The 115,343-nt window shown below is 66.9% G+C and carries 94 protein-coding genes, 1 pseudogene and 1 riboswitch (1 of these 96 only partly in view); of the genes and pseudogenes, 51 read left to right on the top strand and 44 right to left on the bottom strand.

Translation table 11 applies throughout. The annotated features are described in order from the left end of the window. Positions 1-563, bottom strand: partial view of an NAD(P)/FAD-dependent oxidoreductase gene (locus AC3WRN_RS03855; RefSeq protein WP_492621963.1) — the 5' portion only. 550 nt of this gene lie to the left of the window's left edge; 563 of the gene's 1,113 nt are visible here — the first part of the coding sequence; it begins with the start codon at positions 561-563; the stop codon falls past the left edge of the window. Then, positions 560-1,501, bottom strand: coding sequence for a proline racemase family protein (locus AC3WRN_RS03850; protein WP_068096548.1), 942 nt, complete (start codon positions 1,499-1,501; stop codon positions 560-562). The genes AC3WRN_RS03855 and AC3WRN_RS03850 overlap by 4 nt, the downstream gene beginning before the upstream one ends. Positions 1,502-1,661: 160 nt before the next feature. Here AC3WRN_RS03850 and AC3WRN_RS03845 point away from each other — a divergent pair, with 160 nt between their 5' ends. Further along, complete coding sequence (locus tag AC3WRN_RS03845; protein WP_492621962.1) at positions 1,662-2,372, top strand: PAS domain-containing protein; 711 nt, start codon at positions 1,662-1,664, stop codon at positions 2,370-2,372. An 84-nt stretch (positions 2,373-2,456) separates the two neighbouring features. Here AC3WRN_RS03845 and ssb read toward each other — a convergent pair whose 3' ends face one another. The 11 genes from ssb to AC3WRN_RS03790 form a co-directional block, all read right to left on the bottom strand. Further along, positions 2,457-2,957, bottom strand: coding sequence for a single-stranded DNA-binding protein (gene ssb / locus AC3WRN_RS03840; protein ID WP_068096561.1), 501 nt, complete (start codon positions 2,955-2,957; stop codon positions 2,457-2,459). Positions 2,958-3,125: 168 nt separating this feature from the next. After that, complete coding sequence (locus AC3WRN_RS03835) at positions 3,126-3,815, bottom strand: response regulator (protein ID WP_492621961.1); 690 nt, start codon at positions 3,813-3,815, stop codon at positions 3,126-3,128. After that, complete coding sequence (locus AC3WRN_RS03830; RefSeq protein ID WP_492621960.1) at positions 3,812-6,475, bottom strand: ATP-binding protein; 2,664 nt, start codon at positions 6,473-6,475, stop codon at positions 3,812-3,814. Before AC3WRN_RS03830 ends, AC3WRN_RS03835 begins: the two co-directional genes overlap by 4 nt. A gap of 39 nt (positions 6,476-6,514) precedes the next feature. Further along, positions 6,515-7,099 carry a potassium-transporting ATPase subunit KdpC gene (kdpC, locus tag AC3WRN_RS03825; protein ID WP_492621959.1) on the bottom strand — a complete coding sequence of 195 codons (585 nt, stop codon included), beginning with the start codon at positions 7,097-7,099 and terminating at the stop codon, positions 6,515-6,517. A 10-nt stretch (positions 7,100-7,109) separates the two neighbouring features. Beyond that, positions 7,110-8,627, bottom strand: a complete 1,518-nt coding sequence (locus tag AC3WRN_RS03820; protein ID WP_492621958.1) for an outer membrane beta-barrel protein — start codon at positions 8,625-8,627, stop codon at positions 7,110-7,112. A 13-nt stretch (positions 8,628-8,640) separates the two neighbouring features. Further along, entirely contained in the window at positions 8,641-8,877 is a 237-nt protein-coding gene (locus AC3WRN_RS03815) for a hypothetical protein (protein WP_492621957.1), read from the bottom strand. Positions 8,878-8,903: 26 nt separating this feature from the next. Further along, positions 8,904-10,976 carry a potassium-transporting ATPase subunit KdpB gene (gene kdpB / locus AC3WRN_RS03810; RefSeq protein WP_492621956.1) on the bottom strand — a complete coding sequence of 691 codons (2,073 nt, stop codon included), beginning with the start codon at positions 10,974-10,976 and terminating at the stop codon, positions 8,904-8,906. Positions 10,977-10,997: 21 nt separating this feature from the next. Further along, entirely contained in the window at positions 10,998-12,800 is a 1,803-nt protein-coding gene (gene kdpA, locus AC3WRN_RS03805) for a potassium-transporting ATPase subunit KdpA (protein ID WP_492621955.1), read from the bottom strand. Next, positions 12,797-12,889, bottom strand: a complete 93-nt coding sequence (gene kdpF / locus AC3WRN_RS03800) for a K(+)-transporting ATPase subunit F (RefSeq protein WP_492621954.1) — start codon at positions 12,887-12,889, stop codon at positions 12,797-12,799. Before kdpF ends, kdpA begins: the two co-directional genes overlap by 4 nt. Positions 12,890-13,136: 247 nt before the next feature. After that, the gene (locus AC3WRN_RS03795; protein ID WP_492621953.1) at positions 13,137-14,120 is read right to left on the bottom strand and encodes a DedA family protein/thiosulfate sulfurtransferase GlpE; all 984 of its coding nucleotides are present in this window, start codon (positions 14,118-14,120) and stop codon (positions 13,137-13,139) included. Positions 14,121-14,215: 95 nt separating this feature from the next. Further along, a complete protein-coding gene (locus AC3WRN_RS03790) occupies positions 14,216-15,418 on the bottom strand; it encodes an MFS transporter (protein WP_492621952.1) in 1,203 nt (400 codons plus the stop codon). A 132-nt stretch (positions 15,419-15,550) separates the two neighbouring features. On the opposite strand from AC3WRN_RS03790, the gene AC3WRN_RS03785 reads away from it, so the two are divergent. The 6 genes from AC3WRN_RS03785 to AC3WRN_RS03760 all read left to right on the top strand — a co-directional run bounded on the left by AC3WRN_RS03785 (position 15,551) and on the right by AC3WRN_RS03760 (position 21,275). Continuing rightward, positions 15,551-16,555 (top strand): polyprenyl synthetase family protein, encoded by a 1,005-nt coding sequence (locus AC3WRN_RS03785; protein ID WP_068096556.1) that lies wholly within the window; start codon positions 15,551-15,553, stop codon positions 16,553-16,555. Between the two features lie 934 nt (positions 16,556-17,489). Then, entirely contained in the window at positions 17,490-18,110 is a 621-nt protein-coding gene (locus AC3WRN_RS03780; RefSeq protein ID WP_492621951.1) for a YceI family protein, read from the top strand. Continuing rightward, positions 18,107-18,685: a cytochrome b gene (locus tag AC3WRN_RS03775; RefSeq protein WP_068090966.1), complete on the top strand. Its 579-nt coding sequence runs from the start codon at positions 18,107-18,109 to the stop codon at positions 18,683-18,685. Before AC3WRN_RS03780 ends, AC3WRN_RS03775 begins: the two co-directional genes overlap by 4 nt. Beyond that, complete coding sequence (locus AC3WRN_RS03770) at positions 18,685-19,233, top strand: YceI family protein (protein WP_492621950.1); 549 nt, start codon at positions 18,685-18,687, stop codon at positions 19,231-19,233. Before AC3WRN_RS03775 ends, AC3WRN_RS03770 begins: the two co-directional genes overlap by 1 nt. 9 nt (positions 19,234-19,242) lie before the next feature. Further along, positions 19,243-20,607, top strand: a complete 1,365-nt coding sequence (locus AC3WRN_RS03765) for a DUF697 domain-containing protein (protein WP_492621949.1) — start codon at positions 19,243-19,245, stop codon at positions 20,605-20,607. A 95-nt stretch (positions 20,608-20,702) separates the two neighbouring features. Next, complete coding sequence (locus tag AC3WRN_RS03760) at positions 20,703-21,275, top strand: DUF4337 domain-containing protein (RefSeq protein WP_492621948.1); 573 nt, start codon at positions 20,703-20,705, stop codon at positions 21,273-21,275. A gap of 252 nt (positions 21,276-21,527) precedes the next feature. Here AC3WRN_RS03760 and AC3WRN_RS03755 read toward each other — a convergent pair whose 3' ends face one another. Next, complete coding sequence (locus AC3WRN_RS03755; protein ID WP_492621947.1) at positions 21,528-21,758, bottom strand: glutaredoxin family protein; 231 nt, start codon at positions 21,756-21,758, stop codon at positions 21,528-21,530. Between the two features lie 77 nt (positions 21,759-21,835). Between AC3WRN_RS03755 and AC3WRN_RS03750 the strand changes: the two genes are divergently transcribed. Beyond that, positions 21,836-23,218: an L-serine ammonia-lyase gene (locus AC3WRN_RS03750; RefSeq protein ID WP_492621946.1), complete on the top strand. Its 1,383-nt coding sequence runs from the start codon at positions 21,836-21,838 to the stop codon at positions 23,216-23,218. A 111-nt stretch (positions 23,219-23,329) separates the two neighbouring features. Here AC3WRN_RS03750 and AC3WRN_RS03745 read toward each other — a convergent pair whose 3' ends face one another. Then, positions 23,330-23,776 carry a hypothetical protein gene (locus tag AC3WRN_RS03745; protein ID WP_492621945.1) on the bottom strand — a complete coding sequence of 149 codons (447 nt, stop codon included), beginning with the start codon at positions 23,774-23,776 and terminating at the stop codon, positions 23,330-23,332. 92 nt (positions 23,777-23,868) lie between these two features. Here AC3WRN_RS03745 and AC3WRN_RS03740 point away from each other — a divergent pair, with 92 nt between their 5' ends. Then, positions 23,869-25,863: a site-specific DNA-methyltransferase gene (locus tag AC3WRN_RS03740; protein ID WP_492621944.1), complete on the top strand. Its 1,995-nt coding sequence runs from the start codon at positions 23,869-23,871 to the stop codon at positions 25,861-25,863. A gap of 11 nt (positions 25,864-25,874) precedes the next feature. Here the strand turns inward: AC3WRN_RS03740 and AC3WRN_RS03735 are convergent, their stop codons facing one another. Both AC3WRN_RS03735 and AC3WRN_RS03730 read right to left on the bottom strand, forming a co-directional pair. After that, positions 25,875-26,180, bottom strand: coding sequence for a HigA family addiction module antitoxin (locus tag AC3WRN_RS03735; protein WP_492621943.1), 306 nt, complete (start codon positions 26,178-26,180; stop codon positions 25,875-25,877). 12 nt (positions 26,181-26,192) lie between these two features. Continuing rightward, the gene (locus AC3WRN_RS03730) at positions 26,193-26,474 is read right to left on the bottom strand and encodes a type II toxin-antitoxin system RelE/ParE family toxin (protein WP_492621942.1); all 282 of its coding nucleotides are present in this window, start codon (positions 26,472-26,474) and stop codon (positions 26,193-26,195) included. Positions 26,475-26,559: 85 nt separating this feature from the next. Here AC3WRN_RS03730 and AC3WRN_RS03725 point away from each other — a divergent pair, with 85 nt between their 5' ends. Both AC3WRN_RS03725 and AC3WRN_RS03720 read left to right on the top strand, forming a co-directional pair. After that, entirely contained in the window at positions 26,560-29,505 is a 2,946-nt protein-coding gene (locus AC3WRN_RS03725; protein WP_492621941.1) for a DEAD/DEAH box helicase, read from the top strand. Positions 29,506-29,780: 275 nt separating this feature from the next. After that, positions 29,781-31,445, top strand: a complete 1,665-nt coding sequence (locus AC3WRN_RS03720; RefSeq protein ID WP_492621940.1) for an APC family permease — start codon at positions 29,781-29,783, stop codon at positions 31,443-31,445. A gap of 54 nt (positions 31,446-31,499) precedes the next feature. Here the strand turns inward: AC3WRN_RS03720 and AC3WRN_RS03715 are convergent, their stop codons facing one another. Further along, positions 31,500-33,086, bottom strand: coding sequence for a SulP family inorganic anion transporter (locus tag AC3WRN_RS03715; RefSeq protein ID WP_492621939.1), 1,587 nt, complete (start codon positions 33,084-33,086; stop codon positions 31,500-31,502). Positions 33,087-33,319: 233 nt separating this feature from the next. Between AC3WRN_RS03715 and AC3WRN_RS03710 the strand changes: the two genes are divergently transcribed. Further along, positions 33,320-33,940: a YceI family protein gene (locus tag AC3WRN_RS03710; RefSeq protein WP_492621938.1), complete on the top strand. Its 621-nt coding sequence runs from the start codon at positions 33,320-33,322 to the stop codon at positions 33,938-33,940. A gap of 9 nt (positions 33,941-33,949) precedes the next feature. Here AC3WRN_RS03710 and AC3WRN_RS03705 read toward each other — a convergent pair whose 3' ends face one another. The 3 genes from AC3WRN_RS03705 to metX all read right to left on the bottom strand — a co-directional run bounded on the left by AC3WRN_RS03705 (position 33,950) and on the right by metX (position 37,358). Then, positions 33,950-35,032, bottom strand: a complete 1,083-nt coding sequence (locus tag AC3WRN_RS03705; RefSeq protein ID WP_492621937.1) for a homoserine dehydrogenase family protein — start codon at positions 35,030-35,032, stop codon at positions 33,950-33,952. Continuing rightward, a complete protein-coding gene (gene metB, locus AC3WRN_RS03700) occupies positions 35,029-36,219 on the bottom strand; it encodes a cystathionine gamma-synthase (RefSeq protein ID WP_153021642.1) in 1,191 nt (396 codons plus the stop codon). The genes AC3WRN_RS03705 and metB overlap by 4 nt, the downstream gene beginning before the upstream one ends. Before the next feature lie 104 nt (positions 36,220-36,323). Further along, the gene (gene metX / locus AC3WRN_RS03695; RefSeq protein ID WP_492621936.1) at positions 36,324-37,358 is read right to left on the bottom strand and encodes a homoserine O-succinyltransferase MetX; all 1,035 of its coding nucleotides are present in this window, start codon (positions 37,356-37,358) and stop codon (positions 36,324-36,326) included. An 86-nt stretch (positions 37,359-37,444) separates the two neighbouring features. Next, positions 37,445-37,560, bottom strand: a riboswitch (SAM riboswitch). 146 nt (positions 37,561-37,706) lie between these two features. Here metX and AC3WRN_RS03690 point away from each other — a divergent pair. The 16 genes from AC3WRN_RS03690 (at position 37,707) to AC3WRN_RS03615 (ending at position 61,496) form a co-directional block, all read left to right on the top strand. Next, positions 37,707-38,342 carry a peroxiredoxin gene (locus AC3WRN_RS03690; protein ID WP_492621935.1) on the top strand — a complete coding sequence of 212 codons (636 nt, stop codon included), beginning with the start codon at positions 37,707-37,709 and terminating at the stop codon, positions 38,340-38,342. Positions 38,343-38,488: 146 nt separating this feature from the next. Beyond that, complete coding sequence (locus tag AC3WRN_RS03685) at positions 38,489-39,502, top strand: cysteine synthase A (RefSeq protein ID WP_492621934.1); 1,014 nt, start codon at positions 38,489-38,491, stop codon at positions 39,500-39,502. Between the two features lie 110 nt (positions 39,503-39,612). Further along, entirely contained in the window at positions 39,613-40,332 is a 720-nt protein-coding gene (locus AC3WRN_RS03680; RefSeq protein ID WP_492621933.1) for a 2OG-Fe dioxygenase family protein, read from the top strand. A gap of 94 nt (positions 40,333-40,426) precedes the next feature. Continuing rightward, positions 40,427-40,786: a DUF1304 domain-containing protein gene (locus tag AC3WRN_RS03675; RefSeq protein ID WP_492621932.1), complete on the top strand. Its 360-nt coding sequence runs from the start codon at positions 40,427-40,429 to the stop codon at positions 40,784-40,786. 9 nt (positions 40,787-40,795) lie between these two features. Further along, positions 40,796-41,458, top strand: a complete 663-nt coding sequence (locus AC3WRN_RS03670) for a M24 family metallopeptidase (protein WP_492621931.1) — start codon at positions 40,796-40,798, stop codon at positions 41,456-41,458. A gap of 104 nt (positions 41,459-41,562) precedes the next feature. Next, the gene (locus AC3WRN_RS03665) at positions 41,563-45,126 is read left to right on the top strand and encodes a chemotaxis protein CheB (RefSeq protein ID WP_492621930.1); all 3,564 of its coding nucleotides are present in this window, start codon (positions 41,563-41,565) and stop codon (positions 45,124-45,126) included. Beyond that, entirely contained in the window at positions 45,123-45,485 is a 363-nt protein-coding gene (locus AC3WRN_RS03660) for a response regulator (protein WP_492621929.1), read from the top strand. Before AC3WRN_RS03665 ends, AC3WRN_RS03660 begins: the two co-directional genes overlap by 4 nt. 292 nt (positions 45,486-45,777) lie before the next feature. Beyond that, positions 45,778-47,907: an elongation factor G gene (fusA, locus tag AC3WRN_RS03655; protein WP_492621928.1), complete on the top strand. Its 2,130-nt coding sequence runs from the start codon at positions 45,778-45,780 to the stop codon at positions 47,905-47,907. Between the two features lie 197 nt (positions 47,908-48,104). After that, positions 48,105-51,038, top strand: a complete 2,934-nt coding sequence (locus AC3WRN_RS03650) for a TonB-dependent receptor (protein WP_492621927.1) — start codon at positions 48,105-48,107, stop codon at positions 51,036-51,038. Between the two features lie 227 nt (positions 51,039-51,265). Then, positions 51,266-52,687 carry a M20/M25/M40 family metallo-hydrolase gene (locus AC3WRN_RS03645; protein WP_492621926.1) on the top strand — a complete coding sequence of 474 codons (1,422 nt, stop codon included), beginning with the start codon at positions 51,266-51,268 and terminating at the stop codon, positions 52,685-52,687. A gap of 152 nt (positions 52,688-52,839) precedes the next feature. After that, positions 52,840-53,205, top strand: coding sequence for a toxin-antitoxin system TumE family protein (locus AC3WRN_RS03640; RefSeq protein ID WP_492621925.1), 366 nt, complete (start codon positions 52,840-52,842; stop codon positions 53,203-53,205). After that, a complete protein-coding gene (locus AC3WRN_RS03635; protein ID WP_492621924.1) occupies positions 53,202-53,552 on the top strand; it encodes an HVO_A0114 family putative DNA-binding protein in 351 nt (116 codons plus the stop codon). The genes AC3WRN_RS03640 and AC3WRN_RS03635 overlap by 4 nt, the downstream gene beginning before the upstream one ends. Before the next feature lie 476 nt (positions 53,553-54,028). Then, positions 54,029-55,630, top strand: coding sequence for a peptide chain release factor 3 (locus AC3WRN_RS03630; protein ID WP_492621923.1), 1,602 nt, complete (start codon positions 54,029-54,031; stop codon positions 55,628-55,630). A 51-nt stretch (positions 55,631-55,681) separates the two neighbouring features. Beyond that, positions 55,682-56,581, top strand: coding sequence for a CPBP family intramembrane glutamic endopeptidase (locus AC3WRN_RS03625; RefSeq protein ID WP_492621922.1), 900 nt, complete (start codon positions 55,682-55,684; stop codon positions 56,579-56,581). Between the two features lie 73 nt (positions 56,582-56,654). Then, on the top strand, positions 56,655-60,293 hold the full coding sequence (locus AC3WRN_RS03620) for a response regulator (protein WP_492621921.1): 3,639 nt from the start codon (positions 56,655-56,657) through the stop codon (positions 60,291-60,293). Positions 60,294-60,494: 201 nt separating this feature from the next. Further along, complete coding sequence (locus AC3WRN_RS03615; protein WP_492621920.1) at positions 60,495-61,496, top strand: diguanylate cyclase domain-containing protein; 1,002 nt, start codon at positions 60,495-60,497, stop codon at positions 61,494-61,496. Between the two features lie 19 nt (positions 61,497-61,515). On the opposite strand, the gene AC3WRN_RS03610 is transcribed toward AC3WRN_RS03615, so the two are convergent. The 3 genes from AC3WRN_RS03610 to AC3WRN_RS03600 are packed head-to-tail and all read right to left on the bottom strand — an operon-like array spanning position 61,516 to position 65,411. After that, positions 61,516-61,989 carry a hotdog fold domain-containing protein gene (locus AC3WRN_RS03610; RefSeq protein WP_492621919.1) on the bottom strand — a complete coding sequence of 158 codons (474 nt, stop codon included), beginning with the start codon at positions 61,987-61,989 and terminating at the stop codon, positions 61,516-61,518. A gap of 56 nt (positions 61,990-62,045) precedes the next feature. After that, the gene (locus tag AC3WRN_RS03605; RefSeq protein WP_492621918.1) at positions 62,046-64,496 is read right to left on the bottom strand and encodes an acyl-CoA dehydrogenase; all 2,451 of its coding nucleotides are present in this window, start codon (positions 64,494-64,496) and stop codon (positions 62,046-62,048) included. A 9-nt stretch (positions 64,497-64,505) separates the two neighbouring features. After that, entirely contained in the window at positions 64,506-65,411 is a 906-nt protein-coding gene (locus AC3WRN_RS03600; protein WP_492621917.1) for an alpha/beta fold hydrolase, read from the bottom strand. A gap of 139 nt (positions 65,412-65,550) precedes the next feature. On the opposite strand from AC3WRN_RS03600, the gene AC3WRN_RS03595 reads away from it, so the two are divergent. The 5 genes from AC3WRN_RS03595 to AC3WRN_RS03575 all read left to right on the top strand — a co-directional run bounded on the left by AC3WRN_RS03595 (position 65,551) and on the right by AC3WRN_RS03575 (position 70,092). Beyond that, positions 65,551-66,129: a TetR/AcrR family transcriptional regulator gene (locus tag AC3WRN_RS03595; protein ID WP_068090895.1), complete on the top strand. Its 579-nt coding sequence runs from the start codon at positions 65,551-65,553 to the stop codon at positions 66,127-66,129. A 126-nt stretch (positions 66,130-66,255) separates the two neighbouring features. Continuing rightward, complete coding sequence (locus AC3WRN_RS03590; RefSeq protein WP_068090893.1) at positions 66,256-68,040, top strand: phosphoenolpyruvate carboxykinase (GTP); 1,785 nt, start codon at positions 66,256-66,258, stop codon at positions 68,038-68,040. A 143-nt stretch (positions 68,041-68,183) separates the two neighbouring features. Then, entirely contained in the window at positions 68,184-68,729 is a 546-nt protein-coding gene (locus tag AC3WRN_RS03585; RefSeq protein WP_068090891.1) for an RNA polymerase sigma factor, read from the top strand. Beyond that, positions 68,726-69,172: a hypothetical protein gene (locus tag AC3WRN_RS03580; protein ID WP_068090889.1), complete on the top strand. Its 447-nt coding sequence runs from the start codon at positions 68,726-68,728 to the stop codon at positions 69,170-69,172. The genes AC3WRN_RS03585 and AC3WRN_RS03580 overlap by 4 nt, the downstream gene beginning before the upstream one ends. A gap of 17 nt (positions 69,173-69,189) precedes the next feature. Beyond that, entirely contained in the window at positions 69,190-70,092 is a 903-nt protein-coding gene (locus AC3WRN_RS03575) for a DUF4097 family beta strand repeat-containing protein (RefSeq protein ID WP_068090887.1), read from the top strand. A gap of 86 nt (positions 70,093-70,178) precedes the next feature. On the opposite strand, the gene AC3WRN_RS03570 is transcribed toward AC3WRN_RS03575, so the two are convergent. Continuing rightward, on the bottom strand, positions 70,179-71,084 hold the full coding sequence (locus AC3WRN_RS03570; RefSeq protein WP_068090885.1) for a hypothetical protein: 906 nt from the start codon (positions 71,082-71,084) through the stop codon (positions 70,179-70,181). 248 nt (positions 71,085-71,332) lie between these two features. Between AC3WRN_RS03570 and AC3WRN_RS03565 the strand changes: the two genes are divergently transcribed. After that, positions 71,333-74,230 (top strand): bifunctional diguanylate cyclase/phosphodiesterase, encoded by a 2,898-nt coding sequence (locus AC3WRN_RS03565; protein WP_492621916.1) that lies wholly within the window; start codon positions 71,333-71,335, stop codon positions 74,228-74,230. Between the two features lie 58 nt (positions 74,231-74,288). Here AC3WRN_RS03565 and hslO read toward each other — a convergent pair whose 3' ends face one another. Next, positions 74,289-75,188: an Hsp33 family molecular chaperone HslO gene (gene hslO / locus AC3WRN_RS03560; protein ID WP_492621915.1), complete on the bottom strand. Its 900-nt coding sequence runs from the start codon at positions 75,186-75,188 to the stop codon at positions 74,289-74,291. Positions 75,189-75,286: 98 nt separating this feature from the next. On the opposite strand from hslO, the gene mtgA reads away from it, so the two are divergent. The 3 genes from mtgA (at position 75,287) to AC3WRN_RS03545 (ending at position 77,552) form a co-directional block, all read left to right on the top strand. After that, positions 75,287-76,027 (top strand): monofunctional biosynthetic peptidoglycan transglycosylase, encoded by a 741-nt coding sequence (gene mtgA, locus AC3WRN_RS03555; RefSeq protein ID WP_492622039.1) that lies wholly within the window; start codon positions 75,287-75,289, stop codon positions 76,025-76,027. Between the two features lie 62 nt (positions 76,028-76,089). Then, complete coding sequence (locus AC3WRN_RS03550) at positions 76,090-77,028, top strand: glycosyltransferase family 2 protein (protein ID WP_492621914.1); 939 nt, start codon at positions 76,090-76,092, stop codon at positions 77,026-77,028. A gap of 95 nt (positions 77,029-77,123) precedes the next feature. Continuing rightward, entirely contained in the window at positions 77,124-77,552 is a 429-nt protein-coding gene (locus AC3WRN_RS03545) for a CBS domain-containing protein (RefSeq protein WP_068090874.1), read from the top strand. A 115-nt stretch (positions 77,553-77,667) separates the two neighbouring features. On the opposite strand, the gene AC3WRN_RS03540 is transcribed toward AC3WRN_RS03545, so the two are convergent. Further along, on the bottom strand, positions 77,668-78,930 hold the full coding sequence (locus AC3WRN_RS03540; protein WP_492622038.1) for an NTP/NDP exchange transporter: 1,263 nt from the start codon (positions 78,928-78,930) through the stop codon (positions 77,668-77,670). A 117-nt stretch (positions 78,931-79,047) separates the two neighbouring features. On the opposite strand from AC3WRN_RS03540, the gene AC3WRN_RS03535 reads away from it, so the two are divergent. Both AC3WRN_RS03535 and AC3WRN_RS03530 read left to right on the top strand, forming a co-directional pair. Next, on the top strand, positions 79,048-80,637 hold the full coding sequence (locus AC3WRN_RS03535) for a GMC family oxidoreductase (protein ID WP_492621913.1): 1,590 nt from the start codon (positions 79,048-79,050) through the stop codon (positions 80,635-80,637). Positions 80,638-80,762: 125 nt separating this feature from the next. Continuing rightward, positions 80,763-82,058: a serine hydrolase domain-containing protein gene (locus AC3WRN_RS03530; protein ID WP_492621912.1), complete on the top strand. Its 1,296-nt coding sequence runs from the start codon at positions 80,763-80,765 to the stop codon at positions 82,056-82,058. Positions 82,059-82,140: 82 nt separating this feature from the next. On the opposite strand, the gene AC3WRN_RS03525 is transcribed toward AC3WRN_RS03530, so the two are convergent. From AC3WRN_RS03525 to AC3WRN_RS03490, 8 genes are all read right to left on the bottom strand, one after another. Then, positions 82,141-83,175 carry an energy transducer TonB gene (locus AC3WRN_RS03525; RefSeq protein ID WP_492621911.1) on the bottom strand — a complete coding sequence of 345 codons (1,035 nt, stop codon included), beginning with the start codon at positions 83,173-83,175 and terminating at the stop codon, positions 82,141-82,143. Between the two features lie 394 nt (positions 83,176-83,569). After that, a complete protein-coding gene (gene metJ, locus AC3WRN_RS03520) occupies positions 83,570-84,094 on the bottom strand; it encodes a met regulon transcriptional regulator MetJ (RefSeq protein WP_082823529.1) in 525 nt (174 codons plus the stop codon). Positions 84,095-84,148: 54 nt separating this feature from the next. After that, the gene (locus AC3WRN_RS03515; protein WP_492621910.1) at positions 84,149-84,340 is read right to left on the bottom strand and encodes a hypothetical protein; all 192 of its coding nucleotides are present in this window, start codon (positions 84,338-84,340) and stop codon (positions 84,149-84,151) included. Positions 84,341-84,757: 417 nt separating this feature from the next. Next, positions 84,758-85,153 carry a glycine cleavage system protein GcvH gene (gene gcvH / locus AC3WRN_RS03510; protein WP_068090861.1) on the bottom strand — a complete coding sequence of 132 codons (396 nt, stop codon included), beginning with the start codon at positions 85,151-85,153 and terminating at the stop codon, positions 84,758-84,760. 91 nt (positions 85,154-85,244) lie between these two features. Beyond that, positions 85,245-86,345 (bottom strand): glycine cleavage system aminomethyltransferase GcvT, encoded by a 1,101-nt coding sequence (gcvT, locus tag AC3WRN_RS03505; protein ID WP_492621909.1) that lies wholly within the window; start codon positions 86,343-86,345, stop codon positions 85,245-85,247. 88 nt (positions 86,346-86,433) lie between these two features. Continuing rightward, a complete protein-coding gene (cysC, locus tag AC3WRN_RS03500) occupies positions 86,434-88,308 on the bottom strand; it encodes an adenylyl-sulfate kinase (RefSeq protein WP_492621908.1) in 1,875 nt (624 codons plus the stop codon). Then, positions 88,308-89,225: a sulfate adenylyltransferase subunit CysD gene (cysD, locus tag AC3WRN_RS03495; RefSeq protein WP_068090854.1), complete on the bottom strand. Its 918-nt coding sequence runs from the start codon at positions 89,223-89,225 to the stop codon at positions 88,308-88,310. Before cysD ends, cysC begins: the two co-directional genes overlap by 1 nt. Before the next feature lie 214 nt (positions 89,226-89,439). After that, on the bottom strand, positions 89,440-90,837 hold the full coding sequence (locus AC3WRN_RS03490; protein WP_492621907.1) for an amidase: 1,398 nt from the start codon (positions 90,835-90,837) through the stop codon (positions 89,440-89,442). A 39-nt stretch (positions 90,838-90,876) separates the two neighbouring features. Here AC3WRN_RS03490 and AC3WRN_RS03485 point away from each other — a divergent pair, with 39 nt between their 5' ends. The 12 genes from AC3WRN_RS03485 (at position 90,877) to AC3WRN_RS03430 (ending at position 104,544) form a co-directional block, all read left to right on the top strand. Continuing rightward, the gene (locus tag AC3WRN_RS03485) at positions 90,877-92,613 is read left to right on the top strand and encodes an electron transfer flavoprotein-ubiquinone oxidoreductase (RefSeq protein WP_492621906.1); all 1,737 of its coding nucleotides are present in this window, start codon (positions 90,877-90,879) and stop codon (positions 92,611-92,613) included. After that, positions 92,610-94,712, top strand: coding sequence for a glycosyltransferase (locus tag AC3WRN_RS03480; protein ID WP_492621905.1), 2,103 nt, complete (start codon positions 92,610-92,612; stop codon positions 94,710-94,712). The genes AC3WRN_RS03485 and AC3WRN_RS03480 overlap by 4 nt, the downstream gene beginning before the upstream one ends. 407 nt (positions 94,713-95,119) lie before the next feature. Then, positions 95,120-95,407, top strand: a complete 288-nt coding sequence (locus AC3WRN_RS03475) for a toxin-antitoxin system TumE family protein (RefSeq protein ID WP_492621904.1) — start codon at positions 95,120-95,122, stop codon at positions 95,405-95,407. Then, positions 95,404-95,745, top strand: coding sequence for an HVO_A0114 family putative DNA-binding protein (locus AC3WRN_RS03470; protein ID WP_492621903.1), 342 nt, complete (start codon positions 95,404-95,406; stop codon positions 95,743-95,745). Before AC3WRN_RS03475 ends, AC3WRN_RS03470 begins: the two co-directional genes overlap by 4 nt. 338 nt (positions 95,746-96,083) lie before the next feature. After that, complete coding sequence (locus AC3WRN_RS03465; protein WP_492621902.1) at positions 96,084-98,144, top strand: glycoside hydrolase family 99-like domain-containing protein; 2,061 nt, start codon at positions 96,084-96,086, stop codon at positions 98,142-98,144. Between the two features lie 119 nt (positions 98,145-98,263). Continuing rightward, positions 98,264-99,025 (top strand): electron transfer flavoprotein subunit beta/FixA family protein, encoded by a 762-nt coding sequence (locus tag AC3WRN_RS03460; protein ID WP_492621901.1) that lies wholly within the window; start codon positions 98,264-98,266, stop codon positions 99,023-99,025. Between the two features lie 112 nt (positions 99,026-99,137). Further along, entirely contained in the window at positions 99,138-100,079 is a 942-nt protein-coding gene (locus tag AC3WRN_RS03455) for an electron transfer flavoprotein subunit alpha/FixB family protein (protein WP_492621900.1), read from the top strand. A gap of 20 nt (positions 100,080-100,099) precedes the next feature. Next, on the top strand, positions 100,100-101,443 hold the full coding sequence (locus AC3WRN_RS03450; protein ID WP_492621899.1) for a phosphohexomutase domain-containing protein: 1,344 nt from the start codon (positions 100,100-100,102) through the stop codon (positions 101,441-101,443). A 159-nt stretch (positions 101,444-101,602) separates the two neighbouring features. Beyond that, positions 101,603-102,355: an NAD-dependent epimerase/dehydratase family protein gene (locus tag AC3WRN_RS03445; RefSeq protein WP_492621898.1), complete on the top strand. Its 753-nt coding sequence runs from the start codon at positions 101,603-101,605 to the stop codon at positions 102,353-102,355. After that, on the top strand, positions 102,337-103,368 hold the full coding sequence (locus AC3WRN_RS03440; RefSeq protein ID WP_492621897.1) for a glycosyltransferase family 2 protein: 1,032 nt from the start codon (positions 102,337-102,339) through the stop codon (positions 103,366-103,368). The genes AC3WRN_RS03445 and AC3WRN_RS03440 overlap by 19 nt, the downstream gene beginning before the upstream one ends. Then, complete coding sequence (locus AC3WRN_RS03435; protein WP_492621896.1) at positions 103,355-103,795, top strand: GtrA family protein; 441 nt, start codon at positions 103,355-103,357, stop codon at positions 103,793-103,795. The genes AC3WRN_RS03440 and AC3WRN_RS03435 overlap by 14 nt, the downstream gene beginning before the upstream one ends. Positions 103,796-103,824: 29 nt before the next feature. Continuing rightward, positions 103,825-104,544 (top strand): class I SAM-dependent methyltransferase, encoded by a 720-nt coding sequence (locus AC3WRN_RS03430; protein WP_492621895.1) that lies wholly within the window; start codon positions 103,825-103,827, stop codon positions 104,542-104,544. Positions 104,545-104,655: 111 nt separating this feature from the next. On the opposite strand, the gene AC3WRN_RS03425 is transcribed toward AC3WRN_RS03430, so the two are convergent. The 9 genes and pseudogenes from AC3WRN_RS03425 to AC3WRN_RS03385 all read right to left on the bottom strand — a co-directional run. Next, complete coding sequence (locus AC3WRN_RS03425) at positions 104,656-105,288, bottom strand: class I SAM-dependent methyltransferase (protein ID WP_492621894.1); 633 nt, start codon at positions 105,286-105,288, stop codon at positions 104,656-104,658. A gap of 50 nt (positions 105,289-105,338) precedes the next feature. Beyond that, positions 105,339-105,545: pseudogene (locus tag AC3WRN_RS03420) on the bottom strand (integrase core domain-containing protein); the annotation flags it as partial. A gap of 99 nt (positions 105,546-105,644) precedes the next feature. Continuing rightward, positions 105,645-107,633: a hypothetical protein gene (locus tag AC3WRN_RS03415; RefSeq protein WP_492621893.1), complete on the bottom strand. Its 1,989-nt coding sequence runs from the start codon at positions 107,631-107,633 to the stop codon at positions 105,645-105,647. Between the two features lie 206 nt (positions 107,634-107,839). Next, positions 107,840-108,412 (bottom strand): hypothetical protein, encoded by a 573-nt coding sequence (locus tag AC3WRN_RS03410; RefSeq protein ID WP_492621892.1) that lies wholly within the window; start codon positions 108,410-108,412, stop codon positions 107,840-107,842. A gap of 249 nt (positions 108,413-108,661) precedes the next feature. Then, positions 108,662-110,932 carry a glycosyltransferase gene (locus tag AC3WRN_RS03405; RefSeq protein WP_492621891.1) on the bottom strand — a complete coding sequence of 757 codons (2,271 nt, stop codon included), beginning with the start codon at positions 110,930-110,932 and terminating at the stop codon, positions 108,662-108,664. Between the two features lie 141 nt (positions 110,933-111,073). Further along, the gene (locus tag AC3WRN_RS03400) at positions 111,074-112,084 is read right to left on the bottom strand and encodes a glycosyltransferase family 4 protein (RefSeq protein WP_492621890.1); all 1,011 of its coding nucleotides are present in this window, start codon (positions 112,082-112,084) and stop codon (positions 111,074-111,076) included. Continuing rightward, complete coding sequence (locus AC3WRN_RS03395; RefSeq protein WP_492621889.1) at positions 112,081-113,055, bottom strand: GDP-mannose 4,6-dehydratase; 975 nt, start codon at positions 113,053-113,055, stop codon at positions 112,081-112,083. Before AC3WRN_RS03395 ends, AC3WRN_RS03400 begins: the two co-directional genes overlap by 4 nt. After that, positions 113,052-113,966 carry a GDP-mannose 4,6-dehydratase gene (locus AC3WRN_RS03390; protein ID WP_492621888.1) on the bottom strand — a complete coding sequence of 305 codons (915 nt, stop codon included), beginning with the start codon at positions 113,964-113,966 and terminating at the stop codon, positions 113,052-113,054. The genes AC3WRN_RS03395 and AC3WRN_RS03390 overlap by 4 nt, the downstream gene beginning before the upstream one ends. Positions 113,967-114,004: 38 nt before the next feature. Continuing rightward, positions 114,005-115,343, bottom strand: a 1,339-nt coding sequence (locus tag AC3WRN_RS03385) for a class I SAM-dependent methyltransferase (RefSeq protein ID WP_492621887.1), incomplete at its 5' end; no start/stop codon positions are given.

The following is a 115,343-nucleotide window of genomic DNA, read 5'->3' as shown; positions in this document are numbered from 1 at the left end:
GGGCCTGCCAGCCGCGTGCCGTCGTCCAGGCGCACGCCGTGCTCCAGCAGCTCGACCACGCGCCGGCCCAGCCAGGCCTGCGCGCCGGCGGCGCCCGCCTGGTCGAGCAGGTGGCGCGCCATCCGCGGCGGATACACCACCGCCTCGTCCGGCACCCGCATGCCGCCGGCCAGGCCGGGCGCCAGTTGCGGTTCCAGTTCGTACAGCTGCCGCGCGGCGACCCGCTCGGCACGCAGCCCGGCGCCGGTCAGTCGCGCGATCTTGGCCGGCACCGCGGCCAGCTCGCGCTCGTCGCGCGCCACCCACAGCGTGCCGCAGCGGCTGAATTCGATCTCCGGCAGCATCGCGTAGCGTTCCCAGAGCCGCAGCGAGTACGCCGACAGCGCCAGCTCGGCCGGGTCGTCGTCCATCGCCACCAGGTGTCCCATCGCCGCCGCGGTGCTGCCGCCACCCACCGGACCCGGCTCCACCACGGCCACCGTCAGGCCCTCGTGCGCCACCGCCGCGGCGCAGGCCGCGCCGACGATGCCGGCGCCGACGACGATGAGGTCGAAAGCTTTCATTCGGCGCGGATGCCCCAGGCAAACGGATCGGCCGGATCGATCAGCAGCTGCGCGCGCGCGATGACGTGGGCCGTGCCGGCGATGCGCGGCGCCACACCGCGCGCGCCGCGCCGGTAGCTGCCTTCGAAAACGCTGCCGAGGATGCCCTGCTGCAGCCAGCTCTCGCCTTCGGCCAGTTTGCCGTCGGCGGCCAGGCAGGCCAGCTTGGCGCTGGTGCCGGTGCCGCACGGCGAGCGGTCGTAGGCCAGGCCCGGGCACAGCACGAAGTTGCGCGCCTGGCCACTGCCGTCGGGCGCCGAACCGTTCACCTCGACGTGGTCGATCTCGCCGCCTTCCGCGCCGGTGATGCCGGCCGCTTCCAGCGCCTGCCGGATCGCCTCGGTATAGGCGGTCAGCTCGCGCTGGTGGGCCAGGTCGAGCGGGCACGGCGCTTGCCCGGTGATGAAGAACCAGTTGCCGCCCCAGGCGACGTCGCCGCGCACTTCGCCATGCCCGGGCACCTGCACCGCCACGTCCTTCGCATGGCGGTAGCTCTCGACGTTGTCGATGTGGACCCGGCCGTCATCGTCGAGATCCACGCCCACCGTGCCGACCGGCGTCTCGATGTAGTGCCGTCCCGGCCCGATCCGGCCGAGATGCTGCAGCGTGCGCACCACACCGATCGTGCCGTGGCCGCACATGCCCAGGTAGCCGACGTTGTTGAAGAAGACGACCCCGCTGCAGGCGCGCGGGTCGCGCGCTGGCAGCAGCACCGCACCGACCATGGCGTCCGAGCCGCGCGGCTCGCACGCGATGGCGCTGCGCCAGTGGTCGAACTCGGCCGCGAAGCGCTCCCGGCAGCGGGCCAGGCTGTCGCCGCCGAGATCGGGGAAGCCCGCGACGACCACGCGGGTCGGTTCGCCGGCGGTGTGCGAGTCGATCACATCGAGGGTATGCATGCGTCCATGCTCACACCCGGGTCGCCGCGGCGACTAGCGGAGAATGCCGAGTGCGCATGCGGAATTCGGCACAATCCGCGATTGCTTGCGCCGCCTGCGATTGCGCTAGCATCGGGCCATCGGCAGTCACCGCCCCTACGCAACCCACGCCGCCGCGACGATGCAACCCAGCCTGCCCGCCCTCGAGATGCAGAAGCTGTTCGATGCGCTGCCGGACGTGGTGTTCTTCATCAAGGACCGCGAGGGCCGCTACACCCACTGCAACCTCACGCTGGTGCGTCGGCTGGGCCGCCAGCGGCGCGCCGAGGTGATCGGCCGCTCGCCGGCGGACGTATTCCCGCTGCCGCTGGGCGGCAATTACATGGCCCAGGACAGCCGCGTACTCGGCGGCGAGCTGATCGACAACCAGCTCGAAGTGCATCTCTACCCGAACCGGCTGCCCGGCTGGTGCCTCACCTTCAAGCGCCCGCTGGTCGAGGCGGGCGAGGTCGTCGGCGTGGTCGGCGTGTCGCGCGACCTCGGCCAGCCGGACGGCAAGCATTCGGCGATCAAGCGGCTGAACAAGGTCGTCGAATACATGCAGTCCCACTACGACGAGAACATCCGCGTGCAGGACATGGCCGCCTTCGCCGGGCTGTCGCTGGCCCAGCTCGAGCGGCACTTCCGCCGCGTGTTCCAGTTCACCCCGCAGCAGCAGCTCACCAAGATCCGCATCGACGCCGCCATGCGCCTGCTGCACGATGACGACGACAGCATCGCCAGCATCGGCGTGCAATGCGGCTTCTCCGACCAGAGCGCCTTCGCCCGGCAGTTCAAGGCCACCGTCGGGATCACCCCGCGCGAGTACCGCGCGCTCAGGGGAAAGCTCTAGCTGGCCGGAGGAGCACCACCACCGGATGCCGGAAACGACGAGGGCCTGCGGAAGCAGGCCCTCGGGGGCGACAACCTGTGTCCGCTAGAACGGAATGTCGTCGTCTGCGAAGCCGTTGTCGGCCGGCGGCGGGGCGCGGCGCGGCTCGTCGCCGCCGCGCGGCTGGCCGGCGGAGCCGCCACCCTGGCGCTGGCCGCCGCCCTGCGGACGCTCGCGCTGGAAGCCGCCGCCGCCCGCGCCGCCCTCACCGCCGCCGCCGAGCATCTGCATGTCGCTGGCGATGATGTCGGTGGAGTACTTCTCGACGCCGCTCTTGTCGGTGTACTTGTCGGTGCGCAGCGAGCCTTCGATGTACACCTGCCGGCCCTTCTTCAGGTACTCGCCGGCGATCTCCGCCAGCTTGCCGAACATCTTCACGCGGTGCCACTCGGTGCGTTCCTGCTTCTCGCCGCTCTGCTTGTCGGTCCAGCTCTCCGAGGTGGCCAGGCTCAGCGTGGCGATCGCGGTGCCGCTGGTGGTGTAACGCACTTCGGGGTCGTTGCCGAGGTTGCCGACCAGGATGACTTTGTTGACGCCACGTGCCATGGGAATGTCCTCGTTGAGCCGGCCGTGCATTCGGGAGTGGTCACGGCCGGAGTGGTGAATCAGGCTGGCTATCATAACCGCGGGGCGGGCCGAGTCCAGACGCGAAAAACCTGAACGGCGGGTCGGCGCCGTCCGCTGCCGGCGGTCGGCGCCGAACGCCGGGGACGCTCAGTTCACGAGGAAGCGGTGGCCCACGCCCGGCTCGGTCTTCAGCCAACGCGGGCTGGCCGGGTCGTCGCCCAGCTTCTGCCGCAGCTTGCCGATGACGATGCGCAGGTACTGGCTGTCGCCGACATGGGTCGGCCCCCACACCTCGCGCAACAGCTGCTGCTGGGTGACCACCCTGCCGGCATGGTGCAGCAGCAGCGCCAGCACCGCGTATTCCTTGCGGGTGAGCGCCAGCGGCGCACCGTCCAGGCTCACCTCGCGCCGGGCCAGGTCGACCACCAGCCGGCCGTCGTCGTAACGCGGCGGCCGTTCCGGCTCGCCCGGCCGGTTGCGCAGCAGCGCGCGCAGCCGCGCCATCAGCTCCTGGATGCCGAACGGCTTGGTCATGTAATCGTTGGCGCCCCGGTCCAGCGCATGCACCTTCTCGCTCTCGGCGTCGCGCACCGACAGCATCAGCACCGGCAGCTGGCTCCACTGGCGCAGCTCCGCCAGCACCGCGTGGCCCTCCATGTCGGGCAGGCCGAGGTCGAGGATGACCAGGTCCGGCGATTGCGTGGCTGCCAGCGCCAGGCCCTCGGCGCCGGTGGCAGCCAGCAGCACCTCGTAACCCTCGGCGCGCAGGCCGATATCGAGGAAGCGGCGGATCTGCGGCTCGTCGTCGATCACCAGTACGCGGGGAGCGGAGTTCATGGCACGCGACCGGGGGGTGAGGGCAGCGGCAGGGTAATACGGACCGTGGTGCCGCCGCCGTCGCGCGGCAACGCCTCCACGTTGCCGCCGTGGGCGCCGATCATGCCGCGGCAGATCGCCAGGCCGAGGCCGGTGCCCTGGCTGGCGCGGTCGCCGCGCGAGACCGAATAGAACATGTCGAAGATCAGCGCCCGCTCCGCCTCCGGGATGCCGGGACCGCGGTCGCTGATGTCGATCAGCAGCCGGTCGCCCTCGCCGCGCACCATCACCTGCACCGCCTCATCAGGCGGCGAGAAGCGTGCGGCGTTCTCCAGGATGTTGAACAACGCCTGCTCGATCAGCGCCGGGTGAACGAACAGCAGCACCGTGTCGGTCGGCAGCAGCGCGTCCACCCGCAACGACGGGAACAGCTTGCGCAGGCGACAGACTGCCGCGACCACGATTTCGGCGACATCGGTCCAATCGCGGTTGAGCTTGAGCGTGCCGTGGCCAAGCCGGGTCATGTCGAGCAGGTTCTGGATATAACGGTCCAGCCGCTGGCCCTCGCTGAGGATCGCCTCCAGCAGCTCACGGCGCTCACCGGTCGGCAGCTTTTCGCCGTAGCTGGCCAGCGTACCTGCCGCGCCGATCATCGAGGCCAGCGGCGAGCGCAGGTCGTGCGACACGGAGGACAGCAGCGCATTGCGCAGGCGCTCGGTCTCGCCCTGGACGCGGGCCCCCTCCAGTTCGTCAGCCAGGCGCGCGCGTTCCAACGCCTGGCCGATGTCCTGCACCATCGCCAGCGCCAGGCTACGCTGGTCCTGGTCGGGCGCACCGTTGTCCGCGGCAAGCCGCAGTGCGGCCACGCCGAGCCGGTTCTCTTCGCTGCCGAACGGGAGCATCCAGTACGGCGCGGCATTGAGCGTGTCGGTATGGCGGCCGGCCTGTGCCGCGTGCCGCTCGCACCAGTCGGCGGCGGCCAGATCCTGTGCCGACAGGGCCACTTCGCGCGGGGCGAAGGCGGCCACCTGCAACTGGCCGCCGGCGTCGCGGGCAAGGATCGCTGCTTCGCCGCGCAAGGCCTGCGCCAAGGCTGTAGCGCCCGCCTTGCGGATACCCTCGGCATCGGTGCTGGCGGCCAGCCGCTGGCCCAGCGCCAGCAGGGCGCGCGACTGCACCTGGGTGGCGCGCAACGATTCCACCTGGCTGGCCAGCCGCGTCGCCAGGTGGCTGCACACCAGCGCCACGATCAGGAACAGGCTGACTGCCAGCACGTCGTCGAAATTCGCGATCGCCAGCGTGTAGCGTGGCGGCGCGAAGAAGAAGTTGTCGCCGAGGAAACACAGAATGGCGGTATAGACGGCTACCGTCATGCGCGTGCGCACCGCCACCGCCAGTACCGCGGTGAGGAAGATCAGCGACAGGTTGGCTACCGACAGATAGCGGTCGGCGACAAACGACAGGCTTAACGCGGCCAGCGTGGCGAGCGTGGCGTAGACGTATTCGCCGCGCGAACCCCGCCCGCCGGGAAAGCGCAGCCGTCGCCGTGATGCCGCCCGCTCGCTCGGCGTGGCGATGATGGTCAACTCCAGGTGTGCGCCTCGGCGCAACAGCTGCTGGGTCAGCGAGCGGCCGACCATGCGCGCCAGCAGGCGTTCGCGGGTACGCCCCAGCAGGACCTGGCCCACGCCCTCGCGGTCGGCATGCGCCAGCAGTTCGTCGGCGATGGTCGCGCCGCGCAGCACCACGGTGTCGCCGCCGAGCCGGCGTGCCAGTCGCAGCGCCGCCTCCAGCCGCTCGCGCCGGGCCGGCTCCAGCCGCGCGCCGGTGTCGACGAAGGCCACGCTCCACGGCGCGCCACGGCGTTCGGCAATGCGCCGCGCCACCCGCACCAGGTATTCGCTCTGCGCATGGCCGTCGATCGCCGCCAGCACGCGGCGGCGCACCGGCATCGTGCCGCCGCGCGCCAGCATCGACTCGCGCAGATCGCTGTCGACGTGGCCGGCCATGGTGTCCATCGCCAGCTCGCGCAACGCACCCAGGTTGGTCGGCGAGAAGAACGCATCCAGCGCCGCCGCTGCGGCCTCCGGCACGTAGACCTTGCCTTGCTTCAGCCGCGTGATCAGTTCGCGCGGCGGCAGGTCGACCAGCACGATGTCGCGGGCGCGGTCGAGGAACGCATCCGGCACCCGCTCGCGCACGTTGATCCCGGTGATCCGCCGCACCTGGTCGGCGAGGCTTTCCAGGTGCTGCACGTTGAGCGCGGTGTACACCTCGATGCCGGCGTCGAGCAGCTCGGCGATGTCCTGCCAGCGCCGCTCGTGCCGCCCGCCGGGCAGGTTGCTGTGGGCCAGTTCGTCCACCAGCAGCACGGCCGGACGCCGTTCCAGCGCGGCATCCAGGTCGAATTCCGTGAAGTCGCGGCCCTGGTAGTTCACCTTCCGGCGCGGCAGCACCTCGAGCCCCTCCAGCAGCGCCGCCGTCTCGGCGCGGCCGTGCGTCTCGACCAGGCCGACCACCACGTCCACGCCCTGCCGCTTCAGCTCGCGCGCGGCCGACAGCATCGCGTAGGTCTTGCCGACCCCCGCCGCGGCACCGAGGAACACCTTCAGCCGCCGGCTGTCGTCGTGCACCGTGCCGAGCAGGGCATCGGCGCGTGCTTCGCGGGAGGGTTCGCTCATGCCAGGGTCGGTCCGGGGAATGGCGCTACGGTAGCGCGATCAGCCGCCGTGCGCCTGCGCCGCATCCAGCGCCAGGTTGAGCTGCAGCACGTTCACCCTCGGCTCGCCCAGCACGCCGAACTGGCGGCCGCAGGTATGTTCGCGCACCAGCGCCTGCACCTGTGCGATGCCGAGTCCACGCGCCTTCGCCACCCGCGCCAGCTGGTACCGTGCCGCCGCCGGGCTGATCTCCGGATCGAGGCCGCTGGCCGAGGCGGTGACCAGGTCCACCGGCACCGGCGCGGTATTGCCCGGGTCGGCTGCGTGCAGCGCGGCGACGCGCTGCTTCACCGCATCGGTCAGCGCCGGGTTGGTCGGGCCCAGGTTGGAGCCGCCGGAATTGATGCCGTTGTCCGCCTGCGGCGTGGTCGCCGACGGCCGGCCCCAGAAGTACTTCGGGTCGGTGAACGACTGGCCGATCAGCACGGAGCCGACCGGCTTGCCGTCCTTCACGATCAGGCTGCCGTCGGCCTGCTGCGGAAAGATCAACTGGGCCAGCCCGGTGGCGGCCAGTGGATAGAGCACGCCGGTGATCACCGTCATCAGCAACAGCAGCATCACCGCATTGCGCAAGAGCTTGGTCATGACCATCGCCTCAGTAGTGCAGGATCGCGTCGAGCAGCGCGGTCACCTGGTAGTTCTTCTTGCCGCCGTCGTAGGCCGGGAAGTCGTAGGCATGCTCATAACGGAGTTCCGGCCGGATCTCCAGGTCCGGCGACACCCAGTGCGTCAGGCCGATCGTGTGGCTGGAGTAGCGCGTGGCAAAGCCGGTGCGCTCGCCCTTCATGTCCTTATAGAACTCGTTGCGGAACGTCATGTAAGTCTTCGAGCTCAGCTCGAAGTTGAGGTAGTTGACGACACCGAACTCGCCAGCGGTACCCGGCAACGGCGACGACCCAGCGACGCCCGGCGTGCCGCCCGGGCCGAAGCCGGGGGCGTTGCGGGAATACATGCGGTAAGCCTCGGTCTGCATGTGCACGCGCTGGCTGAAGCGGTGGCCCCATGTCATGACGTACATCTGGACGTTGTTGTAATTCTTGCCGGACTTGTTCCAGTTGTTGATGCAGGGGTAAAGCATGTCGTTGTTGTCGGCCGACACCCAGCGCACGCAGGCCTGCAGCGAAGGCCGCGCCGACGAATTCCAAGGGGCGACGTCATTGCCGGCGTTGACGCCGATCTGGAGCGTCCACTGCTTGCTGAGCCGGGTCGTGGTCATGATGCCCGTCTGCGTGTACGGATCGACCGTGTACAGAATCGAGTGGGTCACCAGATAGTTCTGCGGTGAGAACTGTGCCTCGATGTCCGGCAACGACAGCCAGCGTCCCACGCGCACCACCATGCCCTCGGCGATCGAGGGAATATAGAGGTCGAAGTAGAACAGCATCGGGTCGTCGCCGTAGATTCTGCCGTTCAGCGCGCTGTGCGCCTTGGGGTAGTTGAGCAGCTGATTGCTGAAGATGCCCTTGGTCACGGTGTAGTGGTAGTCGTAGCCATACAGATTGGAGATGTTGAAGCCCCAATCCACATGGTCGGTCTGCACCGTGTCTTCGACGCGCGAGATATTGGTGACCAGCTGGTCGAACTCCACGCGGTTGGGGCGCGTGGCGTAGGACAGCGGATAATTGGTGAAGCTGGAAGAACTCGCATTCATCGACGGGTTGATCCAGCCGTTGATCTCGATGCGGTTGCGCTCCATCCATTGACCAAGCTTGGTACAGGAAAGCGCTTTCTGGAGCGGATACTGACCGTAGGAATACGGCACGCCAATCGGAGCGGGAACGCCACCGAGTTGCCATTCCGAATTGGGAAACGGCAGCGAATCGAGCGGCGCGTCCAAGCCGCGGCGGGCCGGCGCAGGCACATTCGGATCGGCCGGCTGCGCATCTTCGCGGTAAGCCGCCGCCAGACGCGAGAAGAGGCCGCTGGAACAATCGCCGCTGGCCAACGCCGCCGACGGTGCCGCCTGGCTCACATCCTCGCTCGATGCCATCGCCTTGCCAGTCGGAGCCAGCGCAAGCAGGACCGCGAACGAAAGAACTTTCCTCACTGACATGACTATTCCTGAAATCCGGCCCGGGGCAGACCACCTTTTGCTTATCGAATGGGTGGTCATGGATGGATCAACTTCAGATGCCGGCATAACCGCCAAGCACGTAGTCGTCGCTGTCGCTGCGCGGTGCCTCGGTATCGCATGGCGCCGAGGTCACCTGAGCAGTCCGGCTCGACTGCATGGGCAGGGCAATGATCGAATCGCAGTCCGAATCGTTGGCCGACACGCGCAGCTCGATATCAGGATGGGTTGACCAGCCACTCGGCTGTTGAGAGCCGTCGGAAAGGGATACGGATACTTTCAATGTCTGCATGACAGAACTCCTCGAGCCAGCTTGAATCAGGCCAGTCCGCACAGGACCAGCAACATGTCGATGAGCTTGATGCCGAGGAACGGCACCACGATGCCGCCCAACCCGTAAACCAGCAGGTTGCGACGCAGCAGCGCAGCGGCGCCGAGCGCGCGGTATTTCACGCCCTTCAGCGCCAGCGGGATCAGGCAGATGATGATCAGCGCGTTGAAGATCACCGCCGATAGGATCGCGCTCTGCGGCGTCGCCAGATGCATCACGTTGAGCGCGTCGAGCGCCGGATAGGTGGTGGCGAACGCGGCCGGGATGATCGCGAAGTACTTGGCGATGTCGTTGGCGATCGAGAACGTGGTCAGCGAGCCGCGGGTGATCAGCATCTGCTTGCCGATCTCCACCACCTCGATCAGCTTGGTCGGGTTGGAATCGAGGTCGACCATGTTGCCGGCCTCCTTCGCCGCCTGCGTGCCGGTGTTCATCGCCACCGCCACGTCGGCCTGGGCCAGCGCGGGCGCGTCGTTGGTGCCGTCGCCGCACATCGCCACCAGCCGGTTCTCGGCCTGGATGCTGCGGATGAGTTTCAGCTTGGCCTCCGGCGTGGCCTCAGCGAGGAAGTCGTCGACGCCCGCCTCGGCCGCGATCGCCGCCGCGGTGAGCGGGTTGTCGCCGGTGATCATCACGGTCTTGATGCCCATCCGGCGCATCTCGGCGAAGCGCTCCTTGATGCCGCCCTTGACGATGTCCTTCAGCTCGATCACGCCCAGCGCGCGGGCCGCTTCCGTGACGATCAGCGGCGTGGCGCCGCGCCGTGCGATGTCCTCGGCCATGCGCTTGACCAGCGGCGGCAGGCGGCTGTTCTGCGCCTCCAGATGTTTCTCCACCGCATCCAGCGCGCCCTTGCGGATCTGCCGCGTGCCGAGATCCACGCCGCTCATGCGGGTCTGTGCGGTGAACGGCACGAACTGTGCGTGCAAGGCCTCCAGCGGCTGCTCGCGCAGGCCGAACTGCTGCTTCGCCAGCACCACGATGCTGCGCCCTTCCGGCGTCTCGTCGGCCAGCGAAGCAAGCTGCGCCGCTTCGGCGAGAATGTTCTCTGCCACGCTCGGAGCGGGATGGAACGCCACCGCCTGGCGGTTGCCCAGGGTGATCGTGCCGGTCTTGTCCAGCAGCAGCACGTCGACGTCGCCGGCGGCCTCGACCGCGCGGCCCGAGGTGGCGATCACGTTGGCGCGGATCATCCGGTCCATGCCAGCGATGCCGATCGCCGACAGCAGCGCGCCGATCGTGGTGGGAATCAGGCACACCAGCAGCGCGATCAGCACGGTAAGCGTGATCGGATGACCGACACCAGCGACCTGCACGCTGTAGATCGAATACGGCAGCAAGGTGGCGCAGGCGAGCAGGAAGATCAGGGTGAACTTCGCCAGCAGGATGGTCAGCGCGATCTCGTTTGGCGTCTTGCGCCGCTTGGAGCCTTCCACCATCGCGATCATGCGGTCGAGGAAGCTCTCGCCCGGATTGCTGGTGATGCGCACCACCAGCCAGTCCGACAGCACGCGGGTGCCGCCGGTGACTGCGCTGCGGTCGCCGCCGGATTCGCGGATCACCGGCGCGGATTCGCCGGTGATCGCACTCTCGTCCACGCTGGCCGCGCCAATCACCACCTCGCCGTCACCGGGAACCTGCTCGCCGGCCTCGACCAGCACGTGGTGACCGGTGCGCAATTCGGCCGACGGGGTGAAGGTGATCGCGGTATAGCGATCGGCCGACGCCAGCTTCTTCGCAATCACGTCCTTGCGTGAACCGCGCAGCGCGTCGGCCTGCGCCTTGCCGCGGCCTTCCGCCAGCGCCTCGGCGAAGTTCGCGAACAGCAGGGTGAACCACAGCCACAGGCTGACCCAGAAGATGAAGGCGGTCGGCGCTTCACCGTGGCCCGCGAGTGCCTGCGCCCACAACAGTGTGGTCAGCACGCTGCAGACCAGCACCACGAACATCACCGGGTTGCGGAACTGCAACCGCGGCGACAGCTTGCGGAACGAATCGGCCATCGCCGCGAGAACCAGCTCGCGGTTGAAACCGCTCACTGCATGCGTTTGCGAAGTCATGTAATCCATGTCCTGGATGAATCAGCGGGCCGACATCAGGTATTCGGCGATCGGCCCCAGGGCCAGCGCCGGCAGGAAGGTAAGCGCGCCGATCACGATCACCACGCAGGCCAGCAGGGTGACGAACAGCGGCGTGTGCGTGGGCAGCGTGCCGGCCGACTCGGGCACGTGGCGCTTGGCCGCGAGCGAACCGGCCAGCGCCAGCATCGCGATCGCCAGCGGATAGCGGGCGAGGAACATGCAGATGCCGAGCAGCACGTTCCAGAACGGCGTGTTTGCCGAGAGTCCGCCGAACGCGCTGCCGTTGTTGTTGGAGGCCGAGCTGACCGCGTAGAGGATCTCGCTGAAACCATGCGCGCCGGGATTGGCGATGCCCGCCACCCCCGCCGGCAGCATCACCGCGACGGCCGTGCCGATCACCACCAGGGCGCACGGCAGCAAGACCGCGAGGCTGGCCATCTTCATCTCGTAGGCCTCGATCTTCTTGCCCAGGTACTCCGGCGTGCGCCCCACCATCAGCCCGGCGATGAATACCGCCACCACCGCGAACGCGAGCATGCCGTACAGCCCCGAGCCGACGCCGCCGAAGACCACCTCGCCGAGTTGGATCAGCCACATCGGCACCAGGCCGCCGAGCGGGGTCAGCGAGTCGTGCATCGCGTTCACCGCACCGCACGAGGCGGCCGTGGTGATCGCCGCGAACAGGCCAGACGCGGCGATGCCGAAGCGGGTCTCCTTGCCTTCCATGTTGCCGCCGGCCTGCAACGCCGAGGCTTGCGTATCCACCGCCAGTCCGTGCAAGGCCGGGTTGCCGGCCTGCTCGGCCGCGACCAGGCCGATCGTCAGCGGAATGAAGATCAGCAGCATGGTGGCGAGGATCGCCCAGCCTTGGCGCCGATCGCCGACCATGCGGCCGAACATCACGCACAGGCCGCCGGGGATCAGGAAGATCGCCAGCATCTCGATGAAGTTGGAAAACGGCGTGGGATTCTCGTACGGGTGCGCCGAGTTCGCGTTGAAGAAGCCGCCGCCATTGGTGCCCAGCATCTTGATCGCGACCTGCGACGCGGCCGGGCCCATCGGCAGGGTCTGCGTGGTGACCGGCGTTTCCCGGGGCACGTCGTGACCGGAGGCATCCTTCAGTGCATGGCCGGCCGCATCCTTCACCGTCTCGGTGTAACTGCTGGCCTGCACCACCGGCACCTCGACATACGGCCTGAAGTTCTGCACCACGCCCTGCGATACCAGCAACAGCGCGATCAGCAGCGACAGCGGCAGCAGCACGTACAGCGTGCTGCGGGTGAGGTCGACCCAGAAATTGCCGATCGCCTGCGCGCCGTGGCGCGAGAAACCCCGCACCACCGCCACCAGCACCGCGATGCCGGTCGCCGCGGAGAGGAAGTTCTGCACCGCCAGGCCCGACATCTGGGTCAGGTAGCTCATCGTCGACTCGCCGACGTAGCCCTGCCAGTTGGTGTTGGTGGCGAAGCTGATCGCGGTGTTCATCGCCGAATCCGGCGACACCGCGGCGAAATGCTGCGGATTCAGCGGCAGCCATGGCTGCACGCGCTGCAGCGCGTATACCGCCAGCACGCCGAGCACGTTGAACAGCAGCATGGCCAGCGCGTAGCGCTTCCAGCCCATGTCCTCGTCGGTGCGGATGCCGCACAGGCGATAGATGCCGCGCTCCACGCGACCGCCGAAGCGGGTGACCCGGTTCGGCGCCTCGGCGAATACCAGCGCCAGATAGCTGCCGACCGGCCTCACCAGCAGCAGCAACACGGCAAGGTACAGGCCGACCTGCAAAAAACCATTCGTGGTCATTCGAACCACTCCGGCTTGAGCAGGGCCACACACAGGTAGCCGGCCAGCGCCACGGCGATCAGGCCGGCGAGGACATAGAGGGCATTCATGGCGGAGAACTCGTGCAGTGGGGAAGGCAGGCGCGACAAGCGGTCTACTTGCGCGGGCTCAGCCGGTCGCAGAGCAGCGCAAAACCCAGCACGGCCGCACACAGCACGAACAGGAACAGCAGGTAGACGAAATCCATCGGGGTCGCCTCACGGGATGAGGCGGCCACTTTAGGAAGCGCCGTATAAGAAAGGGGTAGCGATCCGGCCGATCCGCGTATGCAACGCGTAAATTTTCGACGCGTGGCGATCAGTCGACCGCGCGTGCGACCCCGTCATCCGCGGCACCGGTCGGCGGGGGCAGCCGCTCGACCGGATAACCAGCCGTATCCCACGCCTCCAGTCCCCCCAGCAGCGGGCGCACCCGGCGGTAACCCTGCGCCATCAGGGTCTTGGCCACCCTCGCGGCGGACACCTCGTTCGGGCAATTGCAGTAGACCACCAGCTCGCGGTCGAGCGGGATGCCGCGCAGCGCATGGTCGATACCGCGATCGTCGACCAGCAGCGCGCCGGGGACGACCCGCGTGTCGAGCTGGCGCGACCCCGCCGGACGCACGTCGACCACCACCGGCGCGCGCCCGTCCTCGATCGCGCGGTACAGCTCGTCCACCGTGATGCGTGCCATCCGCAACGTGCGCAGCAGGCGCCGCCGCTGCCACCAGCGCGCCAGCACGTACAGCGCCAACAGGCCGCCGAGCAGTTCCAGCGCGATCGTGCCGGCGTCGGCAATCGCCGCCAGCAGGTCGTCGATCTGCGCGGCGAAGGCGTAACCGAGGGCGACCGCCAGCCCGGCCCACAGCAACGAGCCGATCCCGTCGAACAGCAAGAACACCGGCAGCCGCAGCCCCATCGCGCCGACCAGCGGCGGCGCCACCGTGGCCAGCCCCGGCACGAACTTCGCCACCAGCAGCACGCCGGCGCGCCAGCGCTGGAACTGCAGTTCGGAACGCTGCACGCACGAGTCGGGCGACAGCGAGACGCGGCAGAGCAGGCGCATCACGCCCCCGCCGTAGCGCCGCCCGGCGGCGTACCACGCCAGGTCGCCGAACAGGCAGGCGGCCAGCGCCACCGCCAGCACGCCCGCCGCCGCCAGTTGTCCGTCCGCCGCCAGCGCCCCGGCCACCACCAGGGTCGGCACCGCCGGCAGCGGCGCGCCGAGCTGGGTCAGCAGCACGTTGAGGAAGACCAGCAGCACGCCGTATTCGGCGATCAGCGCGATGATCTGTTGGGCCATCGAAGCGGTACCCGGTGCGCGGCGCGGCCGCAGGCTCCCATCATGGGGCGTCGCACGGCCGTTGCAAACCCCGCGGGATCCGCGCCGGTACGTTCCTACACGGGCTGCGCCTGCGCGCCGGAGGCGCGGGCGATCCGGCGCGAGCCGGACACTACCAGCGGCAGCCACAGCAGGGTCAACGCCGCGGCGCAGGTGAACACGCCGTGGATGCCCAGCCGCCCCAGCGCGATGCCGCCCATGGCGCCACCGACGAACGCGCCGATGAACTGGCTGGTGGAATACGCGCCCATCGCCGCGCCGCGCAGGTGCTCCGGAGCCAGCCGCGAGACCAGGCTGGGCAGCGCCGCCTCCAGCAGGTTGAAGGCGGAGAAGAACACCGCCGCCGCCGCGCCGAACGCTACCAGGTGGCGGCCGGACAGCGCGAAGCCGAGCAAGGCCAGCCCGATCGCCACCACGCACACCGCCACGATGCGCAGGCTCTGCGCCACCTCGCGCATGTGGTGCAGGCTCGCGCCCATCACGAACGCGGCAACCGTCATCACCGGCAGGTACAGCTCCCAGTGCCGGTTCACCGGCAGGTGCAGCGTGTTCGCCAGCAGCAGCGGCAGCCCGACGAAACTGGCGGTGAGCAGCGCGTGCAGGAAGAACACCGAGCCGTTCAGCACCAGCATCCGCCCGTCGCGCAGCATCGCCAGCACCTGGCCGACGCCCGCCGCGGCCGGCGCACGGGCGCGCGCCGGCGTGGGCACGATCAGCCACAGCAGCGCCAGCGAGGCCAGGGCCAGGATCGAGGTGGCGGCGAACAGCCCGGGCAGGCCGGCGACCGCCTCCAGCGGCGGCCCCAGGATCAGCGCCAGCAGGAACGCCAGGCCGATCGACACGCCGATGATGCCCATCGCCTTGCCGCGGTTTTCCTCGGCGGTGAGGTCCGCCGCCAGCGCGATGCCGGCGCCGGCCACCGCGCCCATGCCCTGTACCGCGCGCCCCACGGCGATGCCGGCGAGCGTGTGCGACATCGCCGCGATCAGCCCGCCGAGGGCGAACAGCAGCAGGCCGAAGGTGATCGCCGGCTTGCGCCCGATCCGGTCCGACAGCAGCCCCAGCGGGATCTGCAGCAGCACCTGGCCGATGCCGTAGACGCCCAGCGCCAGTCCGATCATGAAACCGCTGGCGTCGGGCATCGCCTTCGCGTACAGCGAAAACACCGGCATGATCAGGAACAGGCCGAACAGGCGCAGGCTGATCACGCAGGCCAGGGTCAGCGCGCTGCGCAGTTCGAGGCTGGAGAGTTTGCTCACCGGGGGACAGCTGTCGGAAAAGGCATGGCCGGCATTATAGAGGGCGCCCCGCGTCGGGGTTTGTGGCGACATGTCGCGGCGCAAGTTGTTGCAGGCCCTATAATCGGAACGATTCACGCCCCCGAAGCCCCCATGACCACGACGATGCCCGCCGACGCCAGCCGCCCCGCCGACTTCGCCCAGGTGCGCGACCTCGCCGCCGCCGACATGCAGCGCGTCGACGGGCTGATCCGCCGGCGGCTGTCCTCCGACGTGGTGCTGATCAACCAGATCGCCGACCACATCATCGCCGGCGGCGGCAAGCGCTTGCGCCCGATGCTGCACGTGCTGGCCGCCGGCGCGGCCGGCTACCGCGGCGAGCAGCACACCAAGCTCGCCGCGATCATCGAGTTCATCCACACCTCCACCCTGCTGCACGACGACGTGGTCGACGAATCCGACCTGCGCCGCGGCCGCAAGACCGCCAACGCGCTGTGGGGCAACGCCGCCAGCGTGCTGGTCGGCGACTTCCTGTACTCGCGCTCGTTCCAGCTGATGGTGGAACTGGACGACATGCGCATCATGCGCATCCTCGCCGACACCACCAACACCATCGCCGAAGGCGAGGTGCTGCAGTTGCTCAACATCGGCAACGCCGACGTGAGCGAGGCAGCCTACCTGGCGGTGATCGAACGCAAGACCGCGGTGCTGTTCGCCGCCGCCACCGAACTGGGTGGCCTGCTCGGCGGGTTGCCGGAAGCGCAAGTGACCGCGTTGCGCCGCTACGGCATGGAACTGGGCTACGCGTTCCAGATCGCCGACGACCTGCTGGACTACACCAGCGACGCCGGCACCCTGGGCAAGAACATCGGCGACGACCTCGCCGAGGGCAAGCCGACCCTGCCGCTGATCTACGCGCTGGAGAAGGCCAACCCGGAACAGGTGCAGTCGCTGCGCCACGCGATCGAGCACGGCGGGCTCGACTCGCTGGACCGCATCATCGCCTCGATCCGCGACTCCGGCGCGCTGGAGCGCACCCGCGACCGCGCCCTGCTGCACGCCCGCGCCGCCCGTGAGGCACTGGCCGCGCTGGCTCCTTCGGCGCATCGCGACGCGCTGGGGACGCTGGCGGACTATTCGGTGCAGCGCACGTTCTGAGCTGGTTGACGCTTCGCTTGTAAAGGTTGTTTTCAGAGCTTTCGTGCGCCTGCGGCGCCCGAGTCACTTTCTCTTTGCGTGGCCAAAGAGAAAGTAACCCAAGAGAAAGGCCACCCCGCTTGCGCGCCTTGCGGGCCTCGGGCAACCGCTCCTTGCGTTGCCTCAACTCGGGCATCCATGCCCTCGCCTGCCCTCCGGGTGCGCGGGTGGGCTACGGGGGTTCGCCGACAGGGCTCCTGCCCTGACGTCGAACTGGCTCGCATCCCTGCGAACCACCCCTGCGGGGCCTTTCCTTCGCCCACCCGCCGCGCCATAGGGGCCCCGGAAAGAGCGGCGCGCTCCCGGCGCGCAGAAGCAAGGACAAAAGCACAAAGCCACAAGCTCGCGCTGTTTTGGCTTCGGCTTCTGGCGCGCACGATGCGCGCCTGCCTTTCCGGGGCCCCTGTGCGGCGGTGAGGCGGGGACGATCAGGCCGCATGGCGGGCGTTGCCAGGGAGGGCAACGCCTTTTCGCACGGGCAGGCGACGGCATGGATGCCGGAGTTGAGGCAACGCAGGAGCGGTTGCCCGATGCCCGTTCGAAAAGCCCGACCCCGACTCACGGACTTGCCGGGCAGGAAGCCCGGCAAGCGCCAAGCGGGGTGGCCTTCTCTTTTGGTTACTTTTCTCTTGGCCACGCAAGAGAAAAGTGACTCGGGCGCCGCAGGCGCACGAAAGCTCTTTGCCCTGAACCCGCATCAACGCGACAGAAGCATCGCCCGCAAGCGGGCTCCTACAACGAGCCCGCGAGGTACCCTGCCGCAGGCAGACGAAAGCTCCGGCCTTGCAAGACAACAAGCACCAGAAACCCCTGCCCCGATTGACCCCCAATCGGAAACCCATCGTTCAGCCCCCGGCGCTGGCGGCGCCGCCGGCGATCGGCCAGACTTCGCCGCATGTCTCGTCTGCGTCCAACCTGCTGGTCGTGGTGTCTCGCGGCGATGCTGCTGCCGCTGGCAACGGCGCATGCCGCGCCAGCCGGCTGGCGCTACGACACGGTGCACAGCCAAGTCCTCTTCAGCATCAGCCACAACGGCTATTCGCGCCCGTTCGGGCGGCTGCACATCGCGCGTGGCTGGCTGCGTTTCGACCCGGGCGACTGGAGCGACGCGGCGACCGAGCTGGATCTCGACCTGGCCAGCGTGGACATGGGCGATGCGGCCTGGAACGCGGCGGTGTGCAAGCCGGCGCTGCTCGACTGCGAGCGGCAGCGCTATGCGCACTTCCGCAGCACCGGCGTGGAGCGCCGGGACGACCAGCACGGCGTGCTGCACGGGGAGCTGACCCTGCACGGCGTAACCCGCCCGCTGGACCTGGCGTTCACCTTCAACCGCGCCGCCCGCACCCTCTACGAAACGCACGAGGTGGCGGGCTTCTCGGCCACCGCCAGCCTGGATCGCAACGACTTCGGCATCACCGCCAACCCCAATTCGATCGGCGCGCACGTCAGTCTCTGGCTGGAGCTGGAAGCGCTCCGCGACGACCACGCCACCCCGCCCACCAAGGAGCATCCATGAGTCTGCGCAGCAACGACCGCCAATGGGGTTCGGTCGCCAAGTTCTTCCACTGGACCATCGCGCTGGGCATCCTCGGCAACGGCCTGTTCGGCCTGCTGATGGACCTGGCCAGCTCGCCGATGCAGAAGATCAACTGGCTGGCCCTGCACAAGTCGATCGGCCTCACCGTGCTGGCGCTGGTGCTGCTGCGCATCGCGTGGCGCTGGACCGACCACCGCCCGGCCGAGGAGCCGGCGCCGCGCTGGCAGCAACTCGCCGCGCAGGCAGCGCACGGCCTGCTGTACGTACTGATCGTGCTGCTGCCGCTCAGCGGCTGGTGGTTCAACTCGGTCACCGGCAAGCCGCTGCAGTGGTTCAAGCTGTTCAACCTGCCGGCGCTGGTGCAGAAGAACGACGCGCTGCGCCACTTCGCGCACGGCGTGCACGAGTACCTGTTCTGGTTCCTGCTGCTGGTGCTGGTGGCGCATGTCGGCGGCGCGCTGAAACACCACCTGCTCGATCACGACAACGTGCTGCGCCGGATGCTGCCGTTCGGCCGCCTGCGCGCACGCCCCGCTTCCGAAGGAGATCACTGATGAAACGTCTTGCCATCCTGCTGCTGGCGCTCGCCCTGCCCTGCGTCGCCGCGGCCACCGACTACACCGTGCAGCCGGCGTCCAGCACGCTGGGCTTCAGCAATACCTTCCAGGGCGAATCGTTCGACGGCCGCTTCGGCCAGTGGACCGCCGCGATCAGCTACGACCCCGCCCACCTCGCCGCATCGAAGTTCGACGTGGAGGTGAACCTGGCCAGCGTGAAGACCGGCGACAAGGACCGCGACGGCGCGCTGCCCGGCGCGGACTTCTTCGACACGGCGAAATTCCCGAAGGCGCACTTCGTCACCACTGGCTTCCGCCAGAGCGGCGGCAAGGTGGTCGCCGACGGCACGCTCACCCTGCGCGGGGTGACCAAACCCATGAGCCTCGAGGTGACGTTCAAGCCGCAGGCCGGCGGCGCCACGCTGGACGTGGCCGGCACGGTGAAGCGGCTGGACTTCGGCGTGGGCACCGGCGACTACGCCGACACCTCGGTGATCGGCGGCGACGTGAAGGTCACCGCGCACCTGCAGTTGGCGCCGAAGTAAGCCGCCGCGATGGCGAGCGACACGCTGTGGCGGCGCCTGCGCGGCTGGGTCGCGCGGGGGCCCGCCGTCGCCACGCCTGCGCCGCGCGCGGCCACCGACCCGACGCCGGTGGCCGACAGCCTGCGCGCGCTGCTGGACGACCCGACCATCCCGGCCGCGGTGCGCAGCGAACTGGCCGGCGACTTCGGCCGCATCGAGGCCATGCTGGACAAGCTCGAGCGCGGCGAGCTGCACGTGGCCGTGTTCGGCCGCGTCTCCACCGGCAAGTCGGCGCTGGGCAACGCGCTGCTCGGCCGCGAGGCGTTCGCCGTGGGCGTCCTGCACGGCACCACCACCGACGCCGAGCACGCCATGCTGGACGAGGCACAGCACGACGGCCTGGTGCTGATCGACACGCCCGGCATCAACGAGCTGGACGGCGAGGCACGCGAACGCCTCGCGTTCGAGGTGGCCGAGGTCAGCGACCTGGTGGTGTTCGTCGGCGACGGCGACCTCACCCGCGAGGAACTCGACGCGCTGAAGACGCTTGCCGCCACCCAGCGTCCGCTGCTGTTGGCATTGAACAAGGCCGACCGGTACAGACCGGACGAACTGCACAGCCTGCTGCAGCACCTGCGCCGGCGCGTGGCCGGCCTGGTGCGCGCGGAAGACGTGCTCGCGGTGGCCGCGCGGCCGGCGCCGCAGCGGCTGGTCGAGATCGACGCGCGCGGCCACGAACACGTCCGCGAGCAGGCAGGCACGCCCGACGTGGCCGCCCTGCGCGAGCGGCTGCTGGCGATCGCCGCGCGCGAGGGCAAGACGCTGTCGGCGATCAACGCCGGGCTGTACGCCGGCCGGCTCACCGACCAGGTCAGCGCGCGCATCGCGCGCACCCGGCAGGCGGTGGCGGCGAAACTTATCCGCCAGTACTGCCTGGCCAAGGGCGTGGCGGTGGCGCTGAACCCGATCCCGGTGGCCGACCTGCTCGCCGCCGCCGGGCTGGACGCGGCGATGGTGGTACAGCTGTCGCGCGTGTACGGCCTGCCGCTGACCCGCGCCGAATCCGGCCGGCTGGTGGCGGTGATCTCCGCCCAGCTGGCCGCGCTGATGGGTGCGATCTGGGGCATGCAGCTGGTCGCCTCGGCGCTGAAGGGCGTCAGCGCCGGGCTATCGGTGCTGATCACCGCCGCCGCGCAGGGTGCGCTGGGCTGGTACGCCACGGTGCTGATCGGCCGCGCCGCCGAACGCTACCTGGTCGCCGGCAAGTCCTGGGGCGAAGCCGGCGCCAAGCGCGCCGTCGCCGACATCGTCGCCGGCCTCGACCGCGACTCGATCCTGCGCGAGGCGCGCGAGGAGATCCTGCGCCGGCTCAGGAACCCTGGCGCCGCCCGCTGAACCGATAGAGTCCGATAGTTCTTGCGGGATACGCCGCATGCACGGCGATCGCGCCTAGAATCCGCATCCCACCCAGCCGGCTGATCGGAGAGCGCATGTCAGAAGAATTCGAAGTCCGTGGAGTGCACGAGGACCACATGGACGAAGCCGCCGAACGCGAGCCCCGCGGCATGGCCGGCCGGCTGGCGGTGATCACCGCCATCCTGGCCACCATGGGCGCCATGTTCTCGTACATGGCGGGCAGCACCCAGGCCGAGGCGGCCCTGCTCAAGAACGACGCCGCCATCAGGAAAACCGAAGCGGCCAACCAGTGGAACTACTACCAGGCGAAGGGCAACAAGCTGAACCTGAGCGAGCTCGGCATGGAGCTGTCCAGCGATGCGCGCAAGCCGTTCTTCGCGGCCGAGATGAAGCGCTACGAGGCGCAGAAGGCCGAGATCAAGCTCGCCGCCGACAAGCTCGAACAGGCTTCGGCCGCGCTCGACGAAAAGAGCGAGGCGCAGATGCACCGCCATCACCGCTGGGCGCAGGCCACGATGCTGCTGCAGATCGGCATCGCCATGGCCGCGATCGCGCTGCTCACCCGCAAGCAGTGGCTGGGCAGGCTGGTACTCGTGATGGGCGGCCTCGGCCTCGTCGTCGGCACGCTGGCGTATTTCGGCATCTGAATCCCGGGGCGGGTCGTGCCGGCGAGCACCCCGACGTGCAGCCGTTGCTGCGGTGCGCGGGGAAATCTTCGAGCGGCTGAAAACCAGCCGCCCCTGGCCTGATGCTCCTCCCCCTGCTCGCAGGGGGAGGTAGGGAGGGGGTTGTCCGGGCTCGCGGGAAAGATCAAGAGCGAACCCCACCCCAACCCTCCCCTGCAAGGCAGGGGAGGGAACTCGCTTCGACCCCGGCCCTCCCTGCCTTGCAGGGGGAGTTCACTTCGACAGGAATGCGCGCACGGCCGCCGCATCGAACGGCCAGTCCAGCTCGCGCCCGTCGCGCGCATCGCGCAGCACCGGCACGCGGGTACCGTAGCGCTGCTCCAGCTCGTTCGCATCGTCCACCCACACGCTGTCGAAATCCGGCGCGCGCGCCTCGGCCATGACGGCGAGCGCGCGATCGCACAGGTGGCAGTAGTCGCGCTGGTACAGGATCAGGTCGGACATGCGCTTGCGAATGGACTGCCAAAGCCAAGGGTGCCGCGTAGAATAGCCGGTTCATCCACTTCGCCAGCAGCGCATCCATGGCCGTCAGCGTATTCGACCTGTTCAAGATCGGCATCGGGCCGTCCTCCTCGCACACGGTGGGACCGATGCGCGCCGCCGCGCGCTTCGCCGAACACTGGCTGGAGGAGAAGGGCGTGCTCGACCGCGTCGCCCGCGTGCGCGCCGAACTGTACGGCTCGCTGGCGATGACCGGCCGCGGCCACGGCACCGACAAGGCGGTGCTGCTGGGACTCGAAGGCCAGCACCCGGACACCGTCGATCCCGACCGGATCCCGGCCACGCTCGAACGCATCCGCGCGACGCAACGCCTGCGCGTGCTCGGCAAGCACGAGATCGGATTCGAGGAAAAGCGCGACCTGGTCTTCAACAAGCGCCAAAAGCTGCCGTTCCACACCAACGGCATGCGCTTTTCCGCCTACGACGCCGACGGCAACGAGCTGGCCAGCCGCGACTACTACTCGGTCGGCGGCGGTTTCGTGGTCAACACCGACGAGGCGGCGGAAGACCGCATCGTCGCCGACACCACCGAGCAGCCTTACGCCTTCACCACCGGCGACCAGATGCTCGCGCTGTGCAAGCAGCACCACCTGACGATCGCCCAGCTGATGATGGCGAACGAGAGCGTGTGGCGGCCCGAGGCGGAAACCCGCGCCGGCCTGCTGACGATCTGGCAGGCGATGCAGGACTGCGTGACGCGCGGCCTGCGCTCGCCCGGCACCCTGCCCGGCGGCCTGCACGTGGCGCGCCGCGCCCCGGCCATGGCCGACGAACTGCGCAACCAGCCGGAGGCCGCGCTGAAGGATCCGCTGACCATCCTCGACTGGGTGAACCTGTATGCGCTGGCGGTGAACGAGGAAAACGCCGCCGGCGGCCGCGTGGTCACCGCACCGACCAACGGCGCCGCCGGCATCGTGCCCGCGGTCGGCCACTACTACCTGCGCTTCTGCCCGAAGGCGGACGAGAACGGCATCATCGACTACCTGCTCACCGCCGCCGCCATCGGCATCCTGTACAAGGAAAACGCCTCGATCTCCGGCGCCGAGGTCGGTTGCCAGGGCGAAGTCGGCGTGGCCTGCTCGATGGCCGCCGGCGGCCTCACCGCCGCGCTCGGCGGCAACGTGATGCAGGTCGAGAACGCCGCCGAGATCGGCATGGAGCACAACCTCGGCCTCACCTGCGACCCGATCGGCGGCCTGGTGCAGATCCCCTGCATCGAGCGCAACGCGATGGGCTCGGTCAAGGCGATCAACGCCAGCCGCATGGCGCTGAAGAGCGACGGCAAGCACCGCGTTTCGCTCGACAAGGTGATCAAGACCATGCGCGACACCGGCCGCGACATGAAGGACAAGTACAAGGAAACCAGCCGCGGCGGCCTGGCCGTCAACGTCATCGAGTGCTGAAGTCCTGCCGGTGAGCGACGCTTCGTAGGGCGGGCACGGCCCGCCGGCTCTTGCTTTGTTGAATCCAGAGCGGCGGACAGTGTCCGCCCTACACGACTTGGGGCCACTCGGCTATCGGCGGCTATCCACTTTCGCGCCAGCGCGGCGCTTGATTGAGGTCGACCGTCTCGAAGGCGGTGCCGCCAAGGCAAGGATCACGTCGCACACGACCTTCTGCTGCGCAGCCGGCAGTGCCCGGTAGATATCGAAGACCTTCTGGTCGTCGTAGGTCGGCGCCTCTTCCTTGACCTGTCTGGCGCCACGCTTTCCGTGCACGGCCCGATCGCCGAACCGCAGGAAATCCGGGCTTTCCTTCAGCCAGTCGGCCAGCACGACCAGCTTGTCCTGCTCGGGAATCCCCTTGCCGTTCAACCAGCGCGAAGCCGTCTGGAACACCACCGAGGTACCCGGAAAGCGCAGGTTGAATTGCGTGACCAGCACCCCGGGGCGCGGCTCGTGGCCCTGCGCGAGCATCGCGGCAGCCAGGCGTTTCGAGAATTCGGCGCGTTCATTGCTCATCCCATGGCAACTTAGCGGCCGTCCGATCTATCGGTTCACGTATAGAGTTCACTATGATTAACGTTTGTAGTTAATCCATGGGGAACGGCCGCGTGACCAATTCACTGCTGGAACAGCTGCCGGAGATCATCAGGGAAGGCCGCAAGCAGGCCGAAAAGATCCTGGAGAGCCTGGAAGGGCGCCACCGGGTCAGCCTGCAGACGCGCGAGTGGGTGCTGCCGTCGAAGGACACGCGCGACAGCGACTGGGTCACGGCGGCAAACCGGCAGGCGCACCTGGGCGACGAAGGCACGGCCGACTGGACCAACCGGCTGATCTACGGCGACAACCTGCTGGCGATGGCCGCCCTGCTCGCCGGCGACGAACACACGCCCAGCCTGCGCGGCAAGGTCGACCTGATCTACATCGACCCGCCGTTCGACTCCAAGGCCGACTACCGCACCAAGGTGTCGCTGCCTGGCGTAGAGCTGGAGCAGAAGCCGACGGTGATCGAGCAGTTCGCATATTCCGATACATGGTCGGACGGAACGGCGTCATATCTCGAAATGATTACCCCGCGACTGGTGCTCATGCGGGAGCTACTCGCGGACACCGGCTCGATCCACGTTCACTTGGGCATTCAGGTCAGCCACTACGTGAAGATCGTGATGGACGAAATCTTCGGCAAGGACAATTTCGTCCAGGAAGTCATTTGGGCCTATGGCTCACCTTCCGGAGGCCGAGCAGCCGGCCCCAAGATGGTCAAGATCCACGAATACATCGCGCATTACGCGAAAAGTTATGACAACCGCTACACCAAGAAGGTGTATTTGCCATACGAGCAGAAATACATCGACGACTGGTTCAAATACACGGACGAGGATGGGCGTCGATATCGCATCCGACTGCGTGGCAAAGACGACGAAGGCGAGAACATTGTTGATCGCCAGTACCTGGACGAAAGCAAGGGGCTGCCAGCTTCGACGGTGTGGACTGATATCAAACAGATCTATGCTGATCCGCGCGCCTACAAAGAAAACCAGGCTAAGCACTCGGAAATCACTGGCTACGACACACAGAAGCCGGAACGTTTGCTGGAACGCATTATCGAGCACTCCTGCCCAAACACGGGCCTCGTCGCCGATTTCAACGGCGGCTCCGGCACCACCGCCGCCGTCGCCGAGAAGCTCGGCCGCCGCTGGATCACCACCGATCTCGGCAAGCCGGCCTGCATGATCATGCGCAAGCGGCTGATCGACCAGGGCGCCAAGCCCTTCCTGTACCAGGCGATCGGTGATTACCAGGTCGAGGCGGCGAAGAGTTCGCTGGGGCGCAAGTTCCGTGTCGGCGACCTGTCGGGGATCGTGCTTTCGCTGTACGGCGCGCTTCCGCTGCAGCCGGAAGACAACCCGCTGCGCAATCTCGGCGCGGTGGTGTACGGCGGCACGAAGACTTTGGTGTTGGTGGATTCACCAAACAAGCTCACTGGTGGTGCCACCTTGCGCAAGGCAATCGCCCAGCGCGAGCACTTGCTTGGTGGTTGGGACAACGTCGTGGTGCTTGGCTGGAACTTCGAACCGTCGATCGGCGAGAGCATCACCGCGCTCAACGATGACCACCTCAAAGTGCTGGTGATCCCGCCCGACCTGCTCGACCGCCTGCGCAAGAAGGGCGGTATCGAGAAGCTGCGCGGCCAGGTGCGTTTCTCCAGCCTGCAGTACCTCACGATCAAGCCGGTGCAACGCCAGCGCAACGGCGACGAGGAGCAGTTGCAGGTCACGCTGGACAACTACGTGCTGCTCTCGCCCGAGGCGATCAACCTGGACGACGAGAACCGGAAGAAGCTGCTCAAGGTGGCCAACGCCGAGCCGCTGGCGCTGATCGAGTACTGGGCGGTGGATCCGGACTACGACGGTGCGGTGTTCCGCTCCGTGTGGCAGGACTACCGCGGCAACACCGCCAACGACGATGACGCATTGCGCGTGATCACCGCCGCGAACTTCAGCGTGCCGCACAAGGCCGGCGAGCGGCGCGTGTGCGTGCGGGTAGTCGACGTGTTCGGATTCGAAGCCGAAGTGGTGCAACTGGTGCGGGAGCCAGGCAAATGACTCCGGTGCCGTCAGGCCGCCAACGGTTTGATCTTGTCCAACCCCTTTCGGATCTCGCGTTCGGCGATCTTCAGATCGTAGGCACTTTGCAGATTGATCCAGAACTGGGCCGACTGCCCAAACGCACGACCGAAGCGCAAGGCCAGGTCGGCGGTCACGGGGCGCACGCCGCGCACGACATGCGAGATACGCATCGGCGAAACGCCGATCGCCCTCGCAAGCGCGGCCTGACTCATGTCAAGGTCTTCAAGGATTTCCTCGACGAACTCTCCGGGATGGATCGGCGGCATGCCGTTCTTGGTCGCGGGGATACTCATGGTTGCAGCGCCTCAGTGGTAATCGACGATTTCGACATCGAAGGCGTGACCACCCTCGAACCGGAAGCAGAGCCGCCATTGGGCATTAATGCGGATACTCCATTGGCCAACCCGGTCACGTGCCAACGCTTCCAAACGATTGGACGGCGGATATCGGAGTTCTTCGAGCGATGCGGCGGCATCCAACTGATACATGCGCCGCATGGCGCGTCGCTGGATGTCAGACGGAAATCGCCGCCCCGTTCCGGTCGCAAACAACCGCTCCGTTTCCCTGTCGGCGAAGTTCCTTATCACCCGGTCACTCCTGTTTACCCGGCAAATCCTTCCACCCAAACCATAAACAAAAAGTTTACTGCTTGCAAGCACCCGGAGCCAGCCCATGTCTGACGGCAGCAACCCGCTGGCACTCGCGACCGCACTCACCCGCCGCACCGAACAGCTGTGCGTCGGGCTGGAACAGGGCATCGCCGACCTCTACGAGCTGGTGACGCCGGTGACCGCCGAGCTGCTGCGCTGGTGGTTCGGCGAGGATGCCTGTCAGTCGCGCGCGTTCAATTTTCACCCCGGCCAGAGGCAGGCGATCCTCAACGTGATCGTGGCGCACGAAGTGCTGGACAGCCCAAACCTGAAGGACCTGTACCAGCAGGTGTGCGCCGACGCCTTGTTGGTAGGCACACGTCTCGCCGACGTGGCGCAGGGCAAGCACGGCCACCCGAAGTACTGCCTGAAGATGGCCACCGGCACCGGCAAGACCTGGGTGCTGCAGGCGCTGCTGGTGTGGCAGTTGTTGAACAAGACGGCGGCGCTGGACGAGGGCCGCGACGACCCGCGCTTCACCCGCCGCTTCCTGATCGTGGCGCCGGGGCTGATCGTGTACGAGCGCCTGCTCGATGCCTTCCTCGGCAAGGAGAACGAAGACAAGAGCCGCAACTTCGCCAGCTCCGATATCGCCAGCTACGCCGAGCTGTTCACCCCGCCGGCGCGGCGCGAACGCATCGCGCAGTTCGTGCGCGGCAACGTCTGCACCAAGACCGAGATCGGCCTGAAGGCCACCGGCAACGGCATGATCGCGATCACCAACTGGCATCTGCTCAGCGAGGCCGAGGAGGAAGCGGAGCAGGAAGAAGCCGAATGGGTCGACACGCCCGGCATGGTCGCTGACGCGGCCCGTGTGGCTTATGCCGTGCTGCCGCTGACCCCGGGTCGCGCCACCGGCAACAGCCTCGATGTACTCGATCGGCGCTGGGCGCGCGGCAATGTGCTGAGCTATCTCGCCGACCTGCCCGACCTGATGGTGTTCAACGACGAGGCGCACCACATCCACGAGTTGAAGAAGGAAGGCGAGACCACCGAGGTCGAATGGCAGAAGAGCCTGTCGATCATCGCCGTGGGCAAGGGCCGCCGCTTCGTGCAGATGGATTTCTCCGCCACGCCGTACAACGACGTGGGCGGCGGCAGGAACAAGCGCAAGGTCTACTTCCCGCACATCGTGGTCGATTTCGACCTGAAGGCGGCGATGCGCCTGGGGCTGGTGAAGTCGCTGGTGCTGGACAAGCGCAAGGAGCTGGGCGCGCTGCCGCTGGATTCACTGGAGTTCAAGGCCGAGCGCGACGCCGACGGCAACGTGGCGCTTTCCGAAGGCCAGCGCGTGATGCTGCGCGCCGGCTTGCAGAAGCTGCGCAAGCTGGAGGCGGACTTCGCCCGGCTCGACCCCGACCGCCACCCGAAGATGCTGGTGGTGTGCGAGGACACCAAGGTATCGCCGCTGGTGGCGCAGTTCCTGTGCGACGAGGGCCTGCACGACGAGGACGTGCTCACCGTCGATTCCGGCAAGAAGGCGGAGCTCGGAGAAAAGGACTGGGCGCCGCTGCGCCAGCGCCTGTTCAACGTGGACCGGCACGCGCAGCCGCGGGCGATCGTCAGCGTGCTGATGCTGCGCGAGGGTTTCGACGTCAACAACATCTGCGTGATCGTGCCGCTGCGTTCCAGCCAGGCGCAGATCCTGCTGGAGCAGACCATCGGCCGCGGCCTGCGCCTGATGTGGCGCGACCCGGAATACGCCGACATCAAGCGCAAGAACCGCGAGCGGATCAATCGGGGCGAGGAGCCCGGTTCGCTGATCGACATCCTGTCGATCGTCGAGCACCCGGCGTTCCAGGGCTTCTACGACGAGCTGATGCGCGAAGGCCTGGTCGGCGCCACCGGCGACGACGACGGCAGCAGCACCGGCGACCTGATCGCCGCCGAGCTGCGCGCGGATTTCGAGCAGTACGACTTCGCCATCCCGTTCATCCTGCGCGAGGCCGAGGAGAACGTCGAGCACCTGCCGATCGATATCGCCACGCTGTCGCCGTTCAGCGCGATGAGCCGCGGCAGGCTGGCCGAACTGCTGGGCAAGGGCGACACCTTCACCTCGCAGGACCTGCAGAGCAGCACGCTGTTCGGCGACTACCGCGTCGACGGCGTGGCAATGAACGTCAGCGGTTACAACGAGCTGTTGTCGCGGCTGACCCGGCGGGTGAGCCAGGCGCTGAACCACCCGCTGCCGAAGGGCAACAAGATCGCCCAGAACCTGGACCGCCCCTACCTGCAGATGAATACCGCGGCGCTGGCCACGGCGTTGGACGATTACATCCGCGAGCGGCTGTTCGACGAAAGCTTCGAACCGTTTGCAGACGAGGGCTGGCGACTGCTGTTACTGCAGCCGGTGATCGACCACATCGTGAAGATCTTCGGTCTGGCGCTAGTGCGCGCCGAGGAACACACCACCACCGGCACGACCGAAGTGCGCCATCGCCACCTGTCCGAAGTGGCCAAGCTGATGGTGCGCGAAAGCGCCTCGCTGGAAGTGACCAAGTGCATCTACACGCGCCTGCCCTACCCGACCCGCAGCGGCGGGCTGGAGCGCGCGTTCATCGAGTGGGCGCAGCTGGATGCCGGCGTGGAGGCGTTCTGCAAGATCAGCGAGAACCGCCACGACTTCGCGCGGCTGCGCTACGTCAAGGACGACGGCCTGCCCGCGTTCTACATCCCGGATTTCCTGGTGCGCACGGCCGAGGCGATCTACCTGGTCGAGACCAAGGCGCAGCAGCAGGTCAGCCATCCGAACGTGCAGCGCAAGCTGAAGGCGGCCACCACCTGGTGCGAGCGGATCAACGCGCTGGACGCGGAGCAGCGCGGTGGCCGCGTATGGCATTACGCGCTGGTCGGCGAGTCGCGGTTTTACGACTGGCGGGAAAAAGGCGCCCGGCTGGGCGAACTGCTGGCGTTCTCGCGCGCACGCGCCGCGCCGACAGCACAGTCGCAAGGTGGCCTGGCCCTCTGACGCCGTACTCCCGGGGAGGTTGCTCCCTCCCTTGCTTGCAGGGGAGGGCTGGGGAGGGGTCGCTCTTGATCTTGAAGCAGCAGAGCGAAAAGCCCACCCCCTCCCAGCCTCCCCCTGCAAGCAGGGGGAGGAGCAAAGGCTTCCTGCTTCGCCTGCAGCAGAGGGAAAAACCGGAGCCCCAATAGCCCGCATGACTTCCGCGAGATGACACGGGGCGGTCAGTTCTGCAACCATCGGCCTCTTTTCCCGCCTCCGACGCCTCCGCAGGAGCTTCCATGTCCCAAGCCAGCCAGATCCGCCGCGACGTCGGCCCGTTCGCCCTGATGCTCACGGGCCTGGGCTCCATCATCGGTTCCGGCTGGCTGTTCGGCGCGTGGAACGCGGCCAAGCTGGCCGGCCCCGGCGCGATCTGGGCGTGGGTGCTTGGCGCGGCGATCATCATGGCGATCGCGCTGACCTACGCCGAGCTGGGCGCGATGTTCCCCGAGTCCGGCGGCATGGTGCGCTACGGCCACTACTCGCACGGTTCGCTGGTCGGCTTCATCGCGGCGTGGGCGAACTGGATCGCGATCGTCTCGGTGATCCCGGTCGAGGCCGAGGCCTCGGTGCAGTACATGGCCGGCTGGAAGTGGCAGTGGGCGCAGGACCTGTACCGCCACGTTCCCGGCGGCCACGGCGAGTTGTCCCACGCCGGGCTGGCGATCGCGGCGGTGCTGGTGATCGTGTACTTCCTGCTGAACTTCTGGAGCGTGAAGCTGTTCGCCCGCTCCAACACCGCGATCACCCTGTTCAAGCTGGTGGTGCCCGCCGCCACCGGCATCGCGCTGATCGCCAGCGGCTTCCACCCGGAAAACTTCTCGGTGGGCGCGCACGGCGGCGCGCACGAGACGGATTTCTCGGCGATCCTCACCGCGGTGGCCACCGCCGGCATCGTGTTCAGCTTCAACGGCTTCCAGAGCCCGGTGAACCTGGCCGGCGAGGCACGCAACCCGGGCCGCAGCATTCCGTTCGCGATCGTCGGCTCGATCCTGCTGGCCACCGTGGTCTACGTGATCCTGCAGGTCGCCTATATCGGCGCGGTGCCGCGCGAGATGCTGGCCACGGCCGGCTGGCACGGCATCGACTTCAGCTCGCCGTTCGCGCAGCTGGCGGTGCTGGTCAACCTGAACTGGCTGGCGATCCTGCTCTACGCCGATGCCTTCGTCAGCCCCAGCGGCACCGGCATGACCTATACCGCCACCACCGCGCGGATGATCTACGGCATGGAGCGCAACGGCACCATGCCGAAGATCTTCGGCAGCGTGCACCCGAAGTGGGGCGTGCCGCGCCCGGCGATGTGGCTGAACCTGGTGGTGTCGTTCCTGTTCCTGTTCTTCTTCCGCGGCTGGGGCACGCTGGCGGCGGTGATCTCGGTGGCCACGATCATCTCCTACCTGACCGGCCCGGTCAGCGTGATGACCCTGCGCCGCACCGCGCCCGGGCTGCACCGCCCGTTCCGCCTGCTCGGCCTGCCGGTGCTGGCCGGCATCGCCTTCGTGATGTCGACCGAGCTGCTGTACTGGGCGAAGTGGCCGCTGACCGGCGAGATCATCCTGCTGATGGCGGTGGCGCTGCCGGTGTACCTGTACTACCAGGCGAAGAGCGGCTGGCACGACTTCGGCCGGCAGATGAAGGGCGCCTGGTGGCTGGTGTGCTACCTGCCCGCGCTGGCCTTCGTCTCGTGGATCGGCAGCACGATGTTCGGCGGCAAGGGCTACCTGCCCTACGGCTGGGACCTGCTGCTGGTCGGCGTGGTCGGCCTGGTGTTCTACCTGTGGGGCGTGCGGTGCGGCTGGCGCACGCCGTCGGTGGAGGCGGCGGAACTGGAGGCAAGGGTCGATCCGCACGCGCCGCTGGTGCCGCCTGACGAAGAAACCGCCGAGCGCGTCACCGGGCGCTGAGCCGCCTTACCCGGCTCCATGGAACGCGCGGCGACCAGCCGCGCGTTTTTGTTTTCAGCGAACGGCAGCCTGCCCGCGACCGCCCAGCGACAACAGCACCAGCACGATCGCCAACACCCCGTAGGCGCCGGCGAACTGCCACACGATGCCGCGCGAGGCGGCATCGAGCAGCCACGGCAGGTAGATGCCGCCGGACGGTTCGACCGAGTGGATCACGCCGAACAGGCTGAGCGCGCCGCCCAGCAGCAGGATCAGCGCGGCGCGCCGCGGGCGATGGTCGATCAGCGCCACCACGAAACTGGCCCAGACCATCGCGGTGATGATGAAGCCGTTGCCCAGCACGGTGATCACCGCCAGCTCGGAGATGCCGTGCGTGCCGCCGTTGAACAGCCGGGCGAAATGTTCGGGCGAGACATAGGTCGGGTCGCTCAGCTTGATCGTGAGCATCCGCGCGATCGCCGGAAAGAAACTGAACACCACCGCCGCCGCGTAGCGCACCGGCGTCGCCTCGAAGGCCTGCACGGTGATGCCGATCGCCACGAACACCAGGATAGGCGCCAGCACCGGCAGCGGCACCAGCTCGACCAGGTTCGACAGATAGCCGAACACGCCGCCCAGCCCGATCACGATGCCGGTGAGCAGGGTGTAGCCGCTGCGCGCGCCCATCGCCTTGTACGACGGCTGGCCGATGTACGGCGTGGTCTGCGCCACGCCGCCGCAGAAGCCGGCCGCCAGCGTCGCCAGCGCCTCGACCAGCAGGATGTCGCGGGTGGAGTAATCGTCCCCGGCGGCACGCGCGCTCTCGGTGACGTTGATGCCGCCCACCACCATCAGCAGGCCGAACGGCAGGATCAGCGGCAGGTACGGCACGATGTACGCAAGCCCTTCCACCCACTGCAGGGTCGGCCACGGCAACGCGAAACGCCACTGCCACACCGCCGGCGCGTGGTAGCCCGCACCCAGCCAGCCCAGCGGGCCGAGCCCGTAGTACAACAGCGCGCCGAGCACGAACGCCACCAGCACCCCAGGCAGTCCGAACGGCATCCGCGCGTGCGCCACCAGCGCGTACAGCACCACGCCGAGGCCGGCGAAACCCACCACCGGCAGCTTGAGGATCTCCACCAGCGGCAGGAAGCCCATCAGCACCAGCGCGATGCCGGCGATCGAACCGAGCAGGCCGGCGCGCGGCACGTGCCGCTGCACCATCGCGCCGAAGAACGACAGCACGAACTTCAGCACGCCCATCACCACCAGCGAGGCCATGCCCAGCTGCCAGGTGGCGATCGCCGCGGCGTGTTCGTCCATGCCGCCCTGCCTGAAGCCGAGGAAGGCCGGGCCGAGCACCAGCAAGGCCATGCCGATGCTAGTCGGCGCATCCAGCCCCAGCGGCATCGCGGTGACGTTGTCACTGCCGCGGCGCCGGGCCAGCCGGCGCGCCATCACGGTATAGGCGAGGTTGCCCAGCAGCACGCCGAGCGCGGTGCCGGGAAACATGCGCAGGAACACGATGTCCGCGGGAAAGCCGAACAGGCCGATCAGCGCCGCCGCGAGGAAGCCCATGATGGACAGGTTGTCCACCACCAGGCCGAGGAAGCCGTTGATGTCGCCGGGAGCGAGCCAGCGGTTGGCCGAGGTGTTCATGCGCGGTACCTGCCCGGGCAGCTGTGGTGCGGAGATGCCGGCGTGGCCGGCGAGCGGGAATTCATCGGGTCGTCTTCATTCTGCATTCGGCCGTCCGGACGCATGGAAGTATTGGCGGCAACCGCGCCACGGCGCAACACGGGATCATGGCGATCACTCGGCACATGGCGTTGTCGAAATCGCGGCGCCCGGTTCGTCGCACCTGCAAACGCCCCACGCAAAGGAAACCGCCCATGCCGTCCACGACCCGCACCACTATCCACACCCTCGGCCTGTTCGCCCTGCTGTCGCTGGCCGCCGCCGGCACCGCCCATGCCGCCGAGGTGAAGTATCAACTGGATCCCGACCACACCTACCCCAGCTTCGAGGCCGACCACCTCGGCGGGCTATCGGTGTGGCGCGGCAAGTTCAACCACAGCCGCGGCACGGTGACCTTGGACAAGGCCGCCGGCACGGGAACGGTCGAGGTCGTGGTGGACATGAAGAGCGCCGACTTCGGCCAGGACCAGCTCAACCAGAAGGCGCAGGGCAAGGAGCTGTTCGACACGGCGAAATACCCGCGGGCCATCTACAAGGGCCGGCTCGCCGGCTTCGTCGACGGCAAGCCGACCCGGGTGGACGGCACGCTCACCCTGCACGGCGTGACCCGCCCGCTGGAGCTGAAGATCGACAGCTTCAAGTGCATGCCGCACCCGCTGCTGAAACGCGAGCTGTGCGGCGCCGACGCGCTGGCCACGTTCCGGCGCGACGCGTTCGGCATGGACGCCGGCAAGGCCTACGGTTTCGACATGACGGTGACGCTGCGCATCCAGGTCGAGGGGATCGCGGTCGAGGGCAGCGCTCCCGCCGCCTGAGCCGGCTCATCAGGCCAGCGCCAGCACGTCCCCCAGCAGCGCCTGCGCGGTCACCTCCGGTCCCGCGCCCGGCCCCTGGATCACCAGCGGCTGGGCGTGGTAACGGGTGGTGGTGAGCGCGAACTGGTTGTCGGTGCCGTACAGCCGCGCGGCGGGATGGGTGAGCGGCACTTCGGCCAGGCCGACGCGCGCATGCCCGCGCTGGTTGAGCCGGGCCAGGAAGCGCAGCACGCAGCCGCGCGATTTCGCCTCGGCCTGGCGCGCGGCCAGCGGCGCGTCGAGTTCGGCCAGCCGCGCCAGGAACGCCTCGGTATCCAGTTCGCGCAGGGATTCGGGCACCAGGCCTTCCACCTGCACCTCGTCGGTGCCCAGCGCGAAGCCGGCGTTGCGGGCGATGATCAGCAGCTTGCGCGCCACGTCCTCGCCGGACAGGTCCGAGCGCGGGTCGGGTTCGGTATAGCCGAGCTGGCGCGCCTCGCGCAGCAGCTCGGAAAACGGGCGACTGCCGTCGTACTGGTTGAACAGCCACGACAGCGAACCGGAGAACACGCCTTCCAGGGTGAGCAGGCCGTCGCCGCAGGTGCGCAGCCGGCGCAGGGTGGACAGCACCGGCAGGCCGGCGCCCACCGTGGCCGAGTCGCCGTAGCGGCCGCCGTTCGCCAGCGCGGCCTGCAGCGCGCGCCAGCCGGACAGTTCGCCGCCGGCCAGTGCCTTGTTCGCGGTGACCACGTGGTAGCCGTGCGCCAGCCACTCCGCATGACGCGCCGCCAGCGCCGCACTGGCGGTGGCGTCGACGATCACCTTCACCGCCGCGTCGCTGGCATCCAGCGCGGCGAGCAGGCTGGCGTTGTCGCGCGGCGTGCCGTGCTGGCCCAGCTGTTCGCGCAGGTTGCGCCGGGCCAGGCTGGCCGGATCGGTCTGCTGGCGGCGCGAGTTCGCCGCGCCGACCAGCCGCAGCGAGCCCGCGGCCGAGGTGTTGAGCAGCTTGAGCAGCGCACCGCCGACCACGCCGGTGCCCAGCAGCACGATCGCGATGGCGGGGGATGCGGCGGCCCCGGCATTTGCCGCGCGTTCGGCCAGCACCGCGCTCACGCGAGCACCCGGCGTTTGGACGTCTCCACCGCTTCGGCGCGGACCAACGCCGCGTCGAGATCGCGCAGCAGGTCGCCGCCGTCCTCGATGCCGATCGACAGGCGCAACAGGCTGTCGGCGATACCCGCGGTGCGGCGCGCCTCCGGCGCCATCGCTGCATGGGTCATGGTGGCGGGATGGGCGATCAGGCTTTCCACACCACCCAGTGATTCGGCCAGCGAGAAGTACTGCAGGCCGTCGACGAACGCCTCGATCTGCGCCGCGTCGCCGTCCAGCTCGAAGCTCAGCATGGCGCCGAAACCCTGCTGCTGGCGCGCCGCCAGCGCATGTCCTGGGTGGCCGGCCAGGCCGGGGTAGTAGACCTTGCGCACGGCGGCGTGCGCATCGAGCCGTTCGGCGATGCGCACGGCGTTTTCCTGGTGCTGGCGCAGCCGCACGCCGAGGGTGCGCAGGCCGCGCAGGGTGAGGTAGCTGTCGAACGGCGCGCCGGTAAGGCCGTTGCAGTTGGCCCACCACTTCAGCTGTTCGGCCACCGCCGCGTCGCGCGCCACCGCCGCGCCGCCCACCACGTCGCTGTGGCCGTTGATGTACTTGGTGGTGGAGTGCACCACCACGTCCGCGCCCAGCAGCAGCGGCTGCTGCAGCGCCGGCGACAGGAAGGTGTTGTCGACCACCAGCAAGGCGCCGGCCGCGTGCGCGGCCTGCGCCACGTGGCGGATGTCGGTGATCCGCAGCAGCGGGTTCGACGGCGTCTCCACCCATACCAGCGCCGGCTTGCGCGCCAGCCCGGCGGCCAGCGCCACGCTGTCGGTGAGGTCGGCGAACTCGACCTGGAAGCGGCCCTTCTTCGCCCAGGCGTCGAGCAGCCGCCAGGTGCCGCCGTAGCAGTCGTGCGCCGCCAGCACGGTGGCGCCGGCCGGCACCAGCTCCAGCGCCAGCGCCACCGCCGACATGCCGCTGGAAGTCACCACCGCGCCGGCGCCCTGCTCCAGTTCCGCCAGTGCCTCGCCGAGCAGGTCGCGGGTGGGATTGCCGCTGCGCGAGTAGTCGTACGCGCGCTTGCGGCCGAAGCCCGCGAAGCTGTAGTTGGTCGACAGGTGCAGCGCGGGCACCACGGCGCCGTGCTGGGTGTCGCTCTCGATCCCGGCGCGCACGGCGCGGGTACAGGGGGCGGGGGTGTCGCTCATGTGCATCTCCAGGTTGTTCGTCGCGGCGTTCTTCGTAGGAGCGCACCTTGTGCGCGATCGCTCTTCGTTGCGTGGCGAAAAGCATTCGCGCACAGGGTGCGCTCCTACGGGAGGAGGGCTTCGCGCAACAGGGGCGCGAGCTGTTCGGGTTCCTTCAGGAAGGCGTCGTGGCCGTACGGCGACTCGACCACCTCCAGCGTGGCCGGGCCATGCAGGCGGCGCTGCAGTTCGCACAGGTCGGCCAGCGGCACCAGCCGGTCGGAGGGAAAGCCGATCAGCGTGGCCGGGGTGGGGATGCGCTCGGGCTGCACGTCGTGCAGGTCGATCGACTCGGACAGCGCGAGGAAGCGGTCCGCATCGAAGCGCTCGACGAAGCGGCGGCCCTGGTGCGCCAGGTAGTCCTCGACCGGGAAGTGGAAGCGCTCCTCGCGCCACTCCGGCCCGCCGGCGAAGCGGCGGCCGAACTCGGCGCTGCCGCGGTAGGTGGTGATCGCCAGTTGGCGCGCCAGTGCCAGCGCCTCGTCGGCCTGGCCGCTGGCCTGGCCCAGCCGCACGATGCCGCGCTGCACGCTGCGCTGCGCGGTGCTGAGCGGATGCGGCCGGTGCGCGCCGGCCAGCAGCAGCAGGCGGTCCACGCTGCGCGGGTGCCGCGCGGCGAACGCCAGCGCCACCATCGCGCCGTAGGAGGAACCGACGAAGGCATGCGCCTGCGCGATGCCCAGTTCGCCCAGCAGCGCGGCCAGCGCGTCGGCCTGGTCCTCACTGGAGACCGAGCCGGCGCCAAGCCGGTCCGGGCTGAGCCAGTCGATCGACAGCACGCGCCAGCGCTCCAGGTCGATCGCCGCGCCGCGGCCGACCAGCGCCTGCCACCAGCCCGGCGCGGCGCCGCCATCCAGCGCGGTGACGTCGCGGTCGGCCGAGATGCCGCCCTGCACGATCACGGTGGGCGCGCCCGGCGCGCCGCACCACAGGTAGTCCACGTCCACCTCGCACGGGCCGCTGCCGTACTTAGGGCTGAGCCGCAGCCGGCGGGTGCTGCGCTGGGCGGTGAGCGGCGGATGCGCGTACCGCGGCTCGGCGACGGCGGCGACGGCGGCCTGGCTAGGCTCGGTACAGCGGGTTTCGGGCAGGAACGTCATGGAACTCTCTCCGGTCGGCATCGCCCTGCGCAGGACCGGAAAGGTCGTCGGTACCGGTTTGGCGAAAGCTGCCGCGAGCCGGACGACGCCCATCTTCCGGTGGATGCCGCAGCATCCCCGCAGGAGTTGGCACCGTGGCGGAAGCGCTCCGCAGGTTGCCCCGGCTTCAATGGGCCTGTCCCTCAGCCGGTCTCGATGAGTGGGCGGATAGTGAGGCCTGCACATATACCTTGTCAATAGACGTCTAAACGTCTAGACGCATATATGTTTATTCGATCACATCATTTGCCGATGGCGTGGCGGCGGGACAAAGCTCGGCACACCGCAACATTCCCCACGGAGACCGCCATGAGCCTGCAACTGGGCGACACCGCCCCCGACTTCACCCTCGACTCCACCGAGGGGCCGATCCGCTTCCACGACTACGCCGGCGACCGCTGGGTGGTGTTCTTCTCGCACCCGAAGGACTTCACCCCGGTGTGCACCACCGAACTGGGCGCGTTCGCCGGCCGCAAGGCCGAGTTCGACGCGCGCAACACGCGGCTGCTCGGCCTGTCGGTGGATTCGGTGGCCGACCACCGCGGCTGGGCGAAGGACATCGAGGACGTGAGCGGCGCCGCGCTGAACTACCCGCTGCTGGCCGACCCGGAACTGGAGGTGGCGAAGCTGTATGGCATGTTCCACCCCAAGGCCGACCCCAAGGTCACCGTGCGCTCGGTGTTCGTGATCGACCCGCAGAAGAAGGTGCGCCTGGTGCTCACCTACCCGCCCAGCGCCGGCCGCAACGTGGACGAGGTGCTGCGCGTGCTCGACTCGCTGCAGCTCACCGACGGACGCAAGCTGACCACGCCGGTGGACTGGCAGCCCGGCGACGACGTGATCATCGCGCCATCGGTCTCCGACGACGACGCGAAGAAGCTCTACCCCGGCGGCTGGAAGACGCTGAAGTCGTACCTGCGACTGGTGCCGGCGCCACAGGCCTGACTGCTCCCTCCCCTGCAAAGCAAGGGAGGGTCGGGGAGGGGTTCGCTCTTGATCTTCAGTCCAAGTCAAAAGCCAACCCCCTCCCAACCTCCCCCTGCACACAGGGGGAGGAGCAGAATCAACGCTTTCTCCCGAACTTCCTCTCCATGAGCATCCAGCCCGACCTCTCCGCCGCCATCGGCCGCACCCCGCTGCTGCGCCTGCGCCACGCCTCCGCGCTGACCGGCTGCGAGATCCTGGGCAAGGCCGAGTTCCTCAATCCCGGCGGCTCGATCAAGGACCGCACCGCGCTGGGCCTGCTGCTGGACGCCGAGCGGCGCGGGCTGATCCGCCCCGGTGGCAGCATCGTCGAGGGCACCGCCGGCAACACCGGGATCGGGCTGGCCCTGCTCGGCGCCAGCCGCGGCTACCGCACCACGATCTTCATGCCCGAGACGCAGAGCCGCGAGAAGATCGACGCGCTGCGCATCGCCGGCGCCGAGGTGCGGCTGGTGCCCGCGGTGGCGTACAAGGACCCGAGCCACTACGCGCACCAGGCCCGCGCCCATGCCGAGGCGGCGAACGCCGCCGATCCTGGCAGCGCGTGGTTCGCCAACCAGTTCGACAACACCGCCAACCGCGACTGGCACGAAGCCACCACCGGGGTGGAGATCTGGCAGGACGCCGGCGGCCGCGTCGACGGCTTCGTCTGCGCCGCCGGCACCGGCGGCACCCTGGCCGGCGTGGGCCGCGCGCTGAAGGCGCGCCACCCCGGCGTGCGCATCGCGCTGGCCGACCCGGCCGGTTCGGCGCTGGCCAGCTACGTCAACACCGGCGAACTGGTCGCCGCGGGCAATTCGATCAGCGAGGGCATCGGCTCCAGCCGCGTCACCGCGAACTTCGACGGCGCGCCGATCGACCTGGCCTGGTCGATCCCCGACGACGAATCGGTGCCGCTGCTGCACCGCCTGCTGGCCGAGGAAGGCTGGTGCACCGGCGGCTCCAGCGGCGTCAACCTGGCCGGCGCGATCCGCCTCGCCCGCGAACTCGGCCCCGGCCACACCATCGTCACCGTGCTGGCCGACGCCGGCACGCGCTACCAGGCCAAGCTGTTCAACCCGGCGTTCCTGCGCGAAAAAGGCATCCCGGTGCCGGACTGGCTGGCAACGGCATTCCCGTAGGAGCCCGCTCGCGGGCGATGCTCCTGGCCCGGAATTCGGAAGAGCATCGCCCGCGAGCGGGCTCCTACGAAACAAGCGCCGCTTTGCCTGCGTCCTGCTAACGTATCCGGATGACCCCCTCCCCCGACACGTCCGCGCTGCACGACCGGCTGCAGCGCGACGGCTTTGCCTTCGCCACCGCCGACACCATGCGCAACCTGCTGGACGCGCCGACGCTGGGCGACTGGCCCGCGTTCGTGGCCAGCTGGAACGACCTGGCGCAGGATACCTACCTCGCCGCCAGCGGCCGCCACCGGCGGCGGCGCCACGCCACCTTCAGCGCCGACGCCGACGGCATCCGCCGCGAGGCGCACCAGCCGCACTACCAGAGCCTCGCGTACAACCCGCTGCAGGGCGACATCCAGCGCTGGTTCGAACCGGTGCTGCCGGCGATCGGCGGCGGCGCCAGCCTGCGCCGCATCCTAGGTTTCTGCCGCGACTGCTTCGGCGCATTGGCTCCTGCAACCCGCCACTGGCACGTCGAGGTGCACCAGTTCCGCATCGAGGCACGCGCGGACGAGGCCGGCGAGCCCACCCCCGAAGGCGTGCACCGCGACGGCGTCGACTACGTGCTGGTGCTGCTGATCGACCGCGAGAACATCGAGCGCGGCACTACCACCATCCACGCGCCGGACGGCCGTGAGCTGGGCAGCTTCACCCTGGCCCACGCCTTCGACGCGGCGCTGGTGGACGACCACCGCGTGTTCCACGGGGTCACCCCGGTCACGCCGCTCGATCCACAGAGGCCGGCCCACCGCGACGTGCTGGTGGTGACGTTCAAGGCGGCCTGAACGCAAACGGCTCCCGGCGCGAGCCATGCGGAGATATGGAACAGGCTCCGAGCTGCGCTACGCTGGAACGCGCCCCGACCGCACCGGAGATCGCATGTCCGCCGCCGCCAACCTCGTGATCGGCCTGATCGTGCTGCTGCACGCCTGGTTCCTGATCCTGGAGATGTTCCTGTGGACGCGGCCCTCGGGCCGCCGCGCGTTCGGCACCTCGGCGGAATTCGCCGAACAGTCGAAGGCGCTGGCCGCCAACCAGGGCCTGTACAACGGCTTCCTCGCCGCCGGCCTGGCCTGGGGCCTGCTGCTTTCCGGCGCGGAGGCGCTGCACGTGAAGTGCTTCTTCCTCGGCTGCGTGCTGCTGGCCGGCATCTACGGCGGCATCACCGCGGCGCGCAAGATCCTGTGGTTCCAGGCACTGCCGGCGGCGGTGGGCCTGGCGCTGGTGCTGCTGGCCTGAGGCGCCGCCATGCACACGCCAGACCGCGAAGCCGTCGGCACGCGCTTCGATCCCGCCCTGATGCAGCGCGCCCGCGAGAAGACCTGGGCCGCGCTGCACGGCATCCGCGCGCGCATGCACCCGGGCATCGGCGAGGACGAGGCGAAAGCCGCGGCGCACGAGGTGTTCCGCGAGCTGGGCTGCGAGCGGCTGTGGCACCCGACGATCATCCGCATCGGCGCGAACACCACCAGGACCTACCGGCAGGCCTCCGACCCCGGCGTGCGGCTGGGCGAGAACGACAGCTACTTCATCGACCTCGGCCTGGTGTTCGACGGCCACGAGGGCGATGTGGGCGACACCTTCGTGGTCGGCCACGCGCCCGAGCGGCAGGCCTGCGCGGAGGCGGCACGCGCGCTGTTCGGCGAAGTGGCCGCGGCATGGCGCTCGCGGGGGCTGAGCGGGCAGGCGCTGTACGCGTTTGCCGGCGAGCGCGCCGAGGCGATGGGCTGGCGGCTCAACCATGCGATCAAGGGGCACCGGGTCGGCGATTTCCCGCATTCGATACACAAAGGCGGCGATCTGGGCGACCTGGAAGCGTCGCCATCAGGTGGACTGTGGATACTGGAGATCCAGATTGCGCATCCGACGGAACCGTTCGGCGCGTTCCACGAGGACCTGCTGACGCGCTGATCCGTGCGCAAGAGCGCCTCGCCCGCGGCAATCACCTGGGGTGAACGGCATCCGCGCTATGCTGCCGCCTCGTCCAGGCGTTGCCCGGATTCAGGCTGTCCCGCATGCCGTCGCATCTGAAGCCAGTGCCCACCCGCACCGCCAACTCAGGCAAGGGCGGCTTATCGACGAAAACCCGCAAGCCGCCACCGACCCACACCATGATCGTCGGTATCGGCGCTTCCGCCGGTGGGCTGGAAGCGTTCAAGGCGTTCTTCGCGCACATGCCGGTGGACGGCGAGCTGGCCTTCGTGCTGGTGCAGCACCTGGCGCCCGATCACAACAGCCTGCTGGCCGAGCTGGTCGGCCGCAGTACCAGCATGCCGGTGCTCGAGGCGACCCATGGCATGCGCGTCGAAGCGCGGCATGTCTATGTGATTCCGCCGAATGCCACCCTGACCATCGCCGACGGCGTGCTGCAGGTATGCAAGCCGGCGCCGCCGCGCGAGCATCGCCGGCCGATCAATACGTTCTTCACGTCGCTGGCCGAGGACCAGGGCGACTGCGCGGTGTGCGCGGTGCTGGCCGGCACCGGCAACGATGGTGCGCAGGGCCTGCGCGCAGTGAAGGATCACGGTGGGCTGGCGCTGGCGCAATCCGGTTTCGACCACGAAGCGATGACGGGCATGCCGGCCAACGCGGTGGCCACCGGGCTGGTCGACGCCGTCATGCCGGTGGCCGACATGCCGGCACGGCTGCTCGCCTACCAGAAGCAGATGCACGCCGCGCAGCAGAAGAAGGGTTCCGATGGCGTGCGCGGCGACGTGGCGGCGCACCTGAAAACCATCTGCGAACTGCTGCATGCCGAAGTCGGCCACGACTTCAGCCAGTACAAGGAAAAGACCCTGATGCGGCGGATCCAGCGGCGCATGCTGGTGGTGCAGGCCGAGACCGTCGCGGATTACATCGACCACCTGCGTCAGTATCCGAACGAGCACGAACTGCTGTTCCGCGAGTTCCTGATCGGGGTCACCGAGTTCTTCCGCGATCCGGTCGCGTTCGAGGCACTGCGCACCATCGCGATCCCGTCGCTGCTGGCCGGCCGGAGCAGCGACGATGTGCTGCGGGTCTGGGTGCCCGGCTGCGCCACCGGCGAGGAGGCCTATTCCATCGCGATTCTGCTGCGCGAGGCGATGGGTTCGCAACGCGGCCTGAAGGTGAAGATCTTCGCCACCGACATCGACGACCAGGCGATCGGCCGCGCCCGCGCCGGGCGTTACCGCGCGCCGTTGAACGGCATTTCACCCGAGCGCCTGGAGCGCTGGTTCAGCAAGGACCGCGACGACTGGTGCGTGGTCAAGCAGATCCGCGAGATGTGCGTCTTCTCGCCGCACAGCGTGATCAAGGACCCGCCGTTTTCGCGGATGGATCTGGTCTCCTGCCGCAATCTGCTGATCTACCTCGACAACGACCTGCAGGAACGGCTGGTGCAGTCGTTCCACTACGCGTTGCGACCCGGTGGCTTCCTGCTGCTGGGCCCGTCGGAACGACTGGCCCGCAACGCACGTCTGTTCACCGAGCTGGACAAGAAACAGCGGCTGTACGTGCGCCGCGACGATGCACACACGCGTCCACGGGATTTCGTCAGCATGCAGCTTCGCCCTTTCAACAGCGCCGAATACGCCACGCCGCGGCATGCCGAAGACCTGATCGACCAGCGCGCGCGCCAGGCGTTGGAGCCATGGTCGCCGGCCTACGTGGTGATCAACGCCAGCCACGACGTGCTGCGCTTCGGCGGCGACACCGGGCGTTACCTGGCGCCATCGACCGGCGCGGCCAGCCTCAACCTGTTCCAGCTGCTCGACAAGCCCCTGCGCGGTGCCGTGCGCGCCGCTGCACTGCAGGCCCTTGCCAGCGGCAAGCAGGTCACCCGCGATGGGCTGACCTTCCTGCTCAACGGGCAGGAGCGATCGCTGCGACTGATCGTGGAGCCGCTGGCCGAAGACAGTGGCAAGGTCGAGATGTGCGTGATCGCCTTCAGCGAGCTCGAACCCTCACCACGTTTGGCCGAGACAGCGACCGATGGCAAATCCGGCGGCGAGCTCACGCGCGTCTACACGCTGGAGGACGAACTGCGGGAAACCCGCGCGCAGCTGCATACCGCGGTCGAACTGCACGAAACGGCCAGCGAGGAACTGAAATCGGCGAACGAGGAATACCAGTCGGTCAACGAGGAATTGCAATCCGCCAACGAGGAGCTGGAAACCTCCACCGAGGAAATGCAGTCGATCAACGAGGAGCTGCAGATCGTCAACACCGAGCTCAACAGCAAGAACGAAACGCTGAACCGGCTCAACAACGACATCCGCAACCTGCTCGACAGCACGCACATCGCGACCATCTTTCTCGATCGCGAGCTGTACATCCGCAGCTACACGCCGATGATGACCGAGCTGTTCCACCTGCGTGACGGCGACAAGGGCCGCCCGATCACCGAGATCTCGCCGCGCATCGACTACCCGGAACTGGAAAGCGACGTGGCGCAGGTGCTGCACGACATGACGGTCACCGAGCGCATGTTGCGCGGGACCGGCGACGCACCGACCTTCCTGCTGCGCATGCGCCCCTACCTGACGTTCGACCATGTCGTCGATGGCGTGGTGCTGACCTTCGTCGACATCACCGAGAGCCAGCAGTTGAACAACGAGCACGCCCGCCTGGCGGCGATCGTGAACTCTTCGCGCGACGCCATCTTCGGCTTTTCGCTGGATGAGCGGATCAGCAGCTGGAACGCCAGTGCCGAACGCATCTTCGGCCTGCCCGCCGAGCAGGTGGTCGGCCAGCCGTTGAGCATCTTGCTGCCGCCCGAGCCATCCGAGGAGACCAAGAAGTTCTTCGTCAGCCACGAGCGGCCCACCCGGCTGGCCGAATTCGACATGACATGGGTACGCCCGGACGGCGAGTCGGTGCCGCTGGCGATCAGCTACTCGCCGGTGTGCGACCACGACGGCGCGATGTTCGCCGGCAAGCTGATCGCGCGCGACGTGACCGAGCGCGTGCGCGCGGCGCGGCATACCGAAATGATGATGGCCGAACTCAACCATCGGGTGAAGAACACCCTGGCCACGGTGCAGGCGATCGCCCACCAGACCATCGCCAACGCAGCGGATCTGCCGGCCTTCAGGGAAAGCTTCCTGTCGCGGTTGCTGGCGCTGTCGCATACGCACAACCTGCTGGCGCAGGATGCGTGGCTCGGCGCGCCGCTGGCCGGCATCATCAACAACGAACTGGCGCCGTACCGGCAGGACAGCGACGCGCGCGTGAATGACGCGCGGGTGCGCCTACAGGGCAATGAACTCAACCTGCCGCCGAAACAGGCGCTGGCGCTGAGCATGGCGTTCCACGAACTGGCCACCAATGCCGGAAAGTACGGTTCTTTGTCGGTACCCGAGGGCCAGGTCGCCGTCACCTGGGCCACACGCGTGAGGGATCACCGTCCGTGGCTGCTGCTGCAATGGGCGGAAACCGATGGCCCCGCGGTTGAGCCGCCCTCCCGCCGAGGCTTCGGCTCACGCCTGATCGATGAAGGCATTCCGTATGAACTGGATGGTGAGGTATCGCTCGTCTTTCCGCCCGGCGGCGTCACCTGCACCATCGATATACCGCTGGGCGAGGCAGTTTCCCGATGACCATTGATATCAAGCTGCCCTGCATCCTGCTCGCCGAAGACGAGATGATGCTGGCGATGATGCTCGAGGACCGCCTCAGAGCTTCGGGCTATCGCGTGCTCAAGGCCGCGCGACTGGCCAAGTGCCTGGAGCTGGCCGACTCCCGGCTGATCGACCTGGCGATCCTCGACATCAACCTGGCCGGCGAACAGAGTTTCCCCGTGGCCATGGTGTTGCGCCGCCGCGGCATACCCTTCGTGTTTTCCTCCGGCTACGGCGGCGAAGACATCCCGGAGATGTGGCGCAACGAAACCGTCCTGCAGAAACCCTATGACACGCGGCAGCTGACCGCGGCACTGACCGCCCTGCGCGCTGCCTGACCGTCTTCGCCGATGGCGGAACATGCCGTCCGCGCGCTGCGGGGCACTGTTGCGTTGCCCCGACTGACATGCCGAACCGGCACGACCGGGCTCGGACGCTGGCCGGGCGCCCCGCCAAACGGTGCGGCGGCGGTCGCCGGCACGGCGCGCGCCGATCGGGCCGGCCCGCGCGGTACCTTGAACCGTCGCGGCAAGCCGGCACGGCCATGCGCGCATTGAAAAAGTCCGCAGCAGACAATATCTGAGCTGTCACTTGGCTGCGTTCGTGCAGCCCCCCTCCGGAGTCCAGCCCGTGGCCCGCAAGAAACCCCTGAGCCTGTACCGCAACATCGGCATCATCGCGCACATCGACGCGGGCAAGACCACCACCACCGAGCGCGTGCTGTACTACACCGGGCGCAAGCACCAGATCGTCGACGTGCACGACACCAAGGACGGCAAGGGCTCCACCACCACCGACTACATGGAGCAGGAGCGCAAGCGCGGCATCACGATCCAGTCGGCGGCGGTGACCGCGGAGTGGAAGGGCCACCAGATCAACGTGATCGACACGCCCGGGCACGTCGACTTCACCATCGAGGTGAACCGCTCGCTGCGCGTGCTCGACGGCGCCGTGGTGGTGTTCGACGGCGTCGCCGGGGTGGAGCCGCAGACCGAGACCAACTGGCGCCTGGCCGACCAGTACAAGGTGCCGCGGCTGTGCTACGTCAACAAGATGGACCGCATCGGCGCCAGCTTCGCGCACTGCGTGCAGGGCATCCGCGAGCGCCTGGGCGCCCACGCACTGCTGTGCCAGGTGCCGCTGGGCAGCAGCGACGAGTTCGTCGGCATGGCCGACCTGGTCGCCGGCGTGGGTTACCTCTGGGCCTCCGACGACAAGGACAGCGTATGGGAGACCGTGCCGCTGGACCAGATCAAGGGCCGGCTGACGTTCGGCGCCAGCGCCGACAACGCGTGGATCGCCGACCTGCCCAAGCTGCGCCAGGAGCTGCTGGAAACCGCGCTGGCGCTGGACGACGACGCCTTCGAGCGCCTGCTCAACACCGGCGAATTCGACCCGGCGGTGCTGAAGCAATGCATCCGCCGCGGCACCGTCACCGGCGCGCTGGTACCGGTACTGTGCGGCTCGTCGTACAAGAACAAGGGCGTGCAGCAGCTGCTGGACGCCGTGGTCGACTACCTGCCGTACCCCGGCGAGAACGGCGGCATCGCGCTGGTCGACGAAGACGGCCACGTCATCGGCGAACAGGCGGTGACCGACGACGCGCCGGCGCGCGCGCTGGCGTTCAAGGTGATCAACGACCAGTTCGGCACGCTCACCTTCTGCCGCATCTATTCCGGCGTGATCAAGAAGGGCGACACCCTGCTCAACGTCACCCGCGGCAGGAAGGAGCGCATCGGCCGCATCGTCGAGGTGCAGGCCGACGACACCCGGGAAATCGACGAAGTGCGCGCCGGCGACATTTGCGCCTTCGTCTCGATGAAGGACACCGAGACCGGCGATTCGCTGGCCGACCCGGCGCACCCGGCGCTGCTGGAGCGCATGCGCTTCCCCGAGCCGGTGATCAGCGTGTCGGTGGAGCCGAAGAACCGCAACGACGTCGACAAGCTGTCCACCGCGCTCTACAAGATGGTCAAGGCCGACCCGTCGCTGAAGCTCGAGGTGGACCAGGAGACCGGCGAGACCGTGCTCAAGGGCATGGGCGAACTGCACCTGGAGGTGACCATCGACCGCATGCGCACCGAGCTGGGCGTGGAAGCGAACATGGGCAAGCCCAGGGTCAGCTTCCGCGAGGCGTTCGGCCGCGCCGTCGAGCACACCTACACGCACAAGAAGCAGACCGGCGGCTCCGGCCAGTTCGCCGAGGTGACGATGATCTTCGAGCCGGGCGAACCGGGCTCGGGCGTAGTGTTCTCCGACGAGGTGGTCGGCGGCCGCGTGCCGCGCGAGTACATCCCGGCGGTCGAGCATTCGGTCAAGGCCGAATCGCGGGAAGGCCAGGTCGCCGGCTACGAGGTGGTCGACTTCAAGGCGCGCCTGATCGACGGCAAGTACCACGACGTCGACTCTTCCGCGCTGGCGTTCGAGATCGCCACCCGGCAATGCTTCCGCGAGGCGCAGAAGCTCAGCAAGCCGAAGCTGCTGGAACCCATCATGCGGCTCGAGGTGGTGATGGAGGCGGACTACCTCGGCGACGTCATCGGCGACATCAACCGCCGCCGCGGCAGCGTCAGCGACCAGGGCCAGAAAGGCAGCTCCGCCTTCGTGCAGGGCTTCGTGCCGCTGGCCGAGATGTTCGGCTACATCAACTTCCTGCGCTCCGCCACCCGCGGCCGCGGCACCTTCAGCATGGAGTTCGACCACTACCAGGAAGTGCCGGCCGGCATGGTCGAGAAGCTGATGGAGAAGGAGGCGAAGTAAGGCTTCGCCTCTTCCGGCCAGTGCCGGCATGGCTGGCGCCGGCGCGCGCCGCCACGGCAACTCCCCTCATCCTGTACTGAAGGAAAACGACAGGGCCCACCCTCGCCCCGGCGGGCGGTAGCATATTGGCCGCCCGCAGGAGCATCACCGCCTGCATCCGGGCGCCGGGGGGCGCCCACCATTCAGTAGGGGATACCATGAATTCTCAACGCATGCAGTCGGATGTGCTTGCGCGGCCTGTCCGCAACCGTCAGCGGCCATTGGCCGTCGCCTGCGCCACCGCCCTGCTCGGCCTGGCCCTGGCCGGGGCCGCGTCGGCCCAGCAGGCACAGGTGCAGGAGCAGGCATCCACGCCGACGGACGCCCGGACGGCACCCGTGGCCAAGCAGGCCAAGGCCGCCGAAAAGAAGAACAAGAAATCCGAGAACACGGTGAGCAACCTGGACGCCGTCGTCGTCACCGGCATCCGCGGCAGCATCGAGAACTCGCTGAGGGCCAAGCAGAACTCCAACGACATCATCGAGGCGATCTCGGCCGAGGACATCGGCAAGCTGCCGGACGCCAGCATCGCCGAGAGCCTGTCGCGCGTGCCGGGCCTGGCCACCCAGCGCATGAACGGCCGCGCCAGCACGATCTCGATCCGCGGCCTGTCGCCCGACTTCGCCGGCACCACGCTCAACGGACGCGAACAGGCCACCACCGGCGAGAACCGCGGCGTGGAATACGACCAGTACCCGTCCGAGCTGATCAGCGGCGCGGCGATCTACAAGACGCCCGACGCCAGCCTGATCGGCCAGGGCCTGTCCGGCACGGTCGACCTGCACACGATCAAGCCGCTGGACCTGTCGAAGCGCACGTTCGTCGCCAACCTGCGCGGCGAGCACACCAGCAACGGCAAGCTCAACCCGGGCAGCGGCGTGGGCACGCTCGGCCACCGCGCCAGCTTCTCCTATATCGACCAGTTCTTCGACCACACCCTCGGCCTCGCGGTGGGCTTCGCCCAGCTCGACTCGCCGATCCAGGAGAAGCAGTACCAGGCCTGGTGGTGGAGCGTGGACAACGGCAGCGCCGGCGCCGAACAGAACTGGGGCGCGCCGCACACGCCGGGCCTGCCCGACAACGTGATCTCGCAGGAGGGCATGCAGTTGCGCGCGCAGTCGCAGAGCCAGCTGCGCAACGGCCTGATGACGGTGTTGGAGTGGGCACCGGGCGACCACTACCACTCCACGCTGGACCTGTACTACTCGACCTTCAACGAGAAGAAGTACACCAACGGCGCGCAGTGGTCGAGCAGCCCGTGGGACAACATCGCCTACTCCAACGTGGGCATCACGCCCGCCCAGCCCTACCCGGTGGTCACCTCGGGCACGATCAGCGGCATCGCGCCGATCCTGCAGAACCAGTACACCAAGGAACACGACAAGCTGTTCTCGGCCGGCTGGAACAACCAGTACGACTTCGGCAACGGCTGGGCGGCCAGCGCCGACCTCTCCTACTCCAGCGCCAAGAAGAGGTTGCATGACGCCTACCTGTTCACCGGCCTGGCTGGTGGCGCCTTTACCAACGTGGCATTCAACACCCCGCTGGGCAACGGCTATCCGTACTTCTCGCCCGCGGTGAACCTGGCCGATCCTTCCGCGGTGGTGTTCACCGACCCGGACGGCTACGGCTACAACGGCCGGCAGGAGTTCGACCACCAGAAGGACACGATCAAGGCGATGCGGCTGGAGGTGAGCCATCCGCTGGGCTGGATCTTCAGCGACTTCACGCTCGGCGCGGACTACTCCGAGCGCACCAAGACCAAGACGGCCGACGTGGACTTCGCCTGGCTCAACGGCAACGGCTCCACCTCGGGCACCTACGACAACCACTTCAGCACGCCGGTGAACGGTGCCTACCTGCGCCAGCCCACCTCGCTCGGCTACGGCGGCATCCCGGGCATCCTCTACTACAACGTGCTGGGCGCGCTGTACAACCAGTTCTACCTGACCCAGCGCAACGGCCAGGGCGACTGGAGCCGCAACTACACGGTGAAGGAGAAGGTGCCGGTTGCCTACCTCAAGCTCAACATCGACACCGCGCTGGGCGACGTGCCGCTGCGCGGCAACGTGGGCGTGCAGTTCGTGCGCACCGACCAGTCGTCGCAGGCGCTGCAGACCAACGGCGACACCCTGGTCGGCCGCATCGACGACGGCGCGAAGTACAACAACGTGCTGCCCAGCCTGAACCTGGCGGCCCAGCTCACCGACCGCCAGTACCTGCGCTTCGGCTTTGCCAAGACCATGTCGCGCGGCCGCATCGACGACGAGAAGGTGGCCACCTCCGCCGGCGTGGGGAAAGTGCAGAACGGCCCCGCCGCCGGCCAGGTGCTGTGGTCCGGCAGCGGCGGCAACCCGAAGCTGAAGCCCTACGTGGCGGTCGGCACCGACCTGTCGTACGAGTTCTACTTCGGCAAGTCCAGCTATTTCGCCGCGGCGGTGTTCAACAAGAACCTGCTGAACTACATCTACAACCAGACCACGCTCAACTACGACTTCTCGCACTACACCAACGACAACCCCACGCTCACGCCGACCAGCAACATCGGCTCGTTCACCCGGCCCGCGAACGGCACCGGCGGCAAGATGCAGGGCCTGGAGCTGTCCGGCGCGCTGGAAGGCGGGTTGCTGGCGCAGGCGCTGGACGGCTTCGGCGTGCAGGCCAACTTCTCGCTGACCAACAGCAACATCCCGACCAGCTCGATCTCCTCGATCCCCGGTGGCCCGACCACCCTGCCCGGGCTGTCGCGCAAGGTCGCCAACCTGGCGCTGTACTACGAGAAGTACGGCTGGTCGGTGCGCGTGGCCGAACGCTACCGCTCGTCCTTCACCGGCGAGGCGGTGGCGCTGTTCGACCAGCTCGGCTACACCAAGGTGCTGGCCAACAAGCAGACCGACCTGCAGATCGGCTACGCGTTCACCGAAGGCAGCTGGAACGGCCTGTCGCTGCTGCTGCAGGTGAGCAACCTCACCAACACTCCCGACAAGACCGTGCAGGTGTCCGGCCTGCCCAACAACGTGCAGGTGGCGCGCCCGCTGGAGTACGACACCTGGGGCCGCACGGTGATGCTGGGGGTGAACTACAAGCTGTAGGCGATCCGGCGACAGCGGAAAGCCATGAAGCCCGGGGAGCGATCCCCGGGTTTTTCATTGGGCGCCCGTCACGCGGAAAGATGTTCGTGCAGGATCGCCGCTCGGTATCGACACCGCCGGTGATCTCCACGCGCCGGCCGCCGACGGCCGCCCGCGCGGCAGATGCAAGCGCGCGTGCCGCCGCGCATACTCGGGCATCGCTCAGCATACGCACCGGAGAACTTCGAATGAGAGCACCACGAGTACTTGGGCCCGCCGCAGCGGCCACGCTGGTCTTCTGCGCCGGCATCGGACTGGCCCACGCCGACGCCAGGACCGGCACCGCGGCCGACACCAGCGCCAAGGTACTGCCCGAAACCATGGCCATGCTGAAGCACGCTATCAGCATCCCCACGGTCGAAGGCGAGCACCAGGTGCCGGTGCTCGCCGCCTACCTGGCCGACAAGCTCAAGGCCGCCGGCTTCGCCGCCAGCGATGTCGAGATCATCCCGGTGGGCGAAACCGCCGCGCTGGTGGCGCGCTATCGCGGCACCGGTGAAGGCAAGCCGATCCTGCTGTCCGGGCACATGGACGTAGTGGCGGCCAAGCGCAAGGACTGGAGCCGCGACCCGTTCACCCTGGTCGAGGAGAACGGCTACCTCTACGGCCGCGGCACGGCCGACATGAAAACCGCGGTGGTGGTGCTGGTCGAGACGCTGATCCGGCTCAAGCGCGAGGGCTTCAAGCCGCGCCACGACCTGATCCTGCTGCTGTCCGGCGACGAAGAGACCACGATGGCCTCGACCCGCGAACTGGCGAAGCGCTATCACGACGCCGAATTCCTGCTCAACGCCGACGCCGGCGGCGGCACCCTGATCCCCCAGACCGGCAAGCCCGCGCTGTACCACATCCAGGCCGCCGAGAAGACGTATGCGGACTTCCAGATCAGCCTGACCTCGCCCGGCGGGCACTCCAGCGAACCCACTGCAGACAACGCGATCTACCGGTTGGCGCGCGTCATCGACCGCGTCGCCGGCTACCAGTTTCCGCCGCAGAGCAACGAGATCACGCGCGCCTCGCTGCGTGCACTCGGCGCCCACACGCCCGGCCCGCTGGGCGCGGCGATGACCCGCTTCGCCGCCCACCCCGACGATGCCGCCGCCGCGGCCACCCTCTCCGCCGATCCCGCCTACGTCGGCCAGATCCGCACCACCTGCGTGGCCACCATGCTCAACGGCGGCCACGCGCTCAACGCACTGCCGCAAAGCGCCAGCGTCAACGTCAACTGCCGCATCTTCCCGGGCACCCCGGTCGACAGCGTGCGCGACACCCTGGTCAAGGTGATCAACGACAAGTCCGCCAGCGTGGCCGTGCTGTCACCCCCGCCGGTGGCCAGCCCCGCCTCGCCACTGCGCCAGGACGTGATCGCCGCCGTCACCGACGCCGTGCACGCCCGCTTCCCCGGCGTGGAAATCGTCCCCGGCATGTCCGCCGGCGCCTCCGACAGCATGTACTTCCGCAACGCCGGCGTCCCCAGCTACGGCATCGATGCGGCCTTCACCAAGCCCGACGACAGCTTCGCCCATGGGCTCAACGAGAAGTTGCCGGCGTCGGAAGTCGCCGCCGGGCTGGAGTTCTGGCATCGGGTGCTCGTGCAGTTGGCGAAGTGAGGTAGGTGGCAGAGCTGGCGTCATGTCGGCTCCCGATCTCGGACAGATGTTGGAACAGCCGAACCTGACTCCGTTTTCATGGTGCGGCACGCGACCAGCCGCCACAAACCTTGGTGGGATTCATTGAAGTTATCATCGGATGATATATAGTCATGTCAAAGGAAGACGTGGGACTGGAAACGCTGCTGTTGCTCAACGGCGAGATCTACGATCAGGGCAACGGTTACTGGATCAAGATCGAGGCATGGCGTATCGAGGCGAATGAGCATGTGCCACACGGCATACGCTACGCGCTGACATTGCATGATCGCTACGGCACGCGGTTACTCGGTTTCGACAATGCGCATGCCGTCAAGCCACCGAAGCGCAAGCGTTATGCAGGTCGTCGTCTGGCCTACGACCATCGACATCGTCACGTCAGCGACAAGGGCGTGCCGTACGAATTCACCAGCCCGCAGCAATTGCTGGAGGATTTCTTCAACGAAGTCGATCGCGTACTTGAGGAAACGAAATCATGAAAAAGTTGGTCATCGGCATCGCATCCCAACAAGCCATCCGCTCCCGCGCACTGGCCATTGCGCGCGGCGATCATCAGCCACGCCCCAACGAGCCGAAAATCTGGTTCACCTCCATGCGCTCGCTGGCCGAAGTGCTGTCCGACGACAATCGCGCGTTGTTGCGCGTCATCCGGGAACGGAAGCCCGAGTCACTGAGCCAGCTCGCCGAGCTCACCGGACGCGCGCCCAGCAATCTTTCGCGTACGCTCAAGACGATGGAACGCTATGGCCTGGTCGAGATGCGCCGCACGTTGCGTAACGTGCAGCCCGTCGCCACGGCCAGCGAATTTGTGATTCAGGCGGCATGAGATCGACGATTTAAATGAACTTGACCCCTTTGTTTTCCAGCGGTGGCGTACGGAGTGCGCGCCAGGATGGCGCGCTGCTCTACCCGGGGCCCCTGTGCGGCGGTGAGGCGGGGTCGACAGGCCGCGTAGCGGGAGTCGACAGGGATGTCGACTCCTTTTCGCTCGGACAGGAGTCCGATCGAAAAGCCCGGCCCCGACTCACGGACTTGCCGCCCATGGATGGGCGGCAAGCGCCAAGCGGGGTGGCCTTTCTCTTTGGTTACTTTCTCTTTGGCCACGCAAAGAGAAAGTAACTCGGGTGCCGCAGGCGCACGAAAGCTCTTCGCTTTGCATCACCCATCAAAGACAACAGCATCGCCCGCGAGCGGGCTCCTACAACGGAACCACAAGGCGACTGCGGCGGGAAAGAGCGTAAGAGGCCCCACCCCCGATCCACGCTACAATTACCGGTTCGCGCTCCCGCCGACCCGCACCCCATGCCCACCCATCTCCAAGAAACCCGCCGCCGCCGCACCTTCGCCATCGTCAGCCATCCTGACGCGGGCAAGACCACGCTGACCGAGAAGCTGCTGCTGTTCGGTGGCGCGATCCAGATGGCGGGCAGCGTGAAGAGCCGCAAGACGGCGCGGCACGCCACCTCGGACTGGATGGCGCTGGAGAAGGAGCGCGGCATCTCGGTGACCTCGTCGGTGATGCAGTTCCCGTACGAGGGCAAGATCGTCAACCTGCTCGACACGCCCGGCCACGCGGATTTCTCCGAGGACACCTACCGCGTGCTGACCGCGGTGGACTCGGCGCTGATGGTGATCGACTGCGCCAAGGGCGTGGAGGAGCGCACGATCAAGCTGATGGAGGTGTGCCGCCTGCGCGACACGCCGATCATGACCTTCATCAACAAGCTCGACCGCGAGGGCCGTTCGCCGATCGAGCTGCTGGACGAGGTAGAGTCGGTGCTGGGCATCGCCTGCGCCCCGTTGACCTGGCCGATCGGCATGGGCAAGCGGCTGAAGGGCGTGTACCACCTGGCGCTGGACGAGGTGCACATCTTCGAGCAGGGCAAGAACTTCACCCGGCAGGATTCGACCATCTTCAAGGGCCTCGACGCGCCCGGCCTGGTCGAGAAGATCGGCGTCGAGGCGATGCGCGAGCTGCGCGAGGAACTGGAGCTGGTGCAGGGCGCCGCGCCCTCCTTCGACCTCGACGAATACCTGGCCGGCCGGCAGACGCCGGTATTCTTCGGCTCGGCGGTGAACAACTTCGGCGTGCAGCTGTTGCTGGACTTCTTCGTCGAGCACGCGCCCAGCCCGCGCCCGCGCGCCACCACCACGCGTGAGATCCAGCCGGAGGAGGAGAAGCTCTCCGGCTTCGTGTTCAAGATCCAGGCGAACATGGACCCGGCGCACCGCGACCGCGTGGCGTTCATGCGCGTGTGCTCGGGCACCTACAGCGCCGGCATGAAGATGATCCAGACCCGCACCAACAAGGAAGTGCGCATCGCCAACGCGCTGACCTTCATGGCCAGCGACCGCGAGATCGTGGAGACGGCCTATCCGGGCGACGTGATCGGCCTGCACAACCACGGCACCATCACCATCGGCGACACCTTCACCGAGGGCGAGCAGGTTTCCTTCACCGGCATCCCGAACTTCGCGCCGGAGCTGTTCCGCCGCGCGCGGCTGCGCGACCCGCTGAAGATGAAGGCGCTGCAGAAGGGCCTGGCGCAATTGAGCGAGGAAGGCGCCACCCAGTTCTTCCGCCCGCTGATGTCGAACGACCTGATCCTGGGCGCGGTCGGCGTGCTGCAGTTCGAGGTGGTCGCCTACCGCCTGAAGGACGAGTACAACGTCGACGCCAGCTTCGAGCCGGTGACGGTGACCACCGCGCGCTGGGTGCACTGCGACGACCCGAAGAAGCTGGAGGAATTCCGCGAGAAGAACGCGATGAACCTGGCGCTGGACGCGGCCGGCGAGCTGGTCTACATCGCGCCGACCCGGGTCAACCTGCAGCTGGCGCAGGAGCGCTGGCCGCAGGTGCGCTTCGCCGCCACGCGCGAGCACGCGGCGGCGGTGGAGCTGTAGCAGCACTGCCATACCGCTGCTAACGTGCGAACCTTTGCCGGCGGATCACGCATGCACGACCAGGCCATCGCCTTCACCACGCCTCCCGATGCGCCGCGCTGGCAGTGCTGGCTGCTGTTCTCGCCGCTGGCGCGGATCGTGATCTTCGTTGCGGTGTTTCTGATCCTCAGCCTGGCGATGGGCTCGCTGCTGCATGCGCTGGGCTGGCTCGGCAAGGCCGCCCCGGCCACCCTCCACGGCCTGGCGCAGTTCCTGATGCGCGCGCTGCCGGCGCTGCTTGCCTACCTCCTGCTGGTACGGCTGGTGGAGCGCCGCCCGCTTGCCGAACTGGCGCCGCGCCGGCTGCTGCCGGCCGGCGCCGCCGGCGCCGGCGCCGGCCTGCTGCTGTTCAGCGCGGTGGTCGGCGTGCTGTACCTGCTCGGCAGCTACCGCGTCACCGGCACCAACCCGCATGCGCAGTGGCTGCCGGCCCTGCTGATGGCGGGGCTGGGCGCCGGCATCGGCGAGGAGATCATCTGCCGCGGCGTGCTGTTCCGCATCGTCGAGGAAGGCCTGGGCAGCTGGTGGGCGCTGCTGGTCTCGGCGCTGTTCTTCGGCGCGGTGCACATCGGCAACCCCGGCGCCACGCTGTGGAGTTCGGCCGCCATCGCGATCGAGGCCGGCCTGCTGTTCGGCATGCTCTACCACGTGACCCGTTCGCTGCCGGCCTGCATGGGCCTGCACGCGGCGTGGAACTTCGCCCAGGGCACGATCTACGGCATCCCGGTTTCCGGTACCCGCGCCGACGGCTGGCTGGTCTCCGCCCGCAGCGGCCCGGACTGGCTGAGCGGCGGCGCGTTCGGCGCCGAGGCGTCGGTGATCGCGCTGGCCCTGTGTAGCTTGTGCACGATCGGCCTGCTGGTCGTGGCGCGGCGGCGCGGTTCGATCGTGCCACCGTCCTGGCGCCGCTGATCCGCGGCCGCCGCCTGCCGGCCTTCACCCCGGGCATACGACAGGCGAAGTGGCTAGCTGCGATGATATCCGCATGTCCATGACCCGAACGTCCAACACCTGGCTGGCCGACCGGCCACTGCAGCACAAGGCCGTGCTGGCCATCGGCCTGCTGCTGGGCTTGTTCCTGCTGGCCGGCGCGATCACCCTGCACTCGCTGCGCCAGCAGGAGGACGACCGCCGCTGGTCGATGCATACCTACCAGGTGCTGCTGCAGCTGGATCACGTCCTGCAGACGGTGCAGGCCAGCCAGGTCGGCGCCCGCGGCTACCTGCTGACCCAGGATGCCGCGCAACGCGGTGCGTTCGAGAACGCCAACCGGGGTCTGCTCGCCCATCTCACCCGGCTGCGCGAGCTGATGTCGGACAACCCGCTGCAGCTGTCCCGCATCGACAGGCTGGAGGCGATGGCGATGCTGTGGCAGAGCGAGTTCCGCAGCGAGGTGATCGACCCCCTCGCCGGCCTGGGTACGACCGAGCCGGCGCAGGCCGTGCTGCAGCGGCAACACATCCAGTCCGACTACCTGAAGCACCGCAGCGTCAGCGTGAAGGAAATCAGCGACCTCATCGGACAGATGACGCTCGATGAGAACCGGCTGCTGGCCACCCGCAACCAGCGCCTGGACAGGACCCTCGCCATCACCCGCACGGTCAACATCGTGGCGACCCTGCTCGCCATCCTGTTCGGCCTGGCGGTGATCCGGCTGACCCTGCGCCTGGTCACCCGTCCGCTGCGCGGCCTGACCGACCAGCTGACCCGGCTGGCGAACCACGACCACGACTTCGAGATCCACCGGCTCGAACGCCGCGACGAGATCGGCGAGATCGCCCGCGCACTGCAGGTATTCCGGCAAATGTCGGTGGACACCCAGGCGCAGACCTGGATCAAGGAGCAGGTGTCGGGCATCTCCCACCTGCTGCTGCAGGCCACCACGCACAAGGAGTTCGCGCAGTGGCTCACCAGTGCGCTGGTGCCGCTGTGCAAGGCCGGCGTGGGCCTGTTCTATTCCTACGACGACGCGCGCCACCGGCTCGACCTGCTCGGCAGCTACGGCCTGCGCCTGGGCAATCGTTCGGCTGACCAGTACATGCCGGGCGAGGGGCTGGTCGGGCAATGCGCGATCGAGCGCAAGGCGATCGTCCTGGACGACGTGCCGGCCAACTACCTGCACATCGACTCCGGCAGCGGCGAGGCACTGCCCGGCCATCTGGCGATCATGCCGGTGCTGTACCGCGACACCCTGATCGGCGTGCTGGAGCTGGCCGGCTTTACCCCGCTGAGCCCGCTGGTGCAGCAGATGCTGGACGAACTGCTGCCGCTCGTGGCGCTGAGCCTGGAGAACCTCAACCGCACGGCCAGCGTGCAGGACCTGCTGCAGCGCACGCAGGAGCAGGCCGACGAGCTGCGCGTGTCCGAGCTGGTGATGCGCCAGCAGAAGGAGGTGCTGCGCGACAACAACGACGCGCTGCAGGCGAAGACGGAAGAGCTGGAGGAACAATCCCAGCGGCTGATCGCCTCGGAGGAGGAGCTGCGCGTGCAGGCCGAGGAACTGCAGGCGTCCAACGAGGAGTTGCGCGAGAAGACCGAAAGCCTGAACCGGCAGAAATACGTGCTGGAGGACCTGCAGCAGGAAACCGCCGAGAAGGCCGCCGAGCTGGCGCGGGCCAGCCAGTACAAGTCCGAATTCCTCGCCAACATGTCGCACGAGCTGCGCACGCCGCTGAACAGCCTGCTGATCCTGTCGCGCAGCCTGGCCGACAACGACACCGGCAACCTCGACGAGGAACAGGTCGAGTCGGCACGGATCATCCACGACGCCGGCAACAGCCTGCTGCACCTGATCAACGACATCCTCGACCTGTCCAAGGTCGAGGCCGGCAAGATGGAACTGATGATCGACAACCTGGCGCTGGCCGGGCTGGGGCAACGGCTTCGGCGCACGTTCGCGCATGTGGCCGAGGAAAAGCGGCTGGGCTTCACGCTGGACATCGACCCCGGCCTGCCCCCGGTCCTGCGCACCGACGCCAGCAAGCTCGAGCAGATCGCCAACAACCTGCTCAGCAACGCGTTCAAGTTCACCGCCGATGGCACGGTGGGCCTGCGCATCGGCCGCCCCGGCAGCGACGCCGACATCCCCGAGGCACTCCGCGGCCAACCGCTGATCGCGATGACGGTGAGCGACACCGGCATCGGCATTCCGCAAGACAAGTTCCAGCGCGTCTTCAACGCGTTCGAGCAGGTGGATGCCGGCACCAGCCGCAAGTTCGGCGGCACCGGGCTGGGCCTGGCGATCTCGCGGCGGATGGCGCAGCTGCTGGGCGGCGATATCGTGCTGCGCAGCGAAAGCGGCCGCGGCAGCCACTTCACCGTGCTGCTGCCGGAGACGCCACCTCCGGCATCCGGCACCGCTGAAGACGCGCCACGCGCCGGCACGGCCCGGCTCAGCCGGGCCGCCTCGCCGTATCTGCCGCCGAAGCCGGCCGACGACGACCGCGACGCGCCGATGCCGGACCAGGCCACGATCCTGGTGATCGAGGACGACCCTGCCTTCGCGCGCATCCTGATCGACATGATCCACCGCAAGGGCTATCGCGCGCTGGCCGCCGGCGATGGCGAATCGGGCCTGCAACTGGCGCGCGAACATCGTCCCACCGGCATCCTGCTGGATGTTTCGCTGCCGGTGATGGACGGCTGGAGCGTGCTCGACCAGCTCAAGGCCGACGACGCCACGCGGGCCATCCCGGTGCACTTCATCTCGGTCATCGACGGCGGTACGCGCGGGCTGCAGCGCGGCGCGGTGGGCTTCCTGACCAAGCCGGTCAGCCGCGAATCGATCGGCCTGGCACTCGAGCGACTGCTGCATTTCGCCGCCGGGCAGCCACGGCACCTGCTGATCGTCTACGACGATGCCGACTCGCGCACCGCCGTGCGCACCCTGCTGCGCGACGACAGCGTGCAGATCGAGGAAGCGGGCTCGGCGGAGGACGCGATGGGGAAGGTCGCCCGTACGGATTACGACTGCATCGTGCTCGACCTGGGCCTGCCCGGCATGTCCGGGCTCGAACTGCTGGCGCAACTGGCGCAGACCAGCAAGGGCGTGCCGCCGGTGGTGGTGTACTCCGGTCGCGAACTGAGCCGCGAGGAGAGCCTGAAGCTGCGCCAGTACACCGACGCCATCGTGGTCAAGGGCGCGCGCTCCACCGAGCGGCTGCTCGATGAGGTCAGCCTGTTCCTGCACAGCGTCCGGCATGCGCCACCCCGGAGCGTCGCCGAACCGGCAGCGGGCGACGGGCTGGCGGGCCGTCGCGTGCTGCTGGTGGACGACGACATGCGCAACCTGTTTGCGCTGTCCAAGGTGCTGCGCGGCTGGGGGCTGCAGGTGAGCATGGCGCAGGACGGGCACAAGGCGCTGAAGATGCTGGCCGACGGCGAAGCGCCGGAACTGGTGCTGATGGACGTCATGATGCCGGGCCTGGACGGCTACGAGACCATCCGCGCGATCCGCGCCCAGCCGCATTTCGCCAGCCTGCCGATCATCGCGCTGACCGCCAAGGCGATGCGCGGGGATCGCGAGAAGTGCCTGGAGATGGGTGCCAGCGATTACCTTTCCAAGCCGATCGACACCGACCAGCTGGCGGCGCTGCTGCGCGCGTGGCTGCAGCGTCAGGCGTGATGCCCGCACCAGCCACGACCGCGTGAGTCCGGATTCCGCGCCGATGGCCGTCGGCTTCAGCGCCATCGACGCTGCCCCGCGGCTGTACCGGCGAGGCCACCGACCCGCCTCGCTCGAGCCTGACGGGGTGGTGCGGCCGTTCACGCCGGCCATGACCGCCAACGGTTAAGGTTGGCCGGGAGGAAACGCTCCACCACCGACATGAACGCGATACCACCGAAAATCCTGATCGTCGACGATACCGCCGCCAACCTCGTCGCCATGCGCCGGCTGCTCGCCCGCAGCGGCGCGCAGCTGTTCGAGGCGCGCAGCGGCAACGAGGCGCTGGCGCTGTGCCTGGACCACGAGTTCGCGCTGATCCTGCTCGACGTCAACATGCCCGACATGGACGGCTTCGAGGTCGCCAGCCTGCTGGGCGAGGCCGAGCACCTGCGCGACACCCCGATCATCTTCGTCACCGCCGCCTATGCCGACGACATGAACCGGCTCAAGGGCTACCGCTCCGGCGCCGTGGATTACATCGCCAAGCCGATCAACGACGTGATCCTGCAGTCGAAGGTGCGCGTGTTCCTGGAACTGTACGCGGCGCGCGCCAAGCTGCAGCACGCGCTGGACGAACTTGCCGAGCGCAACCAGCAACTGACCCAGGAAATCGCCGAGCGCGAGCTGATGGAGGCGATGGTGCGCCACCAGGCCCACCATGACGCCCTGACCGGCCTGCCGAACCGCATCCTGTTCCACGACCGCCTGCATGGCGCGATCCAGCGCGCGAACCGCCGCCACAGCCAGTTCGCGCTGGCCTGCATCGACATCGACGGTTTCAAGCACGTCAACGACAGCCATGGCCACGCCGCCGGCGACGCCTTGCTGCAGGAGATCGCCGCACGGCTGTCGGCACACTTGCGCAGCAACGACACGGTGGCCCGGCTGGGCGGCGACGAGTTCGCGCTGGTGCTGGAGGACATCGGGGATCCGCAGCTGGCGCTGCAGCTGTGCGGAAAGTTGTGCGTGGCGCTGGGCGAGCCTTATGCGTTGAGCGTCAACGGCCAGCTGGTCGAAGTGCGCATCGGCGCCAGCATCGGCATCGCACCCTGCCCGCCGGACGCTGCCCCCGACGCCGACGAGCAGCTGCTGCACGCGGCCGACCGCGCCATGTATGCGGCCAAGCGCAGCGGCAAGAACCGCTGCGTGCTGGCGGACTGACGGCGCGCAGGCAGTGCGCTCAGCCGCGCTTGCGCGGCGACACCCACATCAGCACGCGCGCCCGGAAGACGGTCTCGCCCGCGTCGTCCACCACCTCCACCCTGACCGGCCACTCGTGGCCGCCGCCGGAGGCGGGCGCGGCCAGTTCGGGCGTGGCGATGCCGCGCATCGTGCCCGTCGCCTTCTTCAGGTACTCGACGCTCATGCCCTTGGGAATCCAGCGCATGTCCGCCGGAATCGTCGCATCGGTCATCACGCCGGCACTGAGTTCGGCCAGGTTGCACAGCGCGATCGCATGCACGGTGCCGAGGTGGTTGTGCACGCGGCGCCGGTCGCGGATGCGCACCTCGCAACGCCCCGGCGCCAGCGCCACGAAGCGTGGCGCGATGGTGGCGAAGTACGGCGCCTTGAGGCAGACCAGGCGCGAGAAGATCCGGTGGCCCGCCGGCCAGCGGGTGATGCGGCGGTACAACGACAACACCGAGGCACTCATCGGTCGCCCTCCGGAAAAGAACCGGCCCGCAAGGCGGGCCGGTCGGTCAGCCTGATTTACGCGGCATCCGCCCGCGTCTTGAACGCGCGCAGTTCGTCAGTATCGAAATCGTCCACCGAGATGAACTCGAACACGCCGTCGCGCACGTGCCGGAGCAGCTCCGCCTCGGCTTCCGAAATCACCCCGGCCTGCTGCGCCTCGGCGAGCTGGCCCAGGTAGTCGTGCGAGGCGAACTGACCGGCCTTCTGCGCCTTGCCGAACTTGCGGTCGACCGGCTCGGCGGCGATCACGTCGGGCAGCAGCGCCTTCATGCGGCCGATCGTGTTGTTCGGCGTGGGCGTGGTGTAGACCCAGTCGGTGAGGCGCTCGAGCGCCTCGTTCGGCGCGGTGAGCAGCGCGGCGACACGGCGGCCGAGGCGATCGGACGGCGGCACCTCGCGCCGCCCCAGCGGGAACACCAGCGCGCGCAGCAGCCATGCCACCGGGCGCACCGGGAAGTTGCGGATCGCGCCGTCCAGCGCGTTCTGGGTGAGCCACATGCACTCGTGGAAACCCCAGGCCAGGAACGGACGATCCGCCTCCGGCCGGCCGGTGTCCTCGTAGCGCTTGAGCATGGCGCTGGCGATGTACAGGTAGCTCAGCACGTCGCCCAGGCGCGCGGAGAGCTTCTCCTTGAACTTCAGCTTGCCGCCGAGCACGCCCATGAACACGTCGGCGCACAGCGCCAGCGCGGCGGAGTAGCGGCCGAGCTTGCGGTAATAGCGGCGGGTGTAGTTGTCGCCGGCGGCGTCGCCCAGGCGCGCGCCGGAAAGGCCCATCGCGAAGCTGCGCACCGCGTTGGAGATGCCGAAGCCGATGTGGCCGAACAGCAGCCGGTCGAACGTCTTCAGCTGCTCGCCGCGGTCGGCGATCGACAGCGCCTGCATTTCCTTCAGCACGTACGGGTGGCAGCGGATCGCGCCCTGGCCGAAGATCATCAGGCTGCGCGTCATGATGTTGGCGCCCTCCACCGTGATCGCGATCGGCACCGCCGACCAGCCGCGGCCGGCGTAGTTCTTCGGGCCCAGCTGCACTGCCTTGCCGCCGTGCACGTCCATGGTGTCCTTGGCGATCTGCCGCGCCCACTCGGTGGCGTGGTACTTGGCGATCGCCGACGGCACCGCCGGCTTCTCGCCGCGGTCGACCGCGGCCGCGGTGGCGCGCGACAGCGCGGCGGTGGCGTAGGTGAGGCCGCCGATGCGCGCCAGCGCCTCCTCGACGCCCTCGAAGCGGGCCACCGCCAGGCCGAACTGCTTGCGCATGCGCGCGTACGCGCCGGTGGCCAGCGCCGAGGCGCGCATGCCGCCGGTGGCGTTGGACGGCAGCGAGATCGCGCGGCCCACCGACAGGCATTCCACCAGCATGCGCCAGCCGTGGCCGGCCATGTGCGGGCCGCCGATCAGTACCGACAGCGGCGCGAACACGTCCTTGCCGCGCACCGGACCATTCTGGAACGGGATGTTCAGCGGGAAGTGGCGCCGGCCGATCTCGAGGCCGGGCGTGGAGCGCGGCAGCAAGGCCAGGGTGATGCCGAGGTCGTCCTTGTCGCCGAGCAGGTGTTCGGGGTCGTACATGCGGAAGGCCAGGCCGACCACGGTGGCCACCGGCGCCAGCGTGATGTAGCGCTTGTCGAAGGTGAGCTTGATGCCGAGCGTCTCGACGCCGTCGACCACTTGCCTGCAGACGATGCCTACGTCGGGGATCGAGGTGGCGTCGGAGCCGGCGTACGGGCCGGTCAGCGCGAAGCAGGGAATCTCCTCGCCCACCGCCAGGCGCGGCAGGTAGTGGTTCTTCTGCTCGTCGCTGCCGTAGTGCAGCAGCAGCTCGGCCGGCCCCAGCGAGTTCGGCACGGCCACGGTGGAAGACACCGTGGCCGACATCGTGGACAGTTTCTGCAGCACCGCCGAATGCGCCAGCGCGGAGAACTCGAGGCCGCCGTACCGCTTCGGGATGATCATGCCGAAGAAGCGGTGCTTCTTGATGAACTCCCACACCTCCGGCGGCAGGTCAGCCAGTTCGTGGGTGATCTGCCAGTCGTCGATCATCGCGCAGAGTTCTTCCACCGGACCGTCCATGAAGGCCTGCTCCTCCACGCTCAGCTCGGGTTTCGGCTGCTTCAGCAGTTCGTGCCAGTCCGGCTTGCCGGAGAACAGCTCGCCCTCGAAACCGACCGTGCCCGCCTCCAGCGCGGTCTGCTCGGTCTCCGACAGTTTCGGCGTGACCTTGGCGAACAGCTTCAGCAGCGGCAGGCTGATCTGCCGGCGGCGGAAGTCCACCAGCAGCAGCGGCAACGCGATCGCCAGCTCGACGATCAGCAGGATCGCCGTGGTCCACGGCGCGTGCGCGATCAGGCCGACCACCAGCGTGGCGACGATGGTGGCGATCGCCCAGGTGCGCAGGCTGCTGCGGTGATAGGCGCAGGCGCCGGAGGCAAGCACCGCCGCCAGCAGGGTCAGTATCACGGACATCTCAACACCTCATTGCGATTGAACGGCGCCGGCGACGCGCCGGCCGGCGGGTAAGGGGGCGAGACTCTGCGCGAAGCGCACGACCTCGCGCGTGAAGGCATCGTTCGCGTCGCCCGCCACCATGTGGGTGGCGTGCGGCAGTTCCACATGCTGCGCATGCGGCACCAGTTGCAGGAATTCGTCGACGGTGGCGCGCGACACCACATCGCTGCGCGCGCCGGACAGCAGCAGCACGGGCACCTCGATCTTCGTCGCGGCGGCCTGCAGGCGCGGCTGGTAGCGCTCGCTCTCCAGCACCAGGTCGCCGGCCAGCAGGGCCGGGTCCCAGTGCCAGCGCAGCCGGCCGTCGGCGCCTTCGCGCAGCAGCGGGCGCAGTTGTTCCTCGCTCTTGCGCTCGCGCCGCTGCGGCAGGTAGGCGGCGATCTGCTCGGCCGCCTCGGCGTAACCGGCAAAGCCGTCCGGATGCGCCTGCATGAAGGCGAGGATGCGTTCCACGCCGCGGGTCTCCCAGCGCGGCGTGATGTCCACCAGCACCAAGGCGCGAAACGGCGACGGGCGCACCTCGCCGGCCAGCACGAGGCCGAGCAGGCCGCCCATCGACGCGCCGACCAGGACCGGCGGCTGCGGCTGCGCCACGGCCAGCCGCCGCAGATCGTCGGCGAACTGGTCCATGTGGTAGTTGCCGCCGGGCACCCGGTCGCTTTCGCCGTGGCCGCGCGCGTCGAAGGTGACGCAGCGGCAGCCCGCCTGTGCCAGCGCCGCGGCCGTACCGTTCCAGGCGCCACGGGTCTGGCCGAAACCGTGCGCGAACAGCAGGGTCGGATGACCGTCCGGGCAGCGCGTCTCCACCGCCAGAGTCAGGTCGGCAGCGGGGAAGCGGCTGATCGCCGGGGACGCAGGGACATTGTTCACCATACGGAAGAGTATGGATTGCTCCGGCGAGCGGCGTCAACCATGCGCCGTGCGTTCCGGCGGCCGTCCGGGCAAAGCCGGAGCCCTCGGCCGGATCGACATTCCGCATTACAAATGCACGGGGTGCCGCTACCATACGCACATGAATGTCAGTAGCAAGCCAGAACGCACCCGGCTGTCGGCCGAGGATTGGGAACTTGCCGCCCTGCAGCTGATCGCCGAACAAGGCGTCGGCGCACTCGCGGTGGAAGCGCTGGCACGCCAGCTGGGCGTGACCAAGGGCAGCTTCTACTGGCACTTCCGTACCCGCGAAGCCCTGCTGCATGCCGCGCTGGAACGCTGGGAACAGTACGGCGAGCGCGAAGTGCTGGGCCAGATCGAGCAGATCACCGACCCGCGCCAGCGCCTGCCCGAGCTGTTCCGCCGCGTCGCACACGAGTTGCAGCCGCACCGCGTCTACGCCGCCCTGCTGAAGGCGCTGGACCACCCGCAGGTGGTGCCGGTGATGGCCCGCGTATCGCAGCGGCGCATGGAGTTCCTCACCACCGCCTATCGCGAAGCCGGCCTGCCCCCTGGCGAGGCGCTCAACCGCGCGCGGCTGACCTATGCCGCCTACGTCGGTTTCCTGCAGCTGAACTTCACGCTGGGCCTGCCGCGGATCAACCTGGAAGAGTTCGACGCCTACGTCGAACACATGATCGCGACCCTGATTCCGGCCTGAGCCAGCTCTGCGGAACACCCCGTACGGCGCCATCCGGCGCCGTTTCTGCTGCACGGAACCTTGCAATACCAGTGCGCGCAAACTACCGTGCCAACTCCTTTTTTCCACAAGACCTTAGGGGACACGATGGCCAGCAAGCTGGAAGCGCTTGATCGTTGGGTAGCCGAAGTGGCGGCGCTGACCCGCCCTGCGCGGATCCACTGGTGCGACGGTTCGGACGCCGAATACCAGACCCTGCTGCGGCAGATGCTGGCCGACGGCACCCTGATTGAACTGAACCAGCGGACCCATCCGGGCTGCTACCTGCACCGCTCCCACCCCACCGACGTGGCCCGCGTCGAGCACCTCACCCTGATCTGCCACCCGAACCGGGAAGACGCCGGCCCCAACAACCACTGGATGGACCCGGCCGAGGCGCACGCGAAGATCGACGCGCTGTTCGACGGCTGCATGGAAGGCCGCACTATGTACGTGATCCCGTACTGCATGGGCCCGATCGACTCGCCGCTGGCGCGCTGCGGCGTGGAGATCACCGACAGCCCGTACGTGGTCGCCAACATGAAGATCATGACCCGCATGGGCGCTGCCGCGCAGGCGCGGATCGAGCGTGAGGGCCGCTTCGTGAAGGGCCTGCATTCCAAGGGAGAGCTCGACCCGGAGCGCCGCTGGATCATGCACTTCCCGGCCGAGCTCACGATCAAGTCCTACGGCTCCGGCTACGGCGGCAACGCGCTGCTGGGCAAGAAGTGCCACGCGCTGCGCATCGCCAGCCACCAGGCGCGCAGCGAAGGCTGGCTGGCCGAGCACATGCTGATCGTCGGCATCGAGAACCCGCAGGGCGAGACGCACTACGTCGCCGCCGCGTTCCCGTCCGCCTGCGGCAAGACCAACCTGTCGATGCTGATTCCGCCGCAAGGCTACCTGCGCGATGGCTGGAAGGTGTGGACGGTCGGCGACGACATCTGCTGGATGCGTCCCGGCGCGGACGGACGGCTGTACGCGATCAACCCGGAAGCCGGCTTCTTCGGCGTGGCGCCGGGCACCTGCGACGCCACCAACCACAATGCCATGAAGAGCATCTCGCACGACACCATCTTCACCAACGTCGCCGTCACCGCCGACAACCAGCCGTGGTGGGAAGGCCTGCCCGGCACGCCAGTCACCGACTGGCAGGGACGTCCGTACGATCCGGCCAACGGCCCGGCCGCGCACCCGAACTCGCGCTTCACGGTCAGTGCGAAGCAGTGCCCGACCTGGTCGGAGCAGGCCGAGGCGCCGCAGGGCGTGCCGATCAGCGCAATCGTGTTCGGCGGCCGCCGGCCCTCGCTGCTGCCGCTGGTGATGGAAGCGCGCGACTGGACCCACGGCGTGCTGATGGGCGCCGCGATGGGCTCGGAAACCACCGCGGCGGCCACCGGCGCGGTCGGCGTGCTGCGCCGCGACTCGATGGCGATGAAGCCGTTCTGCGGCTACCACTACGGCGACTACTTCGCGCACTGGCTGTCGTTCGACAAGCCGGGCGCGAAGCTGCCGAAGATCTTCCACGTCAACTGGTTCCGCAAGGGCGCCGACGGCAAGTTCCTGTGGCCGGGCTTCGGCGACAACCTGCGCGTGCTGGAATGGATGATCGACCGCACCGAAGGCCGCGCGAGCGGCGTCGAGACGCCGATCGGCATCCTGCCGGGCGAGGGCGAGCTCAAGCTGGACGGACTCAAGCTCGAGCGCGCCAGGCTCGACGAGCTGCTCGACGTGGACAACGCCGGCTGGCAGGCCGAGTTGTCGGCCATCGGCGAGTACCTCGACAGCTTCGCCCCGCGGCTGCCCGAACGCCTGCGCCGGGAGCAGCAGCGCGTGGCGCAGGCACTGCAGGACGATGCCGACCAGTCGCGTCGCGAAGCCATCGCCTCCTGAAGCATCCCGTCACGGGCGGATTCATCGCGATCCTCCCGTGAGGCCTGCAGCTACGCCACTGCGGCGCCCGTTCCAACCCTTTCGCGCAACGTCGCATCCAAGCTGGCAAGATGACTGCCGCCTGTCCTGCCCTTGGAAGCTCCATGTCGCCTGCCTCAACGGGAGCGAACGACAGCGATGACGTGCGCGCCGCGGCCGCCGGCGACCGCGGCGCGTTCCAGCGGCTTTACCGGCTGCACGTGGGCCGCGTGCACGGAGCGGTGTACCGGCTCGCCGGCTACGACCATGCCCGCGCCGAGGACCTTACCCAGGATGCGTTCGTCCGCGCCTGGCAGAAGCTGCCCGGCTTCCGCCACGAGAGCGCCTTCGGCACCTGGCTGTACCGGCTCGCGGTGAACGTGGCGCTGATGGACATCCGCGCCCGCGGCGCCGACCCGGTGAGCATGGTGGACGACGATCACCTGCCCGACGCCGGCGAGACGCCGTTCTGCGCGGCCGAGCGCGAGGAGCTGGAACACGCCGTCGGCAAGCTGCCGCCGCGCGCCCGTGCCGTGCTGGTACTGCACGACATCGAAGGCTGGAAGCACGAGGAAATCGCCGCCGAGCTGGCGATGGCCGTCGGTACGTCGAAAGCGCAGTTGCACCGCGCCCGCGGCCTGTTGCGCAAGGCATTGGGAGAAAGCTCATGAACGAATTCGAATGGCGCCGGCAGATGCGCGGCCTGCGCCGGCCACTCGCGCCACGGCGCGACCTGTGGGCCGCGATCGAAGCCGCACTGGACGATGCCGGCCAAGGCGATCCGCACGCCACCGCCCCTCCGGCCGCACCACCTCGCCGCCGCTGGCGGGTCGCCGCCGGTCTCGCCGCCTCGCTGCTGCTGGCCGGCGGCCTCGGCTGGCACTGGCGGCAAGTGCCGGCGACCACCCCGCTCGCCACCGCTGCCAAGCTCCCGGCGAGCTGGAAGCCGTCCGATCCGCGCCTGGCCGGCGCCGCGATCGAGCTGGACGCCGCGCGGATGGAACTGCAGATGGCGATCCGGCAGGCGCCGGACTCGCCGGCGCTGCAGCGCCTGCTCGGCCGCACCGAACGTCAACAGGCGCAGCTGCGCCACCTGGCCGGCCAGGCCGGCTGAGATCCACAGGAACGACCATGAAAACCGTCCGCTACCTTCCCCTCCTGCTGTGCTTCTGCATCGGCCAGGCCCTCGCCGACACGCCGATCCAGCTGCGCCATGACGCCACTCCGACCGCCCGCATCCGCATCAGCAACGTCGCCGGCACGGTGAACGTGACCGCCTGGGACCGCAACGAGGTTCAGGTCGGCGGCCGGCTCGGCGAAGGCGCCCGGCCGCTGGCGATCAGCGGCAGCAACGGCAACCTGGAGATCAGGGTCGAGCCGCAGGGCGGCTCCGGCCGGTTCAACTGGGGCGGCGACAGCAAGATGGCGCCCACCACCCTGGAACTGCACGTACCCAGGGCGGCCTCGCTCGAGGTCAGCGTGATCAGTGCACCGCTGGTCATCGACGGCATGAGCGGCGGCAGCATCCAGGTCAACACGGTCAGCGGCAAGGCACGCATCAATGCACGCACGCCCTCGCTCAAGGTGGACAGTGTCAGCGGCAACATCGAGCAGGCCGGACATGCCGAACGGGCCGAACTGCAGACCGTCAGCGGCGACATCCTGGCTCCCGCGTTGGGTGGCAACGTCGGACTGCAGACGATTTCCGGCCATGTCCAGGCCAGCGGCGGGCCATGGCAGAAACTTACGCTCAGCACGGTATCCGGCGACGTGCAGCTGACCGGCGCGCCGGCAGCCGGCGGCAGCCTCGGCATCGACAGCATGAGCGGCAACGTGCAGCTGCTGCTGCCGGCGAACACCTCCGGCAGCCTGCACGCCAGCAGCTTCAGCGGCAACCTGCGCAGCGATTTCGGCACCCCGACGCAACCCGAGCACGGCCCCGGCAGCTCGCTCGACGTCCGCCTCGGCGACGGCCGCGGCAAGATCAACATCGAGACCTTCAGCGGCGACCTGCGCGTGCGCAAGCAAGGCTGAGCGCCGCCGGTGCCGCCGGAAACGAAAACGCCGTCGCGCTAGCGACGGCGTTTTTCATGATGCGCGGGAACGGGCGGACGGGCCGCTCAGAGGTCCTGGTGATACTGCACGTACGGCGTGCGCGACTGGTCCGGCTCCGGGCCGGCCGGCGTATTGGCCGGGGTGCCGGACGACCACAGGTTCTGCGCGCCGACGCTCAGCGAGCCGCGCCACGGCAAACGCCAGGTCACGCCCAGGTCGATGCTGTTCCAGCGCCGGTCTGCGTTCAGGCTGCCGGGAATGCCGGCCTGCGGCTGCATCGTGCGGCCGACCAGCACGCCGCTCAGCGGGCCATGATCGACGCCGAAGCTCAGCGCCTTCTGGTCCAGCGCATTGATGCCGAGCAGGTTGCCCGGCAGCAGGTGGACGCGGCCGACGCTGGCGCCCACGTCGATGCCGCTCTTGCTGCCCAGCGCCAGCCGACCGTGCGCCTTCAGCTGGGAGCTGCTGTCGAAATCGGGCAGGCCGTCGACACCCGGCGCCGCACCCGGCAGCACGCGCGGCAGTACCGCATTGTTGTCCGGCACCTTGCTCGCGCCCACGCTCACGCCCACGCTGTAACGGCCGGCATCGAACGTGGCGCCCACCTCGCTGTCGAGCACGCGCAGATTCGAGTTGGCCCACGAAAGCTCGCTGACCTCGGCGTGCGCCTGCAACTGCGGACCCAGCCCATATTGCAGGCCGGTCGTCGTCACGCCGGTGGCGTCGACCACGCGCGGGGCCAGTTGCGGGTTCCTGCGCAGCGCCTCGGCACCGGTGCTGCGATCCGCCTTGAGCGTCAGCAACTGGCCATCGGTGCCGCGCCACAGCGGCACCGCCGTACCGGTTCCGCCCACCTGCCCGGCCGGCCGCGCCAGCAGTTCCTGGGCCGTGGCGCTGTCGGCGCCCACGGACTGTCCCGCCGCCGCAAACGGCAGCAGGAGAATCAGCAACAGGGCAGACAGGCGGCGCATCAGTTTGAACCCGTGGATCTCGGCAAGTAAGGCTATCCGGGCTGCAGTATACCCCGCTTTACGTTTTACTAACACCCCGAAAACTCGCGCCAACTCACAAAATGACAGGGTTTCCGCGCCTGTTTCGACCCCTGCGGCGCCATCAGGTTCCCGCCCGTGGAAACTGGCGACGGGGCCGGCTTACACGATATAAAGGGGTGCGGCACCGCACCGATCCTGCCGGATCGCACCGGAATCCACCCAGCCCCATGAGCGCCACGCCGACGATCCGTTCCTCCCCGCCGTTTCCGGTGGCGCGGGATCTTGCGGCCCTGCATGAGGCCATGGAACACCTGTTCGAGGCCGCCGACGCCGCCAGCGTGATGGAAATCTGCGAGCTGATGCTGGGCAACTTCGGCATCCAGGGCCGCCTGCGCTGGCGTCGCGGGGACGAATCCCCGGGGCATCTGGCGGGGCAGATGGAACTGGCCGTGGATCCCCAGGGCCCGCGCACCCTGGTGCTGGACTGGGCCGACCTGCCACTGCCCGAGCCCGTCCATGACCGGCTGGACTGGATGGGCCGGCTGGCCGGCGCCCGCCTGCGCCAGCTGGCCGAAACCAGCCGCCTGTACGAGGCGATCTCGCGGCTGGCACAGGCCGAGCGGCTGCAGCGCGCACTGTACGCGATCGCCGAGCAGGCCGGCGCCGAGCACGACATGCCGGAGATGATGCGTTCGCTGCACGCCATCGTCAGCAGCCTGATGTACGCGGAAAACTTCTACATCGTGCTCTACGACGCCGCCACCGACACGGTGCGCTTCCCCTACTACATCGACATCAAGGACACCGACCCGCCGCCGCCGGACCAGAGCCTGCCGCTGCACGGCATGCTGCACAGCCTGACCTGGAACCTGCTGCAGGAAGGCCGGCCACTGATGGGCTCGATCGACGAGCTGCGCCAGCAGTTCGGCAACCGCCTCGTGCCGCTCGGTCCGAACTGCGAGCACTGGCTGGGCGTGCCGCTGCTGCGTGCCGGCCGCGCCGTCGGCGGCATCGTGATGCAGAGCTATCGCGACGACACGCATTATTCGCAGCACGACCTGGAACTGCTGAACTACGTGGCCCAGCACGTGCAGACCGCGCTGGAACGGCGCGAGGCGCACCTCGAACTGGGCCGCCGGGTCACCGACCGCACCGCCGCGCTGCGCGAGGCCAACCGCGTGCTGCGCCAGCAGGTGCTGCAGCGCCAGCGCGGCGAGCGCCTGCAGGCCGCGCTGTTCCGCATCGCCGAGCTGGCCAGCGCGCCGGAAAGCCTGGATGCGTTCTACGCGGCGGTGCATCAGGTGATCAGCGGCCTGCTGTACGCGCGCAACTTCTATATCGCGCAGATCGACGAGGAAAGCGGCCACCTCACCTTCCCCTACTCGGTAGACGACGTGGACAACGTGCGCCTGCCGCGCACGCACGGCCGCGGCGCCACCGAATACGTGCTGCGTCACGCCAGGCCGCTGCTGGCCACGCCGGCGGAAATCGACCGGCTCAGCGCACTCGGCGAGATCAGCCTCTTCGGCGCACGCTCGGTGTGCTGGCTCGGCGTGCCGCTGATCTGGGGCGGCAAGGCGATGGGCGTGCTGGCGCTGCAAAGCTACTCGCCCGAGCACACCTACAACGAGCGCGACCAGGAACTGCTGACCTTCGTCAGCTACCACATCGCCAACGCACTGCAGCGCAAGCAGGCCGCGGCGACGCTCAAGCAGGCCTATGCCGGGCTGGAACGGCGCGTCACCGAGCGCACGCGCGCGCTGGCGCTGGCCAACCGCGACCTGCGCGAACAGATCGCCGAGCGCGAGCGGGTCGAGCGCCGCCTGAAATACGAGACCCTGCACGACTCGCTCACCGGCCTGCCCAACCGCACCCTGCTGCTGCAGCGGCTGGAGCAGGCGATGCAGCGCTGCCACGCGAACCCGGACGAGCAGTTCGCCGTGCTGTTCATCGACCTGGACCGCTTCAAGGTGATCAACGACTCGGTCGGCCACCTGATCGGCGACGACCTGCTGTTCCAGGTCGGCGGCCGCATCCGCGCCTGCCTGAAGACCCGCGACGTGGTGGCGCGCCTCGGCGGCGACGAGTTCGCCGTGCTGCTGGAGGGCATCGTCGACGCCAACAAGGCGACGCTGATCGCCGAACGCATCATCAGCGAGCTGCACACGCCATTCCGGCTCGGCACCAAGGAGATCTTCACCTCCGCCTCGATCGGCATCGCGCTGGCCAGCCCGCACTACCGCCAGCCGGAGGAACTGCTGCGCGACGCCGACGCGGCGATGTACCACGCCAAGGACGGCGGCCGCCACCGCGCGGCGATGTTCGACGACCGCCTGCGCCGCGAGGCGCTGTCGCTGCTGGACATGGAGAGCGACCTGCGCCACGCGCTCAGCCGCAACGAGTTCGAGCCGTTCTACCAGCCGATCGTGGAACTCGCCGACGGCCGCGTCATCGGCTACGAGGCGCTGCTGCGCTGGCACCACCCCGAGCGCGGCCTGCTGCCGCCGCACGACTTCCTGCTGATCGCCGAGGAATGCGGCTGCGCCGAGGCGATCGACTGGCAGATCTTCGAGCAGGTGTGCACCCAGGCCGTGCGGCTGATCGGCACCGAGGGCTTCATCAGCATCAACGTCTCCGGCCGGCATTTCCGCTCGGCCGACCTCGACCAGCGCCTGCTCGCGCTGTTCGACCAGTACGCCGTGCCGACGCATTGCATCCGCATCGAGGTCACCGAACACGCGCTGCTGGAGAACCCGACCCAGGTCAAGCAGATGCTGCAGAACCTGCGCAGCCACGGTGTCGGCATCGCGCTGGACGACTTCGGCACCGGCTATTCCTCGCTCAGCTACCTGCACCAGTACCCGTTCGAGTCGCTGAAGATCGACCGCTCGTTCATCACCGAGCTGGCGCCCGACGACGTCGAGACCCAGGGCCTGGCGCTGGTGCGCGCGATCCAGGTGCTGGCCGATTCGCTGCGCATGAAGGTGATCGCCGAAGGCATCGAGGAGGAATCGCAGCGCCAGGCGCTGCTGCGCGTCGGCTGCCGCTACGGCCAGGGCTTTCTGTTCGCCGAGCCGCAACCCGCCGGCACCTGGCTCGGTGCGGGCAAACTGCTGCCGGGCTGAGCGTCCTGCCGCGGCCGCGGCTCCCGGCCGGCCCGAACGCTGCCGGCAAGGGACTTGCCTACTGTGCCGTCCCCGGTGCGCCGGGCGCCGCCGCGGCGCTGAGCAGGTGCTCGGTATCGATGCGGTCGAAGTGGTAGTGCTGCGCGCAGAACTCGCAGACCACCTCGATCTCGTCGCCGCGCGCGGCCAGCGCCGCCTCCACCTCGTCGCGGCCGAGCGAACGCAGCATCGCGCTTACCCGCTCGCGGCTGCAGCTGCAGCCGAACGCCAGCGGACGCGGCTCGAACAGGCGCACCGATTCCTCGTGGTAGAGCCGGTACAGCAGCTGCTCCGGCACGCTGGCCAGCAGTTCCGCCGCGCCCAGGGTGGCGGTCAGGTGCACCACGCGGTTCCACGCATCGTCGTCCCGCACGGCATCGTGGCCGCCCTCGCCCGGCATCTTCTGCAGCATCAGGCCGACCGCGTGCTCGCCGTCGGCGGCCAGCAGGATCCGCGCCGGCAACTGCTCGGACTGCACGAAGTAGCCCTCCAGCGACTCCGCCAGCCCGGCATGCTGCAGGTCGACCAGGCCCTGGTAGCGCTGGCCGCGATCGACGTTGCCGATGGTGATCGCCATCACCGCGTCGGCCAGCGCGTCCAGCGCCAGCGGCTCGGGCAGCGGCACGTTCCAGCGCGCCAGTCCGCGCAGGCGGCCGTGGTCGCTGCATTCGGCGAACAGCAGGCGCAACGCGCCGGCGCTCTTCAGCTCGATCGACAACGCGCCGTCCAGCTTGATGTTGCCGGTCAGCAACGCGCTGGCCGCCAGCGCCTCGCCCAGCAGCGCGTGCAGCGCCGGCGGGTAGTCGGCGCGACCGGCCACTTCGCGCCAGGCCGGCCCCAGCCGCACCAGGGTGCCACGCACGCCGGCGTGCTCCAGCAGGAAACGGTGCAGCACGTCTTCGACAGGCAGGTTTTCCACGGCAGGCAGTCTCTTTGAGGGCAAGCGCCACAGATGGGGGCGCGGCGGCATCCGGACAACGCCCCTTATACTGCCGGCTCCTTCCCATGCGCAGCGCTATGCCGCATTCGCCCCGACGCCACCGCTTGACCCGCCTGCTGCGTGCGCTGGCGATCCTCGTGCTGGCATGGCTGGCGCTGAGCTGGCTGGTGGTGCTGGTGCTGCGCTTCGTGCCGCCGTGGACGTCGGCCGTGATGCTGGAGCGCCAGCTCGGCGCCTGGCTCCACGGCGAGAAGGATTTCCGCCTGCACCAGCACTGGGTGCCGTGGAACCAGGTATCGGGCTGGGTGCCGCTGGCGATGGTGGCCGGCGAGGACCAGAAGTTTCCCTACCACCACGGCTTCGACCTCGACTCCATCCAGGACGCGCTCGACGCGGCCGACGACGGCCGGCGCCTGCGCGGCGCCAGCACGATCAGCCAGCAGACCGCCAAGAACCTGTTCCTGTGGAACGGCCGCAGCTTCGTGCGCAAGGGGCTGGAGGCGTACTTCACCGTGTTGATCGAGCTGAGCTGGCCGAAGCAGCGCATCCTCGAGGTGTACATGAACATCGCCGAGCTGGGCGACGGCGTCTACGGCGTGGGCGCGGCCAGCGAGGCGTACTTCCACGTTCCGCCGGCGCAGCTCGGCCCGGCCCAGGCCGCCCGCCTCGCCGCGGTGCTGCCGAGCCCGCGGCGATTGCACGCCGACCGCCCCAGCGCCTACGTGCAGCGCCGCGCCGGCTGGATCCAGCAGCAGATGTACCGGCTCGGCGGCCCGGGCTATGTCGAGGGCGACGCGCCGCCACGTCCGCCGCATTGAGTGCGGCTCGCCTCGCGGCAGCCGGTTGGTTAGCATGAAGCCGACTTCCGCAGGTTCCACCCATGCCGCAGCTCACCGTCGTCGTTCCCGCCTACAACGAATCGGCCGTGCTGCGGTCGTTCCACGAGCGCCTGCGCAAGGTGCTGGATGGCCTGCCGCTGGCGTGCGACGTGCTCTACGTCGACGACGGCAGCCATGACGACACCTGGACCATCATCGAGTCGCTGGTCGCCGCCGACCCGCGCACGGGCGCGCTGAAGCTGTCGCGCAATTTCGGCAAGGAGGCGGCGCTGACCGCCGGACTCGACGCCGTGCTCGCCGATGCCGCCGTGGTGATCGATGCCGATCTGCAGGATCCGCCCGAACTGATTCCCGCCCTGGTCGAGCAATGGCGGGCCGGCTACGACGTGGTCTACGCCACGCGCAGCGCGCGCGAGGGCGAGAGCGGCTTCAAGCGCCTCACCGCGGCGGCGTTCTACCGCAGCATGGAGCGCCTGTCCGACACCACGATCCCGCGCGACACCGGCGATTTCCGCCTGCTCTCGCGCCGCGCGCTGGACGCGCTGCAGCAGTTGCGCGAACGCCAGCGCTTCATGAAAGGCCTGTTCAGCTGGATCGGCTACCGGCAGACCGCCGTGCACTACCTGCGCGAGCCGCGCCAGGCCGGCACCACCAAGTGGAACTACTGGCGGCTGGGCCAACTCGCGATCGAGGGGATCACCTCGTTCTCCACCGCGCCGCTGCGGCTGGCCACCTGGGTCGGGCTGGCCGCGGCCTGGGTGTCCTTCGCCTACGGCGCCTTCGTGCTGGTCAAGGCCCTGCTCTACGGCGATCCGGTACGCGGCTACCCCACCCTGATCCTGGTGGTCCTGTTCCTCGGCGGCGTGCAGTTGCTGGCGCTCGGCGTGATCGGCGAATACCTCGGCCGCAACTACGCCGAGAGCAAGCAGCGGCCGCTGTATTTCATCGAGGAGCGGCGCCAGCCGCGCACGCCGCGCTGAACGCGGCGGGGCTTCACAACTTCGCTACACGCCAGCCCGGCAGCGGCGCTAGACTCGTTCCGGGCGGCCCGTCCGGGCCGATGGGAGACCCCCGCATGAGCCAGGTCAAGCATCTGCTGCAAGGCAAAGGCAACGCGATCTACCGCATCGCTCCGGAGGCACCGGTGCTCGAGGCGATCAAGCACATGGCCGAGCATCGGATCGGCGCCTTGCTGGTGATGCGGGGCGAGCAACTGGTCGGCGTGATCTCCGAACGCGACTACGCGCGCAAGGTGATCCTGCAGGGACGTTCCTCGTCGCAGACTGCCGTATCGGACATCATGAGCGGCACGCCGCTGACCGTCGGGCCGGACACCGACGTGTTCGACTGCATGCGCCTGTGCACCGACAGCCGCATCCGCCACCTGCCGGTGGTGCAGGACGGCAAGGTGGTGGGGGTGATCTCGATCGGCGACCTGGTCAAGGCGGTGATCGACGCGCAGGCCGAACAGATCGAGCACCTGCAGCGCTATATCACGAGCTGAGATTCGGGATTCGGCTCGCGCAGGCAGGATGCCGGAGCGAACATCGGCGAAGCCGATGGCCCGCAGGGCGAGCCGCGGACGCGGCGAGTCATTCAGGATTCGGGAAAGCATCGACTCAAACCGATGCTTTCGCGCCCTCGTCCACGGGCGCGTGTTCGTCAGGCGCCAGATCGGGCGACCAGCCGGCGCGCCGGGCCACCACCGTCGCCAGCGCGGCGACGCCGGCGCCCGCCAGGGCCAGCCCGCCGAGGCCCCAGCCCAGCATGCGCAAACCGCTCACCGCGCTGGTCACCACCAGGTCGCCGAAGCGCCACACCGCGGTCTCCACGAAGTTCTTGCCCTTGTAGCGCGTCTCGCGCGGCACCCGCGTGTACAGCGCGTCCACCGCCGGCTTGGTCATGCCGTAGGCGAAGCCGCGCGTGACCACGCTCATCACCGCCAGCAGCGGCACGGCATGACCGAGCAGCACCAGGTTACCGCCGCCGATCAGGGCCACGCCGGCCAACAAGGCCACGTTCACCAGCGCCGGCAGCAGCAGGCCCCAGCCGGCGCCGTGGCGAACCAGCAGCCAGCGGGTCAGGCTCAGCTGCATGACCGCGCCGAGCAGGTTGGTGGCCAGGTCGAGGTCGTTGTAGAACGCGGTGCGCGCCACCGCATCGGCGAAATGCGCCTTGGCGTAGTCGGCCACCAGCGCATAGGCCAGCGTGCCGATGCCGTCGCCGAACAGCATCAGCAGCGCCATGTAGCGCAGGAACGGGCGCGACCACAGCTCCTTGACGCCAGCCCACAGCGAGCCGCCGACCGCCTCCTCGCCCCGGTTGCCCGATCGCCGGTTGTGGTCCGATGAAAGCCGCAGCAACAACGCCAGCGACAGCGACAACGCCAGCGCCGAAACCAGCAGCAGCGGCGCCACGCCGATCACCCGCACCAGCAACTTCGTCACCAAAGGCCCGAAGATCGCGCCCGCCATGCCGCCGAGCGCGATCAGCGAAAACACCTGGCGCGCGTTGCCGCTATTGAAGATGTCGGCCATGAAGCTCCAGAACAGCGACACCACGAACAGGTTGAACACGCTGATCCAGACGAAGAACACCACGCCCAGCTCGCGCGCGCCGATGCGCTCCTGCGCCATGAACGCGGGTACGAACGCGAGCAGGCACAGGATGAAGAAGCTGTAGCTCCAGCCAAGCAACTGCCGGCGCGGAAAGCGCGCCACCAACAGGCCGAACACCGGCGTCAGCAGCAGCATCACCACGAACACCGCGCCGTAGAACAGCGGCAGCGACTGCGAGCCCACTGCACCGCTCAGCTGATTCCCGACCGGCCGGATGATGTAGTACGAGGTCATCACGAAGAAGAACGCCAGCGCGGACAGCATCGGCGCGGCGGCTTGTTCCACAACGGCTTGGCGGGGCAAACTCACGGGCACGTCCAGCGTGGGGCGCGGCAAGCCTAGCACGCAGCTACACCGATCCAGTCAAGCGCGGAGAACGCCTTGGACAGCTACGACTACGTCATCGTCGGCGCCGGTTCGGCCGGTTGCGTGCTGGCCAACCGGCTCAGCGCCGATCCCGGCAAGCGCGTGCTGTTGCTGGAAGCCGGTCCCGCGGACTGGAACCCGCTGATCCACATGCCCGCCGGCATCGCGCGGCTGGCCAACAACCGCGCGCTCAACTGGAACTACCGCACCGAAGCGGAGCCCGCACTCAACCAGCGCCGCCTGTGGTGGCCGCGCGGCAAGACCCTGGGCGGCTCCAGCGCGATCAACGCGATGTGCTACATCCGCGGCGTGGCGGCCGACTACGACCGCTGGGCCGAAGCCAGCGGCGACCCGCGCTGGTCGTGGCGCGAGGTGCTGCCGTGGTTCCTGCGCAGCGAGGACAACAGCCGCGGCGCCAGCGCGCTGCACGGTGCCGACGGCCCGCTCGGCGTTGCCGACCTGCGCCATCACAACGTGCTGTCGGAAGCGCTGGTCGACGCGGCCGCGAGCGCCGGCTTCCCGCGCAACGGCGACTTCAACGGCGAACAGCAGGCCGGCTTCGGGCTGTACCAGGTGACCCAGCGCGACGGTGCGCGCTGCTCGTCGGCCACCGCGTTCCTGAAGCCGGTGCGCCGGCGCGCGAACCTGCACGTGCGCACGCATGCGCTGGTCGAGCGCGTGCTGATCGAGCGTGGCCGCGCGATCGGCGTGCAGCTGCGCCACGGCCGGCAGGGCGCCGAGCGGATCGAGGCGGGCGAGGTGATCCTCGCCGGAGGCGCGATCAATTCGCCGCAACTGCTGATGCTGTCCGGGCTCGGCCCGGCCGACCACCTGCGCGAACACGGCATCGCGGTGGTCGCCGACCTGCCCGACGTCGGCGGCAACCTGCAGGACCACCTGGACATCTGCACGCTGGACGGCAACCCGAGCCGCGTCAGCTACGACCACCTCAACGAACTGTCCGCCAGCTGGCGCTGGCTGCGCCACCGCGACGGGCCGGGCAGTTCCAACGTGGCCGAGGCCGGCGGCTTCGTGCGCAGCCGCCACGCCGCCGATGCGCGCTGCGACCTGCAGTTCCACTTCGTGCCCGCGCTGCTCGACGACCACGGCCGCCATCGCCTGCCCGGCTACGGCTACACCCTGCACGCCTGCCACCTGCATCCGCGCAGCCGCGGCCGGCTGCGCCTGCACTCGGCCGATCCGGCGCAACCGATCGCGATCCACGCCAACTACCTGGGCGACGAGGAAGGCCACGACCTGAAGATGATGATCGAGGCGGCGCGGCTGTCGCGCGCGATCCTCGACCAGGCCGCGTTCGCGCCCTACCGCGGCGCGCCGGTGTTCCCCGAGCGGCGCATCGCCAGCGATGCGGAATACGTCGACTTCATCCGGCGCAAGGCGGAAACCATCTACCACCCGGCCGGCACCTGCCGCATGGGCAAGGACGATCGCGCGGTGGTCGACAGCGAGCTGCGCGTGCGCGGCGTGGAGCGCCTGCGCGTGGTCGATGCCTCGGTGATGCCTGCCTTGCCCAGCGGCAACACCAACGCGCCCACGATCATGATCGCCGAGCGGGCCAGTGCGCTGATCCTCGGCGCGAGCTAATCCATCCGTTGTAGATCGCCACGAAGTACAAGACAATCAGGGGGACCACGATCGAGGGAACGATCAGACCCATCGTCGAGTTCCCGCCCTGAGGCGACTCCCACGCCGGAATCACGTCAAACACCATGCAGTTTCGAACGACCTTCCTGCTGATCGCGGGTGCGCTGGGGCTGGCCTGCACGCCGGTTTTCGCCACCACCCCGCACACCACGCCGAGCACTGCGCCGGCCGCCGACAACGCAACGCAGAAGCTGCCGCCGGCGCGCGTCAAGCAGGCGCTCGCCGACTACCAGCATTGGCTGGATCGCCTCGCCGAGCGCCACGCCGTCGCCGGGCTGGCCACGGCCGTGGTGGTCGACGACAAGGTCGTGTTCGAACACACCCTCGGTTACGCCAATACGGTCACCAGGCAGCCGATCACCCCGGAGACCGTGTTCCGGCTCGCCTCGCTGTCGAAGGCGTTCGCCACCGCCGTCACCGGGCTGCTGGTCGACGACGGCAAGCTGGGCTGGGATACCAGGCTGGTCGACGTGCTGCCGTACTTCAAGCTCAAGGACATGCAGGCGGCCTCGCAGGCCACCGTCGCCGACATCCTCGGCCAGCGCCTGGGCCTGCCGCGCAACACCTACGACAACATGCTCGAGGGCGACGCGCCGTACGAGGAACTGGTGCGCAAGCTGGACGAGGTCAGCATGGTCTGCGGCGTGGGCCAGTGCTACGGCTACCAGAACGTCGCCTTCAGCATGATCGGCGACGTGGTGCTGGCGCGCACCGGCGACTTCTTCTACCGCCAGGTCGACAAGCGCATCTTCTACCCGCTGGGCATGACCACCGCCAGCTACGGCCGCGCCGCGCTGGAATCCAGCAAGAGCTGGGCGCGCCCGCACCGCCCCACCAGCGGCGGCTGGGTGCCGTTCGAGCCGAGCGAAACCTACTACCGGGTCGCCCCGGCGGCCGGCGTCAACGCCAGCCTGCGCGACATGGAGAAATGGCTGATCGCGCAGATGGGGGGGCGCCAGGATGTGCTGCCCGGCTCCTTGCTCGACGTGCTGCACAGCCCCGGCGTCGCCACCCCCAGCGAGCTGCACGCCACCCCCTGGCGCAGCGAACGCCTGACCGCCGCGCACTACGCGCTCGGCTGGCGGGTCTACAAGTACGGCGGCGAGACCCTGATCTACCATGCCGGCGCCGTGGCCGGCTATCGCACCATGATCGGGTTCTTCCCGAAGTACCGCACCGGCGTGGTCACCCTGTGGAACTCCACCGGGCCGATGCCCAGCGGGCTGATGCCGATGGTGTTCGACGCATTGCTTGGGTTGCCCCACGTGGACTGGGCCGGCGTCGAAAGCAACGCCAAGCCGGCGGCGGCCAGGCCGAAGCCCGGATCGCGGCGGCCGCATCGCCCATCACGCCGTCGCTGAGCCACGCTCGGCAGGCTCCGGACAAGACGAAGGCGGCGCGTGCCGGGCACCCGCCGCCCTCGTCATGACAACCGCGGCACGATCAGAGCTTGAACTCGATCCGCTGCTGCTTGGTGCTGGAGACGGCCACGCCGTTCCGCATGGCCGGAGTGAACTGATAGCGCTCCACCGCGTCCATGGCGGCGCGGTCGAAGACGTGGCGCGGCTGCGATTCGACCACCTTGACGTCGCTGGTCTTGCCGTCGGCATCCACCGTGAACGACACCACCACCCAGCCTTCCTGGCGCGCGCGCATGGCCGCGGTGGGGTAACGCGCGCTGGCCCCCTTCACCAGCACGGCCGCGTTGGTCTGCGCGGACTCGCCGCCTTCGCTGCCGGCTACGCTGCTGCCGTCCGCCGCCGCCGTCGCCGACTGACCGGCCGCTGCCTGACGCGAGGGCTGCGCGGCACGGGACGCTTCCGCCTTCTGCTGCGCCGCCAGCTGCGCCTTCTGCTGCTCGGCCAATTGCTCCGCCGCCTGTTTTTCGGCCGCGGCCTTCTGCGCGGCCAGCTGGGCCGCCGCCTTCTCCTGCTCCTGCTGCTTGTCCACCGTCTTGCGCTGGGCATCCAGCTTGGAACGCAGGATGGTCAGCGTGAAGTTGGCCGGGTCGGCCTTGGCCAGCAGGTCGATCTGGCGCTGCGCCTCGTTGAAATCGCGCGAGTTGATCGACTGCTCGGCCGAGGTGGCGGCGAACGGGAAGGTCTCGCGCAGCGCGTCGGACGCCACCTTGTTGCCGGGCTCCTTCTGCAGCACGCGCAGGTAGAACTCGAACGCGTTGTTGCCGGCCGGTGCGAGGTAGCGCTGCTCGTTCATGGCGGTGCGGGCCTCGGCCAGCAGCTGGTCGATGTCCATCCCCGCCACGTTGGCCGGCGCAGCAGCCGCCGCCCGCGTCGCGGTGGACACCGGCGTCGACGGATGACCGCCCGACTCGGCCATGATCAGCTCCTGGTGCGGCTTGATGATCAGGAACCAGGCGCCTACGGCGAGCAGGACAAAAATGGAGATGATGGCAATGAGCATGGGCTTGGCAGCCCCGCGCGCATACCGGCGCGCGTTGAGTGTGTATCGGGTATCCATGGTCTCTCGCTGAGTGTCGACAGATACCCGCGCTTTTTCCCCCTGTCGATCCAGGAGCGGCGAATCCCCTGATTCGCCGCGGCGCGGATGGGAGAAAGGTAACTCCAATATCCCGGCACGGCAAATGACGCGGGAGTTCACGACACCGGGCGGCGATTTGCTCTATGCGATCGCGGCGCCCGGCAGCCGCGGATCGCGGCGGAACAGTGGCGCGAGGGCTCGACACCGCGTCGATGGATAGTGCACGGCACGCGCCCGGCGCCGGTTTCCGCGCCCCTGAAACGAAGCGTCCCGGCCAGGCCGGGACGAAGGCTTCTCGAAGTGCTCTCCCCGCGCTGGGCACCGCGGGGAGAGAAGTCGATAACTTGTCTAATTGTATGGTGACGCGTGTGGCTTACTTCTTCGCTTTCGCGGTCCGGGTGGCTTTCACCACCTTGGCCGGTGCAGCCTTCTTCGCAGCAGCCTTCTTCGCAACCTTCTTCACGGCAGCCTTCTTGGCGGCCGCCGGCTTCTTGGCAGCAGCCTTCTTGGCGGCCGGCTTCTTGGCAACCTTCCTCGCAGCCTTCTTGGCGGCCGGCTTCTTGGCAACCGGCTTCTTCGCGGCGGCCTTCTTCACGGCGGGTTTCTTGGCGGCGGCCTTCTTGGCGGCCGGTTTCTTTGCAGCGGATTTCTTGGCAGTGGCCATGGTTCGTCTTAGCTCCTCATCAGTTGGCAGTGGTTGCCCAGTAAAAGCGTGCAGGAACGCTTCGACCAACAAGTCGCTGTTGGTAGCGTGCCGAAGATTGTTCACCTGGCGGTGGGTACGTAAATCAGAAAGTCGCCGCAGCACATGCAACGGAATCGAGACGGTGATCTTGCGTACTGCATTGGCCTTTTCACCGTGCTCGACATACGGCTTGATGAATTTCGTTGTCGCCATAAAAACACATTCCCCGTGATCTGTTGCGAAAGCTATCCCCGAAGATTTCGGCTGTCAATTGATTTCAGCCATGAAATCAATCCGCTCCAGCCCACCCAGGGCAGGTCGAAAACCCGGTCCGGCAAGGCTTTCGGGGTAATGCGCCGACATTATTTTTGGACGTCTATACGTCCAAACATAATCATCCATAAAACAAGGCATGCCCTTGAAACCCTTGCAGCGCAATGCTTTTCGGGCATTCGCCATGTTTCGCTTCAAAAAGCGCGCTGCGGGACACGTTCGCAAAACGAGGCGCGCCACGGGGTATCCGACCGCATTCCACAGATGAACGGAACGCGACTGGAGGCGCCTGGAACGGCATCCAGGCACGGCAAAAAAAATCTGCCGCCGGGGGCGGAACCCTCGCCGACGACACCTCGGGCGGCGGGCGACGGCACCGGTCCGGCACGGCTCGCGCTCCGATTCGCCGCGACGCGACGGCCATATGTGCATCGACGAAGGTCCGCGCGCACCCCCGGACATCGAGGCGATGGCATCGCCGTGCGCGGGAAGGAATTCGTTTCGCGCGCTCGGCATCCGCCGGAAGCGCGGCGATGGCGTCGTCGCCGAAAACGACGCCGGCCGCACATGGCGGCCGGCGGGGTCACGCGGGAGGGCGGTGGCTCAGTGGTCTTCGTTCTCGACCAGTTCCCCGTACTCGTTCGCGTCGAGCAGCTCGTCGAGCTCGGCGCGGTCGCTGGGGCGCACCAGGAAGATCCAGCCTTCGCCGAAGGCGTCCTCGTTGATGGTCTCGGGCTTGTCGTTGAGCAGTTCGTTGACCGCGACGACTTCGCCGGACACCGGCGAGTAGATGTCCGAGGCGGCCTTCACCGACTCGACCACGGCCGCGCCGACGCCGGCCTTCACGGCGGAGCCGATTTCCGGCAGCTCCACGTAGACCAGGTCGCCCAGCTGGTCCTGCGCGTGGTCGGAGATGCCCACCCGGACCAGGCCGTCGTCTTCGGCGCGGGCCCACTCGTGGGATTTGAGGAATTTCAGATCGCCGGGAATCTCGCTCATGATCGGGGTCCAGTCGTTGGGTTGGGTCGGGTTACAGGCGGAGATTCTAGCCACATCCGCCGTCGGAAAAACGTGTCGCGCGGGGCGCCGCTCAGATCCCTTCGCAGGGCTTGCCGTCGCGCACGAACGGGTATTTCACCAGGCGCACCGGCACCTCGCGGCCGCGGATGTCCACGCGGATCGCGCCCGGCTCGCCCACGGGGATGCGCGCGAACGCCACCGCCTTGTCGAGGGTCGGCGCGAAGCTGCCGGAAAGGATCTCGCCATCGCCGTTCGAGGTGAGCACCTTCTGGCCGTGGCGCAGCACGCCCTTCTCGTCCAGCACCAGGCCCACCATCACGCGCTTCACGCCGGCGGCCTTCTGCGCCTCCAGCACCTTGCGGCCGACGAAATCGCGGCCCTCGTCCAGCGCGATGGTCCAGCCGAGGTTGGCCTCCCACGGCGACACGCCCTCGTCCATGTCCTGGCCGTAGAGGTTCATGCCGGCTTCCAGCCGCAACGTGTCGCGCGCGCCGAGGCCGGCCGGCTTCACGCCGGCGGCGGCCAGCGCTTCCCACAGCGCCACGGCGTGCTCGGCCGGCACGATGATCTCGAAACCGTCCTCACCGGTGTAGCCGGTGCGCGCCACGAACAGCGGCATGCCGTGCGGCCCCTGCGCGGCGGCGGCGGCGAACTTGCCCAGCTTCTCGATGCGCGGGCGGTCCACCTCGTGCAGCAGGCCCAGCACCTTCGCGCGGGCGTTGGGGCCCTGCACCGCGATCATCGCGAACTCGGGGCGCTCCTTCACCTGCACGTCGAAGGCCTTGGCCTGCTGCTCGATCCAGGCCAGGTCCTTGGCGCGGGTGGCGGCGTTCACCACCAGCCGGTAGAACTCGTCGCCGAGGAAGTACACGATGAGGTCGTCGATCACCCCGCCCTGCCCGTTCAGCATGCACGAGTACAGCGCCTTGCCGTGCGCCTTGAGCTTGTCCACGCTGTTGGCCAGCAGGTGGCGCAGGAAGTCCCTCGTGCGCGCGCCGTGCAGGTCGATCACGGTCATGTGCGAGACGTCGAACATGCCGGCGTCGCGGCGCACCGCGTGATGCTCCTCGATCTGCGAGCCGTAGTTGATCGGCATGTCCCAGCCGCCGAAGTCGACCATGCGCGCCCCGAGCGCGCGGTGGGTGGCGTTGAGTACGGTTTTCTCGGTCATCGCGGAGGTCGCCTGGCGGGGGAAGTCCCGCATTATCGCCGCCGGCCCCGAGCAATCCAAGCGGTGCGCGGCCGTTGGCCGCGGCGCGTCAGCCGTCCGCGCTGCCGTCGAACGTGGCCACGATGCGCGCCACCACCTGTTCGGCCAGCTCCTCCGACCGCCCCGCGCCCGCCAGGTGGATGTCCGGCGCCTCGGGGCGCTCGTACGGCGCGTCGATGCCGGTGAAGTTGCGGATCGCGCCCGCGCGCGCCTTGCGGTAGAGGCCCTTGGGGTCGCGCCGTTCGCATTCCTCCAGCGGCGTGTCGACGAACACCTCCATGAACTCCGCGGCGGCAAACAGCTCGCGCGCCGACTGCCGCTCGCTGCGGTACGGCGAGATCACGCTGACCAGCACGATCAGCCCGGCGTCCACCATCAGGTGCGCCACCTCGGCGATGCGGCGGATGTTCTCCACGCGATCCTCCGGGGTGAAGCCCAGGTCGCGGTTGATGCCGTGGCGCACGTTGTCGCCGTCGAGCAGGTAAGTGTGGCAGCCCAGCGCATGCAGGCGCCGCTCGACCAGGTTGGCGATGGTGGACTTGCCGGCGCCGGACAGGCCGGTGAACCACAAGCACAGCGGCTGCTGCCCCTTGCTGGCGGCGCGCACGGACTTGTCGATGTCGACATGCTGCCAGTGCACGTTGGCCGAGCGGCCCAGCGCGAAGTCCAGCATGCCGCAGGCCACCGTGGCGTTGCTCTGGCGGTCGATCAGGATGAAGCCGCCCAGCGTGCGGTTGTCCGCATAGGCCTCGAACGCGACCTCCTCGTCCAGGCCGAGCGTGCAGTAGCCCACCTCATTGAGTTCCAGGTGGCGCGCGGCCAGCCGCGCCTGGCTGTTCACGTCCACCTTGTGCTTGATCGCCATCACCCGCGCGTTGACCGTGCGCGTGCCGAGCTTCAGCCAGTAGGCACGATTGGGCAGCAGCGCGCTGTCGCCCAGCCACAGCAGGTGGCAGGTGAACTGGTCGGCCACCGGCGCCGGGCGCAACGCGTCGGCGATCACGTCGCCGCGGCTGGCGTCCAGCTCGCGGTCCAGGCACAGCGTCACCGCCTGACCGTCGCCCGCGCTGTCCAGGTCGCCGTCGGCGGTGACGATGCGCTCGATGCGCGCGCGCTGCACGCCGGGCTGCACCACCACCTCGTCGCCGCGCGCCACGCGGCCGCCGCAGATCGTGCCGGCGTAGCCGCGGAACGACTGGTCGGGCCGGTTCACCCACTGCACCGGCATGCGGAAATCCGTCGCCCGGGCGGGCGCTGCGTCGGCCGATTCCAGCAGCTCCAGCAGGCTGGGGCCGCGGTACCAGGGCATGCGCGCGGAGCGCGCGCCCACGTTGTCGCCGCCCGGTGCGATCACCGGCAGGCATGCCACGCTGGCGATGCCCAGCGTCTGCGCCAGCGCCCGGTAAGCTTCGCTGATCCCGCGGTAGACGGCCTCGTCGCCATCGACCAGGTCCATCTTGTTCACCGCCAGCACCACCTGGCGGATGCCGAGCAGGCTGCATATATAAGTGTGCCGGCGGGTCTGCGGCAGCAGGCCCTTGCGCGCGTCCACCAGCACCACCGCGAGTTCCGCGTTGGAGGCGCCGGTGGCCATGTTGCGCGTGTACTGCTCGTGGCCGGGGCAGTCGGCCACGATGAAGCTGCGCCGCGCGGTGTGGAAGTAGCGGTAGGCCACGTCGATGGTGATGCCCTGCTCGCGTTCGGCGTCCAGCCCGTCGGTGAGCAGGGCGAAGTCCAGCGCGTCGCCGGCATCGGCATGCAGCCGGCGGCTGTCGCGCGCCAGCGCGGCGAGCTGGTCCTCCGGCACCGTGCCGGCGTCGTACAGCAGGCGGCCGAGCAGGGTGCTCTTGCCGTCGTCCACGCTGCCGCAGGTGATGAAGCGCAGCAGGCCCTTGCCGGCATCGGTCGTGGTCGGTGCGCCCATCAGAAATAGCCCTCCTGCTTCTTGCGCTCCATCGAGGCGGTGGGGTCGTGGTCGATCACCCGGCCCTGCCGCTCGGAGCTGCGCGAGTCGGCCATTTCCCGGATGATCTTGTCCAGCGTGTCGGCGCCGGATTCCACCGCGCCGGTGAGCGGGTAGCAGCCCAGCGTGCGGAAGCGCACCTCGCGCATTTCCACCGTCTCGCCCTCGCGCAGGGCGAGGCGTTCGTCGTCCACCATGATCAGCGCGCCGTCGCGAGCCACCACCGGGCGCGGCTTGGCGAAGTACAGCGGCACCACCGGGATGTTCTCGCGGCGGATGTACAGCCACACGTCCATCTCGGTCCAGTTGGACAGCGGGAACACCCGCACGCTCTCGCCCCGGCGGATCTGCGTGTTGAAGGTGTGCCAGAACTCCGGGCGCTGGCGCTTCGGATCCCAGCGGTGCTGCGCGTTGCGGAACGAGAACACGCGCTCCTTGGCGCGCGACTTCTCCTCGTCGCGGCGGGCGCCGCCGATGGCCGCGTCGAAGCCGTAGCGGTCCAGCGCCTGCTTCAGCGCCTGGGTCTTCATCACGTCGGTATGCACGGTGGCGCCGTGGACGAGCGGCGAAATGCCCTGGCGCACGCCCTCCTCGTTGATGTGCACCAGCACCTGCACGTCGCCGGCCGCCGCCACCCGGTCGCGGAACGCGATCATCTCGCGGAATTTCCAGGTGGTGTCCACGTGCAGCAGCGGCAGCGGCGGCTTCGCCGGGTAGAACGCCTTGCGCAGCAGGTGCAGCAGCACCGAGGAATCCTTGCCGATCGAATACAGCATCACCGGATGGCGGAAGCTGGCCGCCACCTCGCGGAAGATGTGGATGCTTTCCGCCTCGAGATCGTCCAGGTGCGAATGCGTTGGCGCGTTGTCTGTACTCATGCGTGGAACCCGAGCTGGTCTTGCGCGGACGCGCCATCGCGCGCCGGTCATCCGGTCATGTTACGCGATCCCCGACGGGGTTCCGAAATAACCTCGGCGCGACAGGCCGTGCGCGCACGGCATATGCCCCGCGGCAGGATCGCCGAAAAGGCCGCGCCCTGCCGCCGCCCTGGCGCACGCCGGGACAACGCGGCCGCAAGTGGCCGGGGCGCCCTCAGGCGATCGCCGGATACACCGGTTCCGCGTCCAGCGTGGCCGCGCACACCGCGGCCAGTTCCAGCAGGCGCAGGTCCGAGCCGCGGGCGCCGACCAGCTGCAGGCCCACCGGCATGCCGTTCGGCAACGTGCCCATCGGCAGGCTCACCGCGGGGCAACCGGCCAGGCTGGCGAAGCTGGTGAGGTCGCCCTGGTTGTCCGGCACCGGGCCGTCCAGCGGGAACGCACCCTGCGGCGTGGTGGGCAGCACCAGCACGTCGACCTGGGCGAACAGCCGGCGCATCTTCAGCGTGGCCGCGTCAAGCACGCGGTCGGCCCGCGCGTAGTCGGCCGCACTCTTGCCGGCGGCGTAGCCGAGCAAGCGGCGGAAGTGCTCCGAGACCGGGCGCTCGGTGCTGGCCAGGTCCGCGGCGAACGTGCCGAGCATCTCCGCCTCCATCAGCAGCAGGCCGGCGCGGCGGGTACGGGCGAAATCCCAGTCGGCGAAGTCGACCGTGCGCAGCTCGCCCAGCGCGTGCGGCAGCTTCGCCAGCGCTGCCTCAAACACCTCGATCACGTCCGGCTGCACGCCCAGCGCGGCGAGATCCGGCAGCAGGCCGGTGCGCAGGTTGCCCGGCTCCCAGTCCGGCAGCGCGAACGCCACCCGGCGCCGGCGCGAGCGCGCGTCGTCGGCATCGTAGCCGGCCAGCACCTGCAGCAGCACGGTGAGGTCGTCGGGGCTGCGCGCCAGCAGGCCCACCGCGTCGAGCCGGCGCGCGGCCGGCAGCATGCCACGGGTGGAAATCTCGCCGTGGGTGGGCTTCAGCGCGTACACGCCGCAATAGCTGGCCGGGATGCGGATCGAGCCGAGGCTGTCCGAACCGACCGCCGCCACCGCCAGCCCCGCGGCCACCGCGGCCGCTGCACCGCCGGAGGAACCGCCGGCGGTGCAGCCGTGGCGATACGGGTTGTGGGTGGCGCCGAAATGCGGATTGTCGGTGACCGCGCCCAGCGCGCCCTCGTCCATGTTGGTCTTGCCCAGCAGCATCGCGCCGGAGGCGCGCAGCCGCGCCACCACGTGGGCGTCCTCCTGCACCGGCCGGCCGCGGCCGGGCAGGCCGGCCCGGGTGGGCCAGCCGGCGATGTCGAAGTTGTCCTTCAGCGCGATCGGGATGCCATCCAGCCGACCGATCACGCCGTCGCGGCGGCGCCGTTCGGCCAGTTCCGCCTGGTCCTGCAGCAGGCCGGAGCGCTGATCGACGTAGGCATGCAGTTCGGGATCGATCCGCTCGATCGCCTGCTGGTAGACATCGGCCAGCGCCTGCGGCTGCACCCGGCCCACCGCCAGCCAGTGCAGCAACTGGCACAGCGAGGCACGGCGCAGGTCGAGGTCGGCGATCGGCGGCATCGAATTCATGGACACTCCCTCGGGTTGCCCCGATTATCGCCGCGCCCGATGAATCGATTGCAAGCGGTAGCGCAGCACGCGTTGCCGCCCGCCGCCCGAAAACGGACAATGGCGATCCGGCCCATACTCACACGCACGGCAACCGCCCGCGCCTCCACCAGGGAATCCGCCATGAGCGAACGCGAAACCATGGAATACGACGTCGTCGTGGTCGGCGCCGGTCCGGCCGGCCTGTCGTTCGCGATCCGTCTGAAGCAGCTGAAGCCGGAAGTGAGCGTGTGCGTGATCGAGAAAGCCTCGACCGTCGGCGCGCAGATCCTCTCCGGCGCGGTGATCGAGCCGCAGCCGCTGGACGCGCTGCTGCCCGGCTGGCGCGCCAACCCGCCGCCGATCTGCGTGCCGGCCGGCGAGGACGAGTTCTGGCTGCTCAGCAAGACCGGCGGACGCAAGCTGCCGGTGGTGCCGCCGGGCATGCGCAACCACGGCAACTTCATCGTTTCGCTGGGCGCGATGTGCGCGTGGCTGGCGCCGCAGGCCGAGGCGCTGGGCGTGGACGTGTTCCCCGGCTTCGCCGCTGCCGACAACATCTACGACGAGGACGGTTCGGTCGCCGGCGTGCGCATCGGCGACATGGGCGTGGCGAAGGACGGCACGCACAAGAGCGGCTACACCCAGGGCATCGACATCAAGGCCAAGGTCACCGTGCTGGCTGAAGGCGCGCGCGGCAGCCTCACCAAGCAGCTGATCAAGCGCTATGCGCTGGACAAGGACAGCGATCCGCAGGGCTACTCGATCGGCATCAAGGAGCTGTGGCAGCTGCCGCCCGGCCGCGTCACCCCCGGCAAGATCGTGCACAGCTTCGGCTGGCCGGCCGATACGCATACCTACGGCGGCAGCTTCATGTACCACCTGGACCAGGACCGCATCGCGCTCGGCTACGTCAGCGGGCTCGACTACAGCGACCCGAAGTACCAGCCGTGGGAAGCGTTCCAGCAATGGAAGAACCACCCGATGAACCTGCCGCTGCTGGAAGGCGGCACCATCCTCTCCGCCGGCGCGCGCGCGATCGTCACCGGCGGCTGGCAGTCGCTGCCGAAATGCGAGATGCCCGGCGCGCTGCTGATCGGCGACACCGCCGGCCTGCTCAACGTGCCGAAGGTGAAAGGCACCCACCAGGCGATCCGCAGCGGCATGCTCGCCGCCGAACACCTGGTTGCGAACGCGCTGGACCCGGCCGGCTTCGACGCGAAGCTGCGCGGCTCGGACGCGATGGCCGAGCTGAAGAAGGTGCGCAACATCAAGCCCGCATTCAAGAAGGGCCTGTGGTTCGGCATGCTCAACGCCGCCTGGGAAACCGCCACCGGCGGGCTCTCGCCGTGGACGCTGAGGAACAAGCCCGACTGGTCCTCGCTGCACAAGCTCGGCCAGCAGGAGGAGCCGAAGCGCGACTACGTGCAGCGCACGCTGCCGCCGCGCGACCGCCTGGCTGGCGTCTACTTCGCCGCCACCGAGCACGACGAAGACCAGCCCGTGCACCTCAAGGTGGCCGACACCGACATCTGCGCCACCAAGTGCGTCGAGGAATACGACAACCCCTGCACCCGCTTCTGCCCCGCCAACGTCTACGAGATGGTCGCAGACGTCAGCGCGCCGCACGGCAAGCGCCTGCAGATCAATTCCGCCAACTGCGTGCACTGCAAGACCTGCGACATCAAGGACCCGTACGAAATCATCACCTGGGTCACGCCGGAAGGCGGCTCCGGGCCGAATTACCAGAACCTTTGAGTGGCAGGAGCAGTCCGCTGATCGGCAACCTGCACTGGCGACTCAAGCGCCTGGGCTACCTGTGGCAGCGCACGCGCGGCAGCCTCGCGCTGCGCGGCTGGCGCGGCACGCTGGCGCGCATGCGGCAGGAGTTCCAGTCGCGCCCCGAGCTGGACGAGGCCCTGGCGCTGCTGCCGCTGGACGAACCGTTCGCGCCATTCGCGCTGCCGCTCAGCGACCGGCCGCAGGTGTCGGTGATCATCCCGGTTCACGGCGAGCTCGCCCATACCCTCGCCTGCCTGCGCTCGCTGGTGCGGCATGGCGCGCAGGCGCCGTTCGAGGTGATCGTGGTGGACGATGCCTCGCCGGACGCCAGCGCCGCCACGCTGGCACAGGTCGGCGGCCTGCACCTGCTGCGCAATGCCGCCAACCTCGGCTTCATCGGCAGCTGCAACGCCGGCGCTGCCGCGGCCCGCGGCGAGTTCCTGCTGTTCCTCAACAACGACACCCAGGTCACGCCCGGCTGGCTGGACGCGCTGCTCAACTGCTTCGCCGAGCGCGCCGACTGCGGCATCGCCGGCAGCCGGCTGGTCTACCCGGACGGGCGCCTGCAGGAAGCCGGCGGCCTGGTGTTTGCCGACGGCAGCTGCTGGACCACCGGCCGCTTCGAACCGCGCGACGTGCCGCTGTTCCGCTGCCGCCGCGAGGTCGACTACGTCTCCGGCGCCTCGCTGCTGATCCGCCGCGAAGTGTTCCGGCGCGTCGGCGGCTTCGACGCACGCTACGCGCCGGCCTACTACGAGGATGCCGACCTGGCGTTCGCGGTGCGCCGGCTCGGCCTGCGCGTGTACTACGAACCGGCCAGCACGGTGATCCATTGCGAGGGCATCAGCGCCGGCACCGACCTCGACCGCGGCATGAAGCGCCACCAGCGGCCCAACCGGGCGAAGTTCGCCGCCAAATGGACGACCGAACTCGCCGCCCAGCCGCCCGCCGGCACGCCGCTCGAACGCGCGATCCGCTGGCGCCGGCGCGGCCGCGTGCTGGTGGTGGACGCGATGGCGCCGGAGCCTGCGCGCGACTCCGGCTCGCTGCGCCTGTGCGCGATCCTGCGCCTGCTCGACGAGCAGGGCTGGAGCACCGCCTTCCGGCCTGACGACGGCCGCGCCAGCCCGGCGGAGATCGACGCGCTCGGCGCACTGGGCTGCGAAGTGCTGTGCAAGCCGTGGGTGGCGGACCTGCCGCGCTGGCTGCGCGAGCACGGCAGCGAACTGCACGCGGTGATCCTGTGCCGTCACACCGTCGCCGGCCAGTACGCCGGGCTGGTGCGCCGGCATGCGCCGCAGGCGAAGCTGCTGTTCGACACGGTGGACCTGCACTTCCTGCGCGAACGGCGCGCCGCCGAACTCGGCGGCAGCACCCTCATGGCCCGCCAGGCCGAAGCCGCCCGCCGCAGCGAACTGGCGCTGATCGAACAGGCCGACGTCAGCTTCGTGGTCAGCCCGCACGAACAATCGCTGCTGGCGCGGCTGTTGCCGCAGGCACGGGTGGAACTGCTGTCCAACATCCACGACGTGCACGGCTGCCGGCACCCATACGCGGGGCGCCGCGACCTGGTCTTCATCGGGGGCTACGGCCACCCGCCGAACAGCGACGCGATCCGCTGGATCGCCGGCGAGATCCTGCCGAAGCTGCGCGAGGCGCTGCCCGACATCCGCGTGCACGTGCTCGGCGACATGCCGGACACGGCGCGACACGAGCTGGCCACGCCGGGTCTCGAATTCCACGGCCGCGTGGCCGAACTGGCGCCCTGGCTGGACCACTGCCTCGCCACGCTGGCGCCGCTGCGTTTCGGCGCCGGCGTGAAGGGCAAGATCAACATGTCGATGAGCCACGGCGTGCCGGTGATCGCTACCACCATCGCGGTGGAGGGCATGCGATTGACTGACGGCACGAACGTGCTGGTGGCCGACGACGCCAGCGCCTACGCCAACGCCGTCCAGCGGCTGCAGCACGACGAGACGGTCTGGCGGCAACTCTCCGAACATGGTCTGGACAACGTGCAACAGCACTTCTCCGCCACCGCCGCCGCGGCCACCCTGCATCGCGCGCTGGATTGACTGCGCGTACCGGCGAGGTTGATCAGCCGTACCGCTCCGCCATGATCAGTGTTCCGTTGGGGAACCTCGAATAACCCTGCTCCAAGCTCGTCATCCCAGCGAATGCTGGACAAGCGCGCAGCGCGCAGAACGCCTGCAAGGCGGCCCCGGAGGGGCGAGCGCAGCGAGTCATCCAGCGCCCCAAGCCATTGAAGCACGGGGGCACTGGATTCCAGCTTTCGCTGGAATGACGCTTCGTGGGAGGTTTTTCGAGGTTCCCTGAATTCCTGCCTTCGCAGGAATGACGGTGGTTATTCGAGGCTCCCGTTGGTGATCAGAACCGCGTGCGCTGGCCGATCCCATGATCTTGTCCGCTTCAGTGTTGGTGCATTTGACAACACCCTGTATGTGTTGGTATGTTCTCCAACATGAAAGCCAGACTGCTGCTCCGCGAGCGCCAAAGCCTGACGGAAACAGCGTTCATTGAGGCTGTCATTTGGCACGTGTCCAGGCCAGTGCCCGGCAGTGACCATGACTACAAGTACAGCTTGGTGCTGGTTGCTGAAGGTGTTTGCGTACTGCGATATGACAACGAAGCCGGCAAAGGCGACCACAAGCATGTTGCCGGTCACGAAGTAACCTATCGCTTCATCGACTTGTCCACGCTGCAAACCGATTTCTGGAACGACGTTGAAGCGTGGAGGGCAGAGCAATGAAAACAGTGACGCTCGGTGTTTCTTCAGTTGAGGCAACCAAGCGGCGAATGGCCGCCGCTTTTCAGGGCGAGGCGCAGGGCACGTTCATTTCGTTCACATCGATTGAACTGCTCTGGAAAGTGCTGACCGCCAAACGATGGGAAATCCTGCATGCCATGACAGGTCAAGGTGAGCTGGCGATCCGCGAGGTGGCCCGCCGTGTCGGCCGCGATGTCAAAGCTGTTCATGGCGATGTGACGGCCCTCATCCATGCTGGCGTACTTGAACGATCGGGCGATGGGGTATCGTTTCCCTACGACGCCGTGCATGTCGATTTCACTCTGCGCAAAGCAGCGTAGCCACACACGTTTTCTGACGATCCGGCCGGCAGCGCGGCGGGCGATCACGGTGCGTCGGAACTCTGATCATTTCTCACCAGTGGGAGTCTCGAATAACCTCCGTCGCCCCAGCGAAAGCTGGGGCCCAGTGCCCTCAAGCCATCGAAAAGCAAAGGCACTGGATGACTCGCTGCGCTCGCCCCTCCGGGGCCGCCTTGCAGGTGTTCTGCGCGCTGCGCGCTTGTCCTGCTTTCGCAGGAATGACGGGGAAAATGGGGTTATTCGAGGCTCACCAGCGCACGCGATTGACCACAGTCGTGCCAACCGCGATGCTCCGGCATCACCACTGATAGACCGCCATGCCCCTCCGCGACTTCGCCAAACGCTGTCTGTTCACCGTGCTGCGCACCGGCTTCCGGCTGACTCCGATGCCGGTTGCCACGCGCGACCGGCTGCGCCAGCGCTTTCTGGATCGACACGCGGATCTGCTGCCACGGGGGCCACGCGGGCAGCTCACCGCCTCGTTACAGGTCGAGCGCCGCCCGCGTACCCATGCCGCCGGGCGCGCGATCGGTTTCGTATCCCGGCGCAGCGGCGCGCTGCCGACGCCGCTGCCTGCCACCGTGGTGGCGTTTTACCTGCCGCAGTTCCACCCGATTCCGGAGAACGACGCGTGGTGGGGCGAGGGCTTCACCGAATGGCACAACGTGACGCGCGCGTTGCCGCAGTTCGAGGGCCACCAGCAGCCACGCCTGCCTAGCGAGCTGGGCTTCTACGACCTGCGCCTGGCCGACACGATGCGCCGGCAGATGCAGCTCGCGCGCGAGTATGGCATCGGCGCGTTCTGCAGCTACTTCTACTGGTTCGCCGGCAAGACCTTGCTGGAAACGCCACTGCAGCAATGGCTGGCTGACCCCACGCTCGACCTGCCGCTGTGCCTGTGCTGGGCCAACGAAAACTGGTCGCGGCGCTGGGACGGCCGCGCCGACGACATCCTGATCGGCCAGCGGCACAGCCCCACCGACGACCTCGCCTTCATCGAACACGTCTCACGCTACCTCGCCGACCCACGCTATCTGCGCGTGGACGGCAAGCCGCTGTTGCTGGTCTACCGCCCGGGGCTGTTGCCAGATCCGAAGGTGACCGCCGCGCGCTGGCGCGAATGGTGCCGCGCCAACGGCATCGGCGAGATCCATCTTGCCTACGTGCAGAGTTTCGACCGGGTCGACCCGCGCGCGATCGACTTCGACGCCGCGGTGGAATTCCCGCCGAACAACACCACGCCCGCGCCGATCACCGCGCGGCAGCACCTGCTCAACCCGGACTACCGCGGCGACGTGCACGACTGGCGCGAGCTGGCGCGGCAGTCGATGGCGCAGCCCGAGCCCGCCTATCCGCGCTACCCAGGCGTCAACCCGGGCTGGGACAACGAGCCACGGCGCAGCGGCGGCGGCCGCGTGTTCGCGCATGCCTCGCCGCGCGGCTACCGCGACTGGCTGCGGCACGCCATCGGTGCCGCGCAGCGGCGCTTTCCGGCACAGCCGCTGGTGTTCGTCAACGCCTGGAACGAATGGGCCGAAGGCGCCGTGCTGGAACCAGATACCAGGCTCGGCCACGCCTGGCTGGAGGCCACTCGCGCCGCGCTGCGGCCGGAACCGGCCGCCGATACGCGCCCCTGCGCGGTGATCCACGTCTGGTATCCCGAACTGCTGGACGAACTGGTGGCGGCGCTGCGCGCCAGCGGCATCGACTGGCGCGTCGTTATCACCACTGCCCACGAGCGTGAACAGGCCGTGCGCGAACGGGCGGCGCAGCTAGGCCTCGACGCCGAGATCGAAGTGTTCGAGAACCGCGGCCGCGACATCCTGCCATTCCTGCACGTGGCCAGCCGCCTGCTCGACGAAGGCGTGGCAACCGTGCTGAAACTTCATGGCAAGCGTTCCACCCATCGCCAGGACGGCGAGACCTGGCGCCGCGAACTGCTCGACAAGCTGCTCGCGCCCGAGCGCGCCTCGCGCATCGCGGCCGCCTTCCGCGACGACACCACACTGGGCCTGGTGCACGCCGAAGGCCACCTGCAACCACTGGATTACTACTGGGGCGCCAACCAGGCCAACGTCGACTACCTCACCCGCCGCCTCGGTATCCCGGCGCCCGACGTGGAGCGCGACAGCTTCATCGCCGGCAGCATGTTCTGGCTGCGCCCGGCCGCTCTGCGCGTACTGCTGGACGCCCACCTGGAAGTGGCGGAGTTCGAGGCCGAAGCGGGCCAGCTCGACGGTACCCTGGCCCACGCCATCGAACGCGTATTCAGCCTCACCGCCAGCGCCGGTGGCTTCAGCACGGCCAGCGTGGCTGGCCTGCTCGGCCTTGCCGAAACAGCGCTGGCGCCATACCCATACGCGCGACGCAGCGGTTGATCGTTTTTGCCGCGTCACGACGCCGCAGAGCTGCTCATTTCGTACGATTATTCGATGCCGGGTAGAATGGCGGTTCCGCGCCCCGGCCATGGGGCAGCCAACGAGACAGGAAATCGCAGATGAAAATTCTGGTCGGCTACAAGCGCGTCGTGGACTACAACGTGCGCATCCAGGTCAAACCGGACGGCACCGGCGTGGTCACCGACGGCGTCAAGTTGTCCGCCAACCCGTTCGACGACATCGCGCTGGAAGAGGCGTTGCGCCTGCGCGAGAAAGGCGTGGCCGAGGAAGTGGTGGTGGTCGGCATCGGGCCGGCCGATCTCACCGCGCACCTGCGCAATGGCCTGGCGATGGGTGCGAACCGCGCCATCCACGTGGTCACCAGCGATGCCGTGCAGCCGCTGACCGCTGCCCGCGTGTTCCTCAAGCTGGTCGAGAAGGAGCAGCCCGGGCTGGTGATCCTGGGCAAGCAGGCGATCGACGACGACGCCAACCAGACCGGCCAGATGCTCGCCGCGCTGTGGGACCGCCCACAGGCCACGTTCGCCAGCAAGGTCGACATCACACTGGATAACGGCGGCGCCGGCAAGGCCACGGTGACCCGCGAGGTGGATGCCGGCCTGGAAGTGATCGAGGCGGAACTGCCCGCGGTGATCACCACCGACCTGCGCCTCAACGAGCCGCGCTTCATCAAGCTGCCCGACATCATGAAGGCGAAGTCCAAGCCGATCGACACGATCGAGTTCGGTTCGCTCGGTGTCGAGGCGCACGACCAGCTGAAGACCACGCACTATGCCGCGCCGGCCAAGCGCAGCAAGGGCGTGATGGTGAAGGACGCCGCCGAGCTGGTCGCCGCGCTGAAACAGAAAGGCCTGCTGTAACCCCATTCCTGTATGTAGGAGCCCGCTTGCGGGCGATGCTCTTTCTTTCGAGACCCAGAGCAGGAGCATCGCCCGCAAGCGGGCTCCTACAACAAAAGCTTCGGAGACACACATGAGCAAGATCCTGGTCATCGCCGAACACCTCGGCGGCAAACTCAACTCCTCCACCGCGCGCGCCGTGAGCGCCGCCATCGCGGTGAAAGGCGAAGCGATCGACGTACTGGTGCTGGCCGACAGCGTCGACGCGATTGCCTCCGAAGCGGCGAAGATCGACGGCGTGAGCCGCGTGCTCACCGTCGCCCGCCCCGAGAACGCTCATCCACTGGCCGCCATCCTGGCGCCGCAGATCGCCAAGGCCGCTGCCGGCTACAGCCATGTATTCGTGCCCTCCACCACGTTCGGCAAGGACGTCGCCCCCCGCGTCGCCGCCCTGCTCGGCGTTGCCCAGGTCAGCGACGTGATGAGCGTCGAGGCTGCTCACACGTTCAAGCGCCCGATCTACGCCGGCAACGCGATCATCACCGTCGAGGCCGACTCCGCCCATACCGTGGTCGCCACGATCCGCTCGGCCTCGTGGCCGGCCGCCGCCACTGGCGCCAGCAGCGCACCGGTCGAGGCGCTGGCCGTCGACGCCGCGCTGCCCACGCATACCCGCTTCGTCGAGCTGAAGCAGGGCAGCAGCGATCGCCCCGACCTGCAGAGCGCCAGCAAGGTCGTTTCCGGCGGCCGAGGCGTCGGCTCGAAGGAGAACTTCGACATCATCTTCAAATTCGCCGACAGGATCGGCGCCGCCGTCGGCGCCTCGCGCGCCGCGGTCGACGCCGGCTATGTGCCCAGCGACCTGCAGGTCGGCCAGACCGGCAAGATCATCGCCCCCGAGCTGTACATGGCCATCGGCATCTCCGGCGCCATCCAGCATCTCACCGGCATCAAGGACGCTGGTACCATCGTGGCGATCAACAAGGATGGCGAGGCGCCGATCTTCGAGATTGCGGACTTCGGGCTGGTGGGAGATCTGTTCAAGATCATTCCGGAACTGGAACAGGCACTCTGACGCATCGCCAAGGAGGCGGCATGAAACTGAATTGCTTCAAAGCCTATGACATCCGCGGTCGGGTGCCTGATGAATTGAACGAGGACCTGGCCCGTCGCATTGGCAACGCTACGGCTCAACTGCTCGGACCAGGTCCGGTGGTGCTCGGGCGTGACGTACGCTTGAGCAGTCCAGCGTTGCAGGACGCATTGACCGCCGGCATCAACGCTGCCGGGCGCGATGTCATCGATATAGGACTGTGCGGCACCGAGGAAGTCTACTTTCAGACCCACCATCTGGGAGCCGCAGGCGGCATCATGGTTACCGCCAGTCACAATCCCATGGATTACAACGGCCTCAAGCTGGTACGTGAAGGATCGCGCCCCATCAGCGGCGATACCGGGCTATTCACCATCCGTGACAGTGTGACTGAGGGCATCTATTTCCAAGCCCTATCACCCGGAGGAGTGACTAAAGCCTACGCAAAGACCGCCTATATCCAACACCTGCTCAGTTACGTCGATCGTACCGCGCTCAAACCACTCAAGATCGTGACCAACGCCGGCAATGGCGGAGCCGGCATGGTGATCGACGAGCTTGCACCACATCTACCCTTCGATTTCGTCCGCGTGCAGCATGAACCCGATGGGCGTTTCCCGAACGGCATTCCTAATCCCCTCTTGCCGGAGAATCGCAGCGCGACCGCGGAAGCCGTGCGCGCACACGGTGCCGACTTCGGCATCGCCTGGGACGGTGACTTCGATCGCTGCTTCTTCTTCGACGCGGACGGCCGCTTCATCGAAGGCTACTATCTGGTCGGGCTGCTGGCCAAGGCACTCCTGGCCAAACACCCGGGTGGCAAGGTGATCCACGATCCACGGCTGACCTGGAACACCATCGAAATGGTGAAGCAGGCCGGCGGCGTGCCGGTGCAGAGCAAGACGGGCCACGCCTTCATCAAGGAACGCATGCGCGCGGAGGATGCGATCTACGGTGGCGAGATGAGCGCGCATCATTACTTCCGCGACTTCGCCTATTGCGACTCCGGCATGATTCCATGGCTGTTGACCGCCGAACTGGTGTCGCAAACCGGCTGGTCGCTGGCGGAAATGGTGGGGGAACAGATGAACGCATTTCCCTGCAGCGGGGAAATCAATTTCCGCGTATCTGACCCTCGACAGGCCACGGAGCGTGTCATGTCACGATATGCCGCCCTCAACCCATCGCTAGATTTCACCGACGGCGTAAGTGCCGAGTTTCCCGAGTGGCGATTCAACCTCCGCAGCTCCAATACCGAACCGCTGCTGCGCCTCAATGTCGAATCACGCGACAATGCCGGGCTAATGCGCGAGAAGACGGCAGAAATCTCGTCCCTGCTGGCATGAGATCGACACGCGACCCGCAACAGCCAATCACCAGGATCCATCGGAACGCACGATGCCACCGAACCGAACCGCCACGCTACGCATGGATGACCGTTCCACCCGTCAGAATCGTCCGGCGACAATGGCCATGAACGACAGCGCCTCGTGGAGATTCCATCTATGATCGTCGGCAAGGGACTTCTGGCATGCGCCTTCGAGCCGCATTTCAGGGAGAGCTCCGACGTGATCGTCTTCGCGTCCGGGGTGTCCAACTCCCTAGAAACGCGCCCCGGCGAATTCGCGCGCGAAGCGGCGCTGCTCCGCCAGCGGCTGGTCAGCGAGGCCAAGCGATTCATCTATTTCAGCAGCTGCGGCGTCGCCGCCGCCGAGTCTGAACTCACCCCCTATATGCGGCACAAGCGATCTATGGAGTCGCTGGTGCTTTCCGCGCCGCACGGACTGGTGCTCCGTCTGCCGCAGGTGGTGGGCAGTACGGAAAACCATCACACCCTGACCAATTTCCTGCGGGACCATATCGTATCCGGCGAGCATTTCACGGTCTGGGCACATGCCGAGCGCAACCTGATCGATATCGACGACATCGTCAAAATCGGTGTCAGGCTGGCCGAGGAGCTGCCCACCGAAGCAACCGTCGTTTCCATCGCCGCAGCCCGATCGCTGCTGATGCCCGAGATAGTCGGGATATTCGAACGCGTGCTGGGTAACACCGCGAATTGCTCATACGTCGAAAAAGGTACGCCCATGGCCATCGACACCGCCGTGGCCGAAAGTCTAAGCGCCCGGCTGGGCATCGACCTGGGTGACGGCTACATCGAGCGTGTCATCGCCAAGTACTATGCCGCCGACCGGTGCCGTGACATCAACGAGACCCCACTTACCGTGGCAAGCAGTGCATGGACGACTTCGAAATGAACGACGATATGCCTAACCAGATCGAGACTGCTTTCGCCCTGGATGTTTCCATTGTAGTGCCGGTGTACGGTGGCAGCGCCGCCTTGCCTGAATTGTGCAGCCGTCTCCATGCGGCCATGCGCACGGCCGGACTCGATTACGAGGTGATCCTGGTCGACGATCGCGGCCAGACCGAAGCCTGGAGCGTCATCAGCACGGTCGCCGCCCGGCATCCACAAGTACGCGGTCTGCGCTTGGGCCGTAACTTTGGCCAGCACGCGGCTACCATTTGCGGCATCTCATATGCGCGTGGAAAGTGGATCGTCACGATGGACGACGACCTTGAGCATCCACCCGAATCCGTTCCCGCCCTGCTCGCTGCTGGCGACGATGACCACCCGCTGGTCTACGGCGTCTTCGAGAAGCGTACCCACGCCGCCTATCGCAACCTGAGTTCGAAGCTGATGCGACGCATGCTCAAGCGCGCATTCCCCGATCTCAATGAGGACTATTCCTCGTTCCGCGCCATCCACGCGCCACTGGCCAGGCAGCTCGACCGCTTCGGCCTCAACCGCCCCTACATTGACGGCATGCTGTCCTGGCTGACCTCGTCGACGTGTAGCGTCGGCGTGCCGCATGAGCAACGTCAGCATGGAGAAAGCACCTACACCATACGCAAGCTGCTCTCGCATGCGGCCAACATCTTCGTCACCTTCTCCTACCTGCCGCTACGCATCGCCACGTTCGGCGGCGCCGCGCTGGCCAGTCTGAGTTTTCTCTACCTGCTCTACGTGGTCTATGGCAGGCTGAGCGGCAACATCACCAATCCGGGTTACGCTTCGCTCATGTCCGTGGTGCTGTTTGCCTGCGGCATCCAACTGCTGATACTCGGCGTGGTCGGTGAATACGTGGGCCGGCTGATGGGCGCGACGTTCCGGCGGCCGGTGTATTTGGTGGACTGCGAGACGAAGCGCCCGAAAGCGAATCCATCGAACTCGATCAACCCCGATACTTCATCCAATGTTCTCCGTTGAAATGCCCCGCCTCTCCCTGAAAATGATCTTTACCGATCTTCGTCGACCATCCATGAATCATGCATGGGCAGGCGAGATGCTGCGCTTCCTGATCGGGGGAGGATTGAATGTCGTCGTTGGCTATGGCGGCTACCTGATCCTGCTGCACTGGTTCCGCTACGAGGTGGCTTACGCGATCGCATATACGGTCGGCATCATCGTGTCGTATGTATTCAACACGCTCTACGTGTTTCGGCAATCCATGCGCTGGCGCTCCGCGTTGCGGTATCCATTGGTGTATCTGCTGCAGTTCCTGCTCGGCCTGGTTCTGCTCAAGATCCTGGTCGAGGTGATGCATATGCCGCAGCGATTCGCGCCACTCGCTGTCGCCGTGGTCACGATACCAGCGACATTCCTGGCATCACGAACCATCATTCGCACGAATTGAGCGATGCTCAATACCTTGGGGGCATCACCATGAATAAATCAGTCAAGCCCGAGTTCGATCAGTACGCCGAGGAATACACAGATCTTCATCGGGCCAGCATACGGGTCAGCGGTGAGGATCCTGCATTTTTCGCGGCATACAAGGCCAGATACATGGCCAATTGGCTCGGGGACGATGCTTGCACGAAATCGCTTTCAATCCTCGATTTCGGTTGCGGTGTCGGCAACACCATTACGCATCTTCGCCAAGCGTTTCCTGCGGCGTCGCTGCACGGTGCCGACCTATCTGGTGAAAGTGTCCGGCTTGCCACCGAATCCCATGCTCACGAGGCCAGCTTCCGCACCATTGAAAACGCTCGCCTCCCCCACGAAGACGCGAGCTTCGACATCATCATCGCTGCCTGTGTTTTTCATCACATACCCCTGGCTGAGCGCCCCCACTGGATGAGCGAGATCAGACGGGTGCTGAAACCGGGCGGCCACGTTTTCGTCTTCGAGCACAACATGCTCAATCCGCTAACCTTGAAGACGGTGCGGGATTGCTCCTTCGATGAAGACGCGATCCTGCTGCCGCGCTCGGAATTGCTCGGCTTAGTGCGACACGCGGCATTCGACGATGCCTGCTGCCGGTACATCGTGTTCTTTCCGCACCTACTAGGCTTCCTGCGCCCGTTGGAGCCGGCCATGGGCTGGATACCCTTGGGTGCACAGTATGTGATCCACGGCGTTGCCGGTCAGGCTCGCGGCTAACAAACGCCGCGCGCACATGCCACAAACGATTCATCCACGGTGACCACGAACGCCAGCGTGTTCGCCAATGTCCGCGAGTCGCGTACTGTGCGGCGCGCGAAGTACGGCAGGCTAACGCCTCGCCTCAATGACGATCAACGTATAGGGAATGCGCAGAAGCCCCGTCAGAATGTAGCTTTCCGATTTCTCGAACACTTGGGCGACCAGTGCTTTCCATTCCGGCTCAGTACGCACGTTCTTCCCACGATCCTGCTTGAGCACCCAGCGAGCCATCGGGGCCTGACTGACCAGGAAGCAAGCCTCCAGGCAGACCAGCCTGCCATCGGGCGCCAGTGATGCGCGCGCAAGCTTCAGCGCGGTCAGGGCTGCATCGTCGTCGAGATGGTGCAACAACCCATTGATGATCACCAGATCGGCCCCCTGCATCTGCGCAGGAAGGTGGTCGACATAATCCTCGGCCACCCCTACCAAGAACATCTTGTCCGGATCGCCTTCGAATTTCGCACGCGCACTCGAAATGTACTCGTCGCTGATATCAAAACCGACATACTTCACGCCCGCTGGGAGCATATGCACGATGCTGCCGGGACCACAACCGATATCCACGACCTTCTGGCCTGCCCGGGCCTGCCAGAAACGCTCACTAACCCATCTCCGCGCCTTCGTGGCGCCGACAAGGTCCTGAAAAAGATTGTAGGCCCAGGAAAACGTGAAAATGCGCTTGATGCCATGATCGTCCTGCACGGGAATTCCTCCTGCAATATGAATGACCGTCTCCCAACTCTTGAACTGAGCTATGGCTGGGAAATCGGCGTGTTTTGGGGTGCCCAAAACGCCTCGGTGAACCATGCTGGCGCTGTGTCGACGAGAGACGAATGGGACGGATGATTGTAGTCGCTTCTCCTGCTCTCGATTCTCCGGCGGGCATTGCGTCGATGCGACAGAAACCAGTGCGCATTGAGGCGCCCCTCACGAAACGAGCCGCTGAAGGATTCGATGAACTGATTGTCCGTAAGCCTATCGAGGGCGCGAGAAGTCGATCGTTACGTCACGCTCGTTAGCTTCGGATCAAACTACGAAAAAACCACTTCTGACATCAGCTAATTCGCAGAAGAATTACCCCCACTAGTACGGTCGCAATGCCAGGCGACCAATTCTTGCATAAGGCAAATGCGATACCCGGCGACTGCTGGATCAGACAAAGGTGGCAAGCTTACATTGATACGTTCCGAACTCGCAGGATCGATCGGCAATGGGAAGTCGACTCGTCCTAAATCCTGAGCGACCACTCGTCCCTCGCTGTCGATACCCTGGAGTCCAAGACGTAATGGCATGCCGCCAGAAGTAGCTAGAACTCGCGTACCTGTATTCGTCGCTTCTACCCAAGACTTGCAAGGATCCGTTGATTTGCAAGCCGGAAAATCAGTCTGTGAGAGCCGAACCATCAATTGCTCGGGCGGAATTGCCACATCTGCCTCTACCCCGATTCCCAGCACCAGCTTGGTAATATCGCGGTCGTAAACCCACGCCTCGAACGGTCCAGATCTAAATTTATGCGCCGGCACTCCGAGTTGGCCTTCTACAGCTGCCCATGTCGCAAGCTTTACCTCTTCATCCGACAAGACCACTGCCTGTCTATTGCCGGCCTTGCCATAAAAAATCTTTCTCGGCAAGTGGTGTGCAAACGGGTGAATTGCGTTATCTACACCGATCGGATAAGCATCCACTTCTCCGGACGATAGAACAGTCAGGACATGCGAGTGCCAATAGGTGGTGAGAACGGTCCCCACGCCATGATCCCTTAGAGAGCTGATCAAGGCCATTCGTTCGGCGAAACTCTGTCGATCAGGGCTCCATACAGGCCGCCATGCAGCAATGGTCGCGACCGCGACAAACGACATCGCGAGGAGCAATACGGTAGCACCCGTAGGATGCTGATCTCCCAGGCGGTCGGCTAAAATCGCAATAATACACACGGACCCATAAATCGCGAACGTAGCGTATCGGATATCCACCATGCCGTGAAAAAGGGACTCCGCGACAACCAGCGCTCCAAAGCTAATACCAAAGCTCGCCAAAACAATCCAAGACAAGGTAACTAACGCAATACCGTGCCGCCGAGGGGTACACACCACCCACAACGGTGCAAGAAGCAATGCCCCAGCAATCATCCATGCGAGACTCTGTAACAACCGAAGCATCGGGCTCAGCGACGACCATGCCTCGCCAACCAAAAAGTAGTTGAACCACGCGCTCGGCAACGAGATGAGATGAAGCCACATATCGCTTCTTGAGGCAACACCGACGCGAGCAGCCGCGTTGTAATTGAAAGTACTGGGCAGCAGCCAATACAAATACAACATCGCACCAGCAACAGCACCCAAGATGACACTAAAAATGACTGGGTTGCCCAAACTTCTTATGCGATCGCGAAGAGTGGATGCTGGCGATATGAGCATGGATGCAAACCAACCGACCACTAGTGGAGCGATAACGGTGACCCCACCCCGTGTCGAGTTACTTGCGCAAACCAAGCCTGCTGCGGCGGCGGCCAATATCATTAGGCTAACTTTGCCTTTCGGCGACAAGGGTGCGTTTTGGCGTGAAATCAGACAAAATAGACCCAGTGCCAGCCCGGTATACACGGAGTAGGCGCCCTGACCGACGACGAACTCAAAATTCAGGGCCGACAAGCAACCGGCGGCAAGTACGGTCGCGACAATTGCAGCACGTCTGCGTTCCGGCGCAATGACTCGGCATGAGCCATATACCATCAGCAGCAGATACAGGTATGCAATCCAATCTGATAAAGCATTCGAAAAATAGCTTAGACCCAACCAAGGGAAGCTGATGATCGAGAACACTTGAGGCCCAACAAAAAGAAGATCACCATTCGCGTAGATCCAATTGTGGGGTATCAACCGCCCCTCATCGAATGCAAGTCGCGCGAGAACCGTTTTGATCGCACCATCGCTGTGGAAGCTAAAACGATATTCCCCGAATAGAGTGAGACTCACAAAGAGAAAGGCGGCTCCCAGGCAAAGCCACTGCAACAGATATTCGAAATACTTCTTCTCAGCAGGAGGCATGGACACTTCCAGAAAGATCGTCAAAACATATAGTGGACATGTGTACCCAGCGTGCTACGTCAGTGCTTGGCGCGAAATGGCAGAATTGGTGAGTGAAAGCAAGCCGCTTCAAGCAGATGGAACGACCCTTTAATTTTACGACAGCCGAGCCCAGCGGTTCTGCGACCTCTCTGGATCCACCAAGCTGAAGGTACGCGATTCAATCATTACTGACTGAGCAGCGCCTTACCACTGGCGTCGCATATCTCGCCTTGCGCCTTGGTGCCACAGGCGTTGAACGGCCCTACCACAAGTGGTTTAGTTCCCCATTTATCAAACCAACCCACATTTTCTTGCACCGGCAGGATCTGTGCGCTGTAGCCTAACGTTTTATCCGCCGGCAAGTTGATGCTAACCAAAGAGTTATTTTTTGATGCTATAGGGCTAGGCAAGGCTGCGCGTGCAAGATCATTGTTTATCACCTTGCCACTGGCATCTATCAAATGCGCGCCAAGATTGATTGGATTAATTCCCTTGGTCTCCAGTAATGCAGAGCCCTCGTTACTGAGATCGACTGTTACGACTATAAACTTACCATCTGCCGAGATGACTGGAGCGCCATGTAAGGCCACTTGGGCCCTGAGTTGATTGGTGGAAGCGGCTGCATTCACGCCTTGACTGACTGACCCAGGATTGGTGGCCGCGGGTTCCACATGCTGATCTTGCGATGAACTACAGGCTGAAAGTGTAATTGATGCGAACACAGCTATGCTCAGAGATAAAATCGTGGTAATGCGCATAACAAGTCTCCCTAGCCGGTGAAAAGAAATTGGTTAAGAGTATGCAGTCCAGCCTTGCCGATTACCTCGCTCAGATCTGTTCAAACCATCGACAGTATCCAAACGCTGGAGCTGCTATTGGCGCTTTATATGGACTCTTTCGGCCTTGCAAGATAGTCCGAATATGCTTGGCGCGCCGAGGCCATGATGAAGCCTTATCGATTCAGCTATTCTCGATGAATAGAACCAGCCGCGTATCCGTTTTCATCATTAAGTATAACCTACCCTTGCGGTAATGTGACCCAAGGTTTCCTGATTGGCGATCGCTAGCATTGTTCGTGCAGCAGCCGAGTATGAATTTTCCTTTGCCCATGCGACAGCGCGGCGGGCCAGCTCCCGAGCAACGGATGGATCGCAAAGTATCCTGTCGAGAGCTTCCGCATATGCCTCTGGATTATGCTTGGAGGCGATAGATACCAAATGAGCTGCCGAACGAAAGATTGCCGACGGCGAGGCGACAATCGGGCACCCGGCCGCCAACGCCAGATTGATAGCCCCGCTGGCGCCCTCTTCGGATGGTTCATACGGCATCAATACCACGTTAACCGTTTGCAAATGTTCGAGCACCTCCTCGACCGACAGGAATCGCGTGTCGATCTCAATCGCATCCCTGACGCCCAATCTTTCCGCCTCTTCCATGCATTCCTGCAAATGGCACCGGGACTCGTCTCCATTATAAAACGCGTGCCAGCCTCGATAACGCAGCTCAGGATGAGTGCGGCGGAGTATCGCAAGAGTTTTTATGGCAATCAGCAGGCCCTTGTATGGGCGCAAGAATCCAAAACCGCCGATGACCGGAGCGCCTCCATTGACAGATGATGCACGGCCATTTCGTATGGTCGTGTTTCGCAGAGGGTGCGGCAGCACACGGATATTATCGACATTCGACTTGTTGATTCCGTCCTTTTCGTCAATGTGATGAACTACCAACAACGCCCCGATAGCGCAGAGGCGGTTTCGATGCTCTGCAGATACTTTTCGTGCATCATGCATTTCTACAATCACACGTATACCCAGAGAGAGGACAGTTTTGATGGTCGCTTCGACCTCAAAAAAGGGAATGAAGCCGGTGTGATGCTGAATGATCAGCAGATCCGGGTGCATCAGGTTCAACACAGACACCAATTTTTCCTGATCGACGCCACTATCACGCCAATGAAGGCTATCCCAACGCCATATCCGCGACACCGCGTGATGGAGATCGCGTTCGAACCCGAGCGGTTGATGCTCTATCAGATTATTGCCTAATACGACTACATCAGCGCCCACTTCCGCAAAAGCTTCAACCAGGGAAACCGAATGCTCGCCAATGCCACACGTCACATTCCATGTACTCATCAACGCTACACGCGGCGCAGGCTTTTCAGCTGCCCGATATCGACCGAGCGCATTGGTTAACAAAACACCAAGCTCTTTAGATATCCGTTTCCAGCTGAAACAGCGACGTACGGTTTCCCGAACCGCTTCGCGCAGCCCTAAATTGGCGGTAACCGTTGCCAACAGCTCGCGGCAACGAGCTGGGAAGGTTTCCAGCGACTCAACGAAGATTCCCGCAGGAGCCGACACACGGGTACCAATTCCACGCGCTCCGATTTCAGTCGTGAGTACGGGGAGACCTGCGGCCATATAATCAAACATCTTTATATTGGTGCCAGAGCCTGCGTTCATGGGATTGAGGGCCAGATCCGCGGCCAGAAGCAATTCATCTCGGCGAATATCGTCGACACCACCGGTGATCACGAGATTATCTGCTGCAGGTTCATCGCGGAGTATCTCTCCTACTCCTCCTGCCACCACAAACAGAGCCTCAGGGCATGCTGGAGCAAGCTGCCGCGCGATGAACTTCGCCGCATCGGTATTTGGCCCGTAATGGCTACCCAAGAAGATGGCGATCGGACGGTCCTGCGGAAGGCCCAGACGCCCTCTCAATGCAGTGCGCGGGACAACCGCTGGCTCAGGAAGCCGTTCGACAAAGGTGCCGTTGGGCACAATGCGGAGTTTGACCGGATCAGTATCGAAGATCCGCTGGAACAGGGAGACATCTTCCTCGGAGCAAGCAAGGACGAGGTCGGAGCGTGAGAGGATCGCTTGCTCGGCAAGCGCGACTTGTTTCAGCAACCCTTTTGCTTCGGATAGATCTCCCAGCAACTCGGTCCTGAGAAGCGTCTCAACATTCTGGGAGTCGTGAACCACCAGCTGACCGGAGCGCAACGAATCTCTGAGTGGCGGGAAACACCAGGGATGGGTGAAAACTACAACATCGGCTTCGGCAATATGCTCGCGTGCGACCCTCAGGAATTCGGGAGACAGGGTTGCCTGCTCTGCGAATGCCGTATCGATCACCGTGCGGCCACCAACCTGTTGTGACAGCGCTGCCGCTGCCTTGTGGTGCGCGGCAGATAACGGAACCAAGATTTCACGCAGCCCAGTTGTAATCTGCTGGTCGCGATACGCTTCGCCAGGCCAGTCGTAACTGCCCACGTAGGTACACTCGATATTCGAACCCAACGCATGATAGAGACCGAGCAGTCGCAGGCGCCCTCCCCCTACTGCAGGCGTTATCGGCTGCATATCTATGACTGTTACGCGCACTGGTATCCCTTCCTTCATCTCGTCATCTCTTCAAGTATTTATCAACCGGGCGACGACCGTTGCCCAAGATTGTTCATGCACCCATTCACGACCCGTGCGACCAAAAGCGGCAGTGCGCTCGCGATCATTCCAGAGTAAATCGATGTGCTTGCCGATGCTCGTCGGGGCGGGCGCACAGACAAAGCCCGACTTGCCATGCCGAACGATCGCGGCAGCCTCACCCGAATCCGTGCAGGTAATCACCGGCTTGCCACTGGCAAAGGCTTCCAGGGTCACGTAGCCGTAATCCTCGCGCTCGGGAGTGAATGGAACGGCGAAGGCCCCGGCGTAGAGCTCCACAAGCTCGGCATCCGAAACACGGCCACGGAATTCAATGCGCGAATCCCCGGCAGCCAAGGCGCGCAAATCAGCTTCGGCCTCCCCGGTACCCGTGATCACCAGACGCAACGGCGCAGTGACATGGCGCATGGCACTGATCACCAGATCGACTCGCTTCCAGGGGTGCAGGCGCCCCGGCAACAACAGATAATCCCCCGAAGGCCCGGAATGGAAGGTGTTACTCCACATTGGCGGATGCAGAACACTCGCGTCCAGACCATTCCATTCACGCAATCGACGCGAAACCTCACTGCCTATCGTGAAGACTGCACGGCATCGCGGAGCTGCCAGTGCGAGGTTGTCCATTCGATGGATCAGCTGCTGCTGCGCCCGCAATTCTTCACCTGCGTCGGGGAATACGGTGTCGTACATGTCGTAAAACACCCGGATGGTGTGCACCAGATAGCACACATGCCGCGGATGCCTGACCAACCAGGTCGGTGCCTTGGTGGAAATCACCAAATCGAACGCGGACAAGTCAAGGTCGTAACAAGCCAGGTAATTCTGCGTGATGTGATCAAACGTCGACTCATCGGCCGTCACCGACACTTCCTGAGCATCGTGCCCCGCTTGGCGAAATGCACCAACCAGGGCATCGTAGAAGCGTTCTGCACCTCCAGCCTCCCCCGCTGCGGAGCGCACTGTAACGACGGCAACTTTCACGCCGCTGACCCGATACGTCGCATATCTTCATCGACCATCATAGTGATCAGCTGCTCCAGCGACGTCTTGGGCACCCAGCCAAGCTTTACCTTGGCCTTTGCCGGATTGCCCAGCAACACGTCAACCTCGGCCGGGCGGAAAAACTGCGGATCGATGACTACGTGATCCTCGTAGTTCATGCCGAGATGGCGGAAGGCAATCTGGCACATCTCGCGAACGGTCGTGGTGACACCCGTGGCCACAACGTAATCGTCAGCTTCGGCTTGCTGCATCATCAACCACATGGCCTCGACGTAATCGCCGGCGAAACCCCAATCACGCTTGGCGTCGATATTGCCCAAACGCAATTCCTTCTGCCGGCCGCGCTTTATCGAAGCTGCAGCATGGCTCACCTTGCGGGTAACAAACTCGATACCGCGCAATGGCGACTCGTGATTGAACAATATGCCACTGGAGGCATGCAGACCGTAACTTTCGCGGTAGTTTACCGTGGCCCAATGCGCCATGAGCTTGGCTACACCATACGGGCTGCGCGGATAAAACGGGGTGGTTTCGTCCTGCCTGTCGGCTTGGATCAGGCCGAACATCTCACTGGTGGAAGCTTGGTAAAAGTGGGACTTGGGACTGACGATGCGGATCGCTTCCAGCACATTGATGGCGCCGACGCCACTGACCTGCGCGGTCAGTACGGGCTGCTGCCAGGAGGTTCCAACGAAACTCTGGGCGGCGAGGTTATAAACCTCATCCGCTTTCGATACCTCCAACGCGCGGGCCAATGAAGATAGATCCAGCAGGTCGCCTTCGATATACGTTACGTCTGACTCGACACCGACCTCGCGCAGACGCCAGCGCATATCCGATCCACGGCGTGCGACCAAGCCAAATACCTGATAACCCTTCCCAAGCAGCAGTTTCGCGAGGTATGCCCCGTCCTGCCCCGTGATTCCTGTGATTAGTGCGCTTTTGCTCATGGTTTTTCGTTCATCCTGGAATATTCAAGTATTTGCACGAGTGAGGTTTCAAGTGAAATTTGTGGTTTCCAACCGGTATCTCGTTGTAGCCGCTCACAACTGGCCACCATGCGACGCTGTTCGGCTGGCCGAAACCGGCTGCGGTCTGCCTCGATGACCGGCTCCACACCAGCCAACTCACATAACTGGCGCAGGATGGTTCGTACCACAACCTCGCGGCCAGAACAGACATTGTAAGTCAAACCAGATCGCCCCTCGGTCAGGAGCGAGGCATAGGCACGCACAACATCCCGCACATCCGAAAAGTCGCGGCTCACGTCAAGATCACCGACGACCAGGCGCGCCTCCTGCTCGCCGGCAGCAATGCGGCAGATTTGGCGGGCGAAGCCCGGCACGACAAATCTGCTGTCCTGCGCTGGTCCAATATGGTTGAAAGGTCTTGCGACCACCACATCCATCTTCTCGCTGAGATGCCATTGCCTGCAGAGGATCTCGGCAGACAACTTGCTCACTGCGTAAGGATTTCGCGGCTCTGGTGTATGCAATTCCGAAACCGGCAGTGCATCTTCGGGCACGACTCCATATACATCACCCGAGCTGACATAAAGCAGCCGTCCCGTGAAAGCCGTATCGCGCAACGCGCAAAGCAGGTTGAGGGTGCCCAGGAAATTGACATCGAACGTCTCGCGCGGGTTCACGAAGGAATCCGGAACGAAGCTACGCGCCGCGAGATGGATCACCCAGTCCGGCTTCGCTGACGCGATGGATGCCCTGAGGCCATCTGCATCACGGATATCCATTCCATGGGGCATCGAGTGCAGTTCGCATTCGCCGAATGCTCCATCGGCCACCATCTGTGCCAGGTGGTGGCCCACGAATCCTCCCATTCCCGTGACGTAAAGCCTGTGCATCTAATTTGCCCCCCAGCTAATCCTGCTTTTCGCACTGATCATGGCTTCCTCGCAATGACTGCGTAGTCAGGCGCCGCCGTGAACCATTCAATCATCTGGTTGATTTGTGCGGCACCAGGTACATCCTCGGAAACACGCTGGATGTCAGGCACACCACGATGCTCCGAGAGTCGCTCGACGACCGGCTGTGCGAACCCTCGCTGCTGGACAACCCATTGCAGCAGAGCCGGTGGAATCGGATTCCGGTGGGTCGGATCAAGATAGAACCAGCAAGAACCGACGGTGATGTTCTCCGGATTGGGTGTCTCAAGTATCAGCACACCGCCTGGCCGCAGGACCCGGATGGCCTCGTCCAGCAACCGGATGAGAACGTTATACGGGAGATGCTCCACCAGATGCATGGAAGTGATGGCGGCCAGCGAATCGTCCGCGAGTCCACGCAGATACTCCACAGCATCGGCTTCGACAACGTCAAAGCCACGCGCCAGCGAATCTTCAAGCATGACATTGTTGAGATCGACGCCACGGCAGGCATAACCCTGCTCGGTCAGGAGTTCAAGCCATTCGCCGCGCCCGCAGCCAAGGTCCAGCACGATCCCATCAGCGTGTTCAACACCCGCCGAGGCCAGCGTCTCAAGATAGCGCACAGCGCGCGTCTTGATGTCTTCCCGCTCTCCCCGAAATTCGTCTTCGAAGGAAACGTATTGCGCGTTGAGAACCTGGTCCCCTGCAAACAAGTGATCAGGAATCGCGCGCTCACCCGACTCGGGCACTGGTCTGGCGGTTGTATCGAGAAACGCCATCAGCCTGCGTTGAACGTCAAGAAGGCTGCGGTGATTTTCATAGACACTATCGCTCACACGAGCAGTCGCCGAGCCATTCTCATTCAACTTCTGGAGCATGTCGTGATCTTGCTGTTCACGCTCCGCTATGTGCGCACGAAGCTCGTCGGCCAAACCGGCCGTGACCGAGCCTTGCTCGCCCAACCGATGGAGTATGTCGTGATCGCGTTGTTCACGCTCCGCCTTGTGTGCGCGAAACTCGTCGACCAAGCTGGCCGTGACCGAGCCTTGCTCACCCAACCGCCGGAGCATGTCGTCATCGCGTAGCTCACGCTCCGCCTTGTGCGCGCGAAACTCGTCGGCCAAGCTGGCCGTGATCGAGCCTTGCTCACCCAGCTGCCGGAGCATGTCGCCATCGTGCAGCTCACGCTCCGCCTTGTGCGCGCGAAACTCGTCGGCCAAGCTGGCCGTGATCGAGCCTTGCTCACCCAGCTGCCGGAGCATGTCGCCATCGTGCAGCTCACGCTCCGCCTTGTGCGCGCGAAACTCGTCGGCCAAGCTGGCCGTGATCGAGCCTTGCTCACCCAGCTGCCGA

It is taken from the genome of Rhodanobacter sp. FW101-FHT13A11 (assembly GCF_058790335.1).
Note: the sequence above shows the minus strand (reverse complement) of the source record. Positions and strands in the feature narration are given on the sequence as shown.

Excerpts from the sequence above, each read along its gene's own strand:
- AC3WRN_RS03850 (WP_068096548.1), bottom strand. The coding sequence starts at position 1,501 with ATGCATACCCTCGATGTGATCGACTCGCACACCGCCGGCGAACCGACC.
- AC3WRN_RS03845 (WP_492621962.1), top strand. The coding sequence starts at position 1,662 with ATGCAACCCAGCCTGCCCGCCCTCGAGATGCAGAAGCTGTTCGATGCG.
- ssb (WP_068096561.1), bottom strand. The coding sequence starts at position 2,957 with ATGGCACGTGGCGTCAACAAAGTCATCCTGGTCGGCAACCTCGGCAAC.
- AC3WRN_RS03835 (WP_492621961.1), bottom strand. The coding sequence starts at position 3,815 with ATGAACTCCGCTCCCCGCGTACTGGTGATCGACGACGAGCCGCAGATC.
- AC3WRN_RS03830 (WP_492621960.1), bottom strand. The coding sequence starts at position 6,475 with ATGAGCGAACCCTCCCGCGAAGCACGCGCCGATGCCCTGCTCGGCACG.
- kdpC (WP_492621959.1), bottom strand. The coding sequence starts at position 7,099 with ATGACCAAGCTCTTGCGCAATGCGGTGATGCTGCTGTTGCTGATGACG.
- AC3WRN_RS03820 (WP_492621958.1), bottom strand. The coding sequence starts at position 8,627 with ATGACCACCCATTCGATAAGCAAAAGGTGGTCTGCCCCGGGCCGGATT.
- AC3WRN_RS03815 (WP_492621957.1), bottom strand. The coding sequence starts at position 8,877 with ATGCAGACATTGAAAGTATCCGTATCCCTTTCCGACGGCTCTCAACAG.
- kdpB (WP_492621956.1), bottom strand. The coding sequence starts at position 10,976 with ATGACTTCGCAAACGCATGCAGTGAGCGGTTTCAACCGCGAGCTGGTT.
- kdpA (WP_492621955.1), bottom strand. The coding sequence starts at position 12,800 with ATGACCACGAATGGTTTTTTGCAGGTCGGCCTGTACCTTGCCGTGTTG.
- kdpF (WP_492621954.1), bottom strand. The coding sequence starts at position 12,889 with ATGAATGCCCTCTATGTCCTCGCCGGCCTGATCGCCGTGGCGCTGGCC.
- AC3WRN_RS03795 (WP_492621953.1), bottom strand. The coding sequence starts at position 14,120 with ATGGCCCAACAGATCATCGCGCTGATCGCCGAATACGGCGTGCTGCTG.
- AC3WRN_RS03785 (WP_068096556.1), top strand. The coding sequence starts at position 15,551 with ATGACCACGACGATGCCCGCCGACGCCAGCCGCCCCGCCGACTTCGCC.
- AC3WRN_RS03780 (WP_492621951.1), top strand. The coding sequence starts at position 17,490 with ATGTCTCGTCTGCGTCCAACCTGCTGGTCGTGGTGTCTCGCGGCGATG.
- AC3WRN_RS03775 (WP_068090966.1), top strand. The coding sequence starts at position 18,107 with ATGAGTCTGCGCAGCAACGACCGCCAATGGGGTTCGGTCGCCAAGTTC.
- AC3WRN_RS03770 (WP_492621950.1), top strand. The coding sequence starts at position 18,685 with ATGAAACGTCTTGCCATCCTGCTGCTGGCGCTCGCCCTGCCCTGCGTC.
- AC3WRN_RS03765 (WP_492621949.1), top strand. The coding sequence starts at position 19,243 with ATGGCGAGCGACACGCTGTGGCGGCGCCTGCGCGGCTGGGTCGCGCGG.
- AC3WRN_RS03760 (WP_492621948.1), top strand. The coding sequence starts at position 20,703 with ATGTCAGAAGAATTCGAAGTCCGTGGAGTGCACGAGGACCACATGGAC.
- AC3WRN_RS03755 (WP_492621947.1), bottom strand. The coding sequence starts at position 21,758 with ATGTCCGACCTGATCCTGTACCAGCGCGACTACTGCCACCTGTGCGAT.
- AC3WRN_RS03750 (WP_492621946.1), top strand. The coding sequence starts at position 21,836 with ATGGCCGTCAGCGTATTCGACCTGTTCAAGATCGGCATCGGGCCGTCC.
- AC3WRN_RS03745 (WP_492621945.1), bottom strand. The coding sequence starts at position 23,776 with ATGAGCAATGAACGCGCCGAATTCTCGAAACGCCTGGCTGCCGCGATG.
- AC3WRN_RS03735 (WP_492621943.1), bottom strand. The coding sequence starts at position 26,180 with ATGAGTATCCCCGCGACCAAGAACGGCATGCCGCCGATCCATCCCGGA.
- AC3WRN_RS03725 (WP_492621941.1), top strand. The coding sequence starts at position 26,560 with ATGTCTGACGGCAGCAACCCGCTGGCACTCGCGACCGCACTCACCCGC.
- AC3WRN_RS03720 (WP_492621940.1), top strand. The coding sequence starts at position 29,781 with ATGTCCCAAGCCAGCCAGATCCGCCGCGACGTCGGCCCGTTCGCCCTG.
- AC3WRN_RS03715 (WP_492621939.1), bottom strand. The coding sequence starts at position 33,086 with ATGAACACCTCGGCCAACCGCTGGCTCGCTCCCGGCGACATCAACGGC.
- AC3WRN_RS03710 (WP_492621938.1), top strand. The coding sequence starts at position 33,320 with ATGCCGTCCACGACCCGCACCACTATCCACACCCTCGGCCTGTTCGCC.
- metB (WP_153021642.1), bottom strand. The coding sequence starts at position 36,219 with ATGAGCGACACCCCCGCCCCCTGTACCCGCGCCGTGCGCGCCGGGATC.
- metX (WP_492621936.1), bottom strand. The coding sequence starts at position 37,358 with ATGACGTTCCTGCCCGAAACCCGCTGTACCGAGCCTAGCCAGGCCGCC.
- AC3WRN_RS03690 (WP_492621935.1), top strand. The coding sequence starts at position 37,707 with ATGAGCCTGCAACTGGGCGACACCGCCCCCGACTTCACCCTCGACTCC.
- AC3WRN_RS03685 (WP_492621934.1), top strand. The coding sequence starts at position 38,489 with ATGAGCATCCAGCCCGACCTCTCCGCCGCCATCGGCCGCACCCCGCTG.
- AC3WRN_RS03680 (WP_492621933.1), top strand. The coding sequence starts at position 39,613 with ATGACCCCCTCCCCCGACACGTCCGCGCTGCACGACCGGCTGCAGCGC.
- AC3WRN_RS03675 (WP_492621932.1), top strand. The coding sequence starts at position 40,427 with ATGTCCGCCGCCGCCAACCTCGTGATCGGCCTGATCGTGCTGCTGCAC.
- AC3WRN_RS03670 (WP_492621931.1), top strand. The coding sequence starts at position 40,796 with ATGCACACGCCAGACCGCGAAGCCGTCGGCACGCGCTTCGATCCCGCC.
- AC3WRN_RS03665 (WP_492621930.1), top strand. The coding sequence starts at position 41,563 with ATGCCGTCGCATCTGAAGCCAGTGCCCACCCGCACCGCCAACTCAGGC.
- AC3WRN_RS03660 (WP_492621929.1), top strand. The coding sequence starts at position 45,123 with ATGACCATTGATATCAAGCTGCCCTGCATCCTGCTCGCCGAAGACGAG.
- AC3WRN_RS03650 (WP_492621927.1), top strand. The coding sequence starts at position 48,105 with ATGAATTCTCAACGCATGCAGTCGGATGTGCTTGCGCGGCCTGTCCGC.
- AC3WRN_RS03645 (WP_492621926.1), top strand. The coding sequence starts at position 51,266 with ATGAGAGCACCACGAGTACTTGGGCCCGCCGCAGCGGCCACGCTGGTC.
- AC3WRN_RS03640 (WP_492621925.1), top strand. The coding sequence starts at position 52,840 with ATGTCAAAGGAAGACGTGGGACTGGAAACGCTGCTGTTGCTCAACGGC.
- AC3WRN_RS03635 (WP_492621924.1), top strand. The coding sequence starts at position 53,202 with ATGAAAAAGTTGGTCATCGGCATCGCATCCCAACAAGCCATCCGCTCC.
- AC3WRN_RS03630 (WP_492621923.1), top strand. The coding sequence starts at position 54,029 with ATGCCCACCCATCTCCAAGAAACCCGCCGCCGCCGCACCTTCGCCATC.
- AC3WRN_RS03625 (WP_492621922.1), top strand. The coding sequence starts at position 55,682 with ATGCACGACCAGGCCATCGCCTTCACCACGCCTCCCGATGCGCCGCGC.
- AC3WRN_RS03620 (WP_492621921.1), top strand. The coding sequence starts at position 56,655 with ATGTCCATGACCCGAACGTCCAACACCTGGCTGGCCGACCGGCCACTG.
- AC3WRN_RS03615 (WP_492621920.1), top strand. The coding sequence starts at position 60,495 with ATGAACGCGATACCACCGAAAATCCTGATCGTCGACGATACCGCCGCC.
- AC3WRN_RS03610 (WP_492621919.1), bottom strand. The coding sequence starts at position 61,989 with ATGAGTGCCTCGGTGTTGTCGTTGTACCGCCGCATCACCCGCTGGCCG.
- AC3WRN_RS03605 (WP_492621918.1), bottom strand. The coding sequence starts at position 64,496 with ATGTCCGTGATACTGACCCTGCTGGCGGCGGTGCTTGCCTCCGGCGCC.
- AC3WRN_RS03600 (WP_492621917.1), bottom strand. The coding sequence starts at position 65,411 with ATGGTGAACAATGTCCCTGCGTCCCCGGCGATCAGCCGCTTCCCCGCT.
- AC3WRN_RS03595 (WP_068090895.1), top strand. The coding sequence starts at position 65,551 with ATGAATGTCAGTAGCAAGCCAGAACGCACCCGGCTGTCGGCCGAGGAT.
- AC3WRN_RS03590 (WP_068090893.1), top strand. The coding sequence starts at position 66,256 with ATGGCCAGCAAGCTGGAAGCGCTTGATCGTTGGGTAGCCGAAGTGGCG.
- AC3WRN_RS03585 (WP_068090891.1), top strand. The coding sequence starts at position 68,184 with ATGTCGCCTGCCTCAACGGGAGCGAACGACAGCGATGACGTGCGCGCC.
- AC3WRN_RS03580 (WP_068090889.1), top strand. The coding sequence starts at position 68,726 with ATGAACGAATTCGAATGGCGCCGGCAGATGCGCGGCCTGCGCCGGCCA.
- AC3WRN_RS03575 (WP_068090887.1), top strand. The coding sequence starts at position 69,190 with ATGAAAACCGTCCGCTACCTTCCCCTCCTGCTGTGCTTCTGCATCGGC.
- AC3WRN_RS03570 (WP_068090885.1), bottom strand. The coding sequence starts at position 71,084 with ATGCGCCGCCTGTCTGCCCTGTTGCTGATTCTCCTGCTGCCGTTTGCG.
- AC3WRN_RS03565 (WP_492621916.1), top strand. The coding sequence starts at position 71,333 with ATGAGCGCCACGCCGACGATCCGTTCCTCCCCGCCGTTTCCGGTGGCG.
- mtgA (WP_492622039.1), top strand. The coding sequence starts at position 75,287 with ATGCCGCATTCGCCCCGACGCCACCGCTTGACCCGCCTGCTGCGTGCG.
- AC3WRN_RS03550 (WP_492621914.1), top strand. The coding sequence starts at position 76,090 with ATGCCGCAGCTCACCGTCGTCGTTCCCGCCTACAACGAATCGGCCGTG.
- AC3WRN_RS03545 (WP_068090874.1), top strand. The coding sequence starts at position 77,124 with ATGAGCCAGGTCAAGCATCTGCTGCAAGGCAAAGGCAACGCGATCTAC.
- AC3WRN_RS03540 (WP_492622038.1), bottom strand. The coding sequence starts at position 78,930 with ATGCTGTCCGCGCTGGCGTTCTTCTTCGTGATGACCTCGTACTACATC.
- AC3WRN_RS03530 (WP_492621912.1), top strand. The coding sequence starts at position 80,763 with ATGCAGTTTCGAACGACCTTCCTGCTGATCGCGGGTGCGCTGGGGCTG.
- AC3WRN_RS03525 (WP_492621911.1), bottom strand. The coding sequence starts at position 83,175 with ATGGATACCCGATACACACTCAACGCGCGCCGGTATGCGCGCGGGGCT.
- metJ (WP_082823529.1), bottom strand. The coding sequence starts at position 84,094 with ATGGCGACAACGAAATTCATCAAGCCGTATGTCGAGCACGGTGAAAAG.
- AC3WRN_RS03515 (WP_492621910.1), bottom strand. The coding sequence starts at position 84,340 with ATGGCGAATGCCCGAAAAGCATTGCGCTGCAAGGGTTTCAAGGGCATG.
- gcvH (WP_068090861.1), bottom strand. The coding sequence starts at position 85,153 with ATGAGCGAGATTCCCGGCGATCTGAAATTCCTCAAATCCCACGAGTGG.
- gcvT (WP_492621909.1), bottom strand. The coding sequence starts at position 86,345 with ATGACCGAGAAAACCGTACTCAACGCCACCCACCGCGCGCTCGGGGCG.
- cysC (WP_492621908.1), bottom strand. The coding sequence starts at position 88,308 with ATGGGCGCACCGACCACGACCGATGCCGGCAAGGGCCTGCTGCGCTTC.
- cysD (WP_068090854.1), bottom strand. The coding sequence starts at position 89,225 with ATGAGTACAGACAACGCGCCAACGCATTCGCACCTGGACGATCTCGAG.
- AC3WRN_RS03490 (WP_492621907.1), bottom strand. The coding sequence starts at position 90,837 with ATGAATTCGATGCCGCCGATCGCCGACCTCGACCTGCGCCGTGCCTCG.
- AC3WRN_RS03485 (WP_492621906.1), top strand. The coding sequence starts at position 90,877 with ATGAATCGATTGCAAGCGGTAGCGCAGCACGCGTTGCCGCCCGCCGCC.
- AC3WRN_RS03475 (WP_492621904.1), top strand. The coding sequence starts at position 95,120 with ATGAAAGCCAGACTGCTGCTCCGCGAGCGCCAAAGCCTGACGGAAACA.
- AC3WRN_RS03470 (WP_492621903.1), top strand. The coding sequence starts at position 95,404 with ATGAAAACAGTGACGCTCGGTGTTTCTTCAGTTGAGGCAACCAAGCGG.
- AC3WRN_RS03465 (WP_492621902.1), top strand. The coding sequence starts at position 96,084 with ATGCCCCTCCGCGACTTCGCCAAACGCTGTCTGTTCACCGTGCTGCGC.
- AC3WRN_RS03460 (WP_492621901.1), top strand. The coding sequence starts at position 98,264 with ATGAAAATTCTGGTCGGCTACAAGCGCGTCGTGGACTACAACGTGCGC.
- AC3WRN_RS03455 (WP_492621900.1), top strand. The coding sequence starts at position 99,138 with ATGAGCAAGATCCTGGTCATCGCCGAACACCTCGGCGGCAAACTCAAC.
- AC3WRN_RS03450 (WP_492621899.1), top strand. The coding sequence starts at position 100,100 with ATGAAACTGAATTGCTTCAAAGCCTATGACATCCGCGGTCGGGTGCCT.
- AC3WRN_RS03445 (WP_492621898.1), top strand. The coding sequence starts at position 101,603 with ATGATCGTCGGCAAGGGACTTCTGGCATGCGCCTTCGAGCCGCATTTC.
- AC3WRN_RS03440 (WP_492621897.1), top strand. The coding sequence starts at position 102,337 with ATGGACGACTTCGAAATGAACGACGATATGCCTAACCAGATCGAGACT.
- AC3WRN_RS03435 (WP_492621896.1), top strand. The coding sequence starts at position 103,355 with ATGTTCTCCGTTGAAATGCCCCGCCTCTCCCTGAAAATGATCTTTACC.
- AC3WRN_RS03430 (WP_492621895.1), top strand. The coding sequence starts at position 103,825 with ATGAATAAATCAGTCAAGCCCGAGTTCGATCAGTACGCCGAGGAATAC.
- AC3WRN_RS03415 (WP_492621893.1), bottom strand. The coding sequence starts at position 107,633 with ATGCCTCCTGCTGAGAAGAAGTATTTCGAATATCTGTTGCAGTGGCTT.
- AC3WRN_RS03410 (WP_492621892.1), bottom strand. The coding sequence starts at position 108,412 with ATGCGCATTACCACGATTTTATCTCTGAGCATAGCTGTGTTCGCATCA.
- AC3WRN_RS03395 (WP_492621889.1), bottom strand. The coding sequence starts at position 113,055 with ATGAGCAAAAGCGCACTAATCACAGGAATCACGGGGCAGGACGGGGCA.
- AC3WRN_RS03390 (WP_492621888.1), bottom strand. The coding sequence starts at position 113,966 with ATGCACAGGCTTTACGTCACGGGAATGGGAGGATTCGTGGGCCACCAC.